This window comes from Paenibacillus medicaginis (genome assembly GCF_042138635.1).
Classification (GTDB): domain Bacteria; phylum Bacillota; class Bacilli; order Paenibacillales; family Paenibacillaceae; genus Paenibacillus; species Paenibacillus medicaginis.
The window spans coordinates 1-115,343 of the sequence record NZ_JBHIRY010000013.1; the positions used below are offsets into that span (position 1 = coordinate 1).

A 115,343-nucleotide genomic window follows, 5' to 3' on the forward strand; every position below is an offset into this window, starting at 1 on the left:
CATCGGAATTTTCATAGTTTATTCCTAGCATCGGCATAGTTCTATCTTTTCAAACCAACATCATTTAGCGAGGAGGCAAAAGAATGCGCTGTATACAACTCATCAATCCGGTGCTTGAGGCGTATTTCCTCCGGGGATGGAGGGACCGGCTTATAGTACAGTGTGCTGCGATTGAGACTTAGTAAATCGGCTTGAGTGGCCATCGCCAACTCGCGATCCTGCCGATCCAGGAGGGTCATCCGTTCTTCTCGTGACCAATTAGAGGCCAGATTTTTTTTTAATCCACGACAATTGTGTGGAGAGCTTTCCAACTTCGGCGTAGAGTTCGCTGATCTGCTGTTCGTAATCCTGTTTCATTTTTGTGATGACTTTTCGATCGTCTACGAACAATTGTGAAAGGTTTTGAATGGCTTCCGACTTCCACCGGTTGAGGACATTCGTATGAATACCATGTTCAGATGCAAGCTGGGAAACCGACTTTTCTTCTTTCAAAATTCCCAGCACTAGACGCGCTTTTTCTTCGGGAGTGAACTTTCTTCTTGTAGGCTTCATACAACTAAGATACTCCTTTTTTACTGTCTAGTTTCTATGTAGCATTATAAAGTAATGTTATTCAGAGCATCCTGTTCTTTTAAAACCTGGTCGTTGATTCGATCGTATTCAAACTTCGCCACAACAGTGCTTTTATCCTGGTTAGCTGCTTTCTCTTCTGTTGTCTCAATTCTATTCCACTTATCGTGAGTGTTGATTAAGTTGTTATTCTCACCGTCGGTTTCGATGATTTGTCGCAGAGCATCGTTGTAAGTGGTTGTGGTCGTTGAACCATCCGGATAAGTTGTTGATGTTAGACGATCCAAATTATCATATGCATATCTAGTGAGATTTCCTAATGCATCTTCACTCGATACAAGTCTGCCATTGTGATCGTAGGCTGACTTGGTTTTAACTTGATACCCTGCACCATCATACAATCCGGCCTCAATGCTCCATCCAAGAGCATTCCAACGAGTTTTTGACTTCACTCCTAATTCATTAGTTACGGTTACTGTATTTTCCTGGTCATCATAAGACGCACCTATATTATTTCCATCCGGGTAGGTTACTTTAATCACACGACCAAGCTCGTCGTATTCATAAGTGGTTTCACGGCCATTTCCGTCTGTTGAAGCAGTGGCTAACCCCGTTATTTTGTTATAGCTGAATTTTTTAGTGATTGTTGAAGTATCTCCATCTGCATTTGTAACTTGTACACTTTGCAGAGTAGGGAACGCATTACCATACTGACTGCTGTACTCGCTATTAGTCGTAACCGTTTTATCGTCATTCGTAATAATTTGCTTGGTTACATTCCCATACGAGTCTCTGTTGGCATGCTCAACCTTTTGAAGCAATTTACCGCTTGCATTGTTCTCACGAACAGTAGTTTGAACAATGTCCCCTTTCTCATTCCGTTCGAACTCAACATAGCCGGTGGTATTGGAGTCAAGAGGTTCTACCGCTGCTTTAACGAGGCGATTGTCATCATACGTATTGTACGATTTTGAGCCCTTATCATCCGTTGATTCTGTAACATTTCCGTAATCATCATATACCGTACTTGAAGTAAATAGATCTGAATTTTGATTATTGCTCGAAGTAGTAACCGTTGGAACAGGCGCCGTATACGACTTGCCCTCCACCTGTTTATCATACTGATAGCTGGTTACCTTCTCGATATCCCCTGCTTGAACCACTGTCTGGTCTAAGTAATATTGTGAACCGGCAAAATAATCGACATATTTTTTATTATATTTATAAGTCGAATTCGTTAAGCCATTGTTAATAATTGTTGAAAAGGTTGTATTACTATCATAGGTCGCTGCCATGTCAGAGCTATAATGAATGGTTTCACGATTATACTCCTCAACGCGGTTATTCGTATAAAAAATTTGATCCACACGCGAGGTCGTGCGGTAAACCTCATTAACTGAATTTCCGCCAATATAGCGTTTTACTGGTTGATCCTCGTAAGCATAAACGGTGGCCGCTCCGGTAGGGTGATGTATTTTTGTCAGCAGTGCATAAGGGTTCGACAATTGTCTTTCTGGACGTGATGCTCTTAGATTAAATTTTGCGGGTGCCAAATTATATGAATAGGTCGTTTTCCTTCCAGCCGGATCCGTTACAGAATCCAGAAGCTCAATTCCTTGTTCAGCATGTTTTTTATAAACAACTGTCTCATTTCCTTTAACAAGTGTAACCTCACTCGGAGAATACGAAATTTCTATTGTATTGCCTGTGGCATCCTCTACTTTGCTCAACAATTTGCGATTGTAGGTTGCATTTTGTTCGTAGTAAAACCGGATAAAGTTGTTATATGCATCTGAAATCTGCAGTAATCTGCCGTCTTTTGAGAAATATTGTTTTTGCTTGGCGTCTGTTGACTTTAGAACATAAGCGGACACTTCACCATTTACGCTTACAGTCTCGTCCGGTGCAAAAGTAAGTCCCTTCCAGTCATAATTCTTGAGCTGGTCTCCCTCAATTTCATAGCTTCCGCCTTCTGGGAGATGAATATACTTTTTGTCATCCTTTGTTTCTACATACGGGAGCTTCCAGGTCCATCCTTTACCTAATGGAAAAAGCTGCTCGTCCAAGGGTTGGTGAGTCGTATTCTGATAAATAAACTTGGGCTGGTATTCAACGGTTACGGCAACTACAACGGGCTCTGCCCCTTCTGCAATATAATAACGATAGTTAGTTTCTGGATTCCCGGAATTATCCTGTGGAGTTATATCTAAACCGGGATTATTATTGATATAATCTCTCCATTTTTCAGCTTCTTCCTTTGTAGAATAAATCTGGGTCTGTTTCACAACCTTATTTCCAGTTCCTTCAGTTTCAAGTTTATCGATCCAGGGTGAACCATCGACTGTATACGCGTATCTTATCTTTCCACCCTGCCCATTATCGATCCAAGCATCATAGCCAATATCACTGGTGTACCCGGATTTTGTAACCGTACCTCTGTATTTTTGTCCCCAAACCCTTGTATCATATCCTTCTTTATATACCGTTCCGGAATAACTCGTGGTACCACTAGTGCCGCAATACAATTGCCCTTTTCTCTCAGGCGCATAAGCAGGACAAGTTCCTCCTGGATCATAAGATGTATTTCCTTTACGTAGATCTCCTTTATATCCGTCTTGATCCCATTTGTATGTCTCACTAAAACAATCTTCAGATGAACCAAACTGATGAAAATATCCTGAAGAATCGTAATAGCCTGCTATATTAAAACGGCAAGAATAAAACTCAAATCGCCTATCCGAGTCTTCACTTGAGCCAGATACTACATAAGGAGAACCATCTTTAGTTAAATTACCTGTAAATCCATTATTATCGTAGTAAATTGACTCTGGCAAAGTTGATGTGTCTTTACTTGTTCTCGAGGCAGTTTCTACCCTTGATTCTGAAGGAACCGTATATGTGATTTTTTTACTTGCCGCCTGATTTGCAGCATCCATTGTTGAATATGTCCCTATAACTTTTGTTGTGGAAGGGAGATCATATGTACTACGATCAACAACCCCGTCTCCATTAGTGTCTTCTTGAATCCACTTTTTCTCCTTATAGCTCACCTTAAATTGTCTTATTATAGGCTTTTCAAATGCATAGAATCTGACGTAGAAATTTTGCTTTGCTTCACTTGCATCAATTAATGTAGCGCCCATGCCATAAAATTGGGCATCGTTGGAATTGTATTGCCGAGTAAGTGAAAATCCAAGACCATTTCTCCCTGGCAGCGACATATCAGAATTTTGCACATTCAGGTTACCCGAAAGAGTAGAAATGTTTTCTTTTTCATTTGCTACCGAGTAGGGAGCTTCGTTAAACGAAGTTTTATCGTAAATCGGAGCTTCTTCTGTTATTGGAGGCAGTGTGGGTATATCGGCCATTGCTCGTAAGGAATTCGGTTTCGCATTTCTAGCCGAGTACACATCCTCGATAACAGAACTATTATTCTCTGCTTCATTAGAATAGACGTCATCGGTAACATCAAAAATTACGATGTCTTCTGAGGGCGATGTACTCAACCGATTATAAACATCACTCGTGACGGTCTCTGATGGATTTAATTCCGTAGGAAACAGTTCCTCCACAGCTTCTTCATAAGTTTTGTTCGATTGTTCTGCATGAAAAAGCGCGGTATATATCTGATTTACAGAGTATCCTTTTTGCAGTTCGTTCTGTATAAATGAAGTAGACACTCCGAAACGGGATGCCATTTGTTCATATGTGCCAGTTGCCTCAGAAGCACTCGCGATGTTAGGAATATAGGCACACACTGTATTGAAAAACAGAACTAATAGCAATAATATAGCGATATTACGCGTACCCACTTTTTTCCTCAAGGATCTTCTCTCCATTCTTATTCACTTTTAAAATATACAAATTCATTAAGGATTGGTCGGTTTGATGATTTTAATGAGGTTTCCGTTCTTGTCATATTCATAATCCAGAATCTTGATCCCTTCCAGTTCAACATAATCCAGTCTTCCATAGGCGTCGTAATAGTACGAGTAGCTCCTGCTAACTCCCTTTCTGATACTGTTACTCGCAGCAGAGTAATTACCAGCTTGATCCTTTGCTTTTACATAGAAGACGTAATTGGTCTGAGGACCGAGATTATTAACCTCAAATGTTAAATCCGAGGTAACTCCAATCAACTGATCATTTCCATAGACATCATATCCCACAACTCCTACATCATCAGTGGAAGCTTCCCATGATAGCAAAACGCTTGTAGAAGTAATATTGCTTGCAGTTAGAGCCAGTGGTTTTGATGGACTTGTTGTATCTATTATTTGTATGTTATTCAATCGATCCAATAATGGTTTTTGATCCACTTCTTTTAAACCAGCTACTAGAACTCGGGCTGACTTTATATCTGACAATTCATGTGAATTTTCTGCTTTAATAACAGCTTCTGTGGCAGCAGCAACTTGTTTGGCATAGGCAATGTCATTGTCCAGACTTGTTTGTACAGCAACCAATCTTTTTGAAAATTCAGACTTCTCGGGCTCACGCAACAGATTCACCAATGGCCATGCGTTGTCGATATCTTGCTGTCTCTTATTTTGTTCAGCCTCAATTACTGCCAAGGTTGCTCTATTCAGTAACTCGGCATATTTACTGTCCTTCACTGTAATATTAAATTCTTGGGAAATAGATTTTCCCAGAGTATCCTTAATGTTAAGGTTAACCTTTATCGGCTCTGAACCTGCCTTGATGGGCTGTAACTTCATCACATTATTATTGATTGTTACTGTGACATACCCAGAGTTTTTGATATCAACAACATAATTAAGCACTTGATTTTCCGGATCCATAAAATATTCAGACAGATTAATACTTTGAATCCCCTCATCAACTTCAAGGGCGATGTTAGGAATATGTTTAATGGCTACGGGAGGGCGATTTAAATTGTTTATTACAATTTCTTGGGAGCTTGATATATTACCAGCACTATCCATAGCTCGTGCTTCTATAACCGTTCCATTATCTGTGACCTGGATTCCCGAGTTATAGGTCAACCATTCTCCTCTATTAAGACGAAATTGCTTGATTACTGAATCGGATGAATAAGCAATTGAAACATTAACACTGTTTGTAATTTCTCTAGGAGCATAGCTGATAACAGGAGATCCTGGTGGAGTTTTATCAATATTGCTGATTACGTATGTACTCTCCCCACTCTGATTGCCATACTTGTCAAAAATCCGTGCATAAATAGTTGAATTATTTATAACAACAAACGGGTTACTATATTTATTCCACTGACCATTTGCCTCGATTTTGTACTGAACGGTAGAACCGCTACTATATCCAGATAGAGTTATACGTATGTCTTGGTTTGTCGGTGAATTTATATTTGGAGTTATTACAGGGGGTGCAGGGGTGGTTAAAACGATATCGTCGTAATACAAGTTCGTTCCAATCCTCCTCTTTCCGGAGACTTCATCTATGTAACTCGCACGTACACTTATACTATTATTTCCAGACACACTTATAGAATGAATCTCAATTGACAAACCATCGATTGGAAAATAATGTATTGAAACATTATTACGAATTAAGCTTACACCACCAACATTAGCTACAGCGTACACCTTTGAACCATCTGTTAACGTATCACTAAATTCTGCGGCATTAACCGTTGTTTTAGAGGTAAAATTGCCTACAACAAAATACAGCAAAGAGACAAGAACTAAGAGTTTTGCCGGCTTATTGATGATTTTTTCACCAATCCCAAATAAATAGCTCATATTTTTGAATTAACCCCCTTATCATTAAATAAATCTACTTCTTAAGGTTCCTTTTAATTTTCACTTTTCAGGCTGACTTGATGTATTCACACTAATCTCCTCCCTAATCAAATTAATGCCGAAAATCCGGGTTCCGAATTCATATTTCTGCTGTCTATAAGTTTTTTCTTGTGCTTTTGGCACGATCTTTATATATGATTTTATTTCATCTATTATCCAGTAGATACAGTCAAAGCAAGGACAAGCTGATAGCAAAATAAAGACATGAAATAGACATAGCGAAGACACAATATTTTCCAAAAATATATGATGATAGAATTTTTCATAACCCCTTACCTTGAAAGCTAACAAGGGAGGGAACAAAAATCATGATGACAGCGATCATGCAACAGATTGAAAAGGAACGTCAGAAATTGCATGACTTGCAGTCACAGTTTGGCATTCTTGATGAACGTGTGCTACTGCAATCGATGCTGCTTGATGAACTGATCAATCAGTATTACCGAGTACGGTTGGCAGAGCAGCGTCATTGTTCATACAAATAAGCAAAATGTTTTTGGTGCTGATGTCACAAACCCCCATTCGTTTCAGTTATACAGACAGAAGGAGGAGAGGAAATGGAAAAGTTGGATCGTTCTACTGAAAATGGCGATTCGGAGATCACGTCTGTATTAGTTGAAGTACAGAGGGGGGATAAAGCTGCTTACACCTTCATCATTGCAAAATTTCAAAAACAGATATTTCTATACTGTTATTATTTGTTAAAAAATGTTGAGGAGGCTGAGGATGCAGCTCAAGACATATTTATTAAGGGTTTAGTGAGAATTGATCAATATGTCCATACGGGTTCATTTTCTGCCTGGCTTTACAAGATAGCTTATCATCATTGTTTAGATCTTATTAAGAAAAAGAAGAAAAGTTTTAATCTTTTATTGGAATACCGAAAGAAAAAAGAACAGGAAAAAGAGGTTGGGTATACAGATATCATCCATGAATGCTTAGACCGTCTTAATATTGAGGAACGGCAAATTCTTTTGTTACGTTCACTTGAAGAATACACTTATGACGAAATCGCTTCTATTATGGACTTAAAATCGTCGACTGTTCGAAAAAAATTTGAGCGACTGCGTAAAAAGTTAATTAAAGAGATGGGAAAAGGAGAGGAATTCTATGAACACTCATTTTAAACAGGAAGATAAAGAGATTCATCAACTCAAAAAGTTAATCTTAGAAACGCCTATCCAAGTAGATTTGGTTGAACAGACGATGAAGCGTTATGAAAGTGAGGGATTAAGGGAAAACAGAAAGTTATTGCGAAAGAGCATATGGAAAAGAACCATGTTTACCACAGCTTCAGTTCTGCTGCTGTTTTTTCTGGTCATGAGAACCGGATTTATATCGCCGGCCATGGCCGCATCTATTAAACAAATTCCCGGCATGGACACTCTCTTTCGCTTTGCGGGTGATCTGGGTTTAAAAGTTGCCGACGAAAAAGGATTAATCACTAAAGTAAATTCTAGTGATACTCATGATGGATTGACACTTAAGCTTCCGGTAGCCATGTTTGATGGCACCCGTGTATCCCTCGGAATTGAACGTGAAACTTTAGATGAGAAATTTTTAAAGAACAGTGTGCATGATTTAATCAGTAATGTGGATATCTCGATAAACGGGGAGCCTATTGATTCTTTTGCTCCAGAGGATAAAAGCAATTCCATTGACATATTTTATTTACCGGCTAAGGACGATAATAGTGCAATATTGGAGTTTTCTGATCGGCATAACCAGGGCGGGAAGGCATTTCCTGATACATTTGAAATGACGTTAAGCTTATCAGTGGATGGTATTCAAGAGCCATTTAACCTGAATGTTCCGGTTGAGAAAAATACCAAAAACAATGTGGTCCTAACCCCTTCAATAAGTCGAACTTTTCAAATTATCCATTTCCAAGTAGATAAAGTTGAAATTACACCAATTACAACGAATATAACGACACGTATATCCCTGCCGGAGGGGATGAAAATCAGCTCTTCTCTCCCACTTTTGGGTTACGAAATCTTGGATGCTCAAGGGAATAAGTTAAAAATAATTAGCGGCAATGGCTGGAATGCGACAAATGGAAATATACTAATAACAGATTCCCGACTAGAACCCTTTGAAAGCATTCCTCCATCCATAACAATCAAACCGTACAAATATTTATTCAAAGGTAACAGTAAAAGTCAGTTCCAAACCGACGACAATGGAAACATTAAGGTAGAATACATTCCTGAATTAGAAATTGAAATTCCACTTATTTCAAAATAGCGGCAATGAAGCGAACGATTTCGTACAGTAAGAGATCGATAAAAAGAGGATGAGGGCTTTTACCCTCCATCCTCTCCTGCCAGTGTAAATGTAATAGTCACCGCTCCTTCCAATGCAGATATAGAAGAATCAACAGTCGGGTTTGAATGATCAGCTGCCTGAACTGAAACGTAACCACCAAAAGACATGAAATTTCCGGCTTGATTTACAACCGGAACCGGGAAGACTCATTCTTGATCTGGCTCCACGTATAACGCAGCATCCATACATCCCAATCCGTGATCACCTGGGAGTTGCCGGCCCACATAATGGTTGGGACAGGAAAACCTCCCGGCGGACGATCCTGAGGCTGATAAAAATCAGGTAAGCCGAAGCCATGCCCTATTTCGTGGCTGACAATCACGTTCGTACTGGAGTTAACCGTGCTGAGGATATAATCCTCGGACATCCGCTGCCCCCAGTCTCCGCCAGCTCCTCCACCAAAGTTGGTAGTCCCCCAAAGATACATGTCAAATCGCTTATCTAAGCCGCTAGGATATTGATAGTTGGGGTTGTTAAAATGCTCAAATCTTGACAAAGCGCTCGGCGCCACAGGCAGCTTGGCGGGAATGCGCGGATCGGTATTGCTCAATTCGTCGAAGATATAATCCGTGTATACAATTTCATTTGACTGCTTATTCAGAATCTGATTCGCATTGGGAACTGCCCAGCCTACAACTTTGACTTGAATTTGGCCGTAAGGCCAGCCGTCATAGCCTTGAAGTTGCTTGGTCCAGTTATCCACCTGGCGCTGCAGCATGGCCGCGATATCTCTACGCTGTTGAAGTGTGACCGCTTTGTCGGACTGCCAGCGTACCACATAGTTAAGGGTTCCTTTTCCCGCGAAGATCTGATCGAATATCAGATTCCTTCTAACGGTAGAACCTTCCTTGACCATTCTATTTTTCCAAACCCATTCAATAGAAGATCTGAGTGAAGATGGCATATCCGCCGGCGTCAAGGCAGAAACTGAAGGGGAAGTACTTTCAGAACTAGCACCGGCAGCGGATAATGATTCTTCTGTAGTTGTTAGAAGCATTGTGGCGGCTATCATGGAAATAAATAACGTGCGGATTCCTCTCGACATGGACATGGAATTACCTCCTTCTTATCATAGGGAAAGCATGCAGACAACGACCCGTGAGGCACCTCCAATCTCACGAAAAGGAATTACATCCAATTTAATAGAATATATTGGATGTTCAAAGCTTAACATTAACAATCAATAAATTGTAGTGACATTCGATATAAAATTTCTTTTAATAGAAAAATTAGTATAAAAGTCTGATAGAAAAAGGCCGTCCAAGGTGCTTCCCTGAACGGCCGCTTTATAGTTGATTTATTGCACTCAGATCGCCGAACACACTAATATCCCTGGCGCAATAAAATTCAGAATCAGCTTCTGCTCGTCCGGAGAATAGCTGTCGAAATCCCGGTCGATATCCGCGCTGCGTGATTCGTGGCATAGTGCCCTTCAAACGCAAGCTGGCGCTGTCAACCGAAAATGGACCTCCTTCTTGTTGCCCTCCAACTGATTCTTGATTTCAATCCACGCTCCTGCGTAAGGAGCGACCCTTCAAGCTCTCGCCACAGCTTCTTCCGTAAATAGAGAAGTAAGCTGCTTTAAGCCCAACGCTTTAAACACTTTATTGAGTGTCTCCATCTTAACTCCTTCGAACCCAGCTTCAATTTGAGAAATACGCGCTTGTGTTGTGCCAGCTTGCTCGGCTAACTTACGCTGCGTCCATCCCAAAGCAGTTCTCCTTGCCAAAACTGCATTTCCAACAGCGACAGAAAAACTGTCTAAATAGGCAGAAATCTCAGGGTCTTGACGAGCCTCTTTCATAAAATCCTCAAAATCTTGTCCCGGCAGCTTCGACATATCATTTCTCCTCTCCAGACAGCGTAATATACTGTCCTGGGTTTTGAAATAATGAAGGCAAGAGCCGAAAAGCCTCATCCCTTTGCTGCTCAAATACGCGGTCTTTCGTTTTAGACTTGACGACAGCCCGTATTAACACCAGATAGAATACCGATTCATGCTCCAAGTTAACAAAAAGAATTCGAGCCGCTCCCGGAGTTGCCCCATCCACGAATCTCCAATTGATTCGAAATTCCAACAAAGGGCTGTAACCTTTCAACTCCTTCACTAACTGAATGGAATAAGGTACGCCATCTTCACGCTCAAGAGTTGAAATATGCTCCAAAGCATGTTGTACACCGACTTGCTGCAAAAAGAGAAGGCCACGCAGCACCATTTTGTAAAGCTGTTTGACCTCATAGCTCGTCTTGCTTTTAACCTTCAGATCATTTAGGAAGATCAGTACAGGTTTCGTACCATCACGCTCGGTATAAAACTCAATAACTGCTCTCATGATACCATGTACGATATAATATGTATATACATCATACACCCCTCCTTTTTTAAAATGAAAAAAAGCATGAGGAGCTCACACAAAAATCGGCTTAATCACGTATATTAAATTTAAATAAACAACCGTAACAAATCATTTCCAGATTCCTTTCGGTATTCTCTCCCTGATCTCTGCCAAATGAGAGTGTGAGGAATAAATATGAATTCATTATATCTCTTTTACCATCGGTAAACAAACATATGTTCGCTAAAAAAATGATTTCCCCCTACTTTGCGGTCTTGCGGTTTGACATAAACCAGATGGATTGACTGAAAATCAACCCGTGGGTTGCTTCGTTGATTTGATCGGTAGGAAGAAACCTGATTTCCATGATTCACCTCCAATTGTTCTTGGGCAACAAAAAAGCCATCTCCTAATGAGATGACTTCAAGTCAGGTTCCATATACTTATTCCGGATTGGACGAAGGATACAAATGACACGCAACCTGCCGTCCACGAGCCGCCTCGGCAAATACGGGCTGGATCTTGCTGCAAATGTCCATAGCTGCCGGGCAGCGGTTATGGAACGCGCAGCCCTTTGGCGGGTTCTCGGGGCTTGGCACGTCGCCCTTCAGGACGATCCGCTGCAAATCCGCTTCCGGGTCGGCAACCGGAACGGCGGACATTAGTGCTTTCGTGTACGGATGCAGCGGCTCCTGGAAGATCTCCTTGGTCGGCGCCAGCTCCACCAATTTTCCCAAATACATGACGCCGACCCGGTCGCTAATGAATTTCACGACAGAAAGATCATGGGAGATGAACATATAAGTCAGGTCGTACTGCTCCTGCAGATCCTTCATCAGGTTCAGCACCTGGGCCTGGATGGATACGTCCAGCGCAGATACCGGTTCATCGCAGACGATGAATTTCGGATTCAGGGCGAGCGCTCTTGCAATGCCGATCCGCTGGCGCTGTCCTCCGGAAAATTCATGGGGATAGCGCCCGGCATGATAGGACGACAGTCCGACGACCTCCAGCAGTTGGTCAACCCGCTGCTTAAGCTCCGTTTTGCTTAAATTTTCATGGGTGATCAAGGGTTCCTCCAGCACCTGCTGCACCGTCCATCTGGGATCAAGCGAGGCAAAAGGGTCCTGGAACACCATTTGCATATCCGTCCGGAATCTACGCAATTGCTCGGGATTCAAACTGCGCACGTCTGTGCCGTTAAATAGAATTTCGCCGTCCGTAGGCTCAATCAGCCTGAGAATCGCCCGCCCGGTCGTGGATTTGCCGCAGCCGGATTCACCTACAATAGCCAGTGTCTCTCCCTTCTGCACCGTCAAGGTTACGCCGTCGACGGCACGGACCGCTCCCACCTGTTTGGAAAACAGGCCTTTTTTTATCGGATAATGTTTCTTCAGATTGCGAACCTCAAGCAGTGTGCTCATGATATCCCTCCTGCTGCAGCAAGCAGCGGCATTTATGCCCTGCTTCCACTTCTTCCAGCTCAGGCGCGTTGGCACGGCAGATGTCCTGGGCAAATTGGCAGCGCGGCGCAAATCTGCAGCCTTCCGGCATGTCCAGCGGATTCGGTACCTGCCCCGGGATGGAGGCCAGCCGGTCCTGCTCGCTGTTGAGCTGCGGCAGAGATGCCAGCAGGCTTTTGGTATAAGGATGCTGCGGATTTTTGAACAGAGTTTTCACATCCGTCTCCTCCACGACCTGTCCGGCATACATGATGACCACCCTGTCACACATTTCCGCAACTACGCCGAGATCATGCGTAATCATCAAGATGGACGTCCCTTCCTTCTGCTGCAGCTCTCTCATCAGATCCAGAATCTGCGCCTGAATGGTCACATCCAGCGCCGTTGTCGGCTCATCGGCGATAAGCAGCTTCGGATTGCAGACCATGGCCATTGCGATCATCACCCGCTGCCGCATCCCGCCGGACAGCTCATGCGGATAAGAGACGGCCACCTTTTCGGGACGGGGAATTCCGACCTTGGTCAGCATTTCCACAGCGCGCGACATCGCTTCCTTCTTGCCCACTCCCTGATGATATCTCACAGCCTCGGCAATTTGCTTGCCCACCCGGAATACCGGATTAAGCGAGGTCATCGGTTCCTGAAAGATCATGGCAATGCGGTTGCCGCGGATTTGGCGCATTTTCTGTTCCGAAAAGGCGAGCATGTTCTCCCCCTCTAGGCGAATCTCACCGGCGGCTACCTTTCCCAGCCCTTTCGGTAGGAGCTGCATAATGGACAGGGATGTGATGCTTTTGCCACAGCCGGATTCGCCGACGATCCCGAGGGTCTCTCCTTTATCCACCGCCAGATCGACGCCATCCACCGCCCTGATCAGGCCAGCGGCTGTTTTGAACTCCGTGCGAAGGCCGGTCACCTCAAGCAGCTTGGTCATATCTCCGTCCCTCCTGTTCCAAAATAATCAAAATATTTGGGGTATTCTGTTAGCCTGATGCTCGTTCGATATTCAAGCTTCAGCTGTTTATTTACCGGCATCCAAATATTTCAGTGCAGTCAGCGCGTATACTTTGGCTGATTGAATGATCTGCCACACCGGTGCTTTTTCATTGAAGTTATGAATGGTTGGCAGCTCGGCTGGTCCATACTGCAGGACAGGAATGTCGTACTTGCGGAATGCGCGCGCATCGCTGGTCGCCCACTGCAGCACGCCATACGCCTCCTTGCCGCTCACTTCGGCAATCGATTCCACCAGTTCATGCACGATGTCCGTGGTCGGCGGCGTCCAGTTGGCATTTCCAAAGAAGCCAAACTGCTTCAACTCGCTATGGATGCCCACCCCTGCCAGCAGCTCCTTCGCTCTGGCCAATACATCCAGGTAGTCCACCCCGAACGGCACACGCGAATCGACCTGCACGGTACAGCGGTCTGCCACCACATTGACCTTGGTTCCGCCCTGGATTGTTCCGATGTTGACCGTCACATGGTCAAAGGCTTGCCCATACTCCGGCGTTCTTTCCTCGGCTACATACCGTTTGGAGATTTCAATCATTTCCTTGACCTCCTCCGGAATGTCGGGTTTGATCTCCCAGAGCCGCTGCAGGGCTTCGATGCCCCGGGCCGCTTTCAGAATCGCGCTTTCGCCTGCGATCGGCTGCAGGCTGCCATGTCCGGGTGTACCCTCCACTGTAAACTCAAACCAGCAGCTGCCCTTCTGGCCAATCGTCGGGTTTTGCGGACCTGATGGCTCGGCAATGACAGCCGCCGTTCCGTCGATATGCTTGCGTTCCAGCATCCACGGCACACCGAGATGACCACCGGTTTCCTCGTCAGGCACGACCAGCAGCGACAGGCAGCCATCCAGCGGAACCCCTAGCTTGGATAGAAGAGCGACTGTAAAGATCAGACCCCCAAGGCCTGCCTTCATATCCGATGCGCCGCGTCCTAGCAGGTAACCGTCGCGAATCTCGCCGCAGAACGGGTCAAAATCCCAGCGGGACAGATCCCCCGCAGGCACAACGTCCGTATGGCCGCAGAAAATGAGCCGTTTTCCGCCAGCTTCTGGCAAGCCGTAATCGGAAACAAGATTCCACATCTTCGGTTCAGCTTCATAGACGGCTGTTTCGATGCCCGCCTCCTTCAGATAGTTCATGATGAACTGGCTGATGTCCCGCGAGTCCCCGGGAGGATTTTCGGAAGGGAACTGAATTAACCGCGCGCAGAGCTCCAGCAGTTCATCCTGCCGTTTATCGATTTCCTCGAGCACAAGCTTTTTCCAATCTGTCATTTGGGTTCCATCTCCTTTGCATTTACGAAAGTTCTGTTTTTCCGCAAGGGGCACTACTGCCAAGTATTGGTTTGAGAACCACTGCGTGATTGCACGATCACGAATATGACAGCCCCCGGGCAGTACATGGACCGGGGGCGCCATGTCGGGCTTTCGGATTATTGTTTGTTCAACGAATAGAACCGGATGACTTCATCTGGATAGTACACATATCCGCTGATATTTTTGTTCATGCCCACAATCCGGTTGTATTCATAAAGGTAGGCCCATGGTGCTTCAGAAGTGATGATTTCCTGAGCTTTGCCGTACAGCTCCTTGCGGGTGTTTTCATCCTGCTCCGTGCTGGCCTGCTCCCACAGCTTATCCACTTCACCATTGTTGTAGTGCATATAGTTGGAGGAGCCTTTGCTGTACATCAGGAAGCCGAGATGATAGCCCGGATCGTTAACGAAAGAGGTCCATTTGGAAATGTAGGCAGTCAGGTTGCCTTCGCGCTGCTGTTCCAGGAACTGGGCACGCGCAACGTTAACGATGTTCATCGTTACCCCGATTTTGGCGAGTTCAGCCTGAATCAGCACGGCATCGTCCGCCCAATCCTGGAACCCGGAGCCAAGCGTCAGATCGAAAGTGAGCCCGTCAGGATAGCCCGCTTCGGCCAGCAACTGCTTGGCTTTTTCCAAATCGTAGGTGTAATTATATCCGGCATCCGTATATCCCGGCGTGTTGCTCGCAACAGCGCTCTTCATCTGCTTCCCCTGTCCGTACATGACATTATTGATCAGCTGATCGTAAGGAATCGCATATGAGATAGCCTGACGCACCTTCGGATTGTCGAATGGCTTCACGTTGTTGTTCATGGCAAAGTACAAAATTCGGTTGCTTGCGTTGGATTGAACCTTCAGGTTCTCATTGCTTTGCAGAGTGGCAACGTCCTTCGGCGGAATTTCAATGGCCATATCGACGTCGCCTTTATTCAGCAGCAGCACACGGTTGGAAGCCTCTTTCGTAAACTTCATGTTGACCTTGCTGACCTTTGGCGCTCCCTGCCAGTAGTCCGGGTTCGCGTTAAACACCGCTTCTGTAGCCGGGTCCCATTTTTCAAGGAGGAACGGTCCGGAGCCCGCTGCATTGGTTTTCAGGAAGTCTCCGTCGCCTTTTTCCTTCACAAGCACATCATCGACAATGGAGAAGTTATACAGGGAAATCATCTGCAGGAACATATGGTTCGGTTTGGACAGCTTGACTTCAACGGTATGATCGTCCACGGCGGTCACCGTATCGATGGCGCTCATCCCGTACAGGAAGCTGCCGGAGTCCGAATTTTTCAGGCGCTCAAATGAAAACAGCACAGAATTGGCTGTCAGCGGGTTGCCGCTGTGAAACTTGACACCTTCACGCAGATGGAACGTATAAGTCAGCTTGTCATCGGACACATCCCAGCTTTCCGCCAGCATCGGCTGAATATCTTCAGTATTGGCGATTTCGCCGCCTTCGGAGGACTTCGTTCCGTAGGTAACAAGCTGGTCATACAAGGCAAGCACCAGCGTGTCGGACGTCAGATCGCTGGCTTCGGCCGGATCCATCGTCGAACCGCCTTCCGAATAAGCAATGGTGATCGCTTTCGGTGCAGAAGAACCGTCCGCGCCGCCTCCTCCGCTAGAGGCCGCCTGATTGGCGTTGCTCGCACAGCCTGCCAGCCATAGAACCATGGACATGGCAATGAGTAAATAAAGACTTTTTCTGAGCATTGCATTTTCCCCCTTGTGTGTGTTCAAACGTGATCAAAAGATGACTTTTTGAACTACCTCTATTAGTTATTTGCTGGAGCGCAGCCTTGGATCAAGTACATCCCGCAGACCGTCCCCGAGCAAATTGAACCCTAAGATGGCTGTAGCAATTGCGAGTCCGGGAAAAGTAACAATCCACCATTCTCCCGATATGATATAAGCCCGTCCTTCCGAAATCATGGCGCCCCACTCCGCCGTCGGTGGCTTGACCCCAAGACCAAGGAAGCTGAGGCTTGCGGAGGTCAGGATGGCAAACCCCATGCCCAGCGTGGCATTGACCAGCAGCGGAGCAAGCGCATTAGGGAAAATATGTCTGAATAAAATGGTGGAATCCTTCACCCCGATCGCCCGGCTGGCCTCCACAAACTCCTTCTCCCTGAGGGAAATGGTCTGTCCGTGAATGAGTCTGGCGAATTCGGGAATGCCCACGATACCCACGGCAATCAGCGCACTGAGCAGCCCCGGGCCCATCGCTGCCGCGATAGCCATGGCCAGCACCAGCGAAGGAAAGGCAAGCAGGATGTCCATACAGCGCATAATAATGCTGCCCGTCCGCCCGCCATAATACCCGGCAATCGCTCCCAGCGGAACCCCGATCACAAAGGAAATGGATACGGCGATCATGCCCGTCCATATGCTGATTCTCGCACCATAAACGACACGGCTGAATATATCCCGGCCGTAATTATCCGTACCAAACCAATGCCCGGCGCTTGGAGGCAGCAGCTTGTTGACCGGATCGGTGGCATACGGATCGTGCGGGGCAATCCATGCGGACAGGATTGCCGTCAGCATCCAGCCCAGGATGAATATCAGTCCGATTACAGCCAGCTTGTTGTGAACCAGCAGCCGCCAAAAGGTCGTTCTCTTTCCCGTGGAAGTCTGCGGCTGTCCGACAGCCGTTTTGACCGCTGCATCACTAGCACTGCTCATTTCAGTCCCCCCCTGTCTCTCTCTTCTATTTACTCATAGCGAATACGCGGATCGAGCCACCCGTAAATCAAATCCACAGCCAGGTTGATAAAACTGTAGATTAACGCACTGACCAGGGTGAAAGCCTGAATCGGCGCATAATCCGCGGCCAGAATGGAATCCGTTACGTAGCTGCCTACCCCCGGCCATGTAAAAATCGTTTCCGTAATCACGGCACCCCCGATCAAATATCCCACCTGCAGGCCGAGTACCGTCAGAGTCGGAATAAAGGCATTAATCAGTGCATGCTTGTAAATGACGATCCATTCTCCAAGCCCCTTCGCCCGCGCGGTGCGGACAAAATCCTGGCCGATCACCTCAAGCATGCTGGAGCGCATCATTCTGGCCACAATCGCCATCGTGCCTGTGCTGAGACAAATGGCAGGCAGAATCAAATGAGAAATGCTACTCTTCAATGCCACGAAATCCCCACTTAGCAAGCTGTCCATCACGTACAGCCCCGTAATATGTGTCGGCGGATTCAAATCATTGCTGATCCGGCCCATCGGGGCCGGTGCGATGCCCAACGTCGCATAGAAAATGTAGATAAACAAAAGCCCGATCCAGAAAATCGGCATACATGCTCCGATCAGGGAGAACACCCGCGAAATATGATCGACGATCGATTCTTTGCGTGTGGCTGCAAGAATGCCCACCGGGATCGCCACCAGAATCGCCACAATGAGACTGGCCAGGGCCAACTCGATGGTCGCCGGAAACCGTGTCGCAAAATCACTGGCCACCGATTGTCCCGTATGATAGGCCTCGCCAAGATTCCCCTGCAGCAAGCCGCCTGTATAATGAAAGAACTGAATATACAGCGGCTGATCCAGCCCCATGCTTTTGCGGATATTTTCAATCGTTTCCGCTGTTGCCTGTTCTCCCGCAAGCATGACGGCAGGATCGCCGGGCAGAACCCTTGAAATAATAAAGGTAATGATGACAATCCCCAGCAGCGCCGGAATCATTTGAATCAGCCTGCGAATGGTGTAGATAACCACTGCCTTTCCCCCTTTTTATACGGATGCAGCGCATCCTCTCTTGTCATGTTTGCATTCCTCTCGTGTTATATTTATTGTCCCGTTTTCGATTTTTTCAATTGTACTGTAAGGATCGCATCTGTTCCTATGTACCCTGCAAATAAAAATATGTTGTTTCTTTTGTCGTTTGAGCACAAATAAAACATTAAATGTAATGTATCGTACAGGCTTATTAGACAAATATGTAAATTAATATAACAAAGTGGTCTGTTACCCTGCTCATACTCACCGCCAGAGCTCGAATGGATCAGCATTTGTTGATATCAATATGATTTGCTTTATTTTTCAACAAAGTAATATAATCAAAATACTACCTTGACAGTCACAGTAATATGCCGTATTATGCAGATGTGGGGGTGATTGAATGAGCGAGAACAAGATCACATCCGACCTGCTGCGCGGACATACGGATACGATGATTTTACGGCTCTTGTCCGAAGCTGATCATTACGGTTACGAGATTGTCAAGCTGATTGCCGAGCGTTCGGGTGGCGAGTATGAATTAAAGGAAGCCACAATGTACTCCAGCTTCCGGCGGCTAGAAGCAGACGGCGACATCGAGTGGTATTGGGGCGATGAATCACAGGGCGGACGTCGCAAATATTTTAGGATTACCGAGAAGGGCAAGGATACTTATGCCCGCAACAAAAGCAACTGGGAGTATGCAAAACGCGTGTTAGAAAACTTATTATAAGGGGAGATTTGAGATGACAAATCCAAAATTGACGGATTATCTGAACAGCGTTTTTACGCCATACGATGGAGTAAAAAGCGTCACCGAATTAAAGGCCGATCTGCTCACCGATTTGCAGGAGCGTTATCGTGAACTCAAGGCGGAGGGCAAGGACGATGAAACCGCGTTTCAGATGACGGTTGCAGGGATCGGCGACATCGAGCAAACGATCCTGGAGGTTGCCAACCTCTCCCGCTCGCTGCAGTGGCAAGTCGTGACCAACTTTAGCGGCAGCAACCTGGCGAAAAGCGACTTTGCAGGTGTTACGGCCCATAAAGGGCAGTTTAATGGCAGCGCCTTGCACGGTTCTGATTTTTCGGGCGCAGATTTGACCGGCAGCTCGTTTAAGGGCAGCGATGTACGTGATGCCAATTTTGACGGCGCGAATCTGACGGACTGCAGTCTGTCCGCCCTTGACCTGACGAATGCAAGCTTCAACAAGACGATCCTTGTACGCACCAACTTCAGCGCGTCAGGCCTTGACGGAGCCAAATTCACAGGTGTAAGACTGACCGACGTGACGTTAACGACGACCGATCTTAGAAAAACGATTTTTGAAGGTTGTTTATTTGATGGAGTGGACTTCAATTACTCCGATCTGAGCGGGCAGTGTTTCGACGGACAGACGTTCATAGGTGTTAAGTTTGACCGAGCGGCATTAAACAACGTTTCGTTCAAGGGCGCTACATTCAAAAATGTTTCTTTCCAGTCCGGGTTTACAATTTCCAAAAAGTACTTTCGTGCGATCAAAACCATCTGCTTTGACGGCGCAACGATGGATAAACTGACCTTCGCGCTGCTCAAAGGCATGGAAGCCGATTTGTCAAAAGTTACTGTCATTTAATAAGGGAGGGAATCCGATGCAAACCGTGCAAACCAAGTCCATTCAAGTAAAAGGACTGCAAAAATCCTACAAGCAGCTCCAAGTGCTGAAGGGCGTAGATTTCGAGGTGGAGAAAGGTAGTATTTTCGCTCTTCTCGGCTCCAACGGGGCGGGCAAGACAACGGTTGTCAAAATCCTCACCACGCTGCTCAAACCGGACGGCGGAACCGCCGCCGTAGGCGGATTTGATGTTGCTTCAAAACCCGATCATGTGCGGCAGGTGATCAGTCTGACCGGGCAATTTGCCGCCGTGGACGAAATGTTAACCGGCCGGGAAAATTTGATTATGATCGCCAAGCTGCGGCACCTCAAAAATCCGCGGCAGGTGGCGGACAGCATGCTTAAACGCTTCAACCTGACAGACGCCGCCGACCGCAAGGCGTCTACTTATTCGGGTGGTATGCGCCGCAGGCTCGACATTGCCTTGAGCCTTGTAGGAAATCCGCAGCTCATTTTCCTCGACGAGCCGACAACCGGGCTTGACCCCGAAGCACGCATCGAGGTTTGGAAGCTTGTCAAAGAGCTTGTCGACGGTGGCACGACCATATTCTTAACCACACAGTATTTAGAGGAGGCTGAGCAGCTTGCTGACCGGATTGCCATACTGCATGAGGGTAGAATTATCGCCAAGGGCACGCTCGATGAACTGAAAAAGCGGTTTCCGCCGGCAAAGGTGGAGTATGTGGAAAAACAACCTTCATTAGAGGAGATATTCCTCTCCATCGTGGGTACAAAGGAGGAGAAGTAAATGGAGACGGCAAAAAACCACTTTTTCAGCGATATGGGCGTGATGCTTGGACGTTCCATGCGCCATATTTTCCGCAGCATGGACACCATCATCACGGTCTGCATCACTCCGATTGCGATGATGCTGCTGTTCGTCTATGTGTTGGGCGGCGCAATTCAAACCGGCACGGATAACTATGTGAATTATCTGCTGCCCGGCATCCTGCTGATTGCGATTGCTAGCGGAATATCCTATACGGCTTACCGCCTGTTTCTGGATAAGCAACGAGGTATAATTGAACGGTTCCACTCCATGCCTATTTCGCGTTCCGCCGTGCTGTGGGGGCATGTGCTGACCTCGGTGGTATCCAACGCGATATCCGTTGTCGTCATTATTCTCGTAGCGCTCATTATGGGCTTTCGTTCGTCGGCGGATATACTGTCCTGGCTTGCCGTAGCCGGTATACTCGTGCTGTTTACGCTGGCTTTGACCTGGGTCGCAGCAATTGCCGGACTGTCCGCAAAATCGGTGGAAGGTGCAAGCGCGTTTTCCTATCCACTTATCTTCCTGCCGTTTATCAGCTCAGCGTTTGTGCCGACCGAGTCCATGCCGCTTGTTGTTCGTGTCTTTGCCGAAAACCAGCCGGTGACCTCGATCGTGGAAGCCATCCGTGCACTGCTGTCAGGTCAGCAGGTCGGTAATGATATATGGATTGCGCTTGCGTGGTGCATCGGGATTATGCTCGTGGCTTATATCTTTGCGATGAGGGCGTATAAAAAGCGGATGTGAAATAGTTAAAGTTGGATTTGCAAGCGGCCTGTCCTCTCAGGATAATTACAAAACTTTAAAGTATTCTGTTACTTTTCCCTGTTTTATATCCTGTATATTGGTTAAATGACAGACACCGTCATAAATTTTCTTTTTTCCTGAGAGGAGCTACACAGCATGAGCATAAAATACAGAACAAAATCAGCGGCGAAAACGGTTATAGCCATGGGCATCATGGGTGCGGCGGTTTTCGGCACAACTGTCCCCGCCTCCACTCCGCTCATGTCCGCTTCAATCGCCAAAGCAGCTGCAGCTAAAAGCGACAGCGTAAGCGCGGAGCAGAAGCAAATGGCCATTGATACGCTAAACTCCTTCTATAAACCTGCTTTGAAGGGACAATTTCCGGGAGCCGTCAGCGGCTTTACGGTTGGCAAAACCAAACGGGCTGAAGTGATCAAAAAGTTCGGGGAGCCTGCAGAAAAATCAGGGAATTTTGAATGGTATACCGCCAATATGGGAAATCCCGGTTACGCTTTTGCCTATAAATCCGGTGTGATCAACGAAATACGCTATTTTGGCACAAATGTAGAACGGCAGACCAATATCGGCGGCATCACGATCAGCATGCTGTGGCAGCAGTGGTCCAAGCCAACACACAGCACCACTATCCGCAGCGGCGGTAAACAGCAAATCAAAGTAACTTACCTCAGAGGCGATTACAAGCTGGATTTTATTTTCAATTCCATGACCGACCTTGATCATATCAATCTGACCCAAGCATAATTTACGAGCTGCGGCAGCGCGACGAACGGCATCCACCCTCTTAAGCGTTGCCTTGACAGCTGCTGCGAAACAGCAGCAGCTAGCTAATAAATTCGGAAACAGAGCAAGCCGACGAAATTAACGGGAATGTTGATTCAATAGAGGAACGACGCTTAAAGAGCCAGCGCTTCCTCCGTAATTTTTCTAATATCAATGGTAGAGCTCATACCATCATTCACGATATCAGGCAAAATCCTTTGCAGAAAATAACCTACACAGTGCAGCCGGATGTCCTTGATTTTAACGAGTGCACTGCGGTACATAACCACAAACTCTTTCTCGTTGTTACCTCGCTGCAGCTCGGCAAAAGCCTCATACACCTGATCAAGCTTGTCGGCGACCTCCAGAATCAAGCCCTCTACGGACTGATCCTTGCCCTCACGCAGCTGTCTGCGAAAAATCGTCTTGAACTCCTCCGGGATATTTTCTTCGATAAAATGCTCCACCATGCCTTCTTCAACATGCTGCAGCATAGAGCGAAGCTCCATGGAGTAATGCTTAACGGGTGTCTTGATATCTCCGATGAAGATTTCGCCATAATCATGGCTGCTTGTAATCTCGTACAGCTTCTTCCAGTCTACGGTTACACCGTGCTTTTCTTCAATATCCGCCAGCGTCTTGGCATACTGCACGACCTTCCATGAGTGGGCAGCTACGCTGTGCTCCTCAAATTTAAACTTTCCGGGGCAGCGGATAATCCGTTCCAGATCGTTCAGTGACCGAAAATACGTATGTATCCCCATGAATTAGCCATCCTTTGTCTAGTGTATGGATCGTCGATATACCAAAATCAGTATAAATCACATATGTTAATAGAAAATTAATTGCAGCTTCATAATTTCCCAACTTCAAAATCCGCAGGTCATGATGGCCTGCGGATTATCTATTCTGTCCAAATCGCAGTTTGGATAAACTATGTAAAATCGATCCCCCGCACCTTGGCAAACACCATCTGATTCACTAAGGTACCGTCATCTTCACGCTCCCAACTGCGCAGCACGCCTTCCAGCGTAAATCCCGCCCGCCTCGCAACAGCGGCGCTGCGGCTGTTGCGGTCATCGCAGCGGATTTCCAAGCGATTTGCGCCAAGCTGCCGGACAGCAAAATCCGTTATGCCATGAACGGCTTCCGTGACAAGCCCTTCCCCGGAACGGGACGTTCTGATCCAGTAACCGATTTCAAACCTGCGGACATTCCAGTCGATCCGGTGCAGACCACAGGCGCCGAGCACTCCGCTGCTTTGTTTATCACATATCAGCATCATCATATCCGTCCGTTCCAGGAAGCGAAGCCTGCCACGACGGACGACCCTCTCCGTTTCCTCCGGTTCGGGGATTACACGGGCAAACGGCATAAATGGGCGGAGTTCCTTGAGGCTTTCCCGGATCGCTGCATTCAGCGGTGCGCCGTCCCCCCACTGTGGGGCCCGAACCAACAGTCTTGCGGTTTCAAACTGCTCTGGAAAATCCAGCAGCAATGGATCGATTTTCATGATATGTCCCCTCCTTAGTAACTGCAACGATATACGAAAAACATCCGGTGTTCAATCTTGTTCCATTTGCAAGGTTCCGGTGAAAAAGCCCGACCACAATCGCCTGTCCGGTTTCGCCCACCAGCTTCTGCAATCCGGCCTTCTACATCCAAACCCGGGATTGTTGGCCCACCGCTTAATGGGTAACCGAAGACCTGAAGTCATCGTAGCTGGACAAGTCTGCATGGTAATAGACAACGTCCCCGTCCGGAGCTGCAAATTCATGACCATATTTATCCTTGGCTACATTGCTGTACCCTTCCAGCTGCCATTGGTTATCCAGTGGCGTGTTATCCCCCGGCAGTCTGTAATACCGCAGATGTGGAGTAGCCGATCCGTCCTGGTAGGTTTCAATGTTGAAGTTGACCACGATGTACCCGTCCTTCAGGAAAATGGGTGAGTTGTCCGTCAGCCTGTTGGTTCTGCCATACTCCGCAATATTGAATCCGGCCGGAACGACATAGGGAGCGGCTGGCAAGCTATACTCAGCATACCACTTTTGAATGGATGCCACTGCACGGCCCGGATCTACCGTTTTCGGAATATCGGATGTTGGCCCAATTAAAGTCCGCACCCGCTGCGTGAGATCCAGCAGGCTGTATGAGCCAATGGTATTCTTCTTGCCTGCTTGTTTCATGAAATCGGTAAAGCCATACGTCGCAACGTATTTCGCAGTATTGCTCAGCTCGGTCGAAACAATGTTACGCATCGGGCTGTTTAGAACCATACTGCGGGTCACTGTGTCCTGGCTTGAACCGATTTTCACGAACTTTTGACCTGTGGTCTGATTGTGGTAATACAGATCGACTTTCTGGCGATTCGTTCCATCTTTATTCACGAAGTAGAATGTCGGCACGACCTTCACGTGGTTTTTCGGGCCGAAATGATTGCCTTTCGTCTTAAAGTCAAATTTAAAGGAGTAGCCGGTCTTAACGGTTACATTCTTATACCCGCTGTTCGGGTGGCTTCCTGGCCGGATCGGCAGGAGATACGGGAACGTATTTCCACGGGGCGCACCGTCAATGGAGTTCGGCCCGACCCAATAAGCTGCATCAGTTGGCTCTGAGCTGCCTTTTTTCGTCCGGAACACCGTCTCCCAATCATAATCTGTAATGTCCGTCACCTTGAAATCATAAAGGCGCCCGATCACTTCCACGGGTACCGTATTGATGGCCACATGGTTGGCCAAATCAAGATTGGCCATGGACTGCCATGTAAAATGATCCGGCGCGTTCTCAGCGATGGAACGGAAATGTACGGTATATTTTCCTTCATCGACCCATACCGGCATTCTAAAGATCGTCTCAAGCTGTGTTACCGGAATATCGATCCAAGTATTGGCCGGAATGTACTTCCCCTTATCCTCGTTAAATACATCAAATTCGAAAAGAACCTGCTTGTATGCGGTGTACTTCGCATAATCCCGGTTGCCATAACCCCTGATTTCGCGATGCGGGCCACTGGTCGGAATGGTGACAGTGAACGGTCTGTCCAAAACCAGCGCGGCTGTGCCGACTGCCGGGAAGACCTTCTGGTTATGCTCCTTGTCATTACTCACCCCTGGATACATCACCACCGGGGTATGCACCGTGACGCTATTTAAATCTTCAATTGGCTGCCGCATATTTTCCGGATCGCTCAGGCTGCCGTCCAAAGGCGAATACTCAATCGTGCCGATGCTTTTATTGTCTGCTTTGTTGGTTTTGGTTACCGGAATGACATTACCTGGACGGTACAAGGCGTTTTCGTCAATGCTCAGCGGTTTCTTGATCTCTCCTGGCTCCTTGGTCTTGGTTTTGATCATGGAGCCGTCCATCACCGTTTCCCCGTTGAATACCAGCTTGTCGTTACGCACATCCAGCTCCGGTGCCTTTTCTTCAGCATAGCTCTGCAGGTTTTCATCCGGAACATCCGGCTCGCTGCTGCCACCGTCAATCGTCTGGCTTGGCGCGGAAGCCGATACCGATGACGGCTCCGGGAGATTCATCACTTCTGTTTCCACGTCCATCGTCGGTACTTTGTAGGAGCTGCCTGGCTCAATGACGATACCGTTGCCCTGAAAGGCGTAATTATTGAGCTTGGCATTTACAATTCTATACACCTGCAGGTCAGGAATCGTCCAGTATGAATAGTATCGGACGATTTCATAGGATGGGGTCACGGTGACGCTGCGCGACTTGTTAACTGTACGTGTCTTCGTTTCGCCCTTGCTGTTTTCATACTCTTCCTTTTCCGTCCATTTCAGCCTGTATGTCTTGCTCACGGGAACAGTAAAAGTACACGTGCCGGTGAACTTTTCGAATTTGTTGTTGTATAGGTATTCCTTCGCCCAGACGTTACCGTATAAGCTCTCTGAGGTTGGGATGCCCTTGGCCACTTCAAACTTTTCAGATCCCCGTACGTCCGCCTTGATCTTCCCGACTGCGCTGCTGTTCATTAAGCTGCCGGTTTTGACTCCTGCAGACTGCGGAGGGGTACATACCACCGAAGGCTGCTCCGGTTCCGGCTCCGGAGGTGGCGGACACTGCGTCCCCGTTTCGGTGCCGGTTCCTTGGCCTGGCCCCAGGCAGGCTGCCTTGTAATACAGGTAGGCGGTGTAACTCTCGAAAGAACCGTCATACGTGAAGCTTGGAGCGTTTCCCTGCTGAATGGTGCCGCCTGGAGCTGTCCCTGTCGTGCTTTTCTTATACCCGACGTATGTAAAGGCCGGATTGGTTGGTGGCGTGAAGTCGTAGGCTTGGCCCACCACCATGGACTCTTGCCGTGGCGGGAAAATGCTGGCCAGAGATTTTCCATCCTCCGTGAAATATTTCACGGTGATGCTGGTATCCAGTTCGATTTTGAACAGGATCGGAACGTATATCCTATACGCTACCGTACTTTCAGCACAGGTAGGTCACTGTTCCTGTTTTACATTCTTAGGTCTTGGAGCATCTAAAAGCATATTGACCGTGATCGGAATGGTCGTGGTATCCGTGCCAATCCCTTGTTTTTGAAAGGACCTAATATCCGAATCACTTGTCCCGCTACTAATAGCCTTTTGGTATTCTTCATACGTATCTGAACGAGATTCTTCAAAATACTCTACCGGATCTCCAGGATAGTTATAAATCCGTGCCTCTACGTTTTTAATTGTCCGGTTCGGGAATTGAAATTTATAGGTGAATTTGGCATCGCCGCGCATCCCCTTGTTCGGCTGCCGCCCTCCGTCCGTCCAAACCAGCTCCCCACCCTGTCCGTCTGTACTCCCCCACATTTCGTAATACATCATCCCGACAAGGTATCTATAATTCTTGTCCTTATAGTATTTCAGCGGGGTGATCTCCGTCGCCGCCTGCACTACATCGTTTTGGAAAAGGGGCAACTGCAGAAAGAACAGCATCCCCACCATTGTCGCCGTAACGATGCGTTTCAGCTTGCTTCTCATTCCCATGAGCTTAGTTTCCTTTCCATGGGTTAATCATGAGAGGAATGTAATCTGCAGATGCTCCATCGAATCCAATGTACTCAATATCTTGTATAGTCAGATACTTTTGATCCACAATTCCATGCAGGTCTTTATCCGCCCTTGACCATATTGTATAAAAGCTGTACCTCGTACCGTCACCATTGTTTACGGTCATAGAATCCATTGCGTACCGGTAACGGATGTCCTTTTTCTTGGTCAGGTAGAACAAATTCCCTGCACTCGAAGTGGTCTTTGACCTGACTTTAAGGTACACATTCGTTGTTTTCGGGTCTGTATACAGTTCAATACTGTAAATATCCCGAACGAACGTAGCTGGTAGGTCACTTCGCTTAAAAACAATGGCCTTTTCATAAGGCTTCTTTTCTAGATTTTCAAGTAAATCCGGGGCGTCCGTAAACCATTTCCGGTACGTATCAAGGCTCGCCGGCTTCAATCCGGATTCCTCGAGCGTCGGCACATCCTTCGCCCCAATCCAGACCCAACGGCTGAGCTTGTCCCATTCTACCGGCTGGCCAAGTCCCTCGCTGACCAGGCGCAGCGGCACAAACGTCCGGTTCTGCTGCAGAACAATCTGCGTGTCATACGTCTTGGTTTGGCCATCGATGATAGCCGTTTTTTGGCCTACGGTCATGTTCACTGTATGCTCGTTATTTTGGATGGACACGGACAGCTTACTGCCTGATTTGGTCCAGCCTACTTTCGCGCCCAGAGCTTCACTGACAAAGCGGATCGGGACCATAACCCGGTCGCTGCCATCCTGAAACGGCTTCGCATCCGGAAATGATATCTTTCTGGCGTTCCACAGCACTTCAATGTCTTGTTTGCTGCTTACGGCCTGGGTTGGTGCGGCGATCCCGAACAACAGAATGGCTGCCGTAACAGACAATAGAAATTTTCTCATTGCTTACTTCCCCTTTTCTCAATCGTTAATAGGTTAAACTATCATTTCTTAGGAGAAATCACACCTAAAGAATGACATTTCTTCAAAGTATATCGGTTTCCTTTATGTGATTTGTGATTTACATGCTTTTTCTTCTCTATGTGCATGTCCACCATTATCTGCAGCAGTTCTGTCCGGTCTCGTTCAATCAGTTCCATGAGCGATTGGTCTGAGCGTTCCTCCTGGATCTCACTCAGTGTATCCAGCACCTTCGTGATCTCGGTTTCAAGTTGCGCAATCTCCCGCATCGTGTGCTCCAACAACGTTTTCATCATGTGAAATTCCCCCCTTTCAGTGAGGCAGATCGTACTCCAAGTGACTATGGATTTGAAATCAGCTATGCTTAACGCCTTAATGTCACTCCTACTCTGCTCAGAAACAAAAAAAGCACCGTTCATCAGCCACGGGTATAGGCTGGTAAACGGTGCTTCCGTCACATCACATATTTTTACAGTTAGAATATCACAGCACAGCAAAACAGACAAGCTGTTTCTGCAAAATCATTTGGGTGTTTATTGCGGTACGGCTCTTAGACTGGTGCATCATAGCTCACAAGATAAGGCTGAAGTTCCGTATTGTAATGCCCGATGCTGTACTCCACGATATGACCATCTACACTGTAAGAGTATCGGATACGCTTAAGTGTAGGGGACCCTTCCGGTATGTAGAGCAGACGAGCAGTTGCGGCGCTTGCCGTACCAACGGTAAACGCATCGCGAAACCGGTCCAGGCTGATATCATTTTCTTCAATCAGGTCATACAGTGATTGCATGTTGGCATCCTCATCACCTGTCACGGCAACGGCCGCAGGAGCGAGGTAATGCACATAATGAATATACGGATGGCTATCGAGCAGATACAGCCTCTCCATGCGCAGGCAGCGCTCCCCGAACAGCTGAAAAGACTTGGATTGCACATCATTGGTTACCATTTCCGAACCGAGCAGCTTCTTCTCAATCCGGTGGCCTTCATCGACAAGAATTTCCGTAAACCTTTTCCCTTTGGACAATCGGGACAGGGAACGATTGCGAAGCACGGTCGTGCCTACACCGCTTCGTTTTTCCAGATAACCCTCCTGGCATAATTCCTGCACCGCATTGCGGACCGTCACTTTGCTGACGCCAAACTCTTTTTCCAACTGCGGCTCGGACGGAATGATCGTCCCCAAGGGATAAATGCCGTGCAATATCCGGTCCTTCACAATTTTCTTAATTTGCAAATATAACGGCCCATTTTTGCGCGTAATGGACAATCCGCGTCACTACCTTTCCACGTCAGGCATCATTTGGGTCATGGCCTTCATCACTTCGGCCTCGGATGCATTCGGCGTATCTCCGGACACGGTATGTGCCAGCGCCGCGGCGGCTGCAGCAAAATCAACGGTGTGCTTCGCGGAAAAATTCTGAATTTCTCCATGAATGATGCCGCTCGCATATGCATCTCCCGCCCCTATACGATCATACACCATAAAGGTGAGCGTGTCCGAAAATTCAAATTGTCCGTTCTTATAGATGTACCCCTGCAGAGAGTGACTGTTATCACGGTTGATGGACCGATGCGTCCCGGCGGCCACTGAAATGCCGAACTTACTTGCAACCTGCGGAATCAAGTCCAGCAGCTGCTCCTTCCGCTCAGTAGCATGCGTTTCCATACCGAGAATATGCAGCGCATCTTTTTCATTCATCATGACCACATCGGCCAGACCGAGCATCTCCTCATAATGAGGCTTGGCCAGCGCATATCCGTCATCTCCCCACAAGGAAGGGCGGTAATTGCAGTCGAAGATGACTTTTCCGCCCGCCTGCTTCACTGCTGCGGCCAGTTTTTTCATATGCTCCCGCACCGTGTCGTTCATCGCCAGCGTAATTCCGCAGAAATGCATGATGTCCACGTTCCCTGCAATGTCTGCCGGATCGTAGCTGTCCGCCGGAGCCTGGTTAAAGCTGCTGCCCAGCCTGTCCGTATACGTCACCCGGCTCGGGCGCATGCCGAAGCCGTTCTCCAGAAAATACATGCCGACAAATCTTCCGCCCCGCTGGATCAGCGTGGTGGACACTCCCAGCTTGCGCAAATACGCCATCGCCGCTTCGCCCAGCGGATTGTCAGGCAGCGTCGTGACCAGATAACCGGTATGACCAAAGCGTGCCAGGGCGGACACAATATTGACTCCCGTTCCCGAAAAGGTATACCGGAGCATATCTGCCTGTGCCAGCGTGTCATACCCGGGCACCTGCAGCCGCATCATCACTTCCCCGAATGCGGCTACACGCTTATTCATATTGATCCACCAGCTTTTTCATCGTTTCGTACAGGAACTGTACGTCCTTGACATTCGTGCTGCCGGTGTCCTTATCAATGATGGAAGAATACACATGCGGGATCACCTTCGGAACACCCGCTTCAAGTGCAATACGCAGGATCTCTTCGAAATTATCCAGATCAATGCCGCCAGTAGGCTCAAGGGCAAAACCTTCCTCACCACATGCCTGCGCAACCGCCCGGAACTCATCCTCCAGCTTCAGCCCCTGCATCGGGAAATATTTCAGCGCATTGCCGCCCATATCGCGCACGAGCGCAATCGCCGCTTTCACAGGCACGATGGCATGCTCGGACAAAGCCGCACTGACAGGGCCTGTGGAAATGTTCACATAGCCGGGACGGCCGCATGGAGATACGAGGCTGTTAATCCAGCTGTCACGGCTGCCCAGATTGGCGCGAGTCGCTCCAACGGCTGTGAACACCTGGTTGATGTGTGTACCGCCATAGCTTTTCGCGATTTCCGCCACGACGGCCGCCTGCCGGTTGTCCCCAGCTCCAAGTCCGATGGACACGGCGTCTTCGATCGCTACTCCATATTCCTTCATGGCAGCGACAGCCGTCTCCGCATCCGGATAGTTTTTGGACAATACGCCGACAATGACATGACCTTCAGCGGCTTCGTATACTTCACGGGCGTTCTCAATGCTGCCTGCCAGCACGTTAAGCGCCGCACGGTTTTTGTAAAGACGTTTTTCCATCAAAGACATATTAGTTTCCTCCTACAATTTCCTGAATTCTGGACACAATCACCTGGATGTCATCCCCTTGAAAAGAACGCGCATCCAGATCGAAATATCCCTGTCGTACTCCATAGTCGCGTGTATAGATAGCAATGTTCCCTTCGCGCAATTGGTCATTCACCTGTCTGGCATCAATGCCAGCCTCGGCCGCGTTAATCTGGATACGTCCGCGGAAGATTGCTCTGCCCGCCTCGTCCTGCACAATGCTTACCCGGACGCCCGGCAGATCATTCAATGCCATGAGCGCCTGCAGTGATTCCTTCTCCTGCTCGCTTTTATCCTCTTTGCGGGTATACTCGTCGAGCGCCTGCAGCAAGCCAAATGTCGATTCCTTGCCAACCTTCATGCTGCGCCCGATGCCGTGCAGCTGCACCTTGAGCCACTCGATATATTGACGCTTGCCGGCGACAATGCCGGAGGTCGGTCCTTCAATGGCTTTGGAGCCGCTGTAAATGGCCAGGTCGGACACCTTGACATATTTGTAAATATCCTCTTCCGCCGCCGCATCCACGATGAGCGGTACACCCCGCCGCTGCGCAACTTCCCAGGCTTCTTCCACGGAGATCATGTTCTTTTGCACACTGTGATGGGATTTTACATACAAAATAGCGGCCGTCTGATAGTTAATGGCGTCTTCAATATGCTCCTTCCGGCCTTCATTGGCATATCCCACTTCAACGAGTTTACCTCCGCCCAGATAGACCATAGTCTCTACAGGCGCGCCAAATTGTACGTTATGGCCCTTCAGGATAATGATTTCATTCTTGGAAACCGGGTCCTGATGAAGCCGTTCGCTCAGGCGTTTGTTGCCCTGGGTCACGATGGCTGCGACCGACAGCGCAATGCCGCTGGAAGCCGAGTTGACGACAACCGCCGCCTCCGAGCCCAAAATTTGCGCAATATGGTCGCCGGCTTTATTTACAAGATCAGCAATTTCCACGTACTGCTGGCCTCCGGTTTTCACCGCCTCCATCACCGTATCTGTAGGTGCCGATACCCCCAGAATGCTCATGCGGCCGCTTGCGTTAATGACCCGTTTCAATCCGTATTTAGCAAGTAAAGAATGATCCATGAATAACAGCTCCTTTAGCTTCAATATATTGGTCCGCAGTCCGTTCCTCGCCTTCGGAATCGACAAGCACAATTGGCTCCTGCTTGACCGCAAACAGCGTCAGATTGGCATCGTCCCCGACCTGAATGCGGCCAAGCTCCGGCTTGCCAAGCCAGTCAGCCGCTTTGACGGTGACGGCATGAATAATCTCTTCCAGGCTGTAGCCCAGAACTAAAAACTTGGACAGCACGTTCGCCATGCTGTAGACCGGTCCGTTCAGACGGTTGCCCCGGTAAATATCGGTGCTGATCGTGTCAGGCTGAATGCCGTTTTGCTTGGCATGCTGGGCCACCCGGAACGAGAAGCTCGCCGAGCCATGGCCGACATCCAGATGCACTCCCCGCTTGACCGCATCCACCAGCACGGACAGAGGCTTACCGGCTTCATCGAACAGATTGTTCGGCTTGCCGTTCAGGTAGTGGGTGACCACGTCCCCTTTGGCGAGCAGCGGAATCACCTCTTCGATGTGCGGCGGAGCCGAGCCGATATGCACCATCAGCGGCTTACCGGTTTCCTCCGACAGCTCACGCGCCAGCTGCAGCGGCCGGATGCCGCTGTCCTTCACCACACTGCGGCTGATGCGCGCCTTCAGACCGACAATGAAATCCGGGAACAGAGCGACGGCCTCCTTGACCTTTTCCTTGTCGATCCACCCCAGTTGGGACAGCTCATCTACCCGCTGCAATCCGATGTGCGAGATGTTCAGAAATGCAAAACAGCGGGTGTTCGCAGCCACCGCGCTTGCTTGCAGCTCCCCGATCCGGTCAGCACCGCAGCTGCCTGCATCGACGATGGTCGTCACCCCCTGCTTGACGCCAATCTCGTCAATTTCATCTCCATACGGGTCAAAATCCGGAAAAGCATGCACGTGCATATCAATCCAGCCGCTGGATACGTACAGCCCGGTGCCGTCAATTCCGTCATTTCCCGGCAGCGTGCCTCCCTGGGCAATCTCTGCAATTTTCCCGTTCTCGACAGCAATATCGGCGGATTGTCCATTGGCGAATTTCACATTGCGAATGACTAAACGTTCAGACATGTACTCCTTCCTTCCCGAACGGCGTCCCATCCTTCATAAGGCGATAGCTTGTTTGGCTCCCTCTTCTACCGGAGCAGCCGCTCTTTATAGTTCAACAATACCACAGAATGAGCAATAAAAGAATATAACGTTATAATGTTTTAGTGAATTTTTTTTATATGGATGTTGGGAGGCAGATCAACACCACATCCGGACGCTTTGCACCATTATCCCGTTTGATCAGGTAAGCGAGAACCGAGAAACAGACAAGAGCGGGATAAGGGGATATTCGGTGGATAAGCAGACAGGTACGAGATCATTAGACGGGTGTAGGACAAGAAGCAGGGTTAAAGAAAAAAAAAGCGAATTTAGGAGAAAACTGTAATTTTGCTGCAACCCCTTACTCCTGAACAAAAGGGATAATCGTGCAGGGATACCCAACCACAAACCCTATAGACAGCCACCTCAGGTTTCATTTATTAAAACAAAAAGACCATAGCTCATTGCTGTGGTCTCTTGTTTCTTTATATCATTCGCCCTACTCACTTCAACTGTCCGTCAGCGACCTGCCGCTGAACCGTTTGATCGCTTCCTCGGTCACCGGCGTGATGAGATTAATCAAGTTGCCGTCGGGATCGCGAAACAGCACAGCACGGTTCCCCCACGGCATCGTGGTTGGTTCCTTTACCCACTCTTTGACAAACGGCTTCATGCGCTCATATTCGGCGTCGACATCGTGGACACGGAACTCAATGATGACAGTGTGATTGTCGGCCGCCACAGCGGAACCAGCGCCGAACAGTGGCACCGTCTGGGAGTGACCGATCGCCAGCGTGCACGATGGCACAACGAATTCGGCAAAGACGGGCGCGGGGCGTGCCGCTGAAACCCCCATGACTTTCTCATAAAACTCGACGAGACGATCCACGTCGTCGGTAATGATGCGTACAGAAGCAAAATTCATGAGATACCATCCTTCCTATAATAAATGATTCAATACGGTATTCTATCATTTTGAGTCAAAATACTTCGCATTTATCTTCTATTCCTTTACGGTTACTTACTCCGAGTATAAAATAACGCTACTGACAACGGTATGTCAGTAGTATTCTAACATTTTTTTGGGTTTCCTCCCGAATTCGCTTTCGAAATGGGTCAGTATTACGATATGTCTTGATTCTTATCTTTCCAGAAGTGCTCATATTTTGGTGACACGCAAGTTCCAGCCCTGATCCCTCATGATCTGATACTTTATATCTCCGCACAAAAAATAGGCCGCTGTTCACAGCGGCCTTCGTCTATACGCCAATCCTTGAAGCCTCTCATGACTAAAGCCACGAGATTCCTGGGTAATCCATTCTACTGAACAGAATTAGCATGTGATATGCCGCCAGGCTATCCCCGCAGTCCCTGCGGTTCTTGCAACTATTCAGTCAGAAATCTTTTGCCTTCGGCAAGGATGTTTTTGCTTGCATTGACATCCCGGTCATGGTGGCTGTGGCATGCTGGACATTCCCACTCCCGCAGACGTAGGTCTTTGACCTCTTTATTTTGATAGCCGCAACACGAACAGATTTGAGACGAGGCGAAGGTTTTAGCTACAGCCACAAACCTGCGTCCGTACCATTTAGCCTTATACTCAAGCATCTTTCTAAATCGATGCCAGGATACTTCGCCAATGGCTTTGGCTAACTTGTGATTCTTCATCAGATTAGATACCTGCAAATCTTCCACCGCAATCAGGTCGTGGTTTTTGACGATATGCGTTGAAATCTTTTGCTGGTAGTCTGTTCGGGTGTTGGTAATGCGTTCATGGATACGAGCCACCTTCACCCGTTGTTTGTTCCAGTTAGAGGAGCCTCTTACCCGTCTGGAAAGAATACGTTGTTCCCGAATAAGCTTGTGCTCCATTTTCCGCAAAAATTTCGGATTCTCGAACACTTCACCGCTGGAGAGAACTGCGAAATCTTTAATCCCCACGTCAATCCCGACTTCCCGGTTTGTTTGGCGTAGGGGCTCGATGTCGGTTTCCACCAACAGTGAAACAAAGTATTTGCCCGAAGGATTGCGCCGGATCGTCGCATTGATGATACGGCCTTCCACTTCCCTGGACTTCGCAAATTTCACAAGTCCCAATTTGGGTAGCTTTACCTTATTGCCTATGATCGAAATATTCTCATTGGTGTAGTTGGTTTGATAGGACTGCACCGGATTCTTTTTACTTTTAAACCTTGGCGCATCATTTTGTTTACTGAAAAATTTTGCAAAGGAATCGGCCAGATGTTGCAAAGCATTCTGCAAAGAAAATTTATCCGGTTCTTTAAGCCATACGAGTTCTTGCTTCAATTTCGTCAATTGAGCAGAGCATTGGGTATACGACAGTCCTTTGCCTGTACTATGATAGGTTTCATTCCATAATCCCAGAAAATGATTAAAGACAAACCGGGAACAGCCCAGCGTCTTGTTGATGAGAACGATCTGATCCTGGTTAGGGTAGATACGAAGCCTGTAGGCTTTATGGACAAGCATATTCTCACTTCACCTTCTGATCTTGAATATACTTTCGGATTTGTTCTTCGGTATGCTCACTGACGGTAGCCACAAAATAAGAGGGATTCCACAAGTGACCACCCCACAGTTTTTTCTTGAGCTGTGGAAACTCTTTAAACAGAAGTCTTGCGGAAATCCCTTTTAACACTTTGACCATGTTGGGTATGGAATGTTGTGGCGTGCATTCGACCAGCACATGGATGTGGTCCTGATCTGTTTCCATTTCAGAGATGGTAAAGTTGTAGTCGGACGCGACTTGCAGGAGAATTTCCTTGAGTCTGGCGTCCACTTCATCCGTGAGGACTCGGTGTCGGTATTTCACGCACCATACGATATGGTATTCGAGGGCGTAAACGTACCCTCTGCCACGTCTAGTTTCTGCCATAGTTTATCACCATTATCATTTTACCATACGTCATAGTATAACACACCATAAATATTGATAAATTGCAGATTTTATTTAAAATTATGTATACCATATGTCGGTTCATTGACATGTTAAGCGACATGCCTGAACCGAAGTTTTCTTACTCATGACTAAAGTCGCGAGTTTGCGAAAACTCTTTATCAAGGAAAATGAAATATAAACGGTGAGGTACGGTTTTATTTGCCAAGATTAATGATATACTCTACGGTTTGTGGATCATAGTGGGAGAAGAACAAATTTTCGCCTGTATCCAGAGCAGCAATTTTTTCCATCTCCTCCACTGTCAGTTTAAAATCAAATACATTGAAGTTTTCTTCCATTCTATTTTTATTGACCGTTTTTGGAATGACTACTATGTCTCTCTGAATCAAGAAACGCAAAGCAACCTGGGCTGTAGATTTGTTATATTTATCGCCAATTTCTTGTAAGGTGGAGTTCGTAAATAAATTGTTCTTTCCTTCTGCAAAAGGGCCCCAGGATTCGATCTGTGTATTGTATTTTTTCATAATTTCATGTGCTTTTACCTGCTGATTGAAGATATGGGTTTCCACCTGATTCACAGCCGGTACCACTTCGCTGAACTCCACCAGATCTACATATCTATCCGGATAGAAGTTGCTTAACCCAATTGCTTTGATTTTACCTTCTTTATAAAGCTCTTCCATCGCACGGTATGTTCCATAATAATCATTAAATGGTTGATGGATCAGCACTAGGTCCAGATAATCAAGCTGAAGTTTGTCCATGGATTCCTGAATAGATGCTTTTGCTTTTTCATAACCTGCATTGGAAATCCAAACTTTAGTGGTGATAAAAAATTCTTCTCTGGGCACTCCACTTTTCTTGATCGCACGACCTACCGCTTCTTCATTTTGGTAGACCTGTGCAGTATCAATGGAACGATAACCCACACGGATAGCATCAAGCACGCATCTTTCGCATTCTTCCTGATCGTGAATCTGGTAAACACCAAAGCCTAAAATCGGCATCTTTACTCCATTATTCAAGGTTACAAATTCCATTTCAATTCCTCCTTAAATTCTTAGTCTTTGTTAGCACTACAATCACCATACCTCATTCGTGTTACACGAAGGCAAGTGTTTTATAGAAATTGATTCATTATTTTCTTTGCACTCGCTTAACACTTTCGAGTAACATGAAGGCAAGAGGAAATATAGTCGTAAATTTATTTGGAGGGATTTTATGTACACGGTAAAAGAGGTGGCTCAAATGCTTGACTTAAGTGAGCATGCAGTTCGTTTTTACACGGATAAGGGATTAATACCAAGCCTATTGCGAGATCAAAATAACAATCGCCTATTCAATGAGGAATCCGTCAATTGGCTTATCGGTGTCAAGATATTAAAACAATGCGGAATGTCTATTGAAGATATTAAAACTTATGCAGATCTTTGTTTAAAAGGGGATTCTACAATTCAGGAACGCTACGAGATCATTTTGAGACAAAAAGAACGTGCCCTTCTTCAATTGCAGGAAGCCAAAAATACAGTTGATTATTTGGAAGCGAAAACCAATTATTACCTCAACATTATTGAGGGTGTCATTGCTGATAGCTCCAACCCCGCAAAATGGCCTCTAAAATATGAAGTACATGAGGTTTGGGACTCTGTCAAGAATGCTGGCACCAAATAACGTTGCTCACGTGATGCTCCGAGAACGAGGCATTTCTCCAATTGCGGGTCGGCGGGTCTCTCCTTCCAAGCCGGGAGCGAAATCATGGACAGCCCCTTGAAGCAGCGATATGACCAATTGAGCCCCTATTTGAATGAACGGCAAAAACGACTGTTTGTCGCCACCGAAGCGCTGGTATATGGCTGCGGGGGTATTGCGTGGATCGAGAGGGAACTGGGCATCTCGCATAAAGTGATACAGGCCGGCACCCGGGATTTGCAGGACCCGGAACCCCTCGATTCTGCACGCATCCGGAAACCGGATACCGATCCGCCGCTGCGTTGGACGTTCAAAGGCACACGAAAGCTTGCCGAGGCCCTGCGGGACATGGGACATGCTACCAGCAGCTGCTCACCTTTCACTCTCTGAATGGATGCACCCGGATCATTTGAATAAAATTCCGCGCTGCGGCAGGCAATTCCTCATTTTTACGGGTACACACCGCAATCGTATTCTTCATTTGCACCCCTTCTACCTCAACCCGGCACAGCTCCCCGCGTTCCACATCATCGCGCACGACCAGCGACGACACAAAGTTCGCCCCGTACCCGGCAATCACCGCCGTTATAGCCTCATGCAGTCCGTTAAATTGCAGGGAAATCGTTGGGGCAGGCGCATTGTAGGTACGGCAGAGGGAAAATAACCGCTCCCGCGTCGAACTGCCTTCCTCCCGCATGACAAACGGCTCCTTCATCATCTCAGTCAAAGATACCTTCTGATTGGCATAACGGTGATTGGGCGCCACCACGAACCACAGCTCATCCTGAAAAAGCTCCTCTGTCTGCACGGTATCCGGATATTCCTCCGGCCTTCCCCCATAAACTGCGATGTCTGCCTCCAAATTCAAAAGCTTCTCAAGAGCGCCGCTGGAATTTGTCGTGGTAATATTCATTTCAACCTGCTCATACTGCTTTTTGAAGTGGGCAAGCCATGCGGGCATGAGAAAATGAGCAGGCAAAATGGAACCGTAAGGAAAAATCAAATAAGGAGCAGTGATCAATATGAGCCATTCAAACACATGGACCAAGGTAGACGAGTATATCGGGGAAAAGCTGATTGAACATGATCCCGTTCTGGAGCAGGTGCTGGAGGCCAATCGGCAGGCAGATCTACCGGCAATCGATGTATCTCCAAGCCAGGGAAAGCTGCTGTCCTTGCTGGCACAAATGGCAGGAGCTACACGAATTCTGGAAATCGGCACTTTGGGTGGCTACAGCACCATCTGGATGGCCAGAACGCTGCCTGCTGACGGAAAAATTGTGACACTGGAGCTGGACCCGCACCATGCACAGGTGGCCAGAGCCCATTTTGCCCTTGCAGGCCTTGGGGAAAAGGTGGAATTGCGCTTGGGCAATGCCCTGGAGCAGCTCGCTCAGTTGGACCGAGAAGGAACAGAACCCTTTGACTTGATCTTCATCGATGCCGACAAACCGAACAATCCGGCTTATCTGCGGTGGGCACTCCATTTTTCACACCCTGGTACGGTAATCATCGGCGACAATGTCATCCGGGAAGGCGAAATTATAAATAAGCACAGCACAGACCCCAAAATACATGGCGTACGCGCCTTTTATGACCTCCTGGCTGAGGACCCCCGAATCAATGCCACAGCCATCCAGACGGTTGGAAGCAAAGGTTATGACGGCTTTGTGCTGGGCCTTATAACCGGTTGACACTCGCTTCACAAATATCCCTCTTTGCCTGTCTCCATATCCGTGGATTGTTCCGATTTGTGAAGTAATTACTTGAAATAAGAACATATGTTCCGTATAATTACATTAGCAAACCAGGGATGAATGAAAAAATTTCAAGCTATGGAGATACGAACATGGACAACTTTATTAAGGAGATCCGCAGGACCAGCCGTAACGACAAGCAACGTTCCAAGCTGCTCATTAGTGGCATGAAGGCTGTGCTGCAGGAACGCAAGGAAGAGAATAGAATCAAGCGATGGATGAGGATGTACCGGGACAAGAAACGATTGACCCGCAAGTTCAAGCCCTGATCCCTCATGATCTGATACTTCATATATCCGCACACAAAAATAGGCCGCTGTCACAGCGGCCAACTTGTTTTTCTGCACTTCAATATACTCCGCCCATCCTGATACTCCCCTTGTCGCCTGCTTGAGAGGATTCGGCAATGATTTGGGATAAATCCTCTATCCGTGGCAAAGCCGGATGTTCCATAATGAACTCATGCAAAAACAAAGGAGAGATTATCAAATGTCCAATGTTAAGGGAAAAGTTGTTGTTATTACAGGTGCAAGCAGCGGAATCGGTGAAGCAGCCGCCCGCCTGCTGGCCGAGCAGGGAGCCAGCGTTGTTCTGGGAGCAAGACGGACGGAAAGGCTGGAAGCACTCGTAGCCGAAATCCGTTCCAAAGGAGGCACTGCAGAATATCGTGCCCTGGATGTCACCAGCAAGGAGCAGATGGATGAGTTTATCAGCTTCGCGCAGAGCAAATTCGGCCGTGTCGATGTGCTTGTGAATAACGCGGGCGTAATGCCCCTTTCACCGCTGGAAGCCTTGAAAATCGATGAATGGAACCGGATGATTGACGTCAATATCCGCGGAGTGCTGCACGGCATTGCCGCCGGTCTGCCTGTGATGAAGGAGCAGGGCTTCGGCCAATTCATTAATATCGCATCTATCGGAGCCTATAGTGTAACTCCAACCGCTGCGGTATACTGCGCTACCAAATATGCGGTCCGTGCCATTACCGACGGGCTGCGGATGGAGGTAGGCGGCGCTGTTCGTGTCACTCTGATTTCACCTGGGGTCACGGAATCCGAGCTTGCCGACAGCATTTCGGATGAGGAGTCCCGCGAATTCATGAAGGAGTACCGCCGGATTGCCATTCCCGCAGCCGCCATTGCCCGTTCTATCCAGTACGCTATCGAGCAGCCGGACGAGGTGGATGTAAGTGAGATTATCGTGAGACCGACGGCGAGCCCGAATTAATTTTTTTGTAAAATAGGGGGAGTCCCAGGTCAATTGCGCCTGTTGGGACTCCCCCGATCTGTTATTTCCAGACACGCTTTAATTTCAGTGCTTCCTGCGCATAACCCCAGACCGAAATCGGGCTAATCAGAAATTGATAAAACAGGGTGAACAGAATGAACCCCCTTATATTTCTCCGTACCCTCAGATTAAGCGTCCGGAATACATACCGCTGATAACGGTACAGTAAATAAAAGCTCAAAAAAGTTATCGGCAGTACCAGCAAAGACATCGGACCAACAATCCAGTAAATGCCAAAAAATGCGATGAACATCCCGGGAATCCAGGCAAAGGTGTAAGCCAGATCAATCAGGAGCATGGACAGATTTACACCCGTCAAATACTTGGCGAAGATGCTCGGCTGCTCCCATGGCTTGACCGTCTTCAGTCCTTCAATCATGCCCCGCGCCCATCGGCTACGCTGGCGGGCAAAGTGCAAGAGGGATACCGGGACGGTCGTAAAGGCGACGGAGAGCGGCTCAAAATAGACACGGTAACCGGCCTGCAGAAACTGCCAGGTCAGTACGATGTCTTCCCCGATCACATCAGGCCAGCCGCCTGTAGCACGAACCACCTCCGTCTTGTAAAGGCTGAACGCCCCTTGGGCCACCAGAGTCTGCTGATACAATCCCTGCAGCCTCTTGACCGAGGCAATGGCGAGAAAATAATCCCACTCCTGCATTTGTGCCAAATAATTTTCGCGACTGTTGCGCACCAGAACAGTGCCTGCTACCGCACACACATCCGCAGGAGAAGAAAGCATCCGTTTGACAATGTATTGAATAGCGCTCTTGTGCATTAGCGTATCCGCATCCAAAGTCAGCACAAGCTCTGTTTCCACCTCAGCCAACCCCCTGTTCAAGGCATGGTGCTTGCCCGGCCTCTCCTCCCGCAAAATACGCAGAGAAAGGCCAAGCTCCTGTCCGACGGTGTCGGCGGTCGCTGCGGTCAGGTCTGTCGAATTGTTGTCAATAAGAATGACCCGGATCTGCCCGGCATAATTCTGTGCAGCCACCTTGCGAAGGGTACCCGCGATTCCCTGCTCTTCGTTCCAAGCGGCGATGAGAAGCGTAACCGGTACCTGCGGATCATCAATCTTATAAGCAGGCTGTCTGTCGAACAACAGGCTGCTGATCAGAAAGGCGTTCAAATAACCGGGAATGTACGCCAAACCTGTGATGACAAGAATGGCTCCGGGGATGGTAATGATTCGCCCCAGGTCCTCGACCCAGCGCAAAGATAAAAAAATGGAGAAAAGCACCCATAACAAAGCGATGCCGTGACAGATAAAAAACTTGATTTTTACGGGGATGTAAGGGAGTGTGATTTTCTCCTGCTGTCTTTGCCCATCCTGTCTCACTTGCTGTTGCTCCTTAACCTCTTACATATGGGAGGCATCATGATGTCGAATAACTCTGAAGTCCCCCATATCTTAAACTTTTTCGTACAAAAAAACAGTATATAACTTCACCCATAAAAGCCATATTATGTTATTTTAAAATAACATTTTTATTCAATTCCAATATCACAGGGCAATGGTCACTCCCCATAATGTGACAGTCGATCTGAGCATCCTTTAACTGCGACTCAAGGCGCGAGGAGACCAGGAAGTAATCAATCCGCCACCCGATATTCCGTTCCCTGACCTTGGGCATGTAAGACCACCAGCTATACACTTCTTTTCGATCTGGGTAAAAATAGCGGAACGTGTCCGTAAAGCCGGATTCCAGCAGCTTTGTAAACTTGTCCCGCTCCTCTAAGGTAAAGCCCGAATTGCCCATATTGGACTTCGCGTTTTTCAAATCAATCTCCTGATGGGCAACATTCATATCACCACAGACGATGACAGGCTTGTCCTGATCAAGAGCCATAAGATATACCCTGAACTGTTCCTCCCATTGCAGCCGATGCTCCAATCTGGACAAATCGCGCCGCGCATTGGGAGTGTACACATTGACTAGAAAAAAATCGTCAAATTCCAGCGTGATCACGCGTCCTTCGGTATCGGCATCCGTCTCCCCCAATCCGTACGTGACCGCCAGCGGTTTGATTTTCGTAAATACGGCCGTTCCCGAGTATCCTTTCTTCTCGGCATAGTTCCAATATGAATATACTCCGCTGCCGAGCTCCAGACTGATTTGTCCTTCCTGCAGCTTCGTTTCCTGTACGCAAAAAATATCCGCATCTGATGCATAAAAGTAATCCGTAAAGCCTTTGTTCACGCATGCTCTCAATCCATTTACATTCCAAGATACCAGCTTCATGTTCAATTCTCCTTACCTGTTTCCTGTGACCCAGTTTAACATACCGGGCCGGATTTAGTCTGTTTGCTCCCCGGTTTCATGTAATCTTCACGGATTGCAGATCCAATCCAAAGCTTCGCGGAAGAGTACCTCCCTTTCGCTGCAATGGCATACAAGATGGCCGCTATGCTGGATCATCAGCAGCTTTTTATCTGCTGTTCCAAGATGCGCATACAAGTAAGAAGCGCTGCGATTTCTGACCAGATGATCGTTTGTGCCCTGTACAATGAGCACCGGCTGCCTAACCTGCCCATAAAAATCAAACGACTCGCGCACCAGCCGAAAATATTCACGCGTAGCCCTTGGCGGTGTTGTTATTGCGTTTCTGGCATAAGCCCTTAGCATTTCAGCCCTGAAAAGTGTCTTGACAATTTCGCGCGGATTCAGAGGAAATACCGGTGTGGACAGGAGGATCAGTCTGCCGATTCTTTCACCATATTTGGCTGCCAGATGAACAGCAATCAGCGAACCCGTCGAAAAGCCGATTAAATGGACCGTTGAATGCCGGGCCAGCAGACTCACCAGTTCCTCCTCGGCGCGGCTGATCCAGTCCCTTCTTCCGGCTGCGAGCATATCCTCACGAGTTCCCCCGAGACCTTTCAAAGTAAAAGTACGCGCCGTACAGCCATGATCGCGCAAGTACTCCGCCAGCGGCGAAACCTCATGCTCCCCTCCGGTAAAGCCATGAATTAGCAAACAAACGGTCATCGCGGCTCAGCTCCTGTTATTTGTCTCTTTGTAATATCATTGTAAAGCATGGCCCCGGGTATAACCAAATAGGCACAAGCGAACCATATTTCCTGACGGTTTAGGCGCTGATCAGGTTCAAAGCATATTAAATTTGAAATATTCATTTTTTTGTAACTTCCCGAATGGCTGCAAACGTTTTATTTCAGCTATATTAAAAAGAAAACTATTAGAGGTTGTTCAAAAAGTCATCTTTTGATCACGAAGGAAGTCAGGAAGCGGACTCGACATCGAATCTTGAATTCAGCCGGGACTTCCGGTGCTCACGTACCCCTAGTACGCTCCGCTCCTCAGTCCCTACCTTCATCCAACCTTCTCGGTGCTGAAAACCTGACTTTTTGAACTCGCACTATTAGTAGGAGGTATTCATTTGTCAGGACGCGTCTTGCAGTTGCTGCGTTTCGTCGGCAATTTTGAAGCGGTATCGTATCTGCTGCTCGTTTTTATCGCAATGCCCCTCAAATATTGGGCGGATCAGCCTTCTATGGTCAGCGTGGTCGGCATGATTCACGGCGTTTTATTCATCCTGTACGTAGTGGTCATTCTCGCAGCACTGCTGCTGCGGAAATTGACGTTCAAGCAGGCCGTCCTCGGCTTCATCGCCTCGCTGCTGCCTTTCGGTCCTTTCGTATTCGACCGCAAGGTGCTGAACAAGAGCAGTATCCCTGCCGAGCCTGTCAATCCCAAAGCCTAAGAACATATTCCAATTCAAAACACATATTCGATGTAAAAACAAAGAGAGCCGGGGCTGTTGATCCCTGGCTCTCTTTCTCACTTATCTGACCGGCTCTTGTTCGCTTCTTCCCGTTCAATAAGCATGTCGGCAAACAGATCGATCTGCTCGCTGATCGCGATCGGGTCATAAGGGTAGAAGGTATCAAAATTATTCGAGAAAAACCGCTTGCTCTTCACGGCCTCAAGATTCCTCCAGACACCGGATTTTTGCAGCTTTTCAAGGCTTTCACTTGTTCCGTCCGGATCATAGTTGGTCAGGAACATGTAATCCGCCGCATATTGGGGCAGTGCCTCCAAGGAAAGAAGTTTGGTTCCTTCTGCTCCCTGAATCAGTTCCTTTTGTATGATCTCAGGTGCTTTAAGCCCCAAGGCATTATAAAGGGCCTGTCCGCCGCGCCCGGCATTGTCCCCGAATGCATACAATTCATTCTTCGGGGTCAGCTCGTATATGCCGAAGGTTGCGTTTTCGTCGATAATGCCTTTGATTTTTTCCCGTCCGGCAGCCGCTTTTTCCTCATATTTGCTGATAAACTGCTCACCCTTCTCCGGTTGGCCTGTTAAATCCGCAAACAGCTCGACTGTTTGATAAATATCTCTTTCCGCATCAAACGGAATATGTACCGTCGGCGCGATTTTGGACAGCTGCTCATATTGATCATCATACATGACCACAATCAGATCAGGCTGCAGCTCCAGAACAGATTCCGCGTTAATCGGCGTTCCTACATCCTTGACCGTCTTCATTCGGTCTTTTATATACGGATTCTTGAAAGCATCACTTCCCGAGCCCACTACAGGCCCCTCGACGGACAGCAGCGCGCCTGTATAATAATCGGTTATGATCCGCTGTGGCTTGGCAGTAATCTCGATCGGTCCTTTGTCTGTTTCGAAAACCCGTGTTTCATTTGCAGCGGTTCCGGTGGAGGAAATCCGGAAACACAAAAACGGGCCAAGTCCACTGAAGTGTGACCCGCCCGTTTCAAAGATGATCCATATCCGTATTGTGCTGCTTTGACCGCAAGAGTAATACCTCCTGTTAGAATTGAGTTCAACGTATCATCGTTTCGTGAATACGCTTACAATTTACTGTGGAACAAATCGTTTGCTATCTGGATCCACCCCCATATTGAGAGATACAGAGGAATGCTGAGCAATGTTGCCCACAGCAGGCCTAGCCGAAAATCTCCTTCATGTCTCATGGGAATTCCTCCTCACGATTGAGCTTTTGGTACCGCTTACTACATATTATATACCCAACCAGCGAAGTTACCACTCCTTTTTTTACACACAGAAAACATTTGGGCCATACAGAAAAAAAGCAGACACAAGGTTAGTTCGCTCCTTGGTCTGCTTGGGTGTAAGGAGGGCTCGCCTGCCTTACAGTTGATAAAAAGTCTCCAGTTCGCGCACGATTTCAGCTTTATCATACTCGACAATCTTTTGATGCTGCGGCAGCGTGAACAACTGCTCGATCTGCGGCGGGAATGGCTGCTTGATATCCACGAGCCGCACCGCTTCATCAAATTTCGCCGGATGCGCCGTTGCAAAGGTTACGGTTACTTCCCCTTCACCGGCTTCTGCCTCATATGCCGCAATGCCGCAGGCTGTATGCGGATCAAGAAGATAGTCATAAGATTTTTTATAGTCTCCGATCAGTTCAAGACATTGCGTATTGCTAGCTCCATAGGCCGCGAAATCCTGTTGCACCTTGACCAGATCCTCAGGGCTGATCGTAATCTTGCCGTGTTGCTGCAGCTCCTTCATATATGCGGATACCTTCTCCGGATCCTCACCCAGGAAATAGTACAGGTATCGCTCAAAGTTGCTGGCCACCTGGATGTCCATCGACGGGCTGTGGGTCATTTTGAAATCACCCGGCTTGTACTCTCCCGTCTTCACAAAGCGTTCCAGGATGTTGTTCTCGTTGGTGGCAATGATCAGCTTATTGACCGGAAGCCCCATTCGTTTGGCTAAATAACCGGAGAAAATATTGCCAAAGTTGCCGGAAGGCACGCAGAAATTGATTTTCGGAAGCTGTTCTCCCTTGTTGATTTGCAGGTATGCATAAAAATAATATACGGTTTGGGCCAGAATCCGTACAAAGTTGATGGAGTTAATGGCGCGCAAATGGTATTTGCTCTTGAAATCCAGATCCGCGAACAGCTCCTTAATGACCTTCTGGCAATCGTCAAAGTTGCCTTTGACGGACAGATTCAGCACATTTTCATCGTCCACCGTCGTCATCTGCAGTTCCTGCACCTTGCTCACCTTTTGATGCGGATGCAGAATGCAGATCTTGATGCCTTCCTTGCCACGCACACCCTGAATGGCCGCTGCACCCGTATCGCCGGAGGTTGCCCCGAGGATGTGGATGATCTTGTTCTGTTTTTTCGATACATAAGAATAGAGCTCACCCATAAACTGCAGGGCGACATCCTTGAACGCAAAAGTAGGTCCATGGAATAGCTCCAGAATATACAAGGAATCATTCACTTGATGCACAGGTGTCACTTCCGGCGTCCGGAAGCTGGAATAGCTGCGGCGGACCAGCTCCCGCAAGTCCTCTTGCGGAATCTCATCATTGATATACAATGAGAAAATTTCCAGAAACAGCTTCTCATAGCTGAGCGTCTTCCATTTTTGCAGCGTGTCCTCCGTAACGGCCGGAACTTCAACAGGCACCATCAGTCCCCCGTCGTCGGCCAGCCCCATAAGCACCGTGTCTATGAATCCTTTAGGTTTCACTTGTCCTCTTGTGCTGATATACTGCATTGTCCACTTTCCCCCATTTACGTAAATATTCAAATCCGTTAAGTAAAACGATTTAAGAAAAAATTCCACCAGGCGCGGACTCTTATCTTAAATGTACATCGGTATACTTTTTTTAAATTATTGTCTATATTAACCTGACATGTGGCTGTAACCAAGCATTATTTTTGTTTTCGCAAATTATACCTGCCGGAAAGCACACAAATTGCATTTCAGGCGGCATAACACCCCTTAAAATGATACAATGGCAGGGCCGGATGCTGCAATATATCCGCCATGTCCCTTGCTGGTCCATCGGTTTCATTTGCCAGACAGATTTTACATAATAGGAGATGTGCATCATAATATGGATAAGATCATTAAGCTCGCAAATTACAGGTGATATAAAACATGCTGAAATTCTACTTGTTTCCGATCTCATATGCGTTTATGACCTTCCCAATTGCCGCACTGCTGTTTACGCTGCCGTTTCTTATTGTGCAATATCGCAGACACGGCTATATTCACAAGACCCGAGCATTTATGCTATATCTTTTTTTGCTGTATCTGATGAATATATTTTATCTTATTCTGCTGCCCTTTCCTGAAACACGGCATAATACGCCGCTCGCGGACGGCAATGTACAGCTTGTTCCGCTTCATTTTATTCAGGACATTATCCGGGAAACGAAGGTGGTTGCAGATGAACCGTCTAGCTATTGGCATCTGCTGCGGGAGCGCGCCTTTCTGCAGGTTGCGTTCAACGTAGCATTGACGGTGCCATTTGGCATGTTTCTCCGCTATTATTTCCGCACAGGGTGGATAGTTTGCCTTTCTCTATCCCTTCTGCTCTCGCTTACATTTGAGGGTGTTCAACTGTCCGCCACTTTGGGATATTACGACAATCCCTACAGAGTGGCTGATGTGGATGATCTGATCGCCAATACGCTTGGCGGTATCACCGGTTTTCTGCTGGCTGGATGGCCTGCGGCGCATCTTCCCCGCATGGACCGTTTGGATGAAAAGGTGGACCTGTCCGTCAAACGTATATCCTACACCAGACGTGCTGTCGCCTGGCTGATCGATCTTGGCGTATGGCTCCTCATTTATGCCCTGCTGATGATCTACCATACGGAAGCAGCTTACTGGGTATCCAGTGGGATTTATTTTATGCTCATTCCCTTCCTGACGGGCGGGCGCACGCTTGGCAAATGGACGGTCCGCATCAAGCTGACGGGCAAACGCGGCAGAGTCTCCCTGGCGGCGCTGATCATCCGCTACGGAATACTTTATTGGGTGATAGGTGGAATTGGCATCTGGCTTCCCATCTTATCCCTTCGGGTCTCCGATCTGTCGTTCATCATGACCGCGTTTGTAGTATTCATAGTTATGGCAGCGTTTGTTGTTCATATCGTGACCCGTATTGTGAACAAGGACCCGCTCCTATTCTACGAAAAGCTGAGCAAAACCTCCCATGTCATCACCTGGCCTGACAAGCATCGGGACAACAAAAGCCTGCAGACTACTTCAATGTAGTTTGCAGGCTTTTGTGCCGCGCTTTCTATCTTCTCCTTGGCATTCTGGATGAGCGCCACATCAGGAAGAGCAGATAAGGAGCCCCAAGCAATGCTGTTACGATGCCAGCCGGCAGCTCCTTGGGCATAATGACGATTCTGCCGAGCCAATCTGCAGCCGCCAGCAGCACACCGCCGATGAGAGCAGACAGCACCATGTTTTGCCGGTGATTCGCGCCAGTCAGCAGGCGGGCCGCATGGGGGGCCAGCAGGCCGATAAAACCGACCGCACCCACGTTGGCTGCTGCGATGGAAGCCAGCAGCACAGCAATTACGCCGGTGTACAGCCGGGTATTGCGGACATGCAGGCCGACTCCGGCCGCGCTTTCGTCGCCAAACGCCAGCAGATCCACTCTGCGGCCAAGCCACCAGGCCAAGGGCAGCAGCATCATCAGGGCTGGCGTAATCTGCAGCACCTCCGCCCAGCCGCGGCCGTAGGTGCTGCCTGCCATCCATGCCAGCGCAGGGGCAACGGCCAGCTTGGCGTGGATGATCATAAGATTGATCAGCGCCGAGCCGGCGGCGGCCACGGCAATGCCGACCAGTGTCAAAACGGTCGGGTTCAGCCCTCTTTTCCAGGAGGCGCTGTAAACCAGCGCCGCCGCAGCAATGCCTCCGATGACGGCTCCGGCCGGCACCCAGCTCACAGGCAGCTGTGGCAGCAGGATCATCAGGAAGAGGGCTCCCGCCCCCGCACCGCTCGTAACGCCTACAATATGCGGGTCACCTAGCGGATTGCGGACAGCGTTCTGCAGCAGACTGCCGCTCACGGCCAGCGCGATCCCCGACAGCCCTGCTGTAAGCAGACGCGGCAGACGGAATTGCAGCAGAATCTGCCGGTACATGTCCTCTCCTCCGCCGGATAATACCGCTATGACCTCCATAAACGGAATCGAAAGCGTACCGCTCATCAGGCTGAGCATCCACACGACAAGCAGCAAGATAGCAAAAAAGGCAACCCACAGGCGGTAGGAGCCAAACCTGAGCCTGCCTCCTGCCGCCATTGACGTAGCCGGGGTTCCTTCGACCTTGCGGGAGACGCGCATGGCAAGCCAGATCAGCCAAGGCCCGCCGATCATGGCGGTAATCGCGCCTGCCGGCAGCTCGCCATACGAATTGACGAACATGCGGGCAATCGTATCAGCTCCGGTCAGGAGAGCAGCCCCCCATACCGCCGCAAGCGGCACAAGCCCCGCATGTTTGGTAATGCCTGTCAAACGGACCAGATGAGGTGCCACCAGGCCAATAAAGCCGATGGGACCAACGACACTGACAGTGACACAGGCCAACAGCACGGCGGCGGCCATAGCCAGGGATCTTGCCAGCCCTACACGCTGACCCAACGAACGGGCAGTCTCCTCCGGGAGCAGCAGCATATCGAGCTGACGAGCAAAAAACATAGCGGCAACCAGTCCGGCAGCAATCCACGGCCAGGCGAAAACGACTCCATCCCAGTCGTTCTGAATCAGCGAGCCCGAGCCCCATAGAAATATGCCCTGGGTCGTTTGTTCATTCAGCAGCACCAGCGCGCTTGTGATCGAGGACAGGACAAGTGTCACGATCATGCCTGACAAGGCAATGCGCAGCGGAGTGCCCTTGGAGCCGCCTGCCAGCGCATGCACGGCAAGTGCGGCAACCGTGCCGCCGATCACTGCGAAGAGAAGGGAATAATGCCCCTGCATGACCGGCCAGAAAAGCATTCCCGATACAACCGCCAGATAAGCACCGGCATTCACACCAAGGGTTGACTCCGAAGCTAGCGGATTGCGGGTGACCGTCTGCATCAGCACACCGGCTGCCGCCAGCGCAGCCCCGGACAGCAATCCCATAACCGTGCGCGGCATGCGCACACTGCGAATAAGCTGGTGGTCAGGCAGATCCTGCGGAGCCGTAATGGCCTGGATGACAGTGGCCAATGAAATATCCGCCAATCCTTGAGTGAGGCTGATAAACGAAATGACAAGCAACGACGCAAGGCCTGCCAGCAGCATCCCAAGTGTGCGTATGCCCGTCCCGGTGCGTGCAGCCTGTTCCTGCTGCAATGGGGCAAGATTTCTGTTGAAGATGCCCATGGTTACTGTGTCAGCAGGTCGGCAGCTCTCTCAGCCAGAACTTTAGCCGATAGCGGGCCTCCATACGGCCAGGTATCACCGCCCAGGGCATACACACGGTTTTCTTTTACAAAATGAAGCCCGTTCCAGACCGGATTGTCCTTCAACTGGTTCTCAATGACATTGTCGTCATCCTGAATGATATGAATAAAATTGGCATCCTGCAGCGCAGGCAGCGCTTCAACATCTGTGGTCGTAAACCCGTAAAGCTCGAACTGTTTCGATTTGTACGCATTCTTGAGACCGATATGCTCCAACGTCTTAACTGCCAGAGAATTATCTGTGGATATACGGAATGTGACAGCATTCTGGTTCGTAAAGGCCATGGCAAGAACAAACGGCTTTTGATCGGCTCCTGCTTCCGTGATCCGCTTTTTGGCCGTTTCATACGCTTGGTTCAGATCATCCAGTACAGCCTGTGCCTCTGTATTTTTGTCCAGCACATCGGCAATGGTCAGGAATGTCGTTTCCATATCTTCATACTGGTCACCCTGTCCTTCTTCCGGATAAGGATTGAACAGCAGTGTAGGCGCAACTGCTTTTAAAGCATCATAGTTCGCCTCATGCAACGACTTCAGACCCAGGATTAAATCCGGCTTCAGCGAAGCGATTAATTCCATATTAGGAGCACCACGGTCGCCGAGATCCGTAACATCCCCGCTTATTTCCACCGGAGCGTTAACCCATTTCTTCATGCCTTCGATATCGGTAATGCCGACTGGCTGCACGCCAAGCGCCAATACATCCTCCGCAGCCGTCCAATCCAGCACAACCACGCGTTTGGGAACGCCTGTCACCGGAATTTCTCCCATAGCGTCCTTGAAGGTTCTTGTTTCCTCAGCCTGAGCAGCACCGTTCGACGCCCCCGCAGTGCTGCCTCCTCCTTCGGTAGCTGTGTTCTGAGCTCCGCAAGCGGTTAGAAAAACAGCGAACAAAAGAACGATCAAAAAAGCAGACGATTTTACAATACGCAATGAAATTTCCCCCTTAAATGTATGTAATGAAAACAAAATCACAATTTAATGATAAAGATTATCATTATCACATATCCGTTTTATGATAATCGCACTTATTAAGGCTTGTCAATTCATTTTGCTGTATTGTCAATTTAGTTTGCTGTATTACAAGGAGTTGTTTGAAATTCAGTGCTAGTCAGTCAAGCCGCCAGCCAATCGTGGCGAGGAATGTTAACCCTGTTCGGTGGCTTTGCACGATTATCCCGTTGGATCAGGTACAGAAAAACAGAAAACCGGGAACCGAAAATATACTTTTAGGCACGTTAAAGAAAACGATGGATCAAATGAGGCACGGACATACCGGCTGTTACGCTATTCAGGACCATTGGATGCGTCTATTATTTTTTTGATCATGCCTGATGGAGAAGCAGATCGGTTCGAGGTCATGAGACGATCTTAGGAGAAAGCAGAGTGTTTAGGTGATGTAAAACCGACCAAGAGAGAAAGAGGGAGAGGACCAAGGCACCGAAAAAATAAAAAGTCCCTGGTCCTCGTTGCCGCTCGAACCCGAAATTTCCCATTATTTCTTACTTCTTTTCTCGTTTCTCATTCCTTCCCCTGACCCCCAACCCTCAATTCCCACATCCTGATCAAATGGGATAATCATGCAAAGCTGTGTGGGGAGGCACCAGGCATCAGGCACCAGGCAACGGACGCCAGACACCACACACTATAGACGCCCATCTCACTCTGGCTGCTAGACTCCGAGGGAGTCGAACCCCCTGCTTGCAAGAAGTGTTCAGAACAAAAAGGGCTTCCGCCAGCCGTTAAGCCAACAGAAGCCTCATCATAATACTTAAGATTTTGCATGCAGACTGGTTTTGATGGCAGCATTGCGGTACACACCCAGCAGCGAACCCGTCAGGTCGGCAGCAAACAGCACCGCACGCTCGGCATCCAGATTCAGGCTGTACAGCACTCCGCTTTCTTCATCCTTAACCTCGATTTCGCAGTCCTCCCCAGTCTCGGAGATGAATATATACAGGCTGCCCTCGCGGAAGCGCAGTCTTGTGCCATATATACCGGGATGGTCTCCACCCTTCACCCATGTCAGCGCGGTTCGCGCCGCCCCCGCCTCCTGTAAAGCCGTCTCATAAAGCGACTTCAACACATCCGTCCGCTCGTTCAGCTCCAGTGGCAGTGGGCACCACATGATTTTGCCTTTGCCATGGATGAAGGTTTGCACCTCGCAGCTTCTGCGCCGTCCCTCATCCTGTGCGGGCACTTCTTTATTAAGCTCGCCTATTTTCTTGCCACGGAAGGAGGCGATATAACGGCTGCCATTGATAAAAACATTCTCTTCCCTTGTCACATTGGCCAGCTTCTGCGGTCCGGCGATGAATTCCGCTCTTGTTGTAGGCTTCCAGTATTCGTCCAACCCAAGCGGACCGGTGAACAGCAATGTGCCTCCTTCCTGCCCGATATGCGTCAGTAATGTATGGAAAGCCGTGTCACTGAAGTTATGGGCACTTGGCACAATAATGAGCTGCGGACGCTCTGTTACGAGCGAGTCCAGATGATATTCACTTAATGCCCGTATAGGCTGTCTCAGCTCGTAGCCCATTACCCGCGTGAGCCGGGCTGTCGCCTCACAGGCAAAACGGCGGCTGGAGAAATCATTGGAATACGGGAACACAACGGCAACATCCTCCAGCTCCCGTTCCTCGAACAGACCGGCAATGCTCTGCATAAAAGCGCCAAAGTCATAAGATACGTCCGCTTCCGGTTTCTGCGTGCCGTCCGCCCGTACCGCTCCGATGTTCGATTCACACACATTATCCATATAATAGTTGGTGTTCCACAGCCAATGAATGGCCCCCGCTCCCCCTGAAACAAAAGCATAGGCATATTTGCGTTCCAGCATATTGCGCAGCTCTTCTTCCGTACGCTTGGCCCGGTTATTCGGCTGTTCTACATACATAATTCCGGTCTCCTGCACCAGCAGCGGTTTATCCGGGCTTTTACCGAAAATGCCGTCCCACAGCAGACTGTCATTCAGCCACCAGGTATGTACGTTCGTATAATCCACACTTTCCGCATAAAACAGCGGGGACGGTCGCGGCCCCCTGCCAAGCGCTTCGTCCTGACCGACCGTAACGAGGTGACGGGGCTGGATCGAACGGATGGTGGCGCTCAGTTCCTCCGCCCAGCGGTTGTGCATGTCCATGCCGAACAAAGTATAATCGAGCCAGCGCGTGTTTTTCTTCAGTTTTTTGACATCCTCAATGTCGAAGGCAATATCCGTCTGCTCCGGCAAAGTGACGGCAGCAAAGTCAGGCAGCTCCGTAGCTGTCATATTCCAACGGTCCTGCAGCGCTTCGATTGATCCATGTCTTTGCTTCAGCCACTTGATATACTCAGCCTTCTCAAAAGGATCTCCGAGCGTGCGCGGTCCCGTAAAAATGCGCATAGGATCGAACAAGGAAGGCTCGTTGATCAGGTCCCACTGGACATTGGCCGTATCCTTATGCCTGGAAACGACAGAAGCGATAAACCTTTTCTGCGCCTGCACACTTCGCGGGTCAAGATACGGATTCAGCCCTTCCCATGCTGACGGGGCAAAGGCGAAAAACGTAAACGTAACCTCCAGCTTATGCTTCGCCGCAGTCAGGATAAATGCGTCAATCGCACGCAAAATTTCCTCCGAGGCGTGGCCGTCCTCGAACATCAGATGACGCCACGCGGTCCACAAGCCAGTTCGAATCCAGTTGATTCCCGCCGCCTTCATCGTCTGCATATCCCGGTCCCACAGCGCGGCGTTTGGCAAATGTACGAATTTTCTGCCGACATCCGAGGTCATATAGGTCATGCCCACCACGGGGAAGGGCTTGCCATCCTTTCTGAAATAATCGCGGTCTGCAGTCAAAAATTCTCCTTGCTCAAGCAGCTCCTTGTCATATCCCCAATAACCCTGGCGGAGGATACGACGCTCGCCAGCTTCGGAAACCACCGAGCAGATGATTTGATACAATCCGGGCGTCACATCCACAGGAATGTTGAAGGTCGTATACCGTATTTCATCCGTCGCGTGGATTTCCATGGTTTTATGCCACAAAGGCTCTTCTTCGCTCTGCCGGGTTACGGAAATCTCCGTGCTCCATTTGGTACTGTCGGATTTGCCTGAGCCAAGCGGCGGGGCAATTTTTTGAATCTGCAGCGTCAAATGAGCCCGTTCTCCCTCGTAATATACCGCATAGCTTGGCTTCAGCCAGATTTCCGTCACGTCTGCCGAACAATAAGCCGCCCATTCCTTCAGCGCTTCCAGTCCCTCTTCTGTCCAGAACTCCGCTTGCAGCGGCTGATTCGCAAACAGCCAGCGTCCCCCGGCGAAACGTCCGCGCACGTATTCCAGCAGCACAACAGGCGCGGAGACCTCTCTGTCCTCCTCTGAAACTCCGCTCAGCAATGACGAGATGCGGGCATTCATCGGCCCCGAAGAGCCTGTTGCCTGCTGCAGCTGATCTCTTTCATGTGTCACATGCAAAATCAGACCGAAGGTCGGTTCGACCGAAAACAGATGCTCTCTGCCCTCCAAAAGGGGAAGGTCCGGATTGTGACGGAGAAAAGCAGCACGACTGCCATCCACGACAAGCGCCTCATGAATCCCCAGCTCCTGATGGTAGGCCGTCTGCTCGCCTTTGCTGCTCCAGGCACCCCCCTCCAGGGAAACGGGCTGCTTGAACGGGGCACCGCCCATATGAATCAATCCGCCGCCTTTCAGCAGAAAGGACAGGATTTCCGGCCAGGCCTGCTTCGGGAAGTAAGCTCCGTGCAGATGAATGAGACAGTCTGCCAAACCGCTTTGCAGCGCGGCGGACAGCCCCTCTGCATCAACCATGGTATAAGTCCTCTGTAGTTGCTCCAGCTGCTCTCCTTCCGGTCTGGACCCTTCATAAGGAAAGGATGGATCATAAAAGACAATCGTATTTTCGGTCATGTTCACATCTCCCAGTTCATATCGTTTTTTAATCAATTTCGCAAATTCTAATGATTTCCTTCCCCATCAGCAAATTTTATAGCATAATGAGTTAAACCAATATAAAACGCTTTCAATCCTTACACCTGATGTAATTTCACAAAACATAAAGATTGGGGGGCATGGATCATCATGAACAGAATTCCCAAGCTGCCGAAGTTCACTACAAGCAGAATGAACTGGAATGATTTCAAATCAAAGCTGCTGCTAAGGTATACCTTGTCTTATATCCTTATTTTTCTGATCCCACTCACCGGTGTGACGATGCTCGCCTACAATAGTGCCATTGCCAACCTGCGTTCGGAAATCGAGCAGTCCAACGTCAACCAGTTGAATCAGGTACGCATGACCATCGACAGTCGCATGGCGGAGCTGCAGGATATAGCAGGACGCATCGCCTACGACGAGCATCTGACCCATTACATGGCACGCCATCCTTATTACAGCCGCGAAGCTATCAACGCGCTGGCCAATTACAAAGCGAACAGTCAAATCCTCGACGATCTGTTCCTTTACTTTCGCGGCGACCCTGTGATTTATTCCTCTGACGGTCATGCGAATCTTGAGGTTGTGTTTAATCAGAAGTACAAGTTCAGCAAATGGAGCCCGGAAGAACTGCGCCGTGATCTGAACGAAGTGGCACATCCGCTGATGCGCCCTGCCGAAGCGGTCAGTGTCAATTCCCGGCAGGAATCAGTCCTCTCGCTCATGATCCCGATCAAACCGAATGATCCTTATCCTTATGCAACGGTCATATACCTGATGGAGGAATCCAAGCTTACGGGTGTAATGGATTCTATTTTGAATAATTTTTCCGGCAACAGCTATATTTTCGATGAAAAAGGGCAGATTCTGACGTCCAACAGCCACGGGGCAGCCATTCCCGCAGACGAACTGAATAAGCTTATCGCTCTGGGACCCGGCATTCACAGCCAGACACTGAATGATGAGCAGCAGTCCATTGTGGCCGTACAATCTGAGGAAAATGGCTGGACCTATATGACCACCATGCCGAGCAGCCAATTTTTCAGCAGGATCGTTCATGTGCAAACCCTGATTCTGATCGTATTCGCCGCCGTTGCGCTGACCGGAGTCACCGCCGCCATTTTGCTTGCCAGACGGCAGTATCACCCGATTCACGACCTGCTCGAATTCGCCAGGGTGAAAACGGGCGCCAAATCTCCGGACACGTTTAAATCCGGCGGGGAATGGGAGTGGATACGCCAGACCATTCATGACTTCAGCGTGCGTATTGATATTCAGGAGCCTTATGTGCGCAATCATTTTCTGCTGACACTGCTCAAGCACGGAAATCCCGATGACGAAGGAATGGACAGCATTATCCGCTCCATGGGCCTGCAGTCGCCGCAGACGAAGGACAGCTATTTTGTCATGCTGCTGACCTGGGATGAATTCCCGGCAGCCTCCAGGTCGGACCTGGACCGCAGAATGATTTACAAGATGTTCAGCGACCTGGAGCTCCCGGAATTGAAGGCTCATGTGTATGGCATTGAATTTTCACCCTCAGATCCCTTCGCGCTGATCGTCAGCATTGCGGAAGATGAAGGTGCTGCGCTGCGCGAAAGAATCCAGGATACCGCCGATGCGGTACGGGCAAGGGTGGTTGAATCCTTCTTCCTCCACCCGTCCATCGGGGTGGGAACACCTTACGGTTCTCTTGGTGAAATCAACCAATCGTTTATTGAGGCGGCCACCGCCCTGGAATTCCGTATGCTTGGGGGCCAGGGCAGCATTACCTTCTTTGAAAATCTGACCAGTTCGTCGACCGAAGCGTTCTGGATTTCCAAAAAGTCACTGCTCAAGCTGGAACAAAGCCTTAAGCAGGGCAATGAATCCGTCGCCGTGCAGATGATCGATTCCATCATCGCGGACATCCGTAATCAGCCGGTATCGGCGGCGCTGCTGCGGTGCATCTGCTTTGATCTGCTGAACTCCCTGCTCAAAATAGCTTCCGAGTCCGGTATGACCGGTGTCATCCGCGACATTCCCAGGTTCACCTCCTTCGAAACGCTCGAGGAATTGGAAAACACCCTGGAAATGCTGGCCATGCAGATTTGCGCCCAGGTCGAACGCAAAGCCGAGCAACAACAGAATTCGCTGGTGGACGATATTGTCAGTTATGTCGACCGGCAGTTCGCCGATTACACCCTGAGTCTGGAACAGCTGGCTTTGAAGTATTCCATATCCACTTCCTATTTGAGCCGCTGTTTCAAGGAAAAGACGGGCTCCACCTTTTCACAGTACATTTGGCACCTGCGCATGAATGAAGTGATCCGGCTGCTGCTCACCACCGATGATCCTTTGAAGGACATTATTGAGCAGGTCGGCTATCTGGACACTCCCAATTTCATCCGCAAGTTCAAAAAAGAAACCGGCTGTACGCCGGGACAATACCGGAAGCTGTATGCGGACACACAGCTGGACACGGATCTGGACACGGATCACACCATCTCAGACTCCGCCCACTCAGGGGCAAAATAGGGGAATCGATGACACGAAACACTTCTTTTGTATTAATAGGTCAACTAGATTGGTGGGCCTATTAATATTAGCGTATTTTGATAGTAACTGCCGGGAGAACGTAGAGTTTTTGGTTTTGTTACGAAAATTGTTCTCCCACTGCCTTCAAAGACTATAGAATCTGAAAGCCGCTCACAGGACTACTGAATTAATTAGTATGACTCCTGTTGCTAGAAACCATGAAACAGCTACATTAGCTAGAAATAGATGTCGGGTAGTTTCATCATGATATGCCAAACAGCTTTTGCCGGACTAGACCACGGAATATTTAGCTCTGGAGAATTTACGGCTACAGATTACCTATCACAAAACGGAATCCAAAGGTTCTGCAACGATCTGCGTATAGCCGATCAATGCGGTTTACGGTGAAGAATTAAAAAAAGAAAGGCAAACCTTACAAGGTGGCTGTGATCGCATGCTCCATCAAGCTTCTCCATACAATCTGACAAGAAAAAAAGACGGACACCACATAAATTTAGGGAATCCGCCCTTTCTATTAGCCATTTATATAATATACTTGACAGTGAAAAGTTCTCGCGTTTAAGAAGCAAGCGAATCCGCGTCCGGATGGGCCGATTTCTGCTTGGAACGAATAATTTGGGTTAGCGCCAGATGCGGGTTTTGAGCAAACAAGCGAAAAAGCGATTGGCGCAAGTAAACCGCGATCGTCGCCTCCGACACGATAGATTTGGACGGCGTGCGAAGATAGCGGAAGAATAGCGCAGGCGTACGACCGGAAAAGCGCAATGCGAGAAGCTGCACGATGCCCGTCGCGATGACGCTGCACATGACAAAGCCTTCGATGGCTCGGAGGGTCAACCGAATCCGTTCCCGATCTGACTCGTTTGTCACCTGCTCCAGCGGATCCGGCTCTCCTTTGCGACGGTAGCGGTTCAGCTTCGGCATCGACGCGCTCCAGAAGCGATAGCCGAACGCACCGATCACTTGCTTCATTTCCCGAAACGTACATTCGATCTTGAAACGGTATCCGTACAGCGCGATGATCTCCGCCGCCTCCAGCGTCAGATCGGTGCTGACGAGAATGGAGAGGCGATCGCCGTGCCGAACGAGGACGAAGCGCAACTCTTGATACAGGCCCTGCCCCCATAACAAATCCAGACACAGGAAGGAGACGGTTTCCTCCTTGCCATAGATCGTTACAGCAACGGTTTGAAAATCGGTCGCGCGCGTCTGGAACAACTCGGCAAGCTTCAACGTCTTGCCTTTCTTCGGCGGGCGGCCGCGGCCCGGCTTCTTCGGTTCAGGCCTTTCGTAGGCTACGGCATTCATTTTGGCTTTGGTGACGATCTGCAGACGTCCATCGCCGGCCCGATCTCCTTCGGCCAACCGCTGTAGCGCGGGGATGGACAGAAAATACCGATCCAACAGAAGCAGCGCCCCGCCGAAGGTGCGAGCGGAGACGAAGGCTTGCTCAATCATTTGCACGACATGGGAAGCCTGACGCTCCTTGGAATGGCCTGTCCATCCGAATATGGCTTTCACGCCGTCCTGCAGATTCATGAACAGGGGCAGGCAAAACCACTTGTTCGGTGTGCCTGCCAGAATGCCGATCGCGCCGAACAAATGGCCAAAGATGTACTCGCCCTTGGAAACATTTTCGGATTCCTGATGCAGCTTCTTGACGCCAGGCATCTGCCGTCCCTCCTTGGCTTGTTTCATGCCGTCGCCGACGAGCACGACCTGTCCGCGCACGTACAGGAGCGGAGCGAAACGGCGAACGGCTTCCTGCCAGGCAAGCCGCAGCGATTCCAGCGACCAAGCGGAGGAGCGGAAGAAATGGATCATCGACTCGTAATGACGCGGATCCAGCGACAGATCCCGGACAATGGAGGTCACACCAAGATGGTCGGAACGAACCATCAGACCAACGACAATGACCACGAACCACTGGAAGGCGGCCATGCGGGTGAAGCAAGCTCGAAATGCACACAGAATTTCATTCATTAATTTCAACATGGACTGGTCGATCGTAAGAAAAAAGAGTACACTATTCAAGTAACCCTCTCTTGCGATCTGCTCTCCTTTCTGGCCTGAGAACCTTAAGGATACTACAGATTCGCTTGATTGGGTTATTTTACTATTGGTCGATTTTTCGACAAAAACTTTTCACTGTCCAGTAACTCAACATGGTTCCTTGGCCGCATCCAAGATCAAGTATTTCTGGTTGTGTATGATACTGATTAATGTATCCAACCATTGAAAAATACCGTGGCAGTTCCCTTTTCATACTAAATATTTCAGTCCAATGCCCTGATTTAAACTCCTCGTTCCACGTCATCAAAGATTTTTCCCTTTTCTGATAGACCATTGTATAAAGCCCCCTCCGTTTGCCTATTCTGAACATGATAAATTAGAATCTCTTCAAGCTTCTGAATAATGCTCTCTTTAGAAAACTTTTTTATGGATTCTCTACATATTAAGGGACTCGGTAATGATACCGTTTCACTGAGAATTCCCTCTAGCAATAAAACCAAAGATCGTACATTCCCCGGCTCAAACAACCACCCATTCACACCATGTTGAACGATGTCACGGGGACCTACTGGACAATCACTTGATATGACGGGCAGTCCTCTAGCTAGGGCTTCAGCTAAAACTAAACCAAACCCCTCATAATCCGAGGTCAGTAACAATATAGAAGCTTGATTAAGTACTTTCCATGGATTCTTGTGGTATCCCAACCATTCAATTTTATTCGATATCCCTAGTTCCTCAGCAAGTTCCTTTAGCATAACAGCATCATTCCGATAAGGAACACTTGTGTCATCACCGATTATCTTTAAAACCCAGTTCATATTTTTAAAGGTTGAGAGTGAATTAAACAGAATATCCAATCGCTTCTGAACGTTAGATATTCTCCCTACGTAAGCGAAAGTCTTAATTGGTGGCCTTTCAATTATAAATCCTTGAGGATCCTCTATTGGATTTGGTAACAGGGCAATTTTTGTATTACCTACGACATTTCTAAGTTGTGCCTCTATGCCAGTGCTAATAGCCAAGTGGGCATCTGCCAATCGAAGAAACTCCACTGATATTTTGTCTAATGAAAAATGTACTTGTGAGATTATAAAAGGTCGAGGCTTCATCATATTTGCAGCTAGGCGGGCTACTGCTGTACCTCTCGAATTTAATGTGTAGATAATATCCGGTGGTAATAAAACTTGCAACAAACATTGGAATGCTAAAACTTCCTGAACAATATTGGGGTTTTCTGTATTGGACGCATATCGAACATAACAATTATGTAAGTCATTTATCCACGAGATGTTAGCGCAATCATTTCTATATGAAAAAATAACAATACACTCATGTCCCCTCTTAGATAACCCATCGATTATTGTTGATAATACTGTCTCCATGCCACCAGTCCCAAGCAAGGGGGGACAGTAAAAACAAATCCTCAAGGCATCACATCCCCAGTTATAGAATATAATTCCTGATACAATTTCATATTACAACAAATAAAATCATTATAATACCCCTAAAATTAGGAAAAAAACATATGATAATTAGACATTCAGCACAATATTGTATATTTAATCCACATATACTATAATGATTCCAACCTATTTAGAGGAGGTTAGTCCCCATGTTAAATGATTCCATAACAAGAAGGCTTAAAGAGTTAGGAATAGAAATCCCTGAAGCAAGTGATCCTGCAGCACGATATGCAAACTATGTCAAAGTAAACGGATTATTATTTGTATCTGGAAAAGGACCGGCGGGACATCCAAAGGGTAAGCTCGGTACAGATTTTACAACGGAAGAAGGATATGAGTACGCAAAACAAACTGGAATAGAAATTCTTGCTGTCGTAAGATCAGCCTTAGGTTCATTAGATAAGGTTAAGAGAGTCGTAAAAATCCAAGGTTTTGTGAATGCCTCGCCAGATTTTGAAGAACACCACAAAGTATTGAATGGTTGTTCTGATTTGCTCTTAGAAGCTTTTGGAGAAAATAAGGGCTCGCATGCAAGGTCCGTATTCGGAGCTGTTTCTTTGCGTGATAATTTGCCCATCATCGTTGATTCCATATTTGAATATAACACTACGGATTAGTCTTCATAATTCAAGATTGGACACCTGCTTTACACGAGTCAAAGTGATGGCTCGAGAGCGAGTGTTGGTGAAAATCGGCCACTATACTCGCTCTTGAGCCAAAATAATGACTTTCGTGATTCGGGATGCTTGTCGGCGTTTAACAGCGTTTAGGGTGCAACCCTTTTATATGACAACCAACCCTATGAAAGGTTGCATCAGCTGGATTTCCAGCGGTCGTAGGCTGTTTGATAGATTTCCGCCAGGCGGCCTCCGCCCATTTTGTTAATGGTCTCCACGTAAGTATTCCAGTTCGCAAGCGGCTCCTGGCCTGTCACAAACCGTGCCTCCATCTGCTCTACGTAGGTGTTCAGGTCAGATTGCAGAGTCGTGACCTCCGCCTGCTCTTCCTCGGTCAGGAACAATACAGGGAACGGGATTCTTGCCCCCCGGTCGAGCAGCTTCTCCTGTGATTGTTGAGCCACCCATTTATCAAAATCGGTGGTAAGCCCTTTGTTGATATCGTCCGTCATCATGGCCGGTGTCGGAATGCCGTAATTCGGCGTGATGGTGGCGCGGTAGTCTTCACGCTCCATGCCGTTCGGGACAGGTAACCATCCCTTCACGCGCGCTTCCTTATCCGTATATTTCCAGAGCAGGCCTTCCGGGCCTTTATCAAACAAAACGGCTCCTTCGTAGGAATAAATGTAGTCCACCCACCGCATGGACGCTTCCGGTGCGGGATTCGTGCTGGTAATTGCAAAGGCTCCGCCCGTGACTCCCTTGTTGCGGGCAATCGCAGGGGCATCGACCATATCGCTTTTTACCGGACTGAACATCGGATCATCCGTGCTCGGCTCACCGCCCATCACAAAGTAAGCATGCCAGTCCGTGAACAGGCCCAGCTGGCCGTTCTTGCCCTTGGCTTTTTTCTGCTCATCCGTTTGTGAGAAGGTATCATGGTCCAGCAAATCTTCATTCCAAAGCCGATTCAGGTAAGTCAGATACTCCTTATAGCCTTCTTCAACCGGTGTGTAATGCACCTTGTCCTGGTCATCCACATAAATTTTCTCTTCGTAAATGCCAAATGCACCCAGAAGCCAAGTGCGGATGTCCTTCAGCTTTACGGAGGTGAGCGGAATTTCATCCTGCTGACCGTTGCCGTTCGGGTCCTCTTCCTTGACACGTTTCAGATATTCATACAATTCGTCTGTCGTTTCAGGAAGCTTGGTCACCCCCAACGCCTTTAAATAATCACCGTTATACCACATAGGATTCTTGTACCAGGGCTGGTTGAACTCAATACGTGGCAGGGAATAAATATGCCCGTCCGGCGCCGTAATCGATTTGCGGATTTCCGGATTCTCTTCCAGAATTTTTTTGAAATTCGGCGCATATTCGTCGATCAGGTTTTCGAGCGGGATCAGGATGCCCTGGCTGCCGTAAGTCAGTTCTTCGGCGGGCGTCAAGCCTGCTGCGTAGAACATGTCCGGATATTCCCCGCTGGCGAAGACCAGATTCTTCTTGGTCTCGAAGCTTTCCTTTGGGGCATTCATGAATTCAAGATGGATTCCGCTAAGCTTCTCCATTTCCTGAATAACAGACATATCCGCCCAGTTCTGAATGCCAACATCCGGACCCATCATCGTAAGTGTCAACGGTTCGCTTACAATGGGAAAGCCTTCTTTATTAACGATTTCTGCCTTCTCGGACGGCCCTTCCGCCGTCCCTTGGTCTGATGACCCGCAGCCCGCCAACAGTGATACACTAAGGCCCGCCGCCAGCAGCAGGCTGAGGCTTTTTTTCAAAGTAATCATAGTTTCATCCCTTTCCTGTCATAGATGACTAAGATGGCAGTAAAATCTTGTTCATTCCCCCGAGAGGCGCAAGCACTCGAGGGCACTCTGCCCTCTCCCCCTGAGAGAACGAAATAACCCGCTTCGAAGAAAATACCCAAGAAAATGTCTTCCCACGTACAGAGGGAGCAGAATTCCACTGAAGAAGCGGAGCGTTCGCCTTTGTCCCCGGATTTTTACCGCTAAAAAACAATTCAATAAAATCCGGGGACAACAGCGATCGGAAGTGGAATCTGCGACCGCTCACCCCTTCACAGAACCAATCATCACCCCCTGTACGAAATAACGCTGCAGGAATGGGTAGATTATGATGACAGGCAGCGTGGAGACGATGATGGCAGCATATTTTACCAGGGAAGCCATATCCGCCTTGTTGTTCATCGCAATCGCCATGTCCCCGCTGATGGCGACACCCGTCGTCTCGGCCGTCATTTCCTGCAGGACAAGAATCTGACGCAAAATGAGCTGCAGCGGATATTTGCTTTCATCCGTCAAATAAATAAGTGCCGAGAAATAGCTGTTCCAGTGGCTGACTCCGTAAAACAGGGCCATCACGGCGATAATGGGCCCGGAGAGCGGCAGAATGATGCGCACGAACAGCCTGAAATTGGTGCAGCCGTCCATCTGTGCGGCTTCCTGCAGCTCATGGGGAATCGTTGATTGGAAAAAGGTTCTGGCAACGATGATATTCCAGACAGAGGCGGCCACCGGCAGGATCAGCGCACCCATGCTGTTCATGAGGCCAAGGCTTTTGATCAGCAGGTAGGCCGGCACTATGCCGCCGCTGAAGAACATTGTCACGAGCATCATGCCCATAAAAAAATTACGGCCGACAAGATCCTTTCGGCTCAGGGCATACGCGGCCGGGAGCGTTACTGCCAGATTCAGCAGTGTGCCCAGCACCGTATACAGGATCGTATTGGCATAGCCGTTCCATATTTTCGCGTTTTCAAAAACCCGTGTGTACCCGTCCAAATTCCATCCCTTGGGAAACAGCCACATTTCCCCCGAATTGACGTATCGCGGTTCGCTGACAGAGGCGCTCAGGATATAGATCACCGGGTACAGCACTATAATCATGGCAATAGACAAGTAGATATAGTTCAAAATGATAAATAACCGGTCGGAACGCGTCTCTTTAACAGATGTGATCATCAGCTGTCCTCCTTACCATAAGCTGTTCTCGCTCGTGCGGCGTGCGATGTGGTTGACGGTAATCAGCAGCAAAGCATTGACAACGGAATTGAACAATCCGACAGCCGTAGAGAAGCTGTACTGAGCATCCACCAGGCCCGAGCGATATACGAAGGTGGAAATCACGTCAGAGGAGCTCATATTGAGCGGATTTTGCAGCAGTAGGATTTTTTCAAAACCGACACCCAGAATATTGCCCATATTGAGAATCAGCAAAATGGTGATCGTCGGTAAAATGGTCGGAATATTGATGTGCAGCATGCGTTTGAAGCGGCTCGCTCCATCCACGATGGCGGCCTCATGCAGCTGTGGGTCAACGCCGGACAGCGCTGCCAAATAGATAATCGTCCCCCAGCCGGCGCTCTGCCAGACACCGGAAAGCACATACACCGTCTTGAACCAGGCGGGATCGGTCAGGAGATCAGGTGCCTGGAAGCCCAGAAATTCCACGATCCGCACAATCATGCCGCTGGACGGAGATAGAAAAGTGATAATCATGCCGGCCATAACGACAACGGAAATAAAGTGCGGAGCATAAGTGATCGTCTGTACCGACCGCTTGAAGAAGCCGTTCCGGATTTCATTGAACGCCAGCGCCAGGATGATCGGAAGCGGAAAGCCTACCGCCAGCTCGTACAGGCTGAGACTGAAGGTGTTCCACAGCAGGTCCCAGAAATAATAGGAATTAAAAAAGCGTTCAAAATGATCGAAGCCAACCCACGGACTGCCGGTGATGCCCTTCGTGGGAATAAAATTTTTGAAGGCGATCTGGACACCATACATCGGAATGTAGTGAAAAATGAAAAAATACAGCACGGCCGGTGTGATAAACAGATACAATTCCCAATTTTTCAGAATCCGGCTCCAAAGGGGCCTGCCCGTCTCTCTGGAGGAAAGAACGGTTCCTTGCCCTGCTGCCGACTCCAATGAGAGAGCTCCTTCCTCTTTTCTCTTCATAGCATCATCCCCTCTTTTCAATGTTCAGACTGTAGTTCTAAAGTTCGCAGCCTTCGACGCAAATCCGGGCTCCGTCAAGACTTACTGTAGAAATTGTAGGCCGCAAATTTTATAAGGTAAATATGTAGAATCTGCACAAAACGGTAGAATAGCTGCCACCCCTTATCCAACAAGGTTTTACAAAACAAAGCAACTCTTTTTTGAAAGCGTTTATACATGTTTGCTATATGTGAATTTTGTTATCTCAAAGTCAATTCACATCTGACACATTGCATAATCCATCAGGTTGTGTGATTCTTTCTAACGAGTTCAGTGCAAGCCATTTCAAAAAAAGCTCGGGTACCAAGCCGTAAGGAGGCATATGAAACATGTTTCTGACTGAGAAAAAATTATTCGCACGCCTGCGAGAACTGGATGAATATCGTTACCGTGAGCGAATTCCGTTCAAGCAGCTCCGGGCACTCGAAGATGAAGGCTCCAAGGTCAATCCCGACCTGCCGGAGGTTGGCGGAGAGTGGGGGCATATGCGTCACGGGGACACCTGGACCGGCCGCGACCGTTATTTGTGGGTCTCCATGGATGCGGAATTCCCTGCGGAATGGGCAGGAAAACGAGTGCTCGGACGCTTCGATTTCGGCACGACCGGCGGGGGCACCAATTCAGGGTTCGAGTCACTGCTGTATCTGGACGGTCAGCCTTATCAGGGCGTCGATTCCAATCATAAGGAAGTGTTTTTTCCTGAAGAAGACGTGGCAGGCAGCAGCAAGCAGTTACTGTTCCGGCTGTGGTCGGGCCTGGAAGGCGGCGGCCAGCCCAGAGAGCAGAAGCATGAAGTTAAGCTGGCGGAAATTTGCTGGCTGGATGAAGCGGCCGACGATCTGTATTACACCGGTCTGACGGTGTATCAGACCATCCAGGTGCTGGACGAGCAGGATGCCGAACGGGCGCTGCTGCAGAAAACGTTGAATCAGGCCTTTCGTCTGATCGACTGGAGCGAGCCGGGCTCGTCCGCTTTTTATGAAAGCGTGGCGGCGGCCCGCGATTACCTGTCCGGCCGGATCGATGAAATGGACAAAAACACGCTTGTCACCATCACCTGTGTCGGCCATACCCATATTGACGTAGCCTGGCTATGGCGGCTGAAGCATACGCGCGAGAAAAGCGCCCGCTCCTTCTCCACGGTCATGCGCCTGATGGAGCTGTTCCCGGAGTATATTTTTCTGCAAACCCAGCCGCAGCTTTATGAATACATCAAGCAGGACTTCCCCGGCATCTATGAGCAGATTCAAAAGCGGGTCAAGGAAGGGCGCTGGGAAGCAGGCGGCGGCATGTGGCTGGAAGCGGACTGCAATCTGACGTCAGGCGAATCGCTCACCCGTCAGCTGCTGGTAGGTACCAGATTTTTCAAGGAAGAATTCGGGGCGGATTGTGAATATCTGTGGCTGCCTGATGTGTTCGGGTACAGCTGGTCACTGCCGCAAATTTTGCGCAAATCCGGGATTGGTACCTTTATGACCACCAAAATCAGCTGGAACCAGTACAACCGCATGCCGCATGACACGTTCAAATGGCGCGGGATTGACGGCTCGGAGGTGCTGACTCATTTTATCACCACGATTGAGCCGTGGTCGGTGGCCTCCTCCACGTTCTATACGTATAACGGGCATGTGGAGCCGAAGACAGTCAAAGGAAGCTGGGGAGCGTATCGGGACAAGGAGCTGAATCAGGAACTGCTGTTATCCTACGGTTACGGGGACGGAGGCGGCGGTGTCAACCGCGAGATGCTGGAAATGCGGCGCAGGATCGACCGGCTGCCGGGACTGCCCAAGGTAAAGACCGGCAGAGCGGACGAGTATTTCCGGCGGCTGCAGGAGACCGTGGAAAATACCGAGAGCTATGTGCACACCTGGGACGGGGAGCTGTATCTTGAGTACCACCGTGGCACATATACGAGCCAGGCTTACAACAAGCGCATGAACCGCAAACTGGAGCTGCTGTACCGGGAGGCGGAATGGCTGAACGCCTGGCAGAGCGTGCTGGGCGATAATTGGTCGCTCTATGAGGGGAAAAGGCTGACAGACGGCTGGAAGATCATTTTGCGCAACCAGTTCCACGATATTATCCCCGGCTCCTCCATCCGAGAGGTCTATGAGGACAGCACAGTGGAATACGCCGAAGCGGAGGAGATCGGCCAGTCGGTTCGTGCACAAGCGGAGCAAAGCATCACTTCTGCTGTGGAATCAGGCGATCCTGGGCGGGAGTCAGATCCGGCGGGGATCAGGTCCTTCGTGATCTGGAACTCCTCTCCATGGCAGCGCACAGATCTGGTCGATGTTCCCCTTCCGGACAGCGGCGGTTCGGGAGTATGGCGTACTGTGGACGGCCGGTCGCTGAACGCGCAGTGGAATCACGGTGCCTGGACGGTTCAGGTGGATGACCTGCCTCCGCTCGGTTATGCAACAATTGTGCTTGATACGACAGCCGGGAAGGAAGTTCTGTCTGCAGCAGGTACGGAGACGCCATTCCAGTTCCGTGAGAACGGACTTTCGACCCCGTATTACGAGCTGGAATGGAACGGACACGGTCAGCTTACCCGCCTGTATGACAAGGAGCAGCAAAGAGAGGTGCTGGCGCCGGGCGGGCGCGGCAACGTGCTGCAGCTGTTTGAGGATAAACCGCTCAATTTTGATGCATGGGATATCGATATTTTTTACCAGGAAAAAATGAGGGAAATCACGGAACTGAGCCGTATGAAGGTGGTGGAGAACGGCGCGCTGCGGGCGGCCATCCGCTTCGAATGGAAGTACGGCGGCTCGGTCATCACGCAGGATATGATCCTGTATGCCAATGACCGGCGCATCGATTTTGCCACAGAAGCCGATTGGCACGAGCGGCATCAGCTGCTGAAGGTGGCCTTCCCTGTGCATGTCCGGTCGACCGAGGCGACCTATGATATCCAGTACGGCAACGTCAAACGGCCGACCCACTGGAACACGAGCTGGGACAGCGCGCGTTTCGAGTCCGTCGGCCATCAATGGGCGGATTTATCCGACCGCGGCTACGGTGTCAGCCTGATGAACGATTGCAAGTACGGCTATGACATCAAGGACAATGTGCTGCGCCTGTCCCTGATCAAATGCGCTACCTCGCCGGATATCGAAGCCGACCAGGGGCATCACCGCTTCACTTATTCCCTGCTTCCACACAGGGGGGACTGGCTGCAGGGCAATACCGTGCAAAGCGCCTGGGCCTTGAACGCTCCGCTGCGCTTCAGCGAGGGAGCCGCACAGGCTTCGTCGCTGTCGCTGTTCCGCCTTTCCACAGATACCGCTATGGTTACCGCCGTCAAAAAAGCCGAGGACAGCGACAAGGTGATTTTGCGCGTCCATGACTACTCTGGCGGCCGGCAGCCTTTGACCATCACGAGCGACCTGCAGGTTGTTGGCTGGAGAGAGTGCAATCTGATGGAACAGACGGATGAGGCTATGCGGCTGGAGAACGAAATTCAATGTGTGCTCGAGCCTTACGAAATCAAGACATTCGAGATTGATATACGCACCCCATAACATGTTCAGGAGGCATCATCAAATGAATTTGCCCGCATCTATCGTTCAGGTACTCAAGGATGCAGAGCAGCGGCTGGCCCACCGGCCCAAGCTGCTCCGCCTGTTCACCAACTGCTTTCCCAATACATTGCAGACCACGACCAAGCTGCTGGACGACGGCACCACCTTCGTTTTTACCGGCGATATTCCCGCCATGTGGCTGCGCGATTCCGTGGAGCAGGTGCGGCATTATATTCCGTTTGCCAAGGACGACTCTGAACTCCAGCGTATTCTGGAGGGGTTGATCCGCCGCCAGATGTTTTACATCAATATCGACCCGTATACGAACGCCTTCAATGAAGAAGCAAACGGCAGGCATTATAACGACGGGGACCAATCCGGGATGACCCCCTGGATGTGGGAACGCAAATATGAGCTGGATTCGCTCTGCTTTCCCGTTCAGCTTGCTCATATGTATTGGAAGGCGACGGACAGAACGGACATTTTTGATGCTTCATGTTATCAGGCCCTCACTTCGATCGTCGATGTGATGATCACCGAACAGCGACATATGGAAAAATCGCCGTACCGGTTCATGCGTCCAGGCTTCAAGGAAACCGAGACGCTGCAGAACAACGGCCTTGGCATGCCTGTCAATTACACGGGAATGACCTGGTCCGGCTTCCGTCCGAGCGACGATGCCTGCCTGTTCGGCTATAACATCCCGTCCAACATGTTTGCTGTCGTCGTTCTTGGACATATCCGCGAAATCGCGGAAACGGTATTCAAAGACAGCTGGCTGGCGGCCAAAGCCAACAAGCTGCGCGGGGAAATTGATTTTGGCATCCGTACCTACGGCACCGTGGACCACCCGCGCTACGGAACCATTTATGCCTATGAAACCGACGGGTTCGGCAATTACTGCCTGATGGACGACGCAGGAACTCCGGGGCTGCTATCCGTCCCCTATTTCGGCTATGCAGGGACCGACGATCCGATCTACCGCAATACCCGCCGTTTTGCACTGAGCAAGGACAATCCTTTTTACTTTGAAGGAAAATACGCCAAGGGCATTGGCAGTCCGCATACCCCTGGCGGTTATGTATGGCATATGGCGCTATCCATGCAGGCATTGACGGCTGACAACGAGCAGGAGGTCCGGGAACTGATTGATATGCTGGTGAACACGGACGCGGATACCGGCTTCATGCATGAAGGCTTTCATCCGGACGATCCTGCCGATTTTTCGCGCGAATGGTTTGCTTGGTCCAACAGCCTGTTCGCGATGCTGATTTATCAGGCCATGGGGAAAGGCTGGGTATAGCTAATTCCGTATAGCTCGGGGCAACCCCGGCTTTTAGGCCATCCGGTGTTCTTCCTCCGTGCTGCAGGCTGCAGATGATGCGGTTCTCAGCTCGGAGGGGGATACCGTTTTATATTTTTTGAAGGTACGGCTGAAATAAGAAATGTCGTTATATCCGGTTGCCCAGCCGATTTCGGAGATCGTCATATCGGTATGGAGCAGCAAATATTCGGATTTATTGATACGCAGCTGGTTAATGTACTCGGGCACTGTACGCCCGGTCAGCTCGCTGAACAGCCTGCTGAAATGAAAACGGCTGAGGCCAGCCATACGAGCCAATTCATGTACTGACAACTCCTGCCCGAGATGCTCTCCTATATATTCAAAAATAGGTGTAAAGCGCTCCATATTTTTCCTCCTGTTCGTCTCGTAAGGCAGCGGCGGCGCTTCGGTCACATAATTGCGGAACAAAATGGTGAGCAGCCGGTACATGGAGGATTTGATCGACAGCTCATAGCCGGGCTCTTTGGATTTGAACTCTTCAACGATGGAATCCATACAGACATGCAGACTTTCAACATTGCGGATATGATGCTGAAACAGCACCCGATTCTGCAGAATCGGCACGATAAATTTCGTTTCAATCGCGTCCGGCGACGGGCTTTGCAGCAAAGAGATATCCATGATCAGACAATAATAGCGCAGCTGCTCGGACCTGCAAATTCCATGGTGCAGATCATTGCTGTTCAGCACGATCAAGTCGCCGCCGCTCACCTCGTAAGGGGTGGAGTTGCATTCGATCACCGCTTCACCAGACACGAAATAGAGCAGCTCCATATGCTCATGCCAGTGATGGGGAAACAATGTGCTGCCCTCCCCGCCCGCCTTGCAAGTATGAAGCTTGATGGGAAAATAGCGGTCCGGCATATCCATCGGCTCGCGCAAATCGGCAGATCTTTTCATGTAAATAAAATTCCTCCTCTGTGACCGCACATTATTGCAAACAAACAGCAAGGTGCTGCATGGATTTAAGCTTCACTGCATCCTTACAATAGATTATATATCTAATTCTGAAAGGAGCAACAAAGCATGAAAACCGTTAATATCGGCATCATTGGTCTTGGCAGCATTTCCGAGTTTCATCTCAAGCCATACAGCAAAAATGAGCAGGCGAGAATCTACGCAGTCTGTGATCTGAACGAGGAACGTGCCAAGGAGGCCGCTTCTCTTTACAATGCTGAAAAAGTATATACCGATTACAACGAGCTGCTAGCGGATGACCAGATCGATGGTGTAAGCATCTGTACGTGGAATAATACACATGCGGAAATCAGCATTGCTGCACTGAACGCCGGCAAACATGTGCTCGTGGAGAAGCCGTTATGCCGTACGACCGCGGAGGCTGCCAAAATCCAAGAAGCCGTCGAAGCCTCCGGCAAGCTTCTTCAGGTTGGCTTTGTGCGCCGCTATGATCCAAATGCCCAAATGCTGCGAGCTTTCGCGGAAGCGGGAGAATTTGGTGAAATTTATTATGCCAAAGCTTCTACGATCCGCCGTCTCGGCAACCCGGGAGGCTGGTTCAGCGATATCGAACGCTCCGGCGGCGGGCCTCTGATCGACATTGGCGTGCATGTGATTGATCTGTGCTGGTACATGATGGGCCGTCCAAAAGTCAAATCCGTCTCGGGCAATACGTATCGCAAACTGGGCAACCGTGCTCATATCCAAAACCTGTCCCGGTACCAGGCGGCCGATTATGATGCGAAGAAAAATGATGTGGAGGATCTGGCAAACGCCCTCATCCGCTTCGAGAACGGAGCCTCGCTCATGATTGAGGTCAGCTTCACCCTTCATGCCAGCAAAAACGAAAGCATCGTCAAGCTGTACGGAGACAAGGGCGGCTTCGAAATCGATCCGGAAGTCATGATGATCACGGAGAAGAACAACACCATCCTTAATGTTCACCCGCAGACCGACAGCTCCGGCTTCCAGTTTGAAAAAGCGTTCCAGAACGAAATCGACCATTTTATCGATTGTATTTTGACTGGCAATCAGCCGATCAGCCCAGTGGAGGACGGCCTTGAAATTATGAAAATCCTGAATGCCGTCTACGATTCCGCTGCCCAAGGAAAGGAAATTTACCTATGAAGCTTGGACTGAGCACTTACAGCCTGTACGGCGCGTTGAAGAGCGGAGAGATGACCGTTGCGGATGTCATTGATTTTACGGCGGACATCGGCGGTTCCCATGTTGAAATCGTACCTCTCGGCTACAACCTGACCGAAGATCCCGGACTCATTGATGTTATTGTTGAAAAAGCCAAGGCGAGAGGGCTGGATATCTCCAATTATGCCATCGGAGCCAACTTTCTTACGGACGATGAGGCCGCTTACGAAGCTGAAATCGAGCGGGTCAAACAGGAAGTGGATATCGCCGCCCGCCTCGGCGTCAAGCTGATGCGGCATGATGTGGCCTCATCACCCGACGTTTCCATCGGCCATTTCAACGCACAGCTGGAGCGGCTGGCCGAGGCCTGCCGCCAGATCGCCCGTTATGCTGCACAGTTTGACATTACGACCAGCGTTGAGAACCACGGCTACTTTATTCAGAACAGTGACCGTGTTCAAACTCTGGTGAAAACCGTAAATGAGCCCAACTACAAAATGACGCTGGACATCGGCAACTTCATGTGCGCGGATGAAGACCCGGTCGCGGCGGTCAAAAACAACCTGCCATATGCGTCCATTGTGCATATCAAAGACTTCTATCTGCGCCCTTCCTACCGCAATCCCGGCGAAGGCTGGTTCCGCACGACCAGCGGCAACTACCTGCGCGGCGCCACCGCTGGCCACGGCGACATCGATCTGCGCGAAGTGCTGCATGTCATCAAGCAGTCCGGCTATGACGGATATTTCTCTCTGGAATTCGAGGGCATGGAAGACTGCCGTACAGGCGCGAAAATCGGCTTCGACAACGTGCGCCGTATCTGGGATGAAGTGTAAATCGGAAAAGCCCGGTTGCCCGGTTAATTGTGAGGTAAATAAGTATGCTTTGAACAGCCTTGGTCCTTTGGACTGAGGCTTTTTTTCTGTCCAGCCCAAAATCATGAATAGAAGTGATCGTTTAAGATTAGAATGGGTATATAGAAATTAGCAGTTTATTTGTAGTTTAATTGCAGTTTACTTTCTGTTCGTGTAGAATAGGAGGCATAAAGAGGTGAACAAAGTGCCTATAACAGAACAAGATAAACTAAACTTTAATTCGGTCATTGAGAACACTTTACAGAAACCGGAACAAGCCGAAGCTATGGCGAAAGTACTTTATAACTTAGCACTCAGATTAAACGCCGTGCCTCAAAACTTTATGTCTGAATTCACAAGGTTAATGGAAGGAGACTTAGTAGAAGAAGGCAAAACTATACTCCCTAAAGCTTTAAACGAGATTAGTACCGCTGTGTTATCCCTGGCAGAAGAAGATATCTCCAGATCCTACACGACCGGACAATTATCCAAAATATTCGGTGTCAGCATTTCAACGATCAATAACTGGATTGATGCCAATCGTTTTGTTGGTTTCAGCCGGCCTGCAAAAAACAAACAAGCAAGAATTAGTGAAAGCACGATTTGGGTGTCACCTACAGGGGAAAGAATTCCTGTAAGTGAAGTTGCCAAGCTCTATCAAACAAATCTACAAAAAATGCAACTTCAACAAGAACCTACTAAATATGAACGTGTCCGTTACTTAGTCGAGATGATCAAATTTTATGAAGAGCGGTACGAAGGTCTGTTTGAGGAAGTAGTCAAAGAGAAAGGAGACCCGTCGATGACGGAAAACTTTCAATGGTCCAGAGAAGGAAAAGAATGGCGAGCTTTTCTTCAAGAAATTGAATCTGATTGATCGGTAACCCGCCATCAAACTTAGAATTATTGAAAAGGAGATTCGGGATGCCATCTTGCATATCCGTGAAACTGACAGCACCGGCAAACCAAGCTCAGCCTTCGCCCAAAGAGCTACCCTCGTTTTCGTTGATAATTCAAAGCTTTACATAACAGAACATCTGAAAAGCGGACTTATTACTCATTATTACTACGACTGGGTTCATGGTGATGGCAATCAGGTTTTAGCAAAGTTTCATTGCGAACCTCATGATGACCCTGATTATCAAACAGATACTGAGCCCTATCACATTCATCCACCTGATCACTCAAAATTAACGAATCAGATGCGGTTTGCAAACTATTCGTTTAGGGATCTGTCATCCATTGTTGAAGGCATCTATTTATTTCATCTGCTGCCGAAGAAATCTAAGGTATAATTTTCTTTATCTAAAAGGGGTCTATAGAGGCTTAAAGAGCTCTATAGACCTCTTTTTTATACGTATTGCTGTTAACAGTCGCGGTGGCTCTGGATAAACTTTACGGCAGCCCGAATATCGTTCTCCGGACGTTCGCCGACCTCTCTTTCCACCGTCAAATAACCGGCATAACCGATATCCTGCAGGGCAGCGAAATAAGCCTCGAAATCAACACTGCCTTCGCCGAGCGGCACCTCACGGAAACCCGCCCCGCCTTCCGCCATGACCGCGATCTGTTCGTGGTCCAAAACCCCGTACACGTCACGGGGATCAACCTCGCGCAGACGGACACCGTCCTTGACGTGAGTATGTACAATGTAATCGCGCAGCGTATACACGCCCTGCACAGGATCATCGCCGGTCACCATGACCATATTCGCCGGGTCAAAATTGACCGCCACCCCTTTGGAATCCAGCGAATCCAGGAACTTTTTCAGACGCTCCGCCGGCTCGGGACCGGTTTCAATGGCAAAATATCCGCCGCGCGAGAAGGCATAGGCCGCCAGTTCGTTGCAGGCCTGCTGCATAATAGCATATTCGGGATCATCGCTGCTTTCTGGAACAATGCCGATATGTGTTGTCACGATATTGGTCCCAAGATCGAAAGCGAGGTCAAGCACCTGCTTCGACTTTTCGATTTTCCAGGTGTTCTCCTCCGGATTTTTAAAGCCATGACCGCCGTAATCCGCGCATAAAGCTGAAACCTCAAGACCGAGCCCGGAAATGTACGCCCGCAGCTCCTTTCTGCCATCTGCCGTCAAATTGTCCGGCTCCATTTCACCCGCAATCGCCCATATCTGCACACCGTCAGCCCCGATTTCCTTTGCTTTCTTCAGGTCCTCCCTCACGCCGAGTCCAAAGCTATCTGAAATAACTCCGATTTTATTCTTGAATCCCAAACCCATCATCCCCTTTTATTTCATTTTTACATCATTTGTACATCCTTCGAAATCCAGCTCCTGCCCTGTCGTCAACAGCGTATTCAAACATTATAATGTTGTTGCGTTTTATTTTATAGCCATTGCTGCGCTCTCGCAATATGTAAAAAACGTTTGATGTTTCTATACGACAATCCGTCATGCTCAAAAAAAGACCGCCCCACTTTAGCAGTGAAAGGCAGTCTGTCTTGTTTTGTAACTGATCAGGTCTCTTAAGCTCTGATCTGATAGGCAAAATGATACAATGAATTGATATTCGCGGTGACCTGCTTGTCCCCGCTAAAGAAGACGATTGGGATAATATCAAAATAGTGAATGCTTAAGCCGTTATTATAGTAAGAATAATTGCCCGCCGCCGGAGTCAGGTTGTTTAGCGAAACCGAGAAATAGCCCAGACTATCCGTTGTAGTGCTGGCCTGGAAAATTTGCTGATTAATCGTCACTCTCAAGGCAGCTGTCACAGGCGCATTGGCAACCGGATTACCTGATGCATCAAAAGCCCGGCCGGAGATCAAAATATTGCTTTTGATCCGCCATTTGTCTCCGTATCCGTAGTCAATAAATCCCTGCACTCCGCCGTCTGTCGTGATATTGTCGATGCTGACACGGGCCACATCGGCTGCCTGATAACTTACGGATAAAGTATAAGGCGTCGTCAGATCAAAGGAGGATGGAGCCCAGACACGAATGTAGTAGTCTCCTGCCGGAAGCTGAACTTGCCCTTGGGTATTTTGATCAAGGTACCCGAGACTGCCAAGGTTGCCGTCATAAAGGTCCAGCCGATACACACCGTAGGCTGAAGTATTGTTCAGAAGCAAACGGACAGGCGCATTTCTGGGCAGACTAATCTTGGTCCAATCTTCATCCAGAAAGTTATCTATATTCTGGCGGCTGCTGAATGTTGTTGAGCCTTGATTTTTCGCAAACCATGGATTGTCGTCAGGCTCATTGGCATCATAGGTATCAGACACTCCGAGATAAAGCGTGAAGGGATTAACGGTGTCTGATCCGACATAGGATTGAACAAGTACAAAATAGTACCCTGGGCCGGCCACGTGGCTTAACTGCTCGTATTGCCCGCTTCCTTTTTGCGAATAGGAGACCCGGTTAAGTATTCCCGTAGCTTCATCGAGCTTGTACAGGGACAGGTCATAGTCAACAGCCGCTCCCGGATTCATCAAAGCGGTAAGCTTCAACGGAGAATCGACTTGAGTCAGGAACCATCTGCTCTCGCCTTCGGCCGTAATATAACCGGATGTCTGCGTTCCCGGCCCAATGTAAACTGCCCCGTCTGGTGAGGTATTGTCATAGGTGACGGCTGTTACCGAATTACTATATGTCGCGTCTGTTGTTGATAACATTCTGTTATAAGAACTGTGAAGAATTACTTTTTCTTCCATTTCAGATATAGACTTGCTGTTCTGTTTGCTTGCTGACGCTTCCGGAATTGTTGATGTATGTATGCTGCCAAGATCTGTACCCGCAAGCTCCTTCAGTTTGATGCCCGCAGCAGTTCCATCATCCGAGGAAAAGGCTGCATGCAGCGGTAAAGCCCACGTCAAGCCTGCCAAGAAAAACAAGGCACCCAGTAACACGATAATTCTCCGGACCATTCTACCATCTCCCTTTTTAGTTTTACAAGACTAATATAATCCTCCTTTCGTACCTTGTCAATAACTGTAATTCAATGAATAGTTTACTTTTTAGATTCTTTTTTTCCTTGTGTTATGGTACAAAAAAAGCGCCGAACCTCCAATCAGGTTCGGCACTTTGAATACATGATATTTAGCTGTTATTCTGGACTAGGCCTCGTAGCTGTCTACCATAACCGGCTGCTCATACGCATTCTCCAGCCTGCGTAGTTTGCTCTTCACCACTTCAGGCGGCTCAACAGCAGGTGACATTGGATGCAGCAGCCATGATTTTACATAATGAGTATCGGACACCTTGAAAATTGGCGGCTCCTTCTCAAAATCGATGTTCATCGCATAACTGCTGCGCAGCGCAAAAGCATCTCCCTTAGGCGGATGAAGCAAGTCAGGAGGCGTGCCCGGAATCGCAGTCAGCTTCTGGCCTTTGCTCTCCAGATGCGGCATGGAAGCCAGCAATCCCCACGTATAAGGATGCTTCGGATCATAGAAGATTTCGTCCACCGTGCCAGTCTCGACGATCTGGCCTGCGTACATAACAGCTACCCGATCCGCCATCTTGGCGACTACGCCAAGATCGTGGGTAATGAAAATGATAGCCGTCCCGATCTTCTTCTGAATCTCTTTCATCAGCTCCAGAATTTGTGCCTGAATCGTTACGTCAAGTGCGGTTGTCGGCTCATCGGCGATCAGCAGCTTCGGATCTGCCGCAAGCGCCATGGCGATAACAACCCGCTGTCTCATCCCGCCGCTGAATTCATGCGGGTATTGGTTAAAACGCTGCTCCGGATGTGGAATTCCGACCAGCTTGAGCAACTCTATTCCCCGTTTATAAGCGTCTTCTTTGGACATCTTTTTGTGTTTGAACAATACTTCCGTAATCTGCTTGCCGACCTTGATCGTCGGGTTCAGGGAAGTCATCGGATCCTGAAAAATCATTCCGATTTCGTTGCCGCGTATGCTTCGCATTTCCTCTTCGGTCTTGCTAATAATTTCCTTGCCGTCAAACAGAATCTGACCGCGCTTGTACACAGCCGGCGGCGAAGGGATCAGCTTCATGATGGCCTGTGAGGTCACGCTCTTGCCTGAGCCGGATTCGCCAACAATCGCCAGTGTTTCCCCTTTATTGACATGAAAGCTTACACCGCGGATCGCTTGCAGCTCTCCGCCACGCACTTTAAATGAAATTGCCAGATCTTTAACTTCCAGAAGCTTGGACATTATATCACTCACATTCATTTATTCTGAATAATTATTATCAAATAATTTTACCACACTTGTCCGTACAGTCAACACTAACACAGCTCGTAAGGTACGTGAAATACGAATTGATATACTTTTTCTGGAATTCAAAAAAAATGAACACCCTGTTAAGACAGCCAGCCCCCGCTTGATTGTATGTTACGGTGAGCAAAAAAAGGGGCCCAGCCGTTTGAAATACGGGTAGGCCTCTTTTTTTAAAAAGCAATGCTCACTTAGGGATTTCGATCGGGAAGAACGCGCCCATAATCATGGCACCGATAATCGCTCCGCCGGCAATCGGCTTTTTGAACGCATAGAACACGGCTCCCCCAATAGTAGCTCCGATACCGACCGGAATGGAGGCCATGGCGGAAGAGATGATAATCAACGGCCCGAGATAACGCCCAGCCGCATTACCCGCACCCATCATAATGTCCGCACCGAAGGTAGAGTTGGAGGCATTAATGGTAAATTTGCGGATCATGATGATAATGAATCCGACCATGAAGCCGAGAATCGCCCCTGTCAGCAGCGCCAGCGGGAAGGAGGTCAGCGGCGCGGTCATGCCAGCGCCCAGCATCAGCGCAGGCACACCGATGCCAAGCCCGGTCTGCAGCGCGCCCCCGATATCGAGAATGCCAACAAGCGGACCCTCCAGAATACGGGCGAACAGAAAGCTCGCTCCGAAGGCAGCGGCAGCGCCATAGCTCCCGCCCTTGATCCCCGCTTCCAGCATGGCTACAATCGCAATATCATTAAAAGCCCCTACATGATAAACATAGTACAAGTGCGTTCCGGCGAAAATGCCCGAGGCCAGCAGTGCGACAAACAGCGTAAACGCCCATTCCGAATACCAGAATCCGGTTTGCAGTTTTGTATTTTCCATGGTTAACTCACCTCAGATCCAAAGAGTGCGTGCAGATCAATAAGCCACTGCGGAACGGTCATATGCATGCTCTCGATCAGCTTCGCATCAAAACCACGGAAGAAGCCGCTGAACAGGAAGAGCAGGACAACCGCCACAACGAGTGTTTTGGTAATGCGGTTCCAGCCGCTGTCGTCAACGCCTTTGCCGATCAGGATGCCCAGCACGATGCCTGGCACGGCATTGCCCATGACGAGGTGGGACAAGCCGCCAAGTATGGTCGCCCATACTCCCGTGCGCTTGCCCGCATCCATCGCCGCCGTCCAGAAGACAATCGGCATGATCGGATTAATCAGCCAGTTCGCTGCTGGCACCAGCACCTGGGTGGCGACTGCCTGCAGCGAAGCTGGAATGGCGGCTGCAGTGGAGTTCAGCACCGTCACGACGACCGCGCCAACCACGGCGCCGGTCCACGCCATTTTGCGCGGATCATGGAGTGTTTCTTCCACGTTTTTATTTTTGAACAGCAGGGTTGCCGCCGCCCAGTTCGGAATAATGCGATGATCCACATCCTGGGTCAGACCGCCGGCACCTACGACGGATGCCCAGGCATTAAACAGGAAGCCAAGACCAAACGAGAAGTGCGCCACCGGGTCCCCCTGGCAGGCGTTCAATTCACCAAAGGTACGAAACGCCCCCATCCCCTGCACTTTCGGAGCGTGGAACATCCTGGCTGCGCCCGCCCCCACGCCAAAACCTACAAACAGGCCGATCACAATCGATTTTAAAATGATTTCCAACGTCTCCATAGCTTCCCCCTTAATTCAGCACACACCTAGCGCATACGAATCACATGCTGGACTGCCGTCTGTTTTTCCTCATGGACCTCATATTCGATTTTGGATAGATCCATATATCTGAGCATAACTGTAATGTTGGCCTTGATTTCATAACGGGTCCGTGTGCGGGGAAACAGAATTCCCAGAAACTTCTCGGTACGCACTGTCTTGACAGCGGACAGCACCTCCATATTTCGTGGTTCAATCTGCAGCATCATATCCGCATCATTGGTGGTCACCTGCTTTTTCATTTCATTTAAAATGTGCTGAAAAGCAGTGCGTTCACTCTCTCCGCTGCCCGTCAAAGTTAACGTTACTTCCTTCTCCAGATACATGGCTTACCTCCCGTTGATCTGAATATAAGCTTCCGTAAGCCTGCGCCCCAGTTCCTCGGTATCCATGAAACCGAAGCCGATCACCTTCTTGCCGCTGCGGATGGCTGTTACCCCTGCGTCAACAGAGCGAAGGCCAAACTCCATCGGATATTTGTATTTGGTGTTGGCAGTCACCGCACCCGCGCCGCCACTTCCACAGAAAGAAATGCCGAAATCGGCCTGTTGCTCATGCATGACATCACCAAGCTTCATATCAGCACCGATGCATGGGATGACGATGGCGATTCCGCCAGCCGCTTCCACTCCTTTGGCTACGTTTTGCCCTTTGCCGAGACGGTCGCCAATCACTACTTTCACTTTTTCACTCATGTTAATTTCCTCCCATATTCGCCTTTACGGCTTCAAAATGAACTGCCAGGTAAAAAATTTCCGCAGTATCCGGCTCCTGCGACTCCGCTCCAGGAGTCATCTTCAACAACTTGCGGCTTAAACGCTCATACTTCGGGCTGATTTCCGTCAGCATTTCGTCCGGAATTTCCGGCAAATGCTCTCCCTGATCAAACCGCTGCAAATAGGCTAGCAGGTGGATGCCAATCACAACGGCCTTGTCGTGGCCGATATCAAGTCCCGCCTCGGGAGCGCATTCCTGAAGCCGGCACAGCCAATCTTCCAATTTGCTCTGCGCTCCCTGGTCTGCGGTCGTTTTTTCTGAAATGTCCCTCAGGACGCTGCTGATTATATACATGATAGTCCTCTCCGATTTTGAGATTAAAAAGGTCTGTAGCCGCTATTGTTCTTTTGTAGGCTCATCCCTCCAGCGGCTGCTCCAAATATTTGAGGATCGCCTGCAGCTCCGCCTCCGAAACCTTCAGCCCTCTCTGCTCAAGAATCCTGAGCAGTCGTTCCCGGCCTGTCTGAGGGGGCGTTGCCGCAAGAATGGCACTCTGATCCTCATACTGGGTGTGCAGGGCGATTCTCTGCATCATGAAGATCAGATGCATCTTCAGCCCTTCCAGCCGGTCAGGTGTCAGGTGGCTGCCCAGCTCATCGGCAATTTGCCGGGCCAGCTCAAAACCTCTAAACACCAATTCCTGAAACCAGGATTGCATGGCTTCCGGGTCTTCGATCCTTCCCATCGAAGGGGGCAGCGGGTTGCCGGAAACCACCGGCGCAGCGGCCTTAGCGGGAACAATGGCGGCGACCTTCTCCTGAATCGCTGCAAAATCTCGCTTCCCGGGGATGGGGCTGACGACAACGGACGGTACCGAAACATCGACGGTGAACACGCTGACCACGAGGTCATATTCGCTTTCCCGCAGCGTTTTGTTCAATTCCATGACTGAACAGCTGCCGTCGATCCTGAGATTCGGGATTTGCTTCTCGATCACGGCCTTCAACAGTCGACTCGTTCCCTTGCCCGTACCGCATACCACAAGTCCGCGAATGCTGCGCTGCTCATTCAGCCGCTCATAGGCGAGCTGGAAATAAACAACGATATAGCCGATATCCGAATCTGTCAGATAAATACGGTAAGGACCATACACCTCAATACTCGCGCTCTTCACAGCCTCGAACATCCCGCGATAGACACTAATAATATCCTGAAGCATGGGATTCGGCTCAACGATACCGTAGCTGTATTGGGTCAGCTTGCGTGAGGTATGGTCCAGCAGATAGCTGAACAGGTCCGGGTCCCTGGCCAAAGCCGGATCAACACTGCGACTCACCGCTTCGATCAACCGTCTCGTAATGACCAATGCATCCGGAAGCAGCAGCTCATGCCCTGCCCTTGAATCCTCGGTTATCGGGATTCTGCCAACCGCCTGTAAACAGATGAACCAGATATCCTGATCGGTAATTTCTTTGCCTGATTTGTGAAAAAATCCGGACAAGGCCCGCTTGAAGATGCCGAATATCTCTCCTTCATCCCCCGGCGTCCTGTTATCCTCCCGGGAAGCTTCGCCAACGCCGCCGGAGGATATGACGATACACAGTCTAATGAATATCCCGATGACGGCCTGGTCGGATAGAAGCACTCCTATGCTGTGTTTCGTCTCCTCCGCCAAATCCCCGACCGCTGCAAACACAGCATTAAGATCACCTGCCGGCTGCAAAAACTGCTCCAGAATCGGGGTGAAATGAATGCGCGGATTCTGCTTGGACGCTGCACCCTGTACAATTTGCAGCATATCGCTACCATCGAGCAGATGGTAAACGAGCTGCTCCAGCATCAGCCTTTTTTGTGCGCCTGAACCGATAATTTTTACGCCTTTGCGCGATCTTTCAAGCTGAAGCTGCCATTCCTGCAGCAGCAGCTCCGCTTGAGCCACATCGGATAAAGCCGTGTTGCGGGTGATGCCCAAATGGGAAGCGATCCGTCCGATCGTAGTCTCTTCATCCCGCAGCAGCAGCTCCATGGTCACATATTGAATTCTCTCCTGCTGACTCAGTACGGTGTGATCTTTATCCGCATCCATTTTGCGCAACAGATGGTCTCGTTCCTCTTCCGGACATTCAATCCAGATGCCTGTGCTGGGCTTTGACTTGATTTCGACTCCTTCACCGGCGAGCCACATTCGTATGCTTTCGATGTCATATTTGATCGTACGCTCACTGACTCCGAATTCACTGGCACAATCCTTAATCCGCACCGGATTCGGCGTATACAGTATTTTTTTCAGCAGCGCACGGGTCCGGGTCACCATGGTCATATCCCATCACCCCCTGTTGTATCCGATATAATCTGTACAGACGATAGCCTGTACAGACCGCTTTTTTCCTACTCAAGGTCTGATTCGAGCAAATCCCCGAGTTCCTTCAGCGCTTCCTCCTCCTGGTCTCCCGCCGTAATCAGCAGGATCTGGTCTCCATATTTCATTTCGAGAGAAAGCACACTGATAATGCTCTTCGCATTTACTTCCCTTGACCCTTTGACAATCTTCACATCGCAAGGATACTGCAGCGCTTTTTTAGTAACCGCCCCGGCCGGTCTTGAGTGAATGCCGAGCGGATTTTGAATAGTCAATTCTTTTTGCATGATATGATCTCCTTGAATTTTGTAAATGACCAGTCCCCGCTTCTTAATGATAAATGTCATATTTAATAACATTCAAAAAAATGTAAGCGATTCATTTGAGGCCACCCATTTTTGAAAGCAATTTAATTTCGATAATAAGTTAATTAAATTAACATCACATTAACGGTTTCGGTCCAATTTGCATAGATCAAATTTCTTTCACCAGCAATGGTGCAGTTTTTTTACATAATTACAGCTTTTGCTGCACAAACTGTTGAAGCATAGATTAAAAGCGTAAGAAAAAAATCACGATGTAGGAGGACTGAGACGTATGTTTGATCTGGTTCCATTCCGCAAACGCAGTGAAGAACTGCTCGATCAGATGACGAAGTCGCTCAACGATGCGATGGATGACAGCGTGTTCTCTTCGTTTAATGGCGCTACCCAGCCGTTCCGGATCGATATAAGAGAAATGGATGATAAGTACGTTGTCGAAGCCGAGCTTCCGGGTGTCACCAGAGAGAACATCGATATTGATGTCGACCAGAACTACCTGACCATCCGTGCCAGACGCAATGAACTGCAGGAGCAAAAAGACGAAAGCAACCGCATCATCCGCAGAGAACGCCGGACAGGTGAATTCGTTCGCCGCTTTTACGTGGATAACATCGTCGATGATGCCATTAAAGCCACGCTGCAAGACGGCATCCTCAAGCTGGAGGTCCCCAAGCGAGAACACACCGCGGCGCAGCGCAAACGTATTGATATAGAATAACTTGACTACAAGGCGCTTGGCCCACTCTGTTGGGCCGGGCGTTTTTTTGTGCTGAAGTACCGCCAAGATACGGTGTAGACGAAACGGTTTCCGTTTGGTTAAAAAATAGGTAAAATAGGGAGGTGTATATATGCCTTTACAAGTAAAATGAGCAGAGATTAAGAAAGGAAATCCATCGATATGATTATTAAGCCAAGAACACGCGGTTTTATTTGTACAACAGCACATCCGACAGGCTGTGCGCAGCAGGTGCAAAACCAGATTAATTATGTAAAAAATCAGCAGGCCGTCAAAGGGCCACGCAACGTGCTTGTGATCGGGGCATCCACGGGTTATGGCCTCTCTTCGCGTATCGTAGCCGCCTTTGGCGCAGGCGCCAACACAATTGGTGTGTACCGTAACGGTGAATCCGTCAAAGGACGCACCGCATCGGCGGGCTGGTACAACTCCGCAGCCTTCGAAAAAACCGCCCAGGAAGCAGGACTGCAGTCCATCAGTGTAACGGGCGACGCTTTTTCCGAGGAGACGAAGCAGAAAACGATCGATACGATCCAGGCCGAGCTGGGGCAGGTTGATCTGGTGATCTACAGCGTCGCTTCCGCCCGCCGCACCGATCTGCAGACCGGGGAAACGAAAAACTCCGTGCTGAAGCCAATCGGAAAGCCGTACTCCAACAAAACGGTGAATTTCCATAACGGCGAAGTCAGCGAGGTAACCATCGAACCGGCCACCGAGGAGGAAATAGCCCACACGGTCGCCGTCATGGGCGGAGAAGACTGGAAAATGTGGATTGATCGTCTACGGGAAGCAGGTGTGCTTGCTCCGAATGCCACCACCGTCGCCTATTCGTACATCGGCTCGGATATTACGCAGGCCATTTACCGGGAAGGCTCGATCGGACGGGCCAAGGATCATCTGGAGGCAACCGCACGGGAGTTGAATGAGCAGCTTGCCACTGGTGGAGGCCGGGCATTCGTCACGGTCAGCAAAGCACTGGTGACTCAGTCCAGCTCCGCGATTCCGGTCGTGCCCCTTTATGTATCCGCTTTGTACAAGGTTATGAAAGAGAAAGGACTGCACGAAGGCACGATTGAGCAAATGTATCGCCTGTTCGATCTCCTCTATAACCAAAGCGAGACCCCTGTCGACGCTGAAGGACGCATTCGCATCGATGACTGGGAGCTGCGCGCAGACGTGCAGGAAGAGGTGGCAAAGCTGTGGTCTGAGGTGACGACGGACAATATTTACGAGCTGACCGACCTGGCGGGCTACCGCCGTGAATTTTTCCAACTGTTTGGTTTTGAGACCGAGGGTGTGGATTATGAGGCAGATGTGGAGCCGGAGGTAGAGGTTCCGGGAATAAGATAAACTTCAGGTGGGTTGTAGGGGGGGAGGCGCTGAGGCGCCCAAGAACAAAGCATTCCTCCAATCGCTCTTGTCCCCAAATTTCCTGATTATTTTTATCGGTAGAAATTCGGGGACAAATGCGACCGCTCCGCTTTATCCGGAATTGCTTCGTCCTCTCCGCTGACTGCGTGCGTGACCCTACTGAAAAGCACTGGAAGCAATCAGCTACTCCAAGGGAACCTTCTACGCTTCCGGGGTGAGGGTAAATAGTCGAGAACTGGGTCAAGTTTACCCCTGTTCTCGACTTTTTTACTATATAAATCCACAATCTCAAAGCAAAAAAACAGCTTCATGGTAATTTAGGAGCTGTTACTGCTAAAAAATGCTTTGTTCCTAACCCTAAAACAAGCATTAAAGAAAGTTATTTAATTCATCTTCAAACTGTGCTCCAAAAATTTGCATATCTTCTTTTGAAGCCTTTAGAGTGAACAAAGTTCCGATATCCATTAATATTATCAAATAAAGATCAGTTTGTTCTTCATGCATCCATTTTATTTCAAGATGCTTTTCAAAATGAGAAAAGTATCCATCATCTGCTTCGTTTGGGAACGTTTTTAACATTTCAATAAAGTGTTTTATAGTCAGGTTGGTCCACCCGATTTTTTGTTCTCTGATTAGATTAGAGTCTGTAAAGTATTTCAGTAACAACTGGCTACCCTCATAATCTCCTGGTATATGAGAAATAAATTCATATTCAATATACCTATTCTGGTTTTCGCGGTCTCTCAAGACAGCCACTGATCTTCCTCCTTACGTTAAGTAAAGTACCACCGACGGTATCGAATAAGATCTATTTTAACGGCACCTGCTCGGACAAGCGTTGGAATGTTTGCAGATACGGCTTCATTTGCGGAAGAATGCTTTGCAGATAACCGAGAGCGGCTTCGTTTTGCTTCTGTGCGGCTGCACTGTCCTCAGGAATGATCGAGTACTTTTTCACCACTTTGCCCTTGGCATAATCAATCGTCAGGAAGTTGCCTTTCTTCCAAGCTTGAACCAGATTGTCATTGGAGCCGTACATTTGCACGGACATGGTGCTGTCCTTGTAGTAATACACTGCATTTCCCAGCTCAAGCGTTTGTTTGGGCGCAGCAGCTTCCGTGGCCTTGGCCGGCTGTACTGGCAACATCACTGCACCCAATGACAAACCAAGTGTGATCCCCCATACGATCAATGCGCTCTTCTTCATGTTTAGCCCCCCCTTTTATGTTAGGAAAACGAAATTTTGGTATTTTTCTTTTCTTTGCAAGAGGTTAGACTCTCTTAAAGTCCAAAAAGTTCCACTTCACATAAAAAATAAGCCTTTTGAACGAATGGGGGTCAGGAATGGTATAATGACCGTTAATACCAGACGATGAAAGCGTGATCTATTTGCGACTTGACTATTATAACAATGCCCGGCCTCTGCATGAACCGGACAGCCTGCATCTGATTTTCTGGGGAAGGGAGGCCTGCGCTCCCAAGCATTCCTTCGGTCCCGGCATGCGCGAATTTTATAAAGTTCACTTTGTGCATTCCGGACAAGGTATTGTAAGGACGGAAGGCAGGACGTTTGAGGTTTACCCGGGCCAGGGATTTTTATCCTACCCGGATACGATGTTTTATTATGAGGCTGATGCCGATCATCCATGGACCTATTCCTGGATTGCTTTCCAAGGCAAGCAGGCGGAGGATATTTTGTCGAGAACTGCGCTCAGCAAGGAACAGCCTGTTTTTCCGATGGATGTCACGTTGATGCCCAAGCTGTATGACACGCTCATTCAGCTACAGCAGCCGTCTCCTTCCGGGGACTTGCGCATCCAGATGGCTCTGCTTGATTTTTTGTCCACCCTGATTGAAAGCTTCCCGTCATCCCCCGCTGAACGGGTGCAGCGGAGAACGCAGACGGAGTACATTCATCGCAGCTTGGAATTTCTCCATGCCCACTACAATGAGCAGATTTCGATAGAACAGCTTGCTGCCATGCTGGGACTGGACCGGAAATATGTGTCTGCCCTTTTCAAAAAGGAGCTTGGCCTGCCTCCCCGGCAGTACCTGCTTCAGTACCGGATGAAGCGCGCCTGTGAAATGCTCAGGGAAGGAAAATATACCGTCAGTGAGGTAGCTCATTCGGTTGGGTATCAGGATATCTCTCTGTTCTCCAAAATGTTCAAAAAAACGATAGGTACTTCGCCCCGGAGCTATACGAAAAATACGACAAAATGACAACTTTACCATCCATGGCGACATGGGAGCAAAGCGCTAAATAAACTATACTAATTCTATCTTTTACCGGGAGGTACGTTTACGATGAATTATTCTGCACTTGCTTCCAGATACGACACGATGAGATATAACCGCTGCGGACGCAGCGGTTTGAAGCTGCCAGCCATTTCGCTTGGGCTCTGGCATAATTTCGGTGGGATCGACAATTACGAGAACGGCCGTATGATGGTAAGAAGGGCTTTCGATTTGGGCATTACCCACTTTGATCTTGCTAACAACTACGGCCCTCCTCCAGGCTCGGCGGAGGAAAGCTTCGGCCGGATTCTGAAGAGTGACTTCAGCCCTTACCGGGATGAAATGATCATTTCCACCAAAGCCGGATACCATATGTGGGCAGGACCTTATGGAGATTGGGGCTCGAAGAAATACCTCATTTCCAGTCTGGATCAAAGTCTGAAACGGATGGGGCTGGAATATGTGGATATTTTCTATCATCACCGTCCGGACCCCAACACACCGCTGGAAGAAACGATGGCCGCCCTGGATCTTATTGTTCGACAAGGGAAAGCGTTGTACGTGGGCATTTCCAACTACAAGCCACAGGAAACGAAAGAGGCTGCGGCCATTCTCCGCGAATTGGGAACTCCCTGCCTGATCCACCAGCCCAATTACTCCATGATGTCACGCTGGATTGAGGACGGGCTACAGGATGTGCTGGAGGAAGAGGGAATAGGCTCCATCGTCTTCTCTCCACTTGAAAAAGGCCTGCTGACAGACCGCTATCTGAACGGAATCACGCCGGATTCCCGTGCTGCCGGACCGAGTGTCTTCCTGCGAGAAGAGGATATCAGCGAAGAGCGCATTGCCAAGATCCGCAAGCTGAATGATCTTGCTGCCGCAAGAGGGCAGAAGCTGTCGCAGATGGCTCTGGCCTGGGTGCTGCGCGGGGGCCGAGTCACTTCCGCCCTGATCGGTGCCAGCAAGGTTTCACAGATCGAGGATGCTGTCGGCGCACTGAGCAATCTTGAATTTACAGAGCAGGAATTAAGAAGCATTGATGAGATTATTCTTTGATGTAGTAGTTATACAACACCTGTGTGCCTTTATCTTCATAACCGAGCGCGGATAACCGCTCGTAAATAGAATGTGCCAAGGCCAGTCCGGGCGTGTCCAGCTTCATTTCTTTGGCTGACTGCAGGGCGATGCCCATATCCTTAATAAAATGCTTCACAAAAAAGCCTGGTTCAAAATCTCCGGTGATCATGCGCGGGCCGAGATTGCTGAGCGACCAGCTGCCCGCGGCTCCGGACCCGATGCTTTTAAGCACAGCGGCTGGATCAAGCCCGGAGATTTTGGCATAAGCCAGGGCCTCGCACACCCCCAGCATATTGGAGGCAATGGCGATCTGATTGCACATTTTCGTGTGCTGGCCCGCTCCTGCCGGCCCTTGCAGGACGATATTGCTGCCCATCCGTTCCAGAATGGGCAGCACTGCATTAAAATCCTCGCCTCTGCCACCTGCCATAATGGACAGTGTCCCGTTGCGGGCGCCGATATCTCCGCCGGATACAGGCGCATCCAGCGCATGCAAACCCTTGGCAGCGGCAGCTTCATGGATACGCTCAGCCAGTTGCGGGCTGGAGGTAGTCATATCAATCAAATAAGTACCGGGCGCCGCATGCTCGATCAATCCGTCCTTGCCAAGATAGATTTCCTCCACATCTTGCGGATAACCAACCATCGTAATGATAACGCGCGATGCTGCGGCCAGACTGCCCGGGGAATCTTGCCATACCGCCCCCTGCTTAACCAGTTCCTCCGCCTTGGAGGCTGTCCGCGTATATACATGAAGCGGGTAGCCCGCTTCCCTGATATGGGAAGCCATGCTTTTGCCCATGACGCCAAGGCCAATAAATCCTACCGCTGTATTTTCTGATGAAAGCTGCATCCTTTTTTCCTCCCTGCCCAAAAAATATATTGTGCATCTGCTTAACTCCCATTATGACCTGAGTGATTTTCGGAACTGGTTTGGCGACATGTGCACAAACCGTTGAAACGCCCGGTTCAGATTGCGCTCCGAATATCCTACCTTTTCGGCGATTTCAGTGATCGTATAGTCCGTGTCCTTCAAAAGCTGCTTTGCCTGCTGGACCTTGAAATTCATCAAGTATTCGATAAAGGCGGTTCCTGTTTCCTTTTTAAAAAGCCGGCTTAAGTAAGAAGGGCTAACCTCCACCATCTCTGCACATTCCGTTAATGTAGGCGTGCAGTGCGGATGGCTCGTTATATAGCTGCATACCCGCTGCACAAGCAGCCGTGACGAATTGCTGCGCATATCGCTGCCGATCTCCTGCACGAGCGGGAACAGCACACCGATAAACCAGTCATGCATTTCACGGGAGGTCTGGTTTTCCTTCAACTGGTCAAACAGGTTCACGTTCAGCAGCTCGCGGAATCCCGGCCCCTTGTCTTCCGCTGATTGAATAATAGCCGAGAGCAGAACATGGTAGCACTGCATCATGATGTCATACGAGTCCGAAGAACGGGCGATCCTGGAGAATTCGTGCAGTTCAGCCTCCGCCCGCTCCGGCTCGCCATTCCACAAAGCCTCCACAATTCCGCTTTCCTTCTCCCGTGGATAGATGAAAACCGGATTTCGCTCGATAGAGATCATATCTTCATAAAACAATACGTCCTCCGTGTCCAGAAATAGACGGTACTGCAGGGCCAGCTGCGCCTCCCTGAACGATTCCGCCGCTGCGGCAAGCCCGAACGGCCGTCCGACACCAACTGCCGCCGGGAAGGACAGGTAGCGCTCCAGCGATTTGTGAATTTCCTCCGCATAATGGCTGATCCGTTGCCGGATTTCCCGCGCAGACAGCTCAGTGTCGAATCGCAGCAGAGCCACGGAATCACGGTCATCGATATCGACGATATAACCGTCGAGAGTGCCGCTTTTATCAAGCAATTCGGCCATGACATTTTTAACCGCAAACACAATGACTGGTCCTTCACTCGGCAGGAAACGCTTTTTCCGCACCATGTTTTCAACCTTCACCACAAGCACGAGAAACTGCCCGGATAACGGGATTTGATATTTGGCACAACCCTCTCTCAGCGTGGACCTGCTCCAGGATGCGCCGGACAGCAGCAGTCTTTGCAAAAAACGGTCACGCAGGTCCGGCTGCATGCGGCGGATGTAACTGTTAAGCGACTCAGCCTGCTCATTCAAATAGCTGAGCGAAGAACGGATATATTCAATCTCATTTCCTGCAGGGGGGACTCGGCTCCGTTTCTGCGCAAATGCTCTCCATAACGCAGCAGCTGCTGAATCGGATTATACGCCAGACGTGATGAGAACCAGGTCAGCAATATGCCGACAAGCACAAAAACCGAAACTGACAGCACGATTAATACCTTGATCCATGCGAGCTGGTCAATCATTTCCTGTTCCGGCAGGCGGGAAATATACATTCGGCCCATCGAGGATTCATAAAAAGCCGTCAGTTCCTTTCCTTCGCCGCCCTGCAGCACAGATTGGCCGGACCGCTCGCCGCTGATGGCAATTTGATTGAGCACCGGGTCGCTCAGAGCGGACTGGCCGGCTCTGGCAGGCTGAACCGGTCCGCTGCTGTTCAATATAACCCCATGATCCGCATCAAGTATCGTGAGCGTCTGCTTCTCCAGACCGACCGAGTAGCTGTTGAGCTGATTCCGCAATGCGGACTCCTTAATATGCAGAATGACGACTCCCCGCGGCTTCCCAACCCCCATAACAGGCAATCTGCGTACATACGAGATGTACCCGGCCCGCCTCGAATCAGGCAGATACGTCCAGTGGCCTCCCTGATTTCCTGCGAGAGCCGCCTCAATATCCCGTTTGCCGTAAAAGTCCTTTAGCCTTGCAAGCCCATAATAATGAGAGAGCACAAGCTCCGTCCTGGCATCATAGAAAATCATTTCCTCAATTATACTGTTCGTGTTTTTACTGAGCTGGAACAGCTGCAGCAGCTCCTGCTGCAGCAAATAATCGGTTGCATAGTCTTCTTTCTCCAGCGCTGTCCGGATCAGCGGCCCGCTCGCCAGCTGGAGCGATTCATGCTCGATATTCGTCAGCATGCCTTCCACACGGTCCTTCAACAAACGGAGTGATGCCATATTGTTCTCCTGAAACTGTTCGGTCAGCTTGATCATCGAGAAGTGATAGTAAGCGCTTCCAGCCAGAACGACAGGCATGACGACAGAGATGCATCCCATCCAGATCAGCCGCTGCAAATAACCGTTGACTGAAAAGCAGCGGAACACAAAGGATTTGGCTTTACGCCATTTACGCTGGATGTCATCCTTCATGGATATCGCCTCCGTATCGTGTCAGAACCAACTGCCTTCATTTCATCACAGCCATTATAGCAGGCAGGAAACGCGTATACACTCCCAAATGTCCAGGCGGGGCAGTGTGAACCGGACGCTGCCGTCTTTGTGTATCCCCTCCAGGACGCCGCCCCCGATCAGCCGTTCCACCTGTCCGGCTTCGCTTCCCGCAGGCAGCCGGACCTTCACTTCAATATTGTGCAAGGGCAGCACCGTGGCAAGCGGCCTTCTGCCTGCACCGTTGACCAAATGAATGAGCAGGCTGTTGTCTTTGCGGAATACCGTCACCTGCAAGCCCTGATAGGAGGTCACCGTCACCATTAGCTTCCCGTCCAGCAGGTAATGAACCGCGTTGGCGAAAAGCCTGTAGTGCTCCTCCAGCTTGAACTCCTGAATCAGCTTGCTTAACGAAAATGGAAAATATAACGTTTTTCCGGCACCGACTTCATTCAAAATTGCCAGGGGCAGATCCGTCCGTGCCGCAGGCAGTGAAGCCCGTTCTGGTGGCGCCCCGACGCTCTCCAGCGGAGAGAACGGCGGCACAAGGGTAGCCAGCACACGTGCCGAGCCGACAGCCGGGAAGCAGTAAGTGACCTGCCCACGGTGCGGAATTAGCTCTGTTTCCTCAAGTCCGCTCTGCAGCGGATTATTCTGTCCTTCGAACCGCAGGTACGAAGCATATAAATACTCGCTTTCCCCGCCATCACCGGATATGCCCAGCAGCTCATGCAGCCCCTGCGTTTGCTCCGGCTCCGGCAGCTTGCCTTCAACCAAAATACAGCCCCCGCCCCGCACATACTCACGCAGTGAATCTATGAAAGCGGGGGAATAGCTGCTGCCTTCCGGCAGAAGAAGGAGCTGCTGTCGCTCCGGCTGCAGCTTTTCCGCCTGTTCTGGCAACAGCACGTGAAACGGAATCTGCTTGTTGATCAGCGTGTCCGCCCAGCCTTCTGCCGAACGGTCCGCATTCCACAGCAGAACGGCCTGCGCCTCCGGCTGTGCGCTATCCATGTACGGAGCAACCTTGGCTGCGTTCACATTATGCTCCCTGACCGTGCGCAGGATGCGTTTGTCCGTGATCGTGTCCGGAATGCCGGTGAGCGAATGCCAGATTTGCCCGCCGTTGGCCGGAATCTGCGCCAGCCAGAAGCTGTACTCCGCCGGCGGCAGGCCGGTATGCCGCCAGTCCATGCCCGGGCAGGAATGCACGATGCCAAAAGGGTCCGCCCGACCGGGAATGGAACGCCCCACCTTGATGCTGAGCGCCGGCTTCCACGCTTCGGGAATATGCGTATGCCCAAGGGACAGTATATCCTGCGGCTCCGTACAGAGCATATCGGTGATCTGCAGCCTGTTCTCCAGATGATCCCGATACAAATTGTAGTACAGGATCATCGGCACCTCGCTGCAGGTTTCCTTGACCGTCCGGTACATCGTCCCCAGATTGTCATCGAAGCAGCGCGCAGGGAAATCAGGCTCAAGCTCCGTGGACACTTCCGGCAGCTCTTTGCCGTACAAGTCCCTATACTTGCGGCGGCAAAGATCGCACCGGCAAAAGACATAACCGGGGGCGTTGAAAAATACACCATCAATGTCATAGCGCTGCAGCGCTTCCTTCAGCACGGGAACCGCCACGCCTTCATTGCGATATCCGCCATTGATGCAGGTAGACATCAGCAGGGGCCAGGCCCCTGGCCGCTGTGCGCCGATGATGTCGGGGCTGCCGTCCTGCCGGCGCACAAACCAATAAGGACGCTGCAGATAGACCGAGTCCTCCGCTTTGCTGAAATCAAAGCGGGCGATAAAACGGATGCCATGCTTATGACAGCTCCGGATCATTTCCTGCAGCAGATCCCTGCCCTCGGGTAAATCACTGTTAACCGTATGGAAAGGAACGTCCGACCGGTACCAGGCATAAATGCCGCCGGTATTGAACACCATCGCATTGGCCCCCAGCTCCTTCAGCTGGTGAGCCAGCCTCTCCGGGTCAATACGCCCGGTATCCTTCACCTGCATATTCGGCTGAATGATCCGCAGCGGCTGCTTCCACCACACGCGTTCAGTATTGCTAACGTCAGGCTGCATTACATCGCTCCCCCCTCTCTGTTTTAGATTCCTGAAAGTATAAACTTCTTGGTATAAGCTTCCTGGAATCGCAAGAAAAACTACTGCTAAACGCGGTCTGGCTTCTTTGATTTACGTCGATAGACGTTTTTCTTACTGGTTGAATTGCTCGTAGGCTTTCGCCATTTCCTGGTACGCATTTTTGATGTCAGGCTGATTATTCAGCCGGTCCACATAAGCGCGGAATTCCTCCATGGTCGACTGTCCAACGATAGCACGCGTGACCATCGTATTGAACTCATCCTGATACTTCGGCCATGTATCGCGCCAGCCGTCAGACGTGATCACCCGGTAAGGGTCAATTTTTCCGATCTCGTCGAAGTTTTCAACCTCTTTGATTTTGGCATCATTGTAGGCCTTGTCTCCCGAAGCGCTGATCACCTTGCCCCATTTGGCGTAAGCCAGCACACCCGCTCCCTTGCTCGTGGTGTTGACCTCCTTGATGCCTTGCTCCGTCAATACCTTCTGTTCGTCAACGACGGTATGGTGCGCTCCTTCAATCCCGTAGTAGGCAAAGTCCGTCATCTCCTGGGAGGCTGTCATATCAAAATATTTAAGCAGTTGTTTCACCTTTTCCTCAGGCACTTTTTTGGAAATGTAAAATCCACCGGCAACACCGGTTTCCAGAGCAACCGCCGGATCGCCGTTTGGCCCCGTCATGTTCAAATTCAAAATTTTGGCGTCCGGTTGGCCGGATTTCTTCATCGCCTGCTCCCATTCATGATCCCACCAGATCGGACGGCCATAGGATGCGGCACGGTTCGTCTTGAACAGTTCCTCCGCCTGGCTTTCCTTCATAACTGCATATTCCTTGGACATCAGGCCTTCGGCATACAAACCTCTGAACCATTCGACCATATCCGCATACTGCGGCGTAAGCCCGGGACTCATTAATCCCCCGTCCTTATCGTAAGTCGGGTTGTAGACCCCGAACCCGGCCTGAAATCCGGCAGGCGCCGAATTGACGTAGAGCAGGCCGACCGTGTCCTTTTGCCCGTTGCCGTCCATGTCGCTGTCCACGATTTTTTTCAGGGCCGCTTTATATTCATCAAACGTCTTGGGTACAGGAATGTTAAGCTTCTTCAACCAGTCCTCACGGATTTTGATTCCACCGTCCACCCGGGAACGGGAGCGCGGCACGGCGTAGATTTTTCCATCTACTGATAAATATTTCAAAGCGTCCGGCGCCAGGTTTTTTTTGAGATTCGGGTATTCGCTCATATCCCCCAGAAAGGGCGTTAAATCCCAGAAGGCCCCGTTTTTAATGGCGGTAATGAGCGTGGGCCTGATCGCATTTTGATATGCAACCACCTCGGGCAGATCGCCGGAGGCTAGCAGCAAATCCAGCTTGGAATCGAGATCGCCCGACGGAATCCATTCGATGTCAAGCTTGCTGTTCGTGCGTTTCTCCCATTCCTTCCAATAGGCATTGTCCATATCCGGTATTTCGTTATATAGGCCGGCAAACATTTTGATGCTCAACACGCCGTTATCACCACTGTCCGTATCCGCTCCTTCCGGCGCGGAACCGCCCCCACAGCCAGCGATCAGCAGCAGCGACAGCACCAGGCATACCCACGGTGCCCATCTCTTCTTTACCTTCATGTCAGTTATCCTCCTTGTGTGCACCTTGAGAATACGCTTACATTATTCTTTCCAGCAAATGCCTTACCTCATATTACAAGCTGTCTTGTTTAAGATGAAATTTATCCCTTAATAGAACCGAGCATAACCCCTTTGGCAAAATGCTTTTGCAAAAACGGATACACCAGCAAAATCGGCAGCATGGCCAGTACAATGGATGCCATCCGGATCGTTTCCTGTGGAACGACGTTCTCATCGCTTGCGCCGGCCTGCGCGACGGCCACCGAATTGGAGTCGATGACGAGTGTCTTGATCAAGAGCTGCAAAGTCCACTTGCTGGAATCCGATAAATAGATGAGTGCGTTAAAATAGGCGTTCCAGTGCCCTACCGCAAAAAACAGCGTAAAGGTCGCGATCGCCGGCATCGACAGCGGAATGACGATGCGCATAAACACCTGAAAATCCGTGCAGCCGTCGATTTTGCCCGAGTCCTCAAGCTCTGAGGGAAGCGATTCCAGAAAGCTTTTGATCACGATCAGGCTCCAGGCGTTGGTCAGGTTGGGCCAGATCATGGACCAGTAGGAATTCAGCAGGCCCAGCTCTTTGACGAGCAGATAGTTCGGGACGATGCCCGCGCTGAACACTAGTGTAAAAATTACGAGCCCCATCATCCATTTATGGCCTGGCAGCGATTTCTTCGTCAAGCCGTAGGCCATCGTGAACGATACGATGAGATTGAGAATGGTGCCGACCACGGTGATGAACACCGTGCTTTTCAGCGAATTGAGAAAGCTGTTCGTCGATAAAATGTACCGGTACGATTCCAGCGACCATTTTTCGGGAAACAGGTAAAACTTCAGGGGCACATACACCTGCGGATCGGTGAATGACACGCTGAACACGTACAAAAACGGAAAGATACAGGCCAGCGAAATCAGTATGACCAGACTGTAATTGACCCAGTCAAACAGCGTCAGTCCCTTCCTGCGTACAACAAAGCTCATGGCTCCTTCCTCCTCTATCATGACACAGATGCATAACGTCCGGCATATTTTTGCCGTTAATATATTCCCTCATGCCCGAGCCTTTTGACGATCCGGTTGGCCAGCACGATCAGCACCAGTCCGACAAGCCCCTTGAACAACCCTACTGTAACACCAATGCTGATTTTTCCCTGCAAAATGCCGTACGTATACGAGTACGTGTCGAACACCTCGCCCACATTGCGCACCAGCGGGTTCATCATAAGCAAAATCTGCTCAAAGCCAGTGTCAAACATGCTGCCCAGACGCAGGATCAGCAGAATGATAATAGTGGGACGAATGGCCGGCAGGGTGATGTGCCAAATTTGCCGAAAGCGTCCCGCTCCGTCTACTACTGCGGCTTCATAACGCTGCGGGTCCACCCCGGCCATGGCCGCAAGAAAAATGATGGTGCCCCAGCCTGCTTCCTTCCACATCACCTGTGCCGTCAGCAGGCCCCAAAAATAATTGGGATCGGATAAAAATGAGATCGTTTCGCCGCCGTTTGCGGCAATAAGCTTATTCACAATGCCCACGTCCGTGGAGAGCAGAAAGAACGTCATGCTCGCCACCACAACCCAAGAGAGGAAGTGGGGCAAATATACGATGGACTGATTGAAGCGCTTGAACGATTCATGCCGGATTTCGTTCAGCATTAGCGCAAGCAATATCGGCAGTGGAAATTGAAAGACAAGTGCAATGATATTTATAGCCAGTGTGTTGCGCAGCATGATATAAAAGCTGGAGCTGGCGAAGAGATCGACAAAATGCTTGACTCCCACCCATTCACTGCCCGCAAAGCCAAGAAACGGGTTGTAGTCTTTAAACGCCAGCAGCAGCCCCCACATTGGAGCAATTTTGAAAATTAGAAAAAAGAGCAGGCCCGGCAACACAAGCAGGTAAATCGTACGGTGCTTTGCGATGCGGGCAAGCAGACTGCCGGTCTGGACATCTCCGGCACCTTCACGAAGGATGGCATGTAGTTTCATCATGTACGCTTCCCCTCTTTCACAGCGGCTCCAACCCCAACTTCAGCCCCGGATCCAGGAAATTCAAGTACAACCGCTTCATAACGGTCCAAATGCGGCACAGTTAAACTGAAGCCCGCTTCACCATCACTTTCACCTTCACCTTTCGCCTGAACGGAGATTTCCTCCCCGGAACGGAGTGAATAAGCACGCTCCGGCAGCCCGATTCCGTTAAAATGAAATTCCATTTGGTACATTGATATCGCTTTCAAATAAGTGATTCCGTTAAAGCCCGACAAATTGATGAGCTGAAGCAGACAATTCCCGTTAGGAAGGCGGTTGAAGAACAGTTCTACGCTTTCCGGAATATCCGTCACCACCTTTAGCGATCCGATAAAGCTTGTCAGAATATCCATGACCACGTGCTTATGATCCTCAAATCCGTGCTTTGCATACTGGGCTCCGGGATGCCATGCATAATATACTCCCGCCCCTTCCCCATGGCAGCGAACGATCCCCAATCCGGAAAACTGGCCGGTGCTGTGACCGTACGCACGCTCAGGCGGCCCGAACGTCGAAGGCTCTATATAAGGAATAAGGCTGACGGCTTCGTCTGGATCAAATACCATTCGTGCAAAGCCGCTGCTTGCCGTAATCCAGTGACGATCCTTCAGGCTGGGAAAGCGAAATTCATCCGACACGTCCAGATAACCGGCCAGCCGGCTGTCTGTGCTGCCGGTATATGAAGCCGCGAACAGAGCGGACAAAGTCTCTTCGTCTTCGAGAAAGCTGCAGCCAGTCGCAAGTAAAGATACGCCCTGCCGCTGCAAATTGCGCAAAATGTCCCGCAGCACGGTATCCGCATGCTGCAGGCCCGGCAGAATTACAACCTTGGCCCGGGCAAGCGCAGCCTGCCTCGCCGGAATCTGCTCCTCCACAATGGTGTCGAACAGTACATGCGACTCCTTCAGCATTTTGAACAAACCCATATACTCCTTGGCAGCTTCTGGCGCTGCGGGCTTGATCAGCACAACATCTGCCAACGAGATCAGGTTGCCGAAGATAGGCTCATGCTCGGCATGGAAGCGGAACACCTCCTGCACGGCAGGGAAGCTTTTCCGGTCCGGGTAGCCTGCGAAAGCGCCGATAATACAAAAATCCAGCCCGGAGCCGTTCGCTATATTTTGATACAGCCGGATTTCATTTTCCTGCGGGGACACCCCTGTAAAACGGTAGGTCAGATCGATCGCATTGATACTGCAGTTGCTGATCAGCTTGTCGTCCCAGCTCTGCTCGACTGACGCTACATTCTCCGAAGCGGAGTAGAGCCACAGCGGGTAAGGACGGGTCAGCGACGTGTTGGATTCCTTGCGCACGATATCGACCATATACGGATGGTAGGTGCTGATGGCGACATCCGGCCATTTGGCTTTGACAAAATGATGGATTTTGGCAAGGATGGCACGGGAGGTTTGCTCCTGAAAATTTCGGTACACTTGATGCAACGCATGCCCTGGTCCTGTGTAGTCCGCAAGCTCCTCACCGCACAGCTCCCTGAAACGGCGGATGCAGTTGCCGCAGTAGCAGGGGCCGTAATGATTGCCGCTGTAATCCCAGTGCTGGTAACCGAACATGTTGAAGAAAATGCCGTCCACCTCGTAACGCTCCAGCACCTCGCCGATGCTTTCCAGCGATTTTTCCTGCTGGTATTCCCCGTTCAAGCAGGTATGGACAATACCGAAATAATTGACCTCGCGCCCTTCCCGGTCCCGGTAAAACCATTCCGGATGTACGGAAAAGAGCGATTCATGCGCCTTGCTAAAATCAAATCTGGCGATCACCCGTATGTTACGGGCGTGGGCCTGGGAGATGACCTCTCCCAGCAAATCCTTTTTCAAATAAGGTGTTACAACCTGATGCTCCAGGCTGGACGGGTAAAAAGCGAAGATCCCTCCCGCATTGATCATCAATGTGTTTGCGCGGAATTGCTGCAGCTCCTTCATTAAAAGCCCGACATCCAGATCCGCGTCCGTTTCGCGGAGATTGTTCTGAATCAGGCGCAGCTTGTTCGCTGTCCACCAGCTCATGCGTTTCATCCTCCCTCTGGCTGCGATACCCTCACTCTATAACGGACATTTCAGGCAGAACAGAGACATTTTTTGCTTCAGACCTGCAGGCAAAAATTGTCCGTTATGCAGATTGCAAAGGACAGCCGATTCCTTATGCTGCTGCAGCAGAGCCGCTGCTTGCCTGCTCAAGGGCAACAAGCGTTTTGGACAAAAAATGTCCGAAGTAACCCACAGAACCGTTGATCCGGCGCTCTCCTTTTTCTTGATCTGAGGCGCTCCAAGAACGAACCATTCCTCCAATCGCACTTGTTATATGCTTCATGCTCGCGTGGGACATATTAGTAATCGGACAGGAAAGCCCTTATTGCTGTAAAATCAAGCTTATTTTACTTTTTTCGGACCGAGATGACGTTATATGTGCGGTTTTTCGCTTATTCGCCTCATATTCCGCCCAATAACGTCCGTGTGGTCCGATCGCTTTATAAAAAGCGTTTTTTTTCACAATTAACGTCGCTCCAGTCCGTGAAAACTCTCAGAAATAGACTTGGAACAGACACACATTGAAGAAGCTATCCCTCCAAAGCCATCGTGTATGCCTGCACACAACAGATTTACTCCCCATTTAAACGCCGAATAAAGTAGAGACAGTGACAGCCGCCCAATGAAGAGAGAATATACACCAAAAAAAGGCCATAGAGAAGGAAAAAGAGCGAGTACTGATGGAACTGGCCACCTTACTCGCTCTTTTCACTTATAAATGGTTATTTCGTAATCAGGCTGCTTGCTTCCCTTCGCTCCCATTTTACGGGGCAACCTCTACCACTTTCCTTATTACTCTAAATTCGTCTGATTATTGAATCGTAATCTCCTGAACCGCCAAACTGACGGCGCCTTGATCATCCGTCACGGTCAGTTCAACCTGAAATGTTCCTCTTTGGTCGAATTTATGCTTGGCTGTTACACCGGACGCCGTATCGCCATCTCCAAAATTCCAGCGGTAGCGTACGATTTTCCCGTCCTCATCATAAGACGCGCTTGCGTCGAACTGCACTCTCTCCTTTCTTGCGGCTGAAGCCGGCAGGACAAAGGAAGCAACCGGCTTCTTATTGACGGACGGCTCTCCAGGCTCCTGGGGCTCTTCCGGTTCTTCCCCGGCTCCCGCCACGTACAGCTTGCCCGGCGCCTCAAATTCCGTCTCGTTGCCAGCGCTGTCTCGAACGGTGATGACAATCACTCCGCCATCCAGCACCAGGGAAGCGGGCGTCGTATAAGAGCCTTCATAATGCCCGGCAGCGGTTTCGGTCAGCGGGATTCCGGCTCGTCCTGTTGAACTCGCCGAGAGGGGAAGCTCGATACGGAAGGATGCGTCCAGTCCCGGTGCGCTGTTGAAGGAGACCCCAACCGTTTCTCCGGCAGTGATACGAACATCCTCTGCCGGCAACAAATTCCTGATTTCCGGCAGAGAGCGATTCGCCACGATGGTTCTCGTAACGGTGGTTGTATTGCCGGCCAGATCGGCCGCCTCTACGGTCACCGTGTTCTCGCCGCTATCCAGGAGAATGCGGTGGCTGAAACTGCCGTCACTGTCAACGCTCACCTCTATCCCGTTCACCGTAACCGTGCCTGGGTATTCATCCACCACGGTTCCCGTTACCGTAAAATCCCCGGCATTGGTTTGTTCCCCATCTTCAGGCGAGATAATGGTGACGACAGGAGCCTCCTGATCCAATGTAATGACGACCGGCTCCGAACGGTCCGTCGTGCCGTCGCCATAAACGGTAGCCTGAACGGTCAGCGCGTTCGGGCCGGGATGCAACTCCACAGACAGGCTGAACTGCTTGTTCTCCACGACGGCCGTCCCGGCCGGTTCATCGTCGTTAAACAACTGGATTTCCACGCCATCTGCCGGAGAAGTTCCCGTTACCGTTAGCTGCGCTTCATTGGTATACGTATCGGTGACCGGAGTGGAGATCACCGGAACGGGAACCGCATTTTTGACAATAGCCCTGATCATATAGTTGCCGTCCTCCTCGGGAGCCGGAGACCAGTAGCCACTGACACGATACCAGCTGCGCAGGGCATTGGGTCCGTTCTCGTCTGTCGCAAGTCCCGGTGCCGCCAAACCGGCGAGAGTCTGAATGTACACAATGTAGAAGTCACCTTCCACGATAACCGGATCAGGGATGTCCACCGTTGTCCACTCGCCGTTGCGCAGCGCAGTGCCATCATACGGCCCGGCAAGCAGGCGCCCCGGACTGCCTTCCTCACCGGACGCGTCATACACCGCATACTGGAATGCTGTCCCTCCCGGTATAGGCCACGACGAATCCCAGAAACGGAAGGTTGCTCCTGTAATCTGTACAGTATCCGTCTCAGGTGTCATGCGGACGGCCCAGGCATTATTCGCCGCGTTAAATGAATGGGCGTTCTCAGGTATTCCGTCATCATAGGCAATTTCACCCGCATAACCGACGAACGGTTTCAACGCTGCCGATGCATCTACGGTTTCGCCGCCTGGCACATCAATCGTAAACGAAGTACTGAAATAGTCATGCGCACTGATCGCCAGCGTATAACTTCCTTCCAGCACATCCAGAGCAAATGAGCCGTCTGCTTCTGTGTGTGCCGGTGTCACATTGGCGTCCTCAAGCACGGTTACCGTTGCGCCGGCAATCGGTTCGCCGGTGACTTCATTTGTAAGCACACCACGGATAAAACCTTCCGGAATTTCTTCCAGGCTGAAATTCACTCGTGTCGGAGCCTCATCCGAGATTGTCACCTGTTTCGTTTGCGGATAGTATCCATACGCCTCCGCCTTCAGCGTATAATCGCCGGAGGCGTGAAGCATGCTGTACCGTCCTGTGGCCGAATCGGTCTTCACGGAGCGCTGTGTCTCCAGCACGGTTACGGTTGCGCTGGCCGGCAGGCTTTGCAGGCTGATGCCTCCAGCCTCTTCCGCCGGTGTTTTGGCCTGGGATTGTTTGAAATCCGTGCTGCTGGTAGCCGATATTTTGAAGAATGGGGTCATATCAGCCGCTTTTTCCTTATCGGATGCACGATCAAAGGTAATACTTTCTGTATCCTCAATACCCACCGGAGCACCAACCACCCGGAAGTCGTCAAGGTACCAGCCCGCCTTCACAACAGAGTTGTCTGTTTGAATGCGGAAGCGGAATTTCACTTCACTTCCGGTGTATTCGTCCAGATTGTAATACACCGGACTCCACTGTTTGCCTCTGTTACTGTCCGAGAACTGCCCCAGACTGGTCCAGGATTGTCCATCATCATTCGAAATCTCAACATACCCGTGGTCATAACCGGTCTCCAGTTCAAACCAGTGGTTAAAGAACAGGGCTGCGTCATCAATTTCGGCCAGATCAACGGCCGGTGAATATAGTGAGAAATCGGCGCTGTTTTCATAATTGCTGTCCAGATCGGTCCCCCACACATTCGGCTGCGATACTGCGCTCGCAGGACCAAATACCGGCACGCCTCGTTCCCATAGATCCCTGGTCCCCGAATGTGTCCAGCCGTTATCCGACAGCCCATCGAAGGATTCACTGTACAATGTAGGAGGAACCTGAACGGACACAATCGCCTCATTGGACAGATCACTCAAATTGCCGCTGTAATCCTCGGCGGCCACCGCATAATAGTACGTTGCTGCTCCGACGGATAACGCATCGGTGTATGTTAATCCGGAAGTAATTCCGATCTGTTCATAATCGTTATTATCATAGGTGGAGCGCAGCACGCTGTACTGCTTCACATCCTCATCCGCCGGAGCTGTCCAGTTAAGCTTCACATTGCCTATCGGATCAGCCGTGGCCGTTAACCCCTCTGGCGGACCCGGCGGCGTATCATCAGGGAGTTGTACGGAGAAATCGTCAAGATACCAGCCCTCTCTCTGTACAGATGTATCGCTGGTCAGGTTGAACATGACATAGACATGCTGACCCGCATAAGACTGCAGATCGACATATTGTGTAACCCACCCGCCGCTGCTGCCGGTAAAGGTCATTACAGGTTCAAAAGCATAATCGCTGTCATCGGATGCAATGTATAGCGTGACCTCGTCCGTATTTTGCTCAAGATCATACCATTGCTTGAAGCCCAGGAGCGCGCCTTCAGAGCTTTCGGTGAGGTCAATCGGAGGCGCAGCCAGATAGGCGTTCGCATTGGCCTTGTATGTCCCGTCGAGATTTGTTGCAAACACCTTATCACCCGAATAAGCGGATTCGGGGCCGCTAACCGGCTCGCCCCATGCCCATGTGCTGTTTTGACCGCCGCTATTAAAGCCCTGAACATCCGCCTCAAAATCCTGAACATACCCGGGTACAACACCTGAAGACACGGGCACTTGATACACAGGAGACGTAAAACCGTTATTGCCGTAATCATTAACCCGGATATAATAATCCACACCTGCAGCCTCAACAAGAAACTGGGGAATGGTGCCCATGTATGTACCGTCTTTGCTGTCACCCGCTGCCCGCTCCATAGGCACATATACGTAATGCTCCGTCCCGCTGGTTTTCGCGTAAAGCTCAACCGCAGTAACTCCGATATTATCCGTCACCTGAGCGGTAACGGGTATATCGACTCCTTTATATGCGGCAGCTACAGGTGTATGCTGCAGTACAGGCTCCTCCAGATCGTCCCCACCTGTAATCACTCTCCCGGATACCGATCCCAGTTCATCCGCTACCGAGCTGACCGCATTCAGCGCGTTTATAATACCATACCCATACCCGTTGTTAGGTGCAGACGGGAATTGACTGTCTGTGCGCGGCAGCGCAGAATTCATAATAATTCCCTCAAGCTCATCCAGGGTCAGTGAATGATTGGCCTGCAGCAGAAGCGCGGCAAGTGCGGTTGTATGCGGCCCCGCCATGGATGTTCCGCTATTCAGCGCGTATCCGCCACCAGGCACGGAAGAGCGGACATTTACACCAGGCGCGGAAACCTCCGGCTTGATTTCACCATATGGAGACGGTCCCTGCAGAGAGAAATCCGCCAGATTTTCATCGATATCCGTCGCTCCTGTGGCGAACGATTCAGGATAATTGGCCGGATTCGCTACCGAGCCGGGCCCTCCTTCAATTCCTCGGCTTGGGTCTGTGTTGCCTGCCGAAAATTCGGGAAAGATTTGCGCATCCCGCCATGCCTGCACAATCGGCCGGTACCATTCGTCTATCCCGGGCCCGCCGCCCCATGAGTTGTTGATGACATCAGGGGCCATCTCCGGATGCAGGTTGCCCTCGGAATCAACAGGGGCAAGCAGCCATTGCCCACCTTCCAGAATGATGGCATCGCTGGAAGACGGATTGAAAATCCGCACGGCAATCCACTTGGCTCCAGGCGCAACACCGATATGATGTTGCCCGTTTTCCTCGGCCCCGACCATCGTACCCATCGTATGCGTCCCATGGCCGTTCGTATCTGCCGGCAGATCAGCGCCGCTATGAGGATCGAACCAGCTCAGCTCAGGATCTGTAATATTGCCTGCCGCATCATATCCACGCCACTTGCTGCTCAGTGCCGGGTGGGAGAGTTCTACCCCAGTATCCATATTGGCTACCACGATCCCCGTACCATCAATGCCTTTTTCCCATACCTCGGGTGCATTGATTTGAGCAATATTCCACTCCACCGTCTCCGGGTCCACCTCAGTGGTCTTAAGTCCAGCCGAATCAACTGCTGAAATACGGTCCGCAGATTCGTCCTTGATTTCGGCTGCGCCGGGAGCCGGGGCATGCAAATACCGGGTTTCGTTCGGCAAAATTTTCTCTACTTCCGGCTGCAGGGCGATTTGCTGCATCACTTCTTCGGTGCTCGTAACCGCCATGGAGTTCACGATAAAGAAGCTTTTATATTCCTGAACACTTCCCTTGGCCTGCTCCTTCTGCAAAAATTCCTCCAATCCGTACTGTGTACGGGAAGCCGTCTCGCGGAGAGAGCTGACTACGGTGCTTCTCACGGAAAGCTTCGCTGCAGACGGAGTTTCACGCGTCAGCGTCGATCTCTGCAAGGCCTTCCGGGACACGGCCTCAGTGTCGGTTTGCTCCTTCATTTTGACCAGATAGGTCACGAATTTATCATCTTCAAACTGCTGTGTCAGCTTGGGAGCAACCTTGGGTTCTGCCACAGCAGCCGAGGAATCGGGTTTCATGCTCAAATAAGGTCTGGCGGACGTCGTCTCGGCATAAGCCGGCTGTATCAACGAAAATGTCATGAGGATGGCCACTCCAACGGTAAAGGACTTGTTTCTTTTACGAAATTTAAACAAACTTCTCCACTCCTTTTACTTGGATTATGACAAATGACATGTTCCGGCGTGCAGGTCGTTTTTTGCCTGAATCACCTCCTTCAAGAGTCTATGAATTTGTCAAATAGAGCTGAAGCATTGAGAGCCGATCATGGAGGGGAAATACTGAGAGAAGAAAAAGAAGAGTTGAAAAGGTGCAAGTTTGGAAATAAAAAGAGGTAATTGGAAAATTCAGTTACCACTAAAGTCAGTATAGTTATCACGTTGACACCAGGCAAGCTCTTTTTTGGAAATTTATATGATTTTGATACTTTTTTCTCATTCTATGATGATCATAAAGACCTATATACGGTGTGTTTTTCTATATTTCACACTCATTTTTCGTAGGAATTATGACGAAACAAGGCTTCTTTCACGCAAATTCTCAGCGCGTTACGGAAGCCTAATAGAAATTTTCTATCTTCATTCGTTATTTTCTATAACATCATCATTCCATCGAAAACAACCGTCAAACAAACCCGAATTTTAGTTAGCGTATCCGGTATGTGCGGGGCTTCTCCACTTGCACGGCAGCCTGTGACGATCTCTGTTGACGAAAAGCCTGCAGTGCAGACGCAAGGCTTCCCTGTCTGCGGATATACAATATTCCCGCCAGAAGGATGCCCATTCCCACAGCCATGATCAATGTGGTGAAAACCGTCAGCAGAAAGGTCAGGCAGAGCACTACAGAATCCCCGTTCCGCAGGCGTAAAATTTGCATGAAATGATGTCTTTCACTCATATTCCAGGCCACCACCAGTGAATGTTCCCACCGCCTAAAGAGGAGGGGGCTTCTTGTTTCGACGATCGCTGCCTCTCTGTAGGAAAGGTCTGACTGGATCTCCACAAGCGTTCGATGCGGCACACGCATTCCGTTCGGGGAAAACCCTCCCTACGGTATTCGGTCTATCACGCTACGATGCTCAAAGCCCGCTGCAAAATGACCTAGGCCGAAACGATGTCCCTGTCCTGCACCAGTGCAGCACGCCGGCCATAAGCCCCGCGACTAACAGATGCTCATATCCATACTGCATCACGATCGCCAGCAAAACGGGAATGAACGCTCCCGTAGGGCCCCCGATCTGGAACTGTGAACCAAAAAAATGAATAAGCAGGGTTGACAACTTCCACACATTGCCATTAGATTTAAACCTATAACCGTCTTTCCAGACGTAATGGATTCCGAATACACAATGACCTGCAGCCGCAGACGATGAGCCTGCGGTTTTTACTTTTTACATAATATTAAAATATAGGGAATATAGTTCCATGAATACAACATCCGTACTTCAGGGGCAGCAGTCCCCAGCGTAAGAACTGGATAAGAAACGCAAAAACGAGTGGCTGAAGGAAGCCGCTGCAAAATCGGCTTTTTAATATCCTGCCGGACTGATTTCGGGAGCAAAGGAGAGCGGTGTTGGTGATTCATTTGGAGAGAAGCGCAGGCCGGATCCGGCTTGTACTGGATGCTTATTTTATGGGTGAGGACGTAGTCGTGCTGCTGTCCGGGGGCGACCGTCCCCATCTGGGGACCATCACCGCAGGTGCCCGGCTGGAGCCGCTGCAAACAGTACAGCTGCAAAACCACAAGGAGTTCTACATTACCGAGGAAATCGCCGTCCGCCTGCGCAAGCAGTTCCGTGGAAATTTCGCAATCTGCTGCGGCGCGCATTTGGACGATATTACTGCCGAAGAGATCGGCCTGCTTACAGAAATGGGTGTCAGCCTCGGGAATGAATTGATCATGTTTTTAAATAAACCCGGAACATAACAGGATGGCATCGCAGTTAAAAGAGGAGGCCAATTGTGAAAAAATATGTAGAGTTCGGGATCGGAAACAAATGGTTTGTTCGAACCGAGTTCGAAGGAGATGACGGCCACGAGATAGAACATAAGGGCATTTTTATGCCAAAAAGGCTTGAATCCCTTTACATTAGAATTTGGATTAAATATACAGTTATAGTAATCGACTCGAAAGAAGGTATTAAAAAATATAAAAAGTCACGTAAAGGTTTTAAATTTCTTTTAGGACTATCCGGGTGCGATTAAATGGTCAATTTAAATGCTCATGGGAAGCTCTCATTGCCAATTAGAGCCCAGCACATGCCCTGATTTCATTGTAGAGGAATGTAAATGCTCATCTTCATCCGATCCGGATAACGTGAACCCCTGACATCCGTCACCTCAAAATCCGGCCCTTCCCGGCGGATATAGTTCGAATTCGGCAACCAGACTCCACATATGTATTTTCTTACGTTTAATCAGGAGCAGCTTTATCCGGGATTTGCAGAAAATACTGATTCATGCCGAAATCATGATAAAAACCGGGAATTTCCGCGAAATATCTTTCATCCTCCAATGTCGTTTTATAACGAACCCCCAGAATAGGAATGCTATTGAGATTCACCAGGTTTGGCTTATTCATCTTCATTTCTCCTTTGATCGTCAACTCACGGAACTTTAGAAAATCAAGCTTGGCTTGTCCCGAAATGTCTCGTTTGTGCTTAGACTTCCTGTACCTTGCGGGTGTAACACCACAAAACTGCTCAAACGCTCGCGTGAACGCTTCCTGGGACTGGTATTGAAAAGATAATGCCGTATCCAGTATCCCTGCATCTGTGCCGCGCAGCACGGCAGCCGCTTCCGTCAGTCTGCGCTTGCGGATATATTCCTGTACCGAAAAACCGGATATGGCCTGAAACAGCCGCTGAAAATGAAACGCCGAAAAACCCGCCTGCCCCGCGATCTGTCTGATGTCCATAGTTTCCTGCAGATTGGCCTCCATATAGTCAACAGCGGACTGGATGCCTTTGTAATAGTCCATGCCTTCAACCTCTCTTTCATTTCACTGTATATGTGGCTATTGTACGATAAGCGGACTCGTTTTTTTTGATTTGTTGTGCTCTATTTATAATGTGCAAAAAAAGCTGTCCCAAGCAACATACGCCTGATAGACAGCCTTTAATATCACCATATTCAATTTAATCCTCCTGCCCACTGATGCGTCGCAGAAACTGCACCGCCCGCGGACTGGTCGGATTGCCGAGCACCTGCTGTGGCGGCCCTTGTTCGACAATATGACCGCCATCCATGAAAATCACTTTGTCCGCCACATCGGCGGCAAATTTCATTTCATGTGTTACGACCGCCATCGTGCGCCCCTCGGCGGCTAACTGCTTCATAACTTTCAACACTTCGCCGACAAGCTCAGGATCAAGCGCCGAAGTCGGCTCATCGAACAAAAGCACTTCAGGCTCCATTGCCATTGCCCGGGCAATACCGACTCGCTGCTGCTGCCCTCCGGACAGCTGATGCGGGTAGGCATCGGTCTTTTCAACCAACCCAACCTTGTCCAACAGCTCCAGAGCGCGTGTCCGGGCTTCCGTTCTATCCTTCTTCTGCACAGTCACAGGTCCTTCCATCACATTCTGTACAACAGTCATGTGTGGAAACAGGTTATATGATTGGAACACCATGCCTGTTTTCTGACGCAAAGCCAGTACATCTTCTTTCTTCAGCTTCGCTCCAAAGCTCAGCGACAACCCGCCCAGTTCAAGTGTCCCCTGATCAGGCAGCTCCAGCAGATTAAGACAGCGTAGCAGCGTTGTTTTGCCCGACCCCGAGGGACCGATAATAACAAGCACCTTGCCCTTCTCCAGCGTCAGGTCTACTCCCTTCAGCACCTGCAGCGGGCCGAACGATTTATGCAAATTGCGGATCTCGATCATCGGCACCCTCTCCTTATTTGACAGCATGGCGGCTTGTCCGTTTTTCGAGATAATTTTGCAGCGCAGACAGCACCGAGCTGAATGCCAAATAAATCACACCGGCTACAGTGTATACAAGCAGCGGTTCATACGTAGTCGCTGTGATCTGCTGTGCTGCACGAAACATCTCTACATAGGTAATGGTGGCAGCAAGTGATGTATCCTTCACCAGACTGATGAAGGAATTCCCAAGCGGGGGCACCGATACACGCGCAGCCTGAGGCAAAATGACACGGCGCAAGGCCTGCGCTCTCGTCATGCCCAATGAGGATGCCGCCTCCCATTGCCCTGTCGGAATGGACTGGATCGCAGCCCGGAAAATCTCCGAATTATAAGCCCCCACGCTCAGCGTAAAACCGATGATGGCGGCAAGAAACGGATTCAGCACAACTCCTATGGAAGGAAGGCCGTAGAAAATAATGTACAACTGTACCAGCAACGGCGTGCCGCGGATGACCCATACGTAGAAGCGGGCGATCAGGTTGGGGATCTTCCAATTGGATAGCCGCACCAGGGCGGTAGCCAAAGCTAAGATCAAGCCGAGCGCAAAGGAAATAAGCGCCAGCGGAATCGTAAAAGCAACCCCTGCTTTAAGCAGGGGCCAAAAGGAATCGATTAATATCTGTATTTTGCGATCGTCCATCAGCCAGACATCCTTTTACAGTCAATTCGCAGTCCCTTGAGGATCATCCAGGGATGACCCGGACCTTATTTGGAAACATCCTCACCGAAGTATTTCTTGGAAATGGTCAGATAGGTTCCGTCAGCCTTCATATCGGTCAATGCCTTGTTCACAGCCTGCACCAGATCATCACTGCCTTTGTTGAACAATGCCGCGCTTTCCGCAGCGTTGTCGGCTTCCGCAACCGATTTGAGCGGTACATCCGGACGCTGTGTCTTCAAATCCAGGAAAGACAACCCGTCATTGACAGTTGCATCCACACGCTTGGAGAGCAGCAGATCAATCGCCTGGTTGAAGCCTTCTGTACCTACGATTTCAGCGCCATTGCTCTTTGCAATTTCTGTCAGGTTGCTCGTCAGTGACTGTGCGGACTTTTTACCCTTCAAATCCGCAAAACCCTTGATATCGTTATTGTCCTGATGCACGATCAGTACGGCTTTGGAGACGATATACGGATCGGAGAAGTCATATTTCGCCTTCCGTTCATCGTTGATGGACACTTCGTTAAATACGACGTCAAAACGCTTGGCATCCAGACCTGCGAACATGCCATCCCACTGAGTCTCGATAAATTCCGGCTCCACGCCGATACGCTTGCTCACTTCCCGGGCAATATCCACATCAAAGCCCGTCAGGTTGCCTGCTGCATCGTGAAATGTAAAAGGAGCGTATGTGCCTTCGGTACCGATCCGCAGCTTGCCGCTCGCTTTAACAGCATCAAGCCCGCTTTGCGCTTCATTATTGGCCGCTTCCTCGCTGCCTGCAGCTGTGTTAGCAGTGTTATTGGAAGCGGCATTATTGGCATTGCCGCCGCAAGCCGCCAGCAAAACCATCGTAAATGCCAGCATCAAGGTCAACAAACTGAATTTCTTCATATCCTTCACTTCTCTCTTAATTTTATATTCTAAATGCGGGACAATCCCGGCAAAAAGAATAGTACACTATTGAATTATCTGAGTCAATCTATTTATTATAATTCCAATGAATTTAGTAAGAATTACATAAATCTATACATTCTATGAAAAAACAGACCCCAGGGAACTTAGTCCCTTAAGGCCTGCCTTTCCATTACTCCGTTACGACACCGTGCAGCAGTACGGGAGCTTCCGCATGCTCAGCAATGTGCACATTCGCATAAATTTTTTCCAACACCTCATCCACATTCTCCCGATTGGAATGAATGGTCATCAGGGATTCTCCCACTTGCACGCTGTCGCCGATTTTCTTGTTCAGCATAATGCCGACCGCCAAATCAATTTCGGATTCCTTCGTAGCGCGGCCTGCGCCGAGCAACATCGCTGCCGTGCCGATTTCGTCGGCCACCATCTCGGCTACCACGCCGTCCTGCCGTGCCGGAACCTCAATCCGGTAGGCCGCCTGCGGCAACCGCTCGGGATGATCCACCACGGACGGATCTCCACCCTGATTGGCGATGAACTCCTTGAATTTCTCCAGCGCCTGTCCGCTGCGGATCGCTTCCTTCAGCTTCTCTTCCGCTTCTTCCAGCGAATCGGCCTTCTGCGCCAAATAGACCATCTGTCTGCCAAGCGCCAGGCACAACTCCTCCAGATCCTGCGGCCCCTGTCCCTTCAGTGTATCAATCGCCTCCTGGACCTCTAGCGAATTTCCGATCGCGAATCCGAGCGGCTGGCTCATGTCCGAAATGACGGCCATCGTCTTGCGGCCAACGTTGTTGCCGATGCTGACCATCGCTTTGGCCAACTCCACGGCCTCTTCGGCTGTCTTCATGAAAGCGCCAGCGCCTGTTTTTACATCCAGCACGATGGCGTCTGCACCTGCCGCAATTTTCTTGCTCATGATCGAGCTGGCAATCAGGGGAATGGAATTGACAGTTGCCGTTACGTCGCGCAACGCGTACAGCTTCTTGTCAGCCGGCGTCAGGTTGCCGCTCTGGCCGATGACCGCAATTTTATGCTCATTCACCAGCTTGACGAATTCGTCCTTGGTGATTTCCACATGGAAGCCTGCGATCGATTCCAGTTTGTCGATCGTGCCGCCAGTATGTCCCAGCCCGCGTCCCGACATTTTGGCCACCGGAATGTCCAGTGCCGCCACGAGCGGAGCCAGTACCAGTGTCGTCGTATCTCCTACACCTCCAGTGGAATGCTTATCCACCTTAATGCCTTCAATCGCGGACAGATCAATCGTTTCTCCGGACTCTACCATGGCCATCGTCAGATCCGCCCGTTCACGGGCCGTCATGTCCCTGAAGAAAATCGCCATAGCCAATGCGCTTACCTGATAATCCGGAATCTGGCCGTTCGTATAACCGTCGATGACAAAGCGGATTTCCTCGGTGGTGAGCTCCTCTCCATCCCGTTTTTTTTCAATGATGTCTACCATTCTCATCATGAATTCTCCTCACTATGCACAATACTTTGCGCCCAAAAATGGACGAATCAATCCATATGCTGTACGTTACTCCAGCGTAATCGCAGTTTCCAGCGCAACCTCCATCATATCGTTAAATGTAGTCTGCCGTTCTGCAGCAGTCGTCTCTTCTCCCGTAAGCAAATGATCACTTACCGTGAGAATCGTCAGCGCATTCACCCCATGCTTGGCAGCCAGCGTATACAGCGCGGTCGTTTCCATTTCTACACCCAGCACGCCATGAGCCATGAGCTTCTCCACGACGGATTTATCGTCACGATAGAACATATCGGAGCTGAAAATATTGCCGACATGCATATTCAAACCTTTGGCCACCCCACGCTCATACGCTTCTTTCAGCAGATGGAAGCTCGCGATCGGCGAGAAATCGTATCCGCCGAACACATGCCGGTTCATGCTGGAATCCGTACAGGACGCCTGCGCCAAAATCACGTCACGC

At 49.7% G+C, this 115,343-nt stretch carries 98 protein-coding genes and 4 pseudogenes (1 of these 102 running past the window's edge); 30 read left to right on the plus strand and 72 right to left on the minus strand.

The genetic code is table 11. The features are described from left to right. Window positions 1–68: 68 nt before the first annotated feature. The 4 genes and pseudogenes from ACE5LO_RS14200 to ACE5LO_RS14215 form a co-directional block, all read right to left on the minus strand. A pseudogene (locus ACE5LO_RS14200) lies at window positions 69–345 on the minus strand (IS3 family transposase); the annotation flags it as partial. 18 nt (window positions 346–363) lie between these two features. Then, window positions 364–552: pseudogene (locus ACE5LO_RS14205) on the minus strand (transposase); the annotation flags it as partial. Between the two features lie 44 nt (window positions 553–596). Beyond that, on the minus strand, window positions 597–4,394 hold the full coding sequence (locus tag ACE5LO_RS14210) for an RHS repeat domain-containing protein (RefSeq protein WP_375520690.1): 3,798 nt from the start codon (window positions 4,392–4,394) through the stop codon (window positions 597–599). A gap of 45 nt (window positions 4,395–4,439) precedes the next feature. Continuing rightward, entirely contained in the window at window positions 4,440–6,308 is a 1,869-nt protein-coding gene (locus ACE5LO_RS14215) for a fibronectin type III domain-containing protein (protein WP_375520691.1), read from the minus strand. 368 nt (window positions 6,309–6,676) lie between these two features. Between ACE5LO_RS14215 and ACE5LO_RS14220 the strand changes: the two genes are divergently transcribed. From ACE5LO_RS14220 to ACE5LO_RS14230, 3 genes are all read left to right on the plus strand, one after another. Next, window positions 6,677–6,853, plus strand: coding sequence for an aspartyl-phosphate phosphatase Spo0E family protein (locus tag ACE5LO_RS14220; RefSeq protein ID WP_375520692.1), 177 nt, complete (start codon window positions 6,677–6,679; stop codon window positions 6,851–6,853). 72 nt (window positions 6,854–6,925) lie between these two features. After that, window positions 6,926–7,495 carry an RNA polymerase sigma factor gene (locus ACE5LO_RS14225; protein ID WP_375520693.1) on the plus strand — a complete coding sequence of 190 codons (570 nt, stop codon included), beginning with the start codon at window positions 6,926–6,928 and terminating at the stop codon, window positions 7,493–7,495. Next, a complete protein-coding gene (locus ACE5LO_RS14230; RefSeq protein WP_375520694.1) occupies window positions 7,479–8,615 on the plus strand; it encodes a DUF4179 domain-containing protein in 1,137 nt (378 codons plus the stop codon). The genes ACE5LO_RS14225 and ACE5LO_RS14230 overlap by 17 nt, the downstream gene beginning before the upstream one ends. Before the next feature lie 205 nt (window positions 8,616–8,820). On the opposite strand, the gene ACE5LO_RS14235 is transcribed toward ACE5LO_RS14230, so the two are convergent. Continuing rightward, window positions 8,821–9,552, minus strand: a complete 732-nt coding sequence (locus ACE5LO_RS14235) for a dockerin (protein WP_375520695.1) — start codon at window positions 9,550–9,552, stop codon at window positions 8,821–8,823. Here ACE5LO_RS14235 and ACE5LO_RS14240 point away from each other — a divergent pair. After that, window positions 9,545–9,883: a hypothetical protein gene (locus ACE5LO_RS14240; RefSeq protein WP_375520696.1), complete on the plus strand. Its 339-nt coding sequence runs from the start codon at window positions 9,545–9,547 to the stop codon at window positions 9,881–9,883. The two genes, ACE5LO_RS14235 and ACE5LO_RS14240, sit on opposite strands and share 8 nt — an antisense overlap. Before the next feature lie 347 nt (window positions 9,884–10,230). On the opposite strand, the gene ACE5LO_RS14245 is transcribed toward ACE5LO_RS14240, so the two are convergent. The 8 genes from ACE5LO_RS14245 to ACE5LO_RS14280 all read right to left on the minus strand — a co-directional run bounded on the left by ACE5LO_RS14245 (window position 10,231) and on the right by ACE5LO_RS14280 (window position 18,539). Beyond that, window positions 10,231–10,536, minus strand: coding sequence for a helix-turn-helix domain-containing protein (locus tag ACE5LO_RS14245; RefSeq protein ID WP_375520697.1), 306 nt, complete (start codon window positions 10,534–10,536; stop codon window positions 10,231–10,233). Window position 10,537: 1 nt separating this feature from the next. Continuing rightward, entirely contained in the window at window positions 10,538–11,068 is a 531-nt protein-coding gene (locus tag ACE5LO_RS14250; protein ID WP_375520698.1) for a hypothetical protein, read from the minus strand. A gap of 407 nt (window positions 11,069–11,475) precedes the next feature. Continuing rightward, a complete protein-coding gene (locus tag ACE5LO_RS14255; RefSeq protein ID WP_375520699.1) occupies window positions 11,476–12,456 on the minus strand; it encodes an ABC transporter ATP-binding protein in 981 nt (326 codons plus the stop codon). After that, on the minus strand, window positions 12,440–13,429 hold the full coding sequence (locus ACE5LO_RS14260; RefSeq protein ID WP_375520700.1) for an ABC transporter ATP-binding protein: 990 nt from the start codon (window positions 13,427–13,429) through the stop codon (window positions 12,440–12,442). Before ACE5LO_RS14260 ends, ACE5LO_RS14255 begins: the two co-directional genes overlap by 17 nt. 87 nt (window positions 13,430–13,516) lie before the next feature. Further along, on the minus strand, window positions 13,517–14,779 hold the full coding sequence (locus ACE5LO_RS14265) for a M20 family metallopeptidase (RefSeq protein ID WP_375520701.1): 1,263 nt from the start codon (window positions 14,777–14,779) through the stop codon (window positions 13,517–13,519). A 158-nt stretch (window positions 14,780–14,937) separates the two neighbouring features. After that, window positions 14,938–16,527, minus strand: coding sequence for an ABC transporter substrate-binding protein (locus ACE5LO_RS14270; RefSeq protein ID WP_375520702.1), 1,590 nt, complete (start codon window positions 16,525–16,527; stop codon window positions 14,938–14,940). Between the two features lie 66 nt (window positions 16,528–16,593). Continuing rightward, window positions 16,594–17,499 (minus strand): ABC transporter permease, encoded by a 906-nt coding sequence (locus ACE5LO_RS14275; RefSeq protein WP_375520703.1) that lies wholly within the window; start codon window positions 17,497–17,499, stop codon window positions 16,594–16,596. A 29-nt stretch (window positions 17,500–17,528) separates the two neighbouring features. Further along, on the minus strand, window positions 17,529–18,539 hold the full coding sequence (locus ACE5LO_RS14280) for an ABC transporter permease (RefSeq protein ID WP_375520704.1): 1,011 nt from the start codon (window positions 18,537–18,539) through the stop codon (window positions 17,529–17,531). A 403-nt stretch (window positions 18,540–18,942) separates the two neighbouring features. Between ACE5LO_RS14280 and ACE5LO_RS14285 the strand changes: the two genes are divergently transcribed. The 5 genes from ACE5LO_RS14285 to ACE5LO_RS14305 all read left to right on the plus strand — a co-directional run bounded on the left by ACE5LO_RS14285 (window position 18,943) and on the right by ACE5LO_RS14305 (window position 22,472). After that, window positions 18,943–19,272 carry a PadR family transcriptional regulator gene (locus ACE5LO_RS14285; protein WP_375355754.1) on the plus strand — a complete coding sequence of 110 codons (330 nt, stop codon included), beginning with the start codon at window positions 18,943–18,945 and terminating at the stop codon, window positions 19,270–19,272. 13 nt (window positions 19,273–19,285) lie between these two features. Further along, window positions 19,286–20,155, plus strand: a complete 870-nt coding sequence (locus ACE5LO_RS14290) for a pentapeptide repeat-containing protein (protein WP_375520705.1) — start codon at window positions 19,286–19,288, stop codon at window positions 20,153–20,155. A 16-nt stretch (window positions 20,156–20,171) separates the two neighbouring features. Further along, a complete protein-coding gene (locus tag ACE5LO_RS14295; protein WP_375520706.1) occupies window positions 20,172–20,942 on the plus strand; it encodes an ABC transporter ATP-binding protein in 771 nt (256 codons plus the stop codon). Further along, on the plus strand, window positions 20,943–21,710 hold the full coding sequence (locus ACE5LO_RS14300) for an ABC transporter permease (RefSeq protein ID WP_375355757.1): 768 nt from the start codon (window positions 20,943–20,945) through the stop codon (window positions 21,708–21,710). It begins immediately after the preceding gene. A 156-nt stretch (window positions 21,711–21,866) separates the two neighbouring features. Further along, window positions 21,867–22,472, plus strand: coding sequence for a YjgB family protein (locus tag ACE5LO_RS14305; RefSeq protein WP_375520707.1), 606 nt, complete (start codon window positions 21,867–21,869; stop codon window positions 22,470–22,472). A gap of 152 nt (window positions 22,473–22,624) precedes the next feature. Here ACE5LO_RS14305 and ACE5LO_RS14310 read toward each other — a convergent pair whose 3' ends face one another. From ACE5LO_RS14310 to ACE5LO_RS14380, 15 genes are all read right to left on the minus strand, one after another. Then, window positions 22,625–23,254, minus strand: a complete 630-nt coding sequence (locus ACE5LO_RS14310; RefSeq protein WP_375520708.1) for a YfbR-like 5'-deoxynucleotidase — start codon at window positions 23,252–23,254, stop codon at window positions 22,625–22,627. A 170-nt stretch (window positions 23,255–23,424) separates the two neighbouring features. Then, window positions 23,425–24,003, minus strand: a complete 579-nt coding sequence (locus ACE5LO_RS14315) for a GNAT family N-acetyltransferase (RefSeq protein ID WP_375520709.1) — start codon at window positions 24,001–24,003, stop codon at window positions 23,425–23,427. 175 nt (window positions 24,004–24,178) lie between these two features. Beyond that, complete coding sequence (locus tag ACE5LO_RS14320) at window positions 24,179–26,857, minus strand: DUF5704 domain-containing protein (RefSeq protein WP_375520710.1); 2,679 nt, start codon at window positions 26,855–26,857, stop codon at window positions 24,179–24,181. A gap of 81 nt (window positions 26,858–26,938) precedes the next feature. Beyond that, the gene (locus ACE5LO_RS14325; protein ID WP_375520711.1) at window positions 26,939–27,475 is read right to left on the minus strand and encodes a hypothetical protein; all 537 of its coding nucleotides are present in this window, start codon (window positions 27,473–27,475) and stop codon (window positions 26,939–26,941) included. Window positions 27,476–27,479: 4 nt separating this feature from the next. Next, window positions 27,480–28,412: a stalk domain-containing protein gene (locus ACE5LO_RS14330; protein ID WP_375520712.1), complete on the minus strand. Its 933-nt coding sequence runs from the start codon at window positions 28,410–28,412 to the stop codon at window positions 27,480–27,482. 41 nt (window positions 28,413–28,453) lie between these two features. Further along, entirely contained in the window at window positions 28,454–28,726 is a 273-nt protein-coding gene (locus ACE5LO_RS14335) for a hypothetical protein (protein ID WP_375520713.1), read from the minus strand. Between the two features lie 254 nt (window positions 28,727–28,980). Continuing rightward, a complete protein-coding gene (locus tag ACE5LO_RS14340; RefSeq protein ID WP_375520714.1) occupies window positions 28,981–29,703 on the minus strand; it encodes a GntR family transcriptional regulator in 723 nt (240 codons plus the stop codon). A 9-nt stretch (window positions 29,704–29,712) separates the two neighbouring features. Further along, window positions 29,713–30,729, minus strand: coding sequence for a sugar kinase (locus tag ACE5LO_RS14345; RefSeq protein ID WP_375520715.1), 1,017 nt, complete (start codon window positions 30,727–30,729; stop codon window positions 29,713–29,715). Beyond that, entirely contained in the window at window positions 30,722–31,477 is a 756-nt protein-coding gene (gene dagF, locus ACE5LO_RS14350; protein WP_375520716.1) for a 2-dehydro-3-deoxy-phosphogluconate aldolase, read from the minus strand. Before dagF ends, ACE5LO_RS14345 begins: the two co-directional genes overlap by 8 nt. 1 nt (window position 31,478) lies before the next feature. Next, window positions 31,479–32,582 carry a DgaE family pyridoxal phosphate-dependent ammonia lyase gene (locus tag ACE5LO_RS14355; RefSeq protein WP_375520717.1) on the minus strand — a complete coding sequence of 368 codons (1,104 nt, stop codon included), beginning with the start codon at window positions 32,580–32,582 and terminating at the stop codon, window positions 31,479–31,481. Beyond that, window positions 32,560–33,660, minus strand: coding sequence for an amidohydrolase/deacetylase family metallohydrolase (locus ACE5LO_RS14360; RefSeq protein WP_375520718.1), 1,101 nt, complete (start codon window positions 33,658–33,660; stop codon window positions 32,560–32,562). The genes ACE5LO_RS14355 and ACE5LO_RS14360 overlap by 23 nt, the downstream gene beginning before the upstream one ends. A 526-nt stretch (window positions 33,661–34,186) precedes the next feature. Beyond that, complete coding sequence (locus ACE5LO_RS14365) at window positions 34,187–34,603, minus strand: VOC family protein (protein ID WP_375520719.1); 417 nt, start codon at window positions 34,601–34,603, stop codon at window positions 34,187–34,189. Between the two features lie 461 nt (window positions 34,604–35,064). Further along, window positions 35,065–36,168: an IS200/IS605 family element RNA-guided endonuclease TnpB gene (gene tnpB, locus ACE5LO_RS14370; protein WP_375520720.1), complete on the minus strand. Its 1,104-nt coding sequence runs from the start codon at window positions 36,166–36,168 to the stop codon at window positions 35,065–35,067. A gap of 4 nt (window positions 36,169–36,172) precedes the next feature. Continuing rightward, window positions 36,173–36,574, minus strand: coding sequence for an IS200/IS605 family transposase (tnpA, locus tag ACE5LO_RS14375; RefSeq protein WP_355317922.1), 402 nt, complete (start codon window positions 36,572–36,574; stop codon window positions 36,173–36,175). Between the two features lie 218 nt (window positions 36,575–36,792). Then, the gene (locus ACE5LO_RS14380) at window positions 36,793–37,638 is read right to left on the minus strand and encodes an aldo/keto reductase (RefSeq protein ID WP_375520721.1); all 846 of its coding nucleotides are present in this window, start codon (window positions 37,636–37,638) and stop codon (window positions 36,793–36,795) included. A gap of 181 nt (window positions 37,639–37,819) precedes the next feature. Between ACE5LO_RS14380 and ACE5LO_RS14385 the strand changes: the two genes are divergently transcribed. Together ACE5LO_RS14385 and ACE5LO_RS14390 are read left to right on the plus strand one after the other, a co-directional pair. Continuing rightward, window positions 37,820–38,269, plus strand: a complete 450-nt coding sequence (locus tag ACE5LO_RS14385; protein ID WP_375520722.1) for a MerR family transcriptional regulator — start codon at window positions 37,820–37,822, stop codon at window positions 38,267–38,269. A gap of 84 nt (window positions 38,270–38,353) precedes the next feature. Further along, window positions 38,354–38,677: a hypothetical protein gene (locus ACE5LO_RS14390; RefSeq protein WP_375520723.1), complete on the plus strand. Its 324-nt coding sequence runs from the start codon at window positions 38,354–38,356 to the stop codon at window positions 38,675–38,677. On the opposite strand, the pseudogene ACE5LO_RS14395 reads toward ACE5LO_RS14390, so the two are convergent. Beyond that, window positions 38,667–39,266 (minus strand): annotated as a pseudogene (locus tag ACE5LO_RS14395) (LysR substrate-binding domain-containing protein); the annotation flags it as partial. The gene ACE5LO_RS14390 and the pseudogene ACE5LO_RS14395 overlap by 11 nt on opposite strands. A gap of 43 nt (window positions 39,267–39,309) precedes the next feature. Here ACE5LO_RS14395 and ACE5LO_RS14400 point away from each other — a divergent pair. The 3 genes from ACE5LO_RS14400 (at window position 39,310) to ACE5LO_RS14410 (ending at window position 41,271) form a co-directional block, all read left to right on the plus strand. Continuing rightward, window positions 39,310–39,981: an O-methyltransferase gene (locus ACE5LO_RS14400; RefSeq protein WP_375520724.1), complete on the plus strand. Its 672-nt coding sequence runs from the start codon at window positions 39,310–39,312 to the stop codon at window positions 39,979–39,981. Between the two features lie 155 nt (window positions 39,982–40,136). Next, the gene (locus ACE5LO_RS14405) at window positions 40,137–40,313 is read left to right on the plus strand and encodes a hypothetical protein (protein WP_375520725.1); all 177 of its coding nucleotides are present in this window, start codon (window positions 40,137–40,139) and stop codon (window positions 40,311–40,313) included. Window positions 40,314–40,533: 220 nt separating this feature from the next. Further along, the gene (locus ACE5LO_RS14410) at window positions 40,534–41,271 is read left to right on the plus strand and encodes an SDR family oxidoreductase (RefSeq protein WP_375520726.1); all 738 of its coding nucleotides are present in this window, start codon (window positions 40,534–40,536) and stop codon (window positions 41,269–41,271) included. Between the two features lie 61 nt (window positions 41,272–41,332). Here the strand turns inward: ACE5LO_RS14410 and ACE5LO_RS14415 are convergent, their stop codons facing one another. The 3 genes from ACE5LO_RS14415 to ACE5LO_RS14425 all read right to left on the minus strand — a co-directional run bounded on the left by ACE5LO_RS14415 (window position 41,333) and on the right by ACE5LO_RS14425 (window position 44,321). Then, the gene (locus tag ACE5LO_RS14415) at window positions 41,333–42,670 is read right to left on the minus strand and encodes a glycosyltransferase family 2 protein (RefSeq protein WP_375520727.1); all 1,338 of its coding nucleotides are present in this window, start codon (window positions 42,668–42,670) and stop codon (window positions 41,333–41,335) included. Window positions 42,671–42,800: 130 nt separating this feature from the next. Continuing rightward, a complete protein-coding gene (locus ACE5LO_RS14420) occupies window positions 42,801–43,574 on the minus strand; it encodes an exodeoxyribonuclease III (RefSeq protein WP_375520728.1) in 774 nt (257 codons plus the stop codon). Between the two features lie 87 nt (window positions 43,575–43,661). Further along, window positions 43,662–44,321 (minus strand): alpha/beta hydrolase, encoded by a 660-nt coding sequence (locus ACE5LO_RS14425; protein WP_375520729.1) that lies wholly within the window; start codon window positions 44,319–44,321, stop codon window positions 43,662–43,664. A 409-nt stretch (window positions 44,322–44,730) separates the two neighbouring features. Between ACE5LO_RS14425 and ACE5LO_RS14430 the strand changes: the two genes are divergently transcribed. Beyond that, a complete protein-coding gene (locus ACE5LO_RS14430; RefSeq protein ID WP_375520730.1) occupies window positions 44,731–45,054 on the plus strand; it encodes a DUF3817 domain-containing protein in 324 nt (107 codons plus the stop codon). A 77-nt stretch (window positions 45,055–45,131) separates the two neighbouring features. Here ACE5LO_RS14430 and ACE5LO_RS14435 read toward each other — a convergent pair whose 3' ends face one another. Together ACE5LO_RS14435 and thrC are read right to left on the minus strand one after the other, a co-directional pair. Continuing rightward, the gene (locus ACE5LO_RS14435; RefSeq protein ID WP_375520731.1) at window positions 45,132–46,037 is read right to left on the minus strand and encodes an ABC transporter substrate-binding protein; all 906 of its coding nucleotides are present in this window, start codon (window positions 46,035–46,037) and stop codon (window positions 45,132–45,134) included. A gap of 435 nt (window positions 46,038–46,472) precedes the next feature. Beyond that, window positions 46,473–47,867 (minus strand): threonine synthase, encoded by a 1,395-nt coding sequence (thrC, locus tag ACE5LO_RS14440; RefSeq protein WP_375520732.1) that lies wholly within the window; start codon window positions 47,865–47,867, stop codon window positions 46,473–46,475. Between the two features lie 387 nt (window positions 47,868–48,254). Between thrC and ACE5LO_RS14445 the strand changes: the two genes are divergently transcribed. Beyond that, the gene (locus ACE5LO_RS14445) at window positions 48,255–49,379 is read left to right on the plus strand and encodes a VanZ family protein (protein WP_375520733.1); all 1,125 of its coding nucleotides are present in this window, start codon (window positions 48,255–48,257) and stop codon (window positions 49,377–49,379) included. Between the two features lie 25 nt (window positions 49,380–49,404). Here ACE5LO_RS14445 and fhuB read toward each other — a convergent pair whose 3' ends face one another. The 3 genes from fhuB to ACE5LO_RS14460 all read right to left on the minus strand — a co-directional run bounded on the left by fhuB (window position 49,405) and on the right by ACE5LO_RS14460 (window position 56,481). Beyond that, window positions 49,405–51,459, minus strand: coding sequence for a Fe(3+)-hydroxamate ABC transporter permease FhuB (gene fhuB, locus ACE5LO_RS14450; protein ID WP_375520734.1), 2,055 nt, complete (start codon window positions 51,457–51,459; stop codon window positions 49,405–49,407). Window positions 51,460–51,491: 32 nt separating this feature from the next. Continuing rightward, on the minus strand, window positions 51,492–52,502 hold the full coding sequence (locus ACE5LO_RS14455; protein WP_375520735.1) for an ABC transporter substrate-binding protein: 1,011 nt from the start codon (window positions 52,500–52,502) through the stop codon (window positions 51,492–51,494). A gap of 838 nt (window positions 52,503–53,340) precedes the next feature. Then, window positions 53,341–56,481, minus strand: coding sequence for a beta-galactosidase (locus ACE5LO_RS14460; RefSeq protein WP_375520736.1), 3,141 nt, complete (start codon window positions 56,479–56,481; stop codon window positions 53,341–53,343). A gap of 171 nt (window positions 56,482–56,652) precedes the next feature. Here ACE5LO_RS14460 and ACE5LO_RS14465 point away from each other — a divergent pair, with 171 nt between their 5' ends. Then, entirely contained in the window at window positions 56,653–59,022 is a 2,370-nt protein-coding gene (locus ACE5LO_RS14465) for a helix-turn-helix domain-containing protein (protein ID WP_375520737.1), read from the plus strand. Between the two features lie 579 nt (window positions 59,023–59,601). On the opposite strand, the gene ACE5LO_RS14470 is transcribed toward ACE5LO_RS14465, so the two are convergent. Together ACE5LO_RS14470 and ACE5LO_RS14475 are read right to left on the minus strand one after the other, a co-directional pair. Beyond that, window positions 59,602–61,077: a transposase gene (locus ACE5LO_RS14470; protein ID WP_375520738.1), complete on the minus strand. Its 1,476-nt coding sequence runs from the start codon at window positions 61,075–61,077 to the stop codon at window positions 59,602–59,604. A 260-nt stretch (window positions 61,078–61,337) separates the two neighbouring features. Next, the gene (locus ACE5LO_RS14475) at window positions 61,338–62,441 is read right to left on the minus strand and encodes a glycosyltransferase (RefSeq protein ID WP_375520739.1); all 1,104 of its coding nucleotides are present in this window, start codon (window positions 62,439–62,441) and stop codon (window positions 61,338–61,340) included. A gap of 230 nt (window positions 62,442–62,671) precedes the next feature. On the opposite strand from ACE5LO_RS14475, the gene ACE5LO_RS14480 reads away from it, so the two are divergent. Beyond that, window positions 62,672–63,139: a RidA family protein gene (locus ACE5LO_RS14480; RefSeq protein ID WP_375520740.1), complete on the plus strand. Its 468-nt coding sequence runs from the start codon at window positions 62,672–62,674 to the stop codon at window positions 63,137–63,139. Window positions 63,140–63,336: 197 nt separating this feature from the next. Here the strand turns inward: ACE5LO_RS14480 and ACE5LO_RS14485 are convergent, their stop codons facing one another. The 3 genes from ACE5LO_RS14485 to ACE5LO_RS14495 all read right to left on the minus strand — a co-directional run bounded on the left by ACE5LO_RS14485 (window position 63,337) and on the right by ACE5LO_RS14495 (window position 67,125). Next, window positions 63,337–64,935, minus strand: a complete 1,599-nt coding sequence (locus tag ACE5LO_RS14485; protein ID WP_375520741.1) for a type 2 periplasmic-binding domain-containing protein — start codon at window positions 64,933–64,935, stop codon at window positions 63,337–63,339. Window positions 64,936–65,217: 282 nt separating this feature from the next. Further along, complete coding sequence (locus tag ACE5LO_RS14490; protein WP_375520742.1) at window positions 65,218–66,129, minus strand: carbohydrate ABC transporter permease; 912 nt, start codon at window positions 66,127–66,129, stop codon at window positions 65,218–65,220. A gap of 12 nt (window positions 66,130–66,141) precedes the next feature. Next, the gene (locus tag ACE5LO_RS14495; RefSeq protein ID WP_375520743.1) at window positions 66,142–67,125 is read right to left on the minus strand and encodes an ABC transporter permease; all 984 of its coding nucleotides are present in this window, start codon (window positions 67,123–67,125) and stop codon (window positions 66,142–66,144) included. Window positions 67,126–67,493: 368 nt separating this feature from the next. Between ACE5LO_RS14495 and ACE5LO_RS14500 the strand changes: the two genes are divergently transcribed. Both ACE5LO_RS14500 and ACE5LO_RS14505 read left to right on the plus strand, forming a co-directional pair. Then, window positions 67,494–70,691, plus strand: coding sequence for an alpha-mannosidase (locus tag ACE5LO_RS14500; RefSeq protein WP_375520744.1), 3,198 nt, complete (start codon window positions 67,494–67,496; stop codon window positions 70,689–70,691). 22 nt (window positions 70,692–70,713) lie between these two features. Continuing rightward, entirely contained in the window at window positions 70,714–71,994 is a 1,281-nt protein-coding gene (locus ACE5LO_RS14505) for a glycoside hydrolase family 125 protein (RefSeq protein ID WP_375520745.1), read from the plus strand. A 33-nt stretch (window positions 71,995–72,027) separates the two neighbouring features. On the opposite strand, the gene ACE5LO_RS14510 is transcribed toward ACE5LO_RS14505, so the two are convergent. Continuing rightward, a complete protein-coding gene (locus ACE5LO_RS14510; protein WP_375520746.1) occupies window positions 72,028–72,936 on the minus strand; it encodes a helix-turn-helix domain-containing protein in 909 nt (302 codons plus the stop codon). Window positions 72,937–73,062: 126 nt separating this feature from the next. Between ACE5LO_RS14510 and ACE5LO_RS14515 the strand changes: the two genes are divergently transcribed. From ACE5LO_RS14515 to ACE5LO_RS14530, 4 genes are all read left to right on the plus strand, one after another. Continuing rightward, window positions 73,063–74,121: a Gfo/Idh/MocA family protein gene (locus ACE5LO_RS14515; RefSeq protein ID WP_375520747.1), complete on the plus strand. Its 1,059-nt coding sequence runs from the start codon at window positions 73,063–73,065 to the stop codon at window positions 74,119–74,121. Further along, window positions 74,118–74,975 carry a sugar phosphate isomerase/epimerase family protein gene (locus ACE5LO_RS14520; protein WP_375520748.1) on the plus strand — a complete coding sequence of 286 codons (858 nt, stop codon included), beginning with the start codon at window positions 74,118–74,120 and terminating at the stop codon, window positions 74,973–74,975. Before ACE5LO_RS14515 ends, ACE5LO_RS14520 begins: the two co-directional genes overlap by 4 nt. A gap of 214 nt (window positions 74,976–75,189) precedes the next feature. After that, window positions 75,190–75,870 carry a hypothetical protein gene (locus ACE5LO_RS14525; protein WP_375520749.1) on the plus strand — a complete coding sequence of 227 codons (681 nt, stop codon included), beginning with the start codon at window positions 75,190–75,192 and terminating at the stop codon, window positions 75,868–75,870. Between the two features lie 55 nt (window positions 75,871–75,925). Continuing rightward, a complete protein-coding gene (locus tag ACE5LO_RS14530) occupies window positions 75,926–76,288 on the plus strand; it encodes a toxin-antitoxin system TumE family protein (protein WP_375520750.1) in 363 nt (120 codons plus the stop codon). A 71-nt stretch (window positions 76,289–76,359) separates the two neighbouring features. Here the strand turns inward: ACE5LO_RS14530 and ACE5LO_RS14535 are convergent, their stop codons facing one another. The 10 genes from ACE5LO_RS14535 to ACE5LO_RS14580 form a co-directional block, all read right to left on the minus strand. Then, on the minus strand, window positions 76,360–77,226 hold the full coding sequence (locus tag ACE5LO_RS14535) for a sugar phosphate isomerase/epimerase family protein (RefSeq protein WP_375520751.1): 867 nt from the start codon (window positions 77,224–77,226) through the stop codon (window positions 76,360–76,362). A 251-nt stretch (window positions 77,227–77,477) separates the two neighbouring features. Beyond that, window positions 77,478–78,878, minus strand: a complete 1,401-nt coding sequence (locus ACE5LO_RS14540) for a carboxypeptidase-like regulatory domain-containing protein (protein WP_375520752.1) — start codon at window positions 78,876–78,878, stop codon at window positions 77,478–77,480. 189 nt (window positions 78,879–79,067) lie between these two features. Next, window positions 79,068–80,135: an ABC transporter ATP-binding protein gene (locus ACE5LO_RS14545; RefSeq protein ID WP_375520801.1), complete on the minus strand. Its 1,068-nt coding sequence runs from the start codon at window positions 80,133–80,135 to the stop codon at window positions 79,068–79,070. A 250-nt stretch (window positions 80,136–80,385) separates the two neighbouring features. After that, the gene (locus tag ACE5LO_RS14550) at window positions 80,386–81,042 is read right to left on the minus strand and encodes a DUF4310 family protein (protein WP_375520753.1); all 657 of its coding nucleotides are present in this window, start codon (window positions 81,040–81,042) and stop codon (window positions 80,386–80,388) included. Window positions 81,043–81,044: 2 nt separating this feature from the next. Next, window positions 81,045–81,830: a DUF4311 domain-containing protein gene (locus ACE5LO_RS14555; RefSeq protein WP_375520754.1), complete on the minus strand. Its 786-nt coding sequence runs from the start codon at window positions 81,828–81,830 to the stop codon at window positions 81,045–81,047. A gap of 26 nt (window positions 81,831–81,856) precedes the next feature. Further along, entirely contained in the window at window positions 81,857–82,195 is a 339-nt protein-coding gene (locus ACE5LO_RS14560; protein ID WP_375520755.1) for a DUF4312 family protein, read from the minus strand. Window positions 82,196–82,198: 3 nt separating this feature from the next. Then, a complete protein-coding gene (locus ACE5LO_RS14565; RefSeq protein WP_375520756.1) occupies window positions 82,199–82,564 on the minus strand; it encodes an SFCGS family glycine-rich protein in 366 nt (121 codons plus the stop codon). A 1-nt stretch (window position 82,565) separates the two neighbouring features. Continuing rightward, window positions 82,566–82,940 carry a hypothetical protein gene (locus ACE5LO_RS14570; RefSeq protein ID WP_375520757.1) on the minus strand — a complete coding sequence of 125 codons (375 nt, stop codon included), beginning with the start codon at window positions 82,938–82,940 and terminating at the stop codon, window positions 82,566–82,568. 61 nt (window positions 82,941–83,001) lie between these two features. After that, a complete protein-coding gene (locus ACE5LO_RS14575) occupies window positions 83,002–84,906 on the minus strand; it encodes a BglG family transcription antiterminator (protein WP_375520758.1) in 1,905 nt (634 codons plus the stop codon). Between the two features lie 68 nt (window positions 84,907–84,974). Continuing rightward, window positions 84,975–85,232: an HPr family phosphocarrier protein gene (locus ACE5LO_RS14580; protein ID WP_375520759.1), complete on the minus strand. Its 258-nt coding sequence runs from the start codon at window positions 85,230–85,232 to the stop codon at window positions 84,975–84,977. A gap of 310 nt (window positions 85,233–85,542) precedes the next feature. Between ACE5LO_RS14580 and ACE5LO_RS14585 the strand changes: the two genes are divergently transcribed. Together ACE5LO_RS14585 and fabV are read left to right on the plus strand one after the other, a co-directional pair. Next, window positions 85,543–85,986, plus strand: coding sequence for an Hsp20/alpha crystallin family protein (locus tag ACE5LO_RS14585; protein WP_375520760.1), 444 nt, complete (start codon window positions 85,543–85,545; stop codon window positions 85,984–85,986). A gap of 180 nt (window positions 85,987–86,166) precedes the next feature. Beyond that, on the plus strand, window positions 86,167–87,354 hold the full coding sequence (fabV, locus tag ACE5LO_RS14590) for an enoyl-ACP reductase FabV (RefSeq protein ID WP_375520761.1): 1,188 nt from the start codon (window positions 86,167–86,169) through the stop codon (window positions 87,352–87,354). 390 nt (window positions 87,355–87,744) lie between these two features. Here fabV and ACE5LO_RS14595 read toward each other — a convergent pair whose 3' ends face one another. Continuing rightward, complete coding sequence (locus ACE5LO_RS14595; RefSeq protein WP_375520762.1) at window positions 87,745–88,131, minus strand: hypothetical protein; 387 nt, start codon at window positions 88,129–88,131, stop codon at window positions 87,745–87,747. A gap of 52 nt (window positions 88,132–88,183) precedes the next feature. Beyond that, the gene (locus ACE5LO_RS14600) at window positions 88,184–88,582 is read right to left on the minus strand and encodes a hypothetical protein (protein WP_375520763.1); all 399 of its coding nucleotides are present in this window, start codon (window positions 88,580–88,582) and stop codon (window positions 88,184–88,186) included. A gap of 173 nt (window positions 88,583–88,755) precedes the next feature. Here ACE5LO_RS14600 and ACE5LO_RS14605 point away from each other — a divergent pair, with 173 nt between their 5' ends. Further along, on the plus strand, window positions 88,756–89,598 hold the full coding sequence (locus ACE5LO_RS14605; RefSeq protein ID WP_375520764.1) for an AraC family transcriptional regulator: 843 nt from the start codon (window positions 88,756–88,758) through the stop codon (window positions 89,596–89,598). 84 nt (window positions 89,599–89,682) lie between these two features. Continuing rightward, window positions 89,683–90,672 (plus strand): L-glyceraldehyde 3-phosphate reductase, encoded by a 990-nt coding sequence (mgrA, locus tag ACE5LO_RS14610; protein ID WP_375520765.1) that lies wholly within the window; start codon window positions 89,683–89,685, stop codon window positions 90,670–90,672. Here the strand turns inward: mgrA and ACE5LO_RS14615 are convergent. From ACE5LO_RS14615 to ACE5LO_RS14665, 11 genes are all read right to left on the minus strand, one after another. After that, on the minus strand, window positions 90,662–91,546 hold the full coding sequence (locus ACE5LO_RS14615) for an NAD(P)-dependent oxidoreductase (RefSeq protein ID WP_375520766.1): 885 nt from the start codon (window positions 91,544–91,546) through the stop codon (window positions 90,662–90,664). The genes mgrA and ACE5LO_RS14615 overlap by 11 nt on opposite strands. A 51-nt stretch (window positions 91,547–91,597) precedes the next feature. Continuing rightward, window positions 91,598–92,788, minus strand: a complete 1,191-nt coding sequence (locus ACE5LO_RS14620; RefSeq protein WP_375520767.1) for a helix-turn-helix domain-containing protein — start codon at window positions 92,786–92,788, stop codon at window positions 91,598–91,600. Window positions 92,789–92,826: 38 nt separating this feature from the next. Then, on the minus strand, window positions 92,827–93,948 hold the full coding sequence (locus tag ACE5LO_RS14625) for a cache domain-containing protein (RefSeq protein ID WP_375520768.1): 1,122 nt from the start codon (window positions 93,946–93,948) through the stop codon (window positions 92,827–92,829). Between the two features lie 54 nt (window positions 93,949–94,002). Then, window positions 94,003–96,054 (minus strand): alpha-amylase family protein, encoded by a 2,052-nt coding sequence (locus tag ACE5LO_RS14630; RefSeq protein WP_375520769.1) that lies wholly within the window; start codon window positions 96,052–96,054, stop codon window positions 94,003–94,005. Window positions 96,055–96,186: 132 nt separating this feature from the next. Next, window positions 96,187–97,698, minus strand: coding sequence for an extracellular solute-binding protein (locus tag ACE5LO_RS14635; protein ID WP_375520770.1), 1,512 nt, complete (start codon window positions 97,696–97,698; stop codon window positions 96,187–96,189). Window positions 97,699–97,799: 101 nt separating this feature from the next. Further along, window positions 97,800–98,681: a carbohydrate ABC transporter permease gene (locus ACE5LO_RS14640; protein ID WP_375520771.1), complete on the minus strand. Its 882-nt coding sequence runs from the start codon at window positions 98,679–98,681 to the stop codon at window positions 97,800–97,802. A 56-nt stretch (window positions 98,682–98,737) separates the two neighbouring features. After that, on the minus strand, window positions 98,738–99,691 hold the full coding sequence (locus ACE5LO_RS14645) for an ABC transporter permease (protein ID WP_375520772.1): 954 nt from the start codon (window positions 99,689–99,691) through the stop codon (window positions 98,738–98,740). Next, window positions 99,688–101,754, minus strand: coding sequence for a family 10 glycosylhydrolase (locus ACE5LO_RS14650; protein WP_375520773.1), 2,067 nt, complete (start codon window positions 101,752–101,754; stop codon window positions 99,688–99,690). Before ACE5LO_RS14650 ends, ACE5LO_RS14645 begins: the two co-directional genes overlap by 4 nt. 133 nt (window positions 101,755–101,887) lie before the next feature. Then, the gene (locus ACE5LO_RS14655) at window positions 101,888–102,028 is read right to left on the minus strand and encodes a hypothetical protein (protein ID WP_375520774.1); all 141 of its coding nucleotides are present in this window, start codon (window positions 102,026–102,028) and stop codon (window positions 101,888–101,890) included. A 558-nt stretch (window positions 102,029–102,586) separates the two neighbouring features. Beyond that, window positions 102,587–108,025: a S8 family serine peptidase gene (locus tag ACE5LO_RS14660; RefSeq protein WP_375520775.1), complete on the minus strand. Its 5,439-nt coding sequence runs from the start codon at window positions 108,023–108,025 to the stop codon at window positions 102,587–102,589. A 508-nt stretch (window positions 108,026–108,533) separates the two neighbouring features. Continuing rightward, a complete protein-coding gene (locus ACE5LO_RS14665; RefSeq protein ID WP_375520776.1) occupies window positions 108,534–108,785 on the minus strand; it encodes a hypothetical protein in 252 nt (83 codons plus the stop codon). A gap of 678 nt (window positions 108,786–109,463) precedes the next feature. Between ACE5LO_RS14665 and lpdD the strand changes: the two genes are divergently transcribed. After that, on the plus strand, window positions 109,464–109,814 hold the full coding sequence (gene lpdD, locus ACE5LO_RS14670) for a prenylated flavin chaperone LpdD (protein ID WP_375520777.1): 351 nt from the start codon (window positions 109,464–109,466) through the stop codon (window positions 109,812–109,814). A gap of 35 nt (window positions 109,815–109,849) precedes the next feature. Further along, complete coding sequence (locus ACE5LO_RS14675; RefSeq protein WP_375520778.1) at window positions 109,850–110,092, plus strand: DUF3977 family protein; 243 nt, start codon at window positions 109,850–109,852, stop codon at window positions 110,090–110,092. A gap of 65 nt (window positions 110,093–110,157) precedes the next feature. Here the strand turns inward: ACE5LO_RS14675 and ACE5LO_RS14680 are convergent. The 6 genes and pseudogenes from ACE5LO_RS14680 to deoD form a co-directional block, all read right to left on the minus strand. Further along, window positions 110,158–110,867 (minus strand): annotated as a pseudogene (locus ACE5LO_RS14680) (helix-turn-helix domain-containing protein). Between the two features lie 157 nt (window positions 110,868–111,024). Then, window positions 111,025–111,771, minus strand: coding sequence for an amino acid ABC transporter ATP-binding protein (locus ACE5LO_RS14685; RefSeq protein WP_375520779.1), 747 nt, complete (start codon window positions 111,769–111,771; stop codon window positions 111,025–111,027). 13 nt (window positions 111,772–111,784) lie between these two features. Next, window positions 111,785–112,453, minus strand: a complete 669-nt coding sequence (locus tag ACE5LO_RS14690; protein ID WP_375520780.1) for an amino acid ABC transporter permease — start codon at window positions 112,451–112,453, stop codon at window positions 111,785–111,787. A 65-nt stretch (window positions 112,454–112,518) separates the two neighbouring features. After that, window positions 112,519–113,367 (minus strand): amino acid ABC transporter substrate-binding protein, encoded by an 849-nt coding sequence (locus ACE5LO_RS14695; RefSeq protein ID WP_375520781.1) that lies wholly within the window; start codon window positions 113,365–113,367, stop codon window positions 112,519–112,521. Window positions 113,368–113,560: 193 nt separating this feature from the next. After that, entirely contained in the window at window positions 113,561–114,862 is a 1,302-nt protein-coding gene (locus ACE5LO_RS14700; protein WP_375520802.1) for a pyrimidine-nucleoside phosphorylase, read from the minus strand. Between the two features lie 69 nt (window positions 114,863–114,931). Then, a protein-coding gene (deoD, locus tag ACE5LO_RS14705) for a purine-nucleoside phosphorylase (RefSeq protein ID WP_375520782.1) crosses the window boundary here: on the minus strand, window positions 114,932–115,343 show its 3' portion. Its footprint extends 299 nt past the window's final position; 412 of the gene's 711 nt are visible here — the last part of the coding sequence; its start codon lies off the right edge, out of view; the stop codon is at window positions 114,932–114,934.

Coding starts and splice junctions, on each gene's coding strand:
- dagF (WP_375520716.1), bottom strand. CDS start 31,477: ATGTCTTTGATGGAAAAACGTCTTTACAAAAACCGTGCGGCGCTTAAC.
- ACE5LO_RS14485 (WP_375520741.1), bottom strand. CDS start 64,935: ATGATTACTTTGAAAAAAAGCCTCAGCCTGCTGCTGGCGGCGGGCCTT.
- ACE5LO_RS14410 (WP_375520726.1), top strand. CDS start 40,534: ATGTCCAATGTTAAGGGAAAAGTTGTTGTTATTACAGGTGCAAGCAGC.
- ACE5LO_RS14600 (WP_375520763.1), bottom strand. CDS start 88,582: ATGAAGAAGAGCGCATTGATCGTATGGGGGATCACACTTGGTTTGTCA.
- ACE5LO_RS14290 (WP_375520705.1), top strand. CDS start 19,286: ATGACAAATCCAAAATTGACGGATTATCTGAACAGCGTTTTTACGCCA.
- thrC (WP_375520732.1), bottom strand. CDS start 47,867: ATGCAGTATATCAGCACAAGAGGACAAGTGAAACCTAAAGGATTCATA.
- ACE5LO_RS14700 (WP_375520802.1), bottom strand. CDS start 114,862: ATGAGAATGGTAGACATCATTGAAAAAAAACGGGATGGAGAGGAGCTC.
- ACE5LO_RS14335 (WP_375520713.1), bottom strand. CDS start 28,726: ATGATGAAAACGTTGTTGGAGCACACGATGCGGGAGATTGCGCAACTT.
- ACE5LO_RS14645 (WP_375520772.1), bottom strand. CDS start 99,691: ATGATGAAACTACATGCCATCCTTCGTGAAGGTGCCGGAGATGTCCAG.
- ACE5LO_RS14580 (WP_375520759.1), bottom strand. CDS start 85,232: ATGCAAAAAGAATTGACTATTCAAAATCCGCTCGGCATTCACTCAAGA.
- ACE5LO_RS14560 (WP_375520755.1), bottom strand. CDS start 82,195: ATGTATCTGGAGAAGGAAGTAACGTTAACTTTGACGGGCAGCGGAGAG.
- ACE5LO_RS14380 (WP_375520721.1), bottom strand. CDS start 37,638: ATGGAATTTGTAACCTTGAATAATGGAGTAAAGATGCCGATTTTAGGC.
- ACE5LO_RS14360 (WP_375520718.1), bottom strand. CDS start 33,660: ATGTCTGAACGTTTAGTCATTCGCAATGTGAAATTCGCCAATGGACAA.
- ACE5LO_RS14555 (WP_375520754.1), bottom strand. CDS start 81,830: ATGGAGACGTTGGAAATCATTTTAAAATCGATTGTGATCGGCCTGTTT.
- ACE5LO_RS14505 (WP_375520745.1), top strand. CDS start 70,714: ATGAATTTGCCCGCATCTATCGTTCAGGTACTCAAGGATGCAGAGCAG.
- ACE5LO_RS14390 (WP_375520723.1), top strand. CDS start 38,354: ATGGACAGCCCCTTGAAGCAGCGATATGACCAATTGAGCCCCTATTTG.
- ACE5LO_RS14220 (WP_375520692.1), top strand. CDS start 6,677: ATGATGACAGCGATCATGCAACAGATTGAAAAGGAACGTCAGAAATTG.
- ACE5LO_RS14690 (WP_375520780.1), bottom strand. CDS start 112,453: ATGGACGATCGCAAAATACAGATATTAATCGATTCCTTTTGGCCCCTG.
- ACE5LO_RS14270 (WP_375520702.1), bottom strand. CDS start 16,527: ATGCTCAGAAAAAGTCTTTATTTACTCATTGCCATGTCCATGGTTCTA.
- ACE5LO_RS14295 (WP_375520706.1), top strand. CDS start 20,172: ATGCAAACCGTGCAAACCAAGTCCATTCAAGTAAAAGGACTGCAAAAA.
- ACE5LO_RS14275 (WP_375520703.1), bottom strand. CDS start 17,499: ATGAGCAGTGCTAGTGATGCAGCGGTCAAAACGGCTGTCGGACAGCCG.
- ACE5LO_RS14655 (WP_375520774.1), bottom strand. CDS start 102,028: ATGGTTCGTTCTTGGAGCGCCTCAGATCAAGAAAAAGGAGAGCGCCGG.
- ACE5LO_RS14365 (WP_375520719.1), bottom strand. CDS start 34,603: ATGAATTTTGCTTCTGTACGCATCATTACCGACGACGTGGATCGTCTC.
- ACE5LO_RS14285 (WP_375355754.1), top strand. CDS start 18,943: ATGAGCGAGAACAAGATCACATCCGACCTGCTGCGCGGACATACGGAT.
- ACE5LO_RS14425 (WP_375520729.1), bottom strand. CDS start 44,321: ATGACCGTTTGTTTGCTAATTCATGGCTTTACCGGAGGGGAGCATGAG.
- ACE5LO_RS14345 (WP_375520715.1), bottom strand. CDS start 30,729: ATGAATAAGCGTGTAGCCGCATTCGGGGAAGTGATGATGCGGCTGCAG.
- ACE5LO_RS14495 (WP_375520743.1), bottom strand. CDS start 67,125: ATGAAGAGAAAAGAGGAAGGAGCTCTCTCATTGGAGTCGGCAGCAGGG.
- ACE5LO_RS14635 (WP_375520770.1), bottom strand. CDS start 97,698: ATGAAGGTAAAGAAGAGATGGGCACCGTGGGTATGCCTGGTGCTGTCG.
- ACE5LO_RS14330 (WP_375520712.1), bottom strand. CDS start 28,412: ATGAGAAAATTTCTATTGTCTGTTACGGCAGCCATTCTGTTGTTCGGG.
- ACE5LO_RS14385 (WP_375520722.1), top strand. CDS start 37,820: ATGTACACGGTAAAAGAGGTGGCTCAAATGCTTGACTTAAGTGAGCAT.
- tnpA (WP_355317922.1), bottom strand. CDS start 36,574: ATGGCAGAAACTAGACGTGGCAGAGGGTACGTTTACGCCCTCGAATAC.
- ACE5LO_RS14465 (WP_375520737.1), top strand. CDS start 56,653: ATGAACAGAATTCCCAAGCTGCCGAAGTTCACTACAAGCAGAATGAAC.
- ACE5LO_RS14445 (WP_375520733.1), top strand. CDS start 48,255: ATGCTGAAATTCTACTTGTTTCCGATCTCATATGCGTTTATGACCTTC.
- ACE5LO_RS14460 (WP_375520736.1), bottom strand. CDS start 56,481: ATGACCGAAAATACGATTGTCTTTTATGATCCATCCTTTCCTTATGAA.
- ACE5LO_RS14630 (WP_375520769.1), bottom strand. CDS start 96,054: ATGCAGCCTGACGTTAGCAATACTGAACGCGTGTGGTGGAAGCAGCCG.
- ACE5LO_RS14255 (WP_375520699.1), bottom strand. CDS start 12,456: ATGAGCACACTGCTTGAGGTTCGCAATCTGAAGAAACATTATCCGATA.
- ACE5LO_RS14585 (WP_375520760.1), top strand. CDS start 85,543: ATGTTTGATCTGGTTCCATTCCGCAAACGCAGTGAAGAACTGCTCGAT.
- ACE5LO_RS14325 (WP_375520711.1), bottom strand. CDS start 27,475: ATGGGAATGAGAAGCAAGCTGAAACGCATCGTTACGGCGACAATGGTG.
- ACE5LO_RS14355 (WP_375520717.1), bottom strand. CDS start 32,582: ATGGATCATTCTTTACTTGCTAAATACGGATTGAAACGGGTCATTAAC.
- ACE5LO_RS14570 (WP_375520757.1), bottom strand. CDS start 82,940: ATGTATATAATCAGCAGCGTCCTGAGGGACATTTCAGAAAAAACGACC.
- ACE5LO_RS14310 (WP_375520708.1), bottom strand. CDS start 23,254: ATGGGGATACATACGTATTTTCGGTCACTGAACGATCTGGAACGGATT.
- ACE5LO_RS14695 (WP_375520781.1), bottom strand. CDS start 113,367: ATGAAGAAATTCAGTTTGTTGACCTTGATGCTGGCATTTACGATGGTT.
- ACE5LO_RS14405 (WP_375520725.1), top strand. CDS start 40,137: ATGGACAACTTTATTAAGGAGATCCGCAGGACCAGCCGTAACGACAAG.
- ACE5LO_RS14230 (WP_375520694.1), top strand. CDS start 7,479: ATGAACACTCATTTTAAACAGGAAGATAAAGAGATTCATCAACTCAAA.
- ACE5LO_RS14565 (WP_375520756.1), bottom strand. CDS start 82,564: ATGAGTGAAAAAGTGAAAGTAGTGATTGGCGACCGTCTCGGCAAAGGG.
- ACE5LO_RS14515 (WP_375520747.1), top strand. CDS start 73,063: ATGAAAACCGTTAATATCGGCATCATTGGTCTTGGCAGCATTTCCGAG.
- ACE5LO_RS14260 (WP_375520700.1), bottom strand. CDS start 13,429: ATGACCAAGCTGCTTGAGGTGACCGGCCTTCGCACGGAGTTCAAAACA.
- ACE5LO_RS14225 (WP_375520693.1), top strand. CDS start 6,926: ATGGAAAAGTTGGATCGTTCTACTGAAAATGGCGATTCGGAGATCACG.
- ACE5LO_RS14245 (WP_375520697.1), bottom strand. CDS start 10,536: ATGTCGAAGCTGCCGGGACAAGATTTTGAGGATTTTATGAAAGAGGCT.
- ACE5LO_RS14625 (WP_375520768.1), bottom strand. CDS start 93,948: ATGAAGGATGACATCCAGCGTAAATGGCGTAAAGCCAAATCCTTTGTG.
- ACE5LO_RS14685 (WP_375520779.1), bottom strand. CDS start 111,771: ATGATCGAGATCCGCAATTTGCATAAATCGTTCGGCCCGCTGCAGGTG.
- ACE5LO_RS14510 (WP_375520746.1), bottom strand. CDS start 72,936: ATGAAAAGATCTGCCGATTTGCGCGAGCCGATGGATATGCCGGACCGC.
- ACE5LO_RS14615 (WP_375520766.1), bottom strand. CDS start 91,546: ATGCAGCTTTCATCAGAAAATACAGCGGTAGGATTTATTGGCCTTGGC.
- ACE5LO_RS14420 (WP_375520728.1), bottom strand. CDS start 43,574: ATGAAGCTGGTATCTTGGAATGTAAATGGATTGAGAGCATGCGTGAAC.
- ACE5LO_RS14650 (WP_375520773.1), bottom strand. CDS start 101,754: ATGAGCTGGTGGACAGCGAACAAGCTGCGCCTGATTCAGAACAATCTC.
- ACE5LO_RS14475 (WP_375520739.1), bottom strand. CDS start 62,441: ATGGAGACAGTATTATCAACAATAATCGATGGGTTATCTAAGAGGGGA.
- ACE5LO_RS14665 (WP_375520776.1), bottom strand. CDS start 108,785: ATGAGTGAAAGACATCATTTCATGCAAATTTTACGCCTGCGGAACGGG.
- ACE5LO_RS14575 (WP_375520758.1), bottom strand. CDS start 84,906: ATGACCATGGTGACCCGGACCCGTGCGCTGCTGAAAAAAATACTGTAT.
- ACE5LO_RS14545 (WP_375520801.1), bottom strand. CDS start 80,135: ATGTCCAAGCTTCTGGAAGTTAAAGATCTGGCAATTTCATTTAAAGTG.
- ACE5LO_RS14490 (WP_375520742.1), bottom strand. CDS start 66,129: ATGATCACATCTGTTAAAGAGACGCGTTCCGACCGGTTATTTATCATT.
- tnpB (WP_375520720.1), bottom strand. CDS start 36,168: ATGCTTGTCCATAAAGCCTACAGGCTTCGTATCTACCCTAACCAGGAT.
- ACE5LO_RS14265 (WP_375520701.1), bottom strand. CDS start 14,779: ATGACAGATTGGAAAAAGCTTGTGCTCGAGGAAATCGATAAACGGCAG.
- ACE5LO_RS14640 (WP_375520771.1), bottom strand. CDS start 98,681: ATGAGCTTTGTTGTACGCAGGAAGGGACTGACGCTGTTTGACTGGGTC.
- ACE5LO_RS14540 (WP_375520752.1), bottom strand. CDS start 78,878: ATGGTCCGGAGAATTATCGTGTTACTGGGTGCCTTGTTTTTCTTGGCA.
- ACE5LO_RS14520 (WP_375520748.1), top strand. CDS start 74,118: ATGAAGCTTGGACTGAGCACTTACAGCCTGTACGGCGCGTTGAAGAGC.
- ACE5LO_RS14500 (WP_375520744.1), top strand. CDS start 67,494: ATGTTTCTGACTGAGAAAAAATTATTCGCACGCCTGCGAGAACTGGAT.
- fabV (WP_375520761.1), top strand. CDS start 86,167: ATGATTATTAAGCCAAGAACACGCGGTTTTATTTGTACAACAGCACAT.
- ACE5LO_RS14300 (WP_375355757.1), top strand. CDS start 20,943: ATGGAGACGGCAAAAAACCACTTTTTCAGCGATATGGGCGTGATGCTT.
- ACE5LO_RS14550 (WP_375520753.1), bottom strand. CDS start 81,042: ATGGAAAATACAAAACTGCAAACCGGATTCTGGTATTCGGAATGGGCG.
- ACE5LO_RS14305 (WP_375520707.1), top strand. CDS start 21,867: ATGAGCATAAAATACAGAACAAAATCAGCGGCGAAAACGGTTATAGCC.
- ACE5LO_RS14215 (WP_375520691.1), bottom strand. CDS start 6,308: ATGAGCTATTTATTTGGGATTGGTGAAAAAATCATCAATAAGCCGGCA.
- ACE5LO_RS14480 (WP_375520740.1), top strand. CDS start 62,672: ATGTTAAATGATTCCATAACAAGAAGGCTTAAAGAGTTAGGAATAGAA.
- ACE5LO_RS14620 (WP_375520767.1), bottom strand. CDS start 92,788: ATGCAGCCGGACCTGCGTGACCGTTTTTTGCAAAGACTGCTGCTGTCC.
- ACE5LO_RS14235 (WP_375520695.1), bottom strand. CDS start 9,552: ATGGTCAAGGAAGGTTCTACCGTTAGAAGGAATCTGATATTCGATCAG.
- ACE5LO_RS14315 (WP_375520709.1), bottom strand. CDS start 24,003: ATGAAAATCGATCCATTGCTGCTGGATTTTCCAGAGCAGTTTGAAACC.
- mgrA (WP_375520765.1), top strand. CDS start 89,683: ATGAATTATTCTGCACTTGCTTCCAGATACGACACGATGAGATATAAC.
- ACE5LO_RS14400 (WP_375520724.1), top strand. CDS start 39,310: ATGAGCCATTCAAACACATGGACCAAGGTAGACGAGTATATCGGGGAA.